At 59.7% G+C, this 115,343-nt stretch carries 90 protein-coding genes and 14 pseudogenes (2 of these 104 cut by a window edge); 47 read left to right on the plus strand and 57 right to left on the minus strand.

Annotated elements, in window-relative coordinates; all coding sequences use genetic code 11:
• Positions 1–896 (plus strand): IS3 family transposase gene (locus ACH79_RS37815; protein ID WP_246738128.1). Its coding sequence is split into 2 segments (ribosomal slippage): positions 1–16 and positions 16–896, totalling 1,179 coding nucleotides; it begins 282 nt to the left of the window's first position; the frame shifts between segments, so codons are not numbered across the junction.
• 574 nt (positions 897–1,470) lie between these two features.
• On the opposite strand, the gene ACH79_RS44875 is transcribed toward ACH79_RS37815, so the two are convergent.
• Positions 1,471–1,602 carry a hypothetical protein gene (locus ACH79_RS44875; RefSeq protein WP_256380286.1) on the minus strand — a complete coding sequence of 44 codons (132 nt, stop codon included), beginning with the start codon at positions 1,600–1,602 and terminating at the stop codon, positions 1,471–1,473.
• A gap of 1 nt (position 1,603) precedes the next feature.
• On the minus strand, positions 1,604–2,260 hold the full coding sequence (locus ACH79_RS37820; RefSeq protein ID WP_057859050.1) for an FkbM family methyltransferase: 657 nt from the start codon (positions 2,258–2,260) through the stop codon (positions 1,604–1,606).
• 470 nt (positions 2,261–2,730) lie between these two features.
• On the opposite strand from ACH79_RS37820, the gene gmd reads away from it, so the two are divergent.
• Together gmd and ACH79_RS37830 are read left to right on the plus strand one after the other, a co-directional pair.
• On the plus strand, positions 2,731–3,816 hold the full coding sequence (gmd, locus tag ACH79_RS37825; RefSeq protein ID WP_161855424.1) for a GDP-mannose 4,6-dehydratase: 1,086 nt from the start codon (positions 2,731–2,733) through the stop codon (positions 3,814–3,816).
• Positions 3,797–4,750, plus strand: a complete 954-nt coding sequence (locus ACH79_RS37830) for a GDP-L-fucose synthase (protein WP_161855425.1) — start codon at positions 3,797–3,799, stop codon at positions 4,748–4,750. The genes gmd and ACH79_RS37830 overlap by 20 nt, the downstream gene beginning before the upstream one ends.
• On the opposite strand, the gene ACH79_RS37835 is transcribed toward ACH79_RS37830, so the two are convergent.
• From ACH79_RS37835 to ACH79_RS37850, 4 genes are all read right to left on the minus strand, one after another.
• Positions 4,725–5,477: a HipA domain-containing protein gene (locus tag ACH79_RS37835; RefSeq protein ID WP_161855426.1), complete on the minus strand. Its 753-nt coding sequence runs from the start codon at positions 5,475–5,477 to the stop codon at positions 4,725–4,727. The genes ACH79_RS37830 and ACH79_RS37835 overlap by 26 nt on opposite strands.
• A complete protein-coding gene (locus ACH79_RS37840) occupies positions 5,474–5,752 on the minus strand; it encodes a helix-turn-helix transcriptional regulator (RefSeq protein WP_084031034.1) in 279 nt (92 codons plus the stop codon). Before ACH79_RS37840 ends, ACH79_RS37835 begins: the two co-directional genes overlap by 4 nt.
• Before the next feature lie 669 nt (positions 5,753–6,421).
• Positions 6,422–6,781: a hypothetical protein gene (locus tag ACH79_RS37845; RefSeq protein WP_161855427.1), complete on the minus strand. Its 360-nt coding sequence runs from the start codon at positions 6,779–6,781 to the stop codon at positions 6,422–6,424.
• 317 nt (positions 6,782–7,098) lie between these two features.
• On the minus strand, positions 7,099–8,976 hold the full coding sequence (locus ACH79_RS37850) for a hypothetical protein (protein ID WP_161855428.1): 1,878 nt from the start codon (positions 8,974–8,976) through the stop codon (positions 7,099–7,101).
• A gap of 758 nt (positions 8,977–9,734) precedes the next feature.
• On the opposite strand from ACH79_RS37850, the gene ACH79_RS37855 reads away from it, so the two are divergent.
• The 5 genes from ACH79_RS37855 to ACH79_RS37870 all read left to right on the plus strand — a co-directional run bounded on the left by ACH79_RS37855 (position 9,735) and on the right by ACH79_RS37870 (position 14,484).
• The gene (locus ACH79_RS37855; protein WP_057859058.1) at positions 9,735–10,484 is read left to right on the plus strand and encodes a hypothetical protein; all 750 of its coding nucleotides are present in this window, start codon (positions 9,735–9,737) and stop codon (positions 10,482–10,484) included.
• Positions 10,485–10,545: 61 nt separating this feature from the next.
• Complete coding sequence (locus ACH79_RS37860; protein ID WP_057859056.1) at positions 10,546–11,217, plus strand: hypothetical protein; 672 nt, start codon at positions 10,546–10,548, stop codon at positions 11,215–11,217.
• Positions 11,218–11,698: 481 nt separating this feature from the next.
• Positions 11,699–13,933: a hypothetical protein gene (locus ACH79_RS43405; RefSeq protein ID WP_246738298.1), complete on the plus strand. Its 2,235-nt coding sequence runs from the start codon at positions 11,699–11,701 to the stop codon at positions 13,931–13,933.
• A 148-nt stretch (positions 13,934–14,081) separates the two neighbouring features.
• A complete protein-coding gene (locus ACH79_RS44500) occupies positions 14,082–14,231 on the plus strand; it encodes a hypothetical protein (protein ID WP_245320388.1) in 150 nt (49 codons plus the stop codon).
• Positions 14,182–14,484 (plus strand): DUF3363 domain-containing protein, encoded by a 303-nt coding sequence (locus tag ACH79_RS37870; protein WP_245320387.1) that lies wholly within the window; start codon positions 14,182–14,184, stop codon positions 14,482–14,484. Before ACH79_RS44500 ends, ACH79_RS37870 begins: the two co-directional genes overlap by 50 nt.
• On the opposite strand, the pseudogene ACH79_RS37875 reads toward ACH79_RS37870, so the two are convergent.
• A pseudogene (locus tag ACH79_RS37875) lies at positions 14,476–15,240 on the minus strand (IS5 family transposase). The gene ACH79_RS37870 and the pseudogene ACH79_RS37875 sit on opposite strands and share 9 nt — an antisense overlap.
• Before the next feature lie 158 nt (positions 15,241–15,398).
• Between ACH79_RS37875 and ACH79_RS37880 the strand changes: the two are divergent.
• Complete coding sequence (locus tag ACH79_RS37880; protein ID WP_161855422.1) at positions 15,399–16,367, plus strand: IS481 family transposase; 969 nt, start codon at positions 15,399–15,401, stop codon at positions 16,365–16,367.
• Positions 16,368–17,729: 1,362 nt separating this feature from the next.
• Here the strand turns inward: ACH79_RS37880 and ACH79_RS37885 are convergent.
• Positions 17,730–18,177, minus strand: a pseudogene (locus ACH79_RS37885) (transposase); the annotation flags it as partial.
• 1,921 nt (positions 18,178–20,098) lie between these two features.
• On the opposite strand from ACH79_RS37885, the gene ACH79_RS37890 reads away from it, so the two are divergent.
• The 4 genes from ACH79_RS37890 to ACH79_RS37905 all read left to right on the plus strand — a co-directional run bounded on the left by ACH79_RS37890 (position 20,099) and on the right by ACH79_RS37905 (position 23,356).
• Positions 20,099–20,500, plus strand: coding sequence for a hypothetical protein (locus ACH79_RS37890; protein ID WP_161855429.1), 402 nt, complete (start codon positions 20,099–20,101; stop codon positions 20,498–20,500).
• 1 nt (position 20,501) lies between these two features.
• Positions 20,502–21,191, plus strand: a complete 690-nt coding sequence (locus ACH79_RS37895) for a response regulator transcription factor (RefSeq protein WP_057861906.1) — start codon at positions 20,502–20,504, stop codon at positions 21,189–21,191.
• A 73-nt stretch (positions 21,192–21,264) separates the two neighbouring features.
• A complete protein-coding gene (locus ACH79_RS37900) occupies positions 21,265–22,680 on the plus strand; it encodes a type II and III secretion system protein family protein (protein WP_245320710.1) in 1,416 nt (471 codons plus the stop codon).
• 10 nt (positions 22,681–22,690) lie between these two features.
• Entirely contained in the window at positions 22,691–23,356 is a 666-nt protein-coding gene (locus ACH79_RS37905; RefSeq protein WP_161855430.1) for a CpaD family pilus assembly lipoprotein, read from the plus strand.
• Between the two features lie 44 nt (positions 23,357–23,400).
• Here ACH79_RS37905 and ACH79_RS37910 read toward each other — a convergent pair whose 3' ends face one another.
• From ACH79_RS37910 to ACH79_RS37960, 11 genes are all read right to left on the minus strand, one after another.
• Positions 23,401–24,438 (minus strand): EscU/YscU/HrcU family type III secretion system export apparatus switch protein, encoded by a 1,038-nt coding sequence (locus ACH79_RS37910; protein WP_161855431.1) that lies wholly within the window; start codon positions 24,436–24,438, stop codon positions 23,401–23,403.
• Complete coding sequence (sctT, locus tag ACH79_RS37915; RefSeq protein WP_161855432.1) at positions 24,435–25,256, minus strand: type III secretion system export apparatus subunit SctT; 822 nt, start codon at positions 25,254–25,256, stop codon at positions 24,435–24,437. The genes ACH79_RS37910 and sctT overlap by 4 nt, the downstream gene beginning before the upstream one ends.
• The gene (locus tag ACH79_RS37920; protein ID WP_028350693.1) at positions 25,257–25,541 is read right to left on the minus strand and encodes an EscS/YscS/HrcS family type III secretion system export apparatus protein; all 285 of its coding nucleotides are present in this window, start codon (positions 25,539–25,541) and stop codon (positions 25,257–25,259) included. It lies immediately after the preceding gene.
• Positions 25,542–25,543: 2 nt separating this feature from the next.
• On the minus strand, positions 25,544–26,209 hold the full coding sequence (gene sctR, locus ACH79_RS37925; protein ID WP_161855433.1) for a type III secretion system export apparatus subunit SctR: 666 nt from the start codon (positions 26,207–26,209) through the stop codon (positions 25,544–25,546).
• Positions 26,202–27,257 carry a type III secretion system cytoplasmic ring protein SctQ gene (sctQ, locus tag ACH79_RS37930; protein WP_161855434.1) on the minus strand — a complete coding sequence of 352 codons (1,056 nt, stop codon included), beginning with the start codon at positions 27,255–27,257 and terminating at the stop codon, positions 26,202–26,204. The genes sctR and sctQ overlap by 8 nt, the downstream gene beginning before the upstream one ends.
• Positions 27,258–27,320: 63 nt before the next feature.
• Positions 27,321–27,851, minus strand: coding sequence for a YscO family type III secretion system apparatus protein (locus tag ACH79_RS37935; RefSeq protein ID WP_161855435.1), 531 nt, complete (start codon positions 27,849–27,851; stop codon positions 27,321–27,323).
• Positions 27,827–29,176, minus strand: coding sequence for a type III secretion system ATPase SctN (gene sctN / locus ACH79_RS37940; protein ID WP_305764713.1), 1,350 nt, complete (start codon positions 29,174–29,176; stop codon positions 27,827–27,829). The genes ACH79_RS37935 and sctN overlap by 25 nt, the downstream gene beginning before the upstream one ends.
• Positions 29,173–29,796: a type III secretion system stator protein SctL gene (gene sctL, locus ACH79_RS37945; RefSeq protein ID WP_161855436.1), complete on the minus strand. Its 624-nt coding sequence runs from the start codon at positions 29,794–29,796 to the stop codon at positions 29,173–29,175. The genes sctN and sctL overlap by 4 nt, the downstream gene beginning before the upstream one ends.
• Positions 29,786–30,424 (minus strand): nodulation protein NolU, encoded by a 639-nt coding sequence (locus ACH79_RS37950; protein ID WP_161855437.1) that lies wholly within the window; start codon positions 30,422–30,424, stop codon positions 29,786–29,788. Before ACH79_RS37950 ends, sctL begins: the two co-directional genes overlap by 11 nt.
• Positions 30,425–30,435: 11 nt before the next feature.
• On the minus strand, positions 30,436–31,302 hold the full coding sequence (gene sctJ / locus ACH79_RS37955) for a type III secretion system inner membrane ring lipoprotein SctJ (protein ID WP_371419323.1): 867 nt from the start codon (positions 31,300–31,302) through the stop codon (positions 30,436–30,438).
• A 5-nt stretch (positions 31,303–31,307) separates the two neighbouring features.
• Positions 31,308–31,832 (minus strand): nodulation protein NolB, encoded by a 525-nt coding sequence (locus ACH79_RS37960; RefSeq protein WP_371419324.1) that lies wholly within the window; start codon positions 31,830–31,832, stop codon positions 31,308–31,310.
• A gap of 272 nt (positions 31,833–32,104) precedes the next feature.
• On the opposite strand from ACH79_RS37960, the gene ACH79_RS45305 reads away from it, so the two are divergent.
• The 6 genes and pseudogenes from ACH79_RS45305 to ACH79_RS37985 form a co-directional block, all read left to right on the plus strand.
• Positions 32,105–32,407 carry a transposase gene (locus ACH79_RS45305; RefSeq protein ID WP_246738790.1) on the plus strand — a complete coding sequence of 101 codons (303 nt, stop codon included), beginning with the start codon at positions 32,105–32,107 and terminating at the stop codon, positions 32,405–32,407.
• Entirely contained in the window at positions 32,401–33,330 is a 930-nt protein-coding gene (locus ACH79_RS37965) for an IS3 family transposase (RefSeq protein WP_246738791.1), read from the plus strand. Before ACH79_RS45305 ends, ACH79_RS37965 begins: the two co-directional genes overlap by 7 nt.
• Positions 33,323–33,805: pseudogene (locus ACH79_RS37970) on the plus strand (nodulation protein NolW); the annotation flags it as partial. The gene ACH79_RS37965 and the pseudogene ACH79_RS37970, both read left to right, overlap by 8 nt.
• A gap of 299 nt (positions 33,806–34,104) precedes the next feature.
• On the plus strand, positions 34,105–34,452 hold the full coding sequence (locus ACH79_RS37975) for a transposase (RefSeq protein WP_246738295.1): 348 nt from the start codon (positions 34,105–34,107) through the stop codon (positions 34,450–34,452).
• Positions 34,449–34,793, plus strand: coding sequence for an IS66 family insertion sequence element accessory protein TnpB (tnpB, locus tag ACH79_RS37980; RefSeq protein ID WP_071916490.1), 345 nt, complete (start codon positions 34,449–34,451; stop codon positions 34,791–34,793). Before ACH79_RS37975 ends, tnpB (ACH79_RS37980) begins: the two co-directional genes overlap by 4 nt.
• Before the next feature lie 74 nt (positions 34,794–34,867).
• A pseudogene (locus tag ACH79_RS37985) lies at positions 34,868–35,917 on the plus strand (IS66 family transposase); the annotation flags it as partial.
• Between the two features lie 88 nt (positions 35,918–36,005).
• Here ACH79_RS37985 and ltrA (ACH79_RS37990) read toward each other — a convergent pair.
• Positions 36,006–37,247 (minus strand): group II intron reverse transcriptase/maturase, encoded by a 1,242-nt coding sequence (gene ltrA / locus ACH79_RS37990; RefSeq protein WP_161855438.1) that lies wholly within the window; start codon positions 37,245–37,247, stop codon positions 36,006–36,008.
• Between the two features lie 682 nt (positions 37,248–37,929).
• Here ltrA (ACH79_RS37990) and ACH79_RS37995 point away from each other — a divergent pair.
• Positions 37,930–38,472: pseudogene (locus ACH79_RS37995) on the plus strand (transposase); the annotation flags it as partial.
• 361 nt (positions 38,473–38,833) lie between these two features.
• On the opposite strand, the gene ACH79_RS38000 reads toward ACH79_RS37995, so the two are convergent.
• A complete protein-coding gene (locus ACH79_RS38000; protein ID WP_161855439.1) occupies positions 38,834–41,455 on the minus strand; it encodes a hypothetical protein in 2,622 nt (873 codons plus the stop codon).
• Position 41,456: 1 nt separating this feature from the next.
• Positions 41,457–41,600, minus strand: coding sequence for a hypothetical protein (locus ACH79_RS38005; protein ID WP_161855440.1), 144 nt, complete (start codon positions 41,598–41,600; stop codon positions 41,457–41,459).
• A 933-nt stretch (positions 41,601–42,533) separates the two neighbouring features.
• Between ACH79_RS38005 and ACH79_RS38010 the strand changes: the two genes are divergently transcribed.
• Together ACH79_RS38010 and ACH79_RS43410 are read left to right on the plus strand one after the other, a co-directional pair.
• Positions 42,534–43,232, plus strand: a complete 699-nt coding sequence (locus ACH79_RS38010; protein WP_161855441.1) for a nodulation protein NolW — start codon at positions 42,534–42,536, stop codon at positions 43,230–43,232.
• Between the two features lie 329 nt (positions 43,233–43,561).
• Positions 43,562–44,311 (plus strand): hypothetical protein, encoded by a 750-nt coding sequence (locus ACH79_RS43410; RefSeq protein ID WP_202639117.1) that lies wholly within the window; start codon positions 43,562–43,564, stop codon positions 44,309–44,311.
• A 977-nt stretch (positions 44,312–45,288) separates the two neighbouring features.
• Here the strand turns inward: ACH79_RS43410 and ACH79_RS38020 are convergent.
• The 3 genes from ACH79_RS38020 to ACH79_RS44880 all read right to left on the minus strand — a co-directional run bounded on the left by ACH79_RS38020 (position 45,289) and on the right by ACH79_RS44880 (position 48,876).
• Positions 45,289–46,713: a pitrilysin family protein gene (locus ACH79_RS38020; protein ID WP_161855442.1), complete on the minus strand. Its 1,425-nt coding sequence runs from the start codon at positions 46,711–46,713 to the stop codon at positions 45,289–45,291.
• Positions 46,710–48,044 (minus strand): pitrilysin family protein, encoded by a 1,335-nt coding sequence (locus tag ACH79_RS38025; protein WP_246738770.1) that lies wholly within the window; start codon positions 48,042–48,044, stop codon positions 46,710–46,712. Before ACH79_RS38025 ends, ACH79_RS38020 begins: the two co-directional genes overlap by 4 nt.
• Positions 48,045–48,741: 697 nt before the next feature.
• Positions 48,742–48,876: a hypothetical protein gene (locus ACH79_RS44880; RefSeq protein WP_256380287.1), complete on the minus strand. Its 135-nt coding sequence runs from the start codon at positions 48,874–48,876 to the stop codon at positions 48,742–48,744.
• Between the two features lie 356 nt (positions 48,877–49,232).
• Here ACH79_RS44880 and ACH79_RS38030 point away from each other — a divergent pair, with 356 nt between their 5' ends.
• Positions 49,233–49,442, plus strand: coding sequence for a hypothetical protein (locus ACH79_RS38030; protein ID WP_161855443.1), 210 nt, complete (start codon positions 49,233–49,235; stop codon positions 49,440–49,442).
• A 644-nt stretch (positions 49,443–50,086) separates the two neighbouring features.
• Here ACH79_RS38030 and ACH79_RS38035 read toward each other — a convergent pair.
• Positions 50,087–51,517 carry a DUF1521 domain-containing protein gene (locus ACH79_RS38035; protein ID WP_161855444.1) on the minus strand — a complete coding sequence of 477 codons (1,431 nt, stop codon included), beginning with the start codon at positions 51,515–51,517 and terminating at the stop codon, positions 50,087–50,089.
• A 653-nt stretch (positions 51,518–52,170) separates the two neighbouring features.
• Here ACH79_RS38035 and ACH79_RS43415 point away from each other — a divergent pair.
• From ACH79_RS43415 to ACH79_RS38065, 7 genes are all read left to right on the plus strand, one after another.
• The gene (locus tag ACH79_RS43415; protein ID WP_202639381.1) at positions 52,171–52,458 is read left to right on the plus strand and encodes a hypothetical protein; all 288 of its coding nucleotides are present in this window, start codon (positions 52,171–52,173) and stop codon (positions 52,456–52,458) included.
• Between the two features lie 46 nt (positions 52,459–52,504).
• On the plus strand, positions 52,505–52,711 hold the full coding sequence (locus ACH79_RS38040; protein ID WP_028350678.1) for a hypothetical protein: 207 nt from the start codon (positions 52,505–52,507) through the stop codon (positions 52,709–52,711).
• Positions 52,712–52,831: 120 nt separating this feature from the next.
• Positions 52,832–53,719 (plus strand): hypothetical protein, encoded by an 888-nt coding sequence (locus tag ACH79_RS38045; RefSeq protein WP_161855445.1) that lies wholly within the window; start codon positions 52,832–52,834, stop codon positions 53,717–53,719.
• 30 nt (positions 53,720–53,749) lie between these two features.
• Positions 53,750–54,274: a hypothetical protein gene (locus tag ACH79_RS38050; RefSeq protein WP_161855446.1), complete on the plus strand. Its 525-nt coding sequence runs from the start codon at positions 53,750–53,752 to the stop codon at positions 54,272–54,274.
• A 441-nt stretch (positions 54,275–54,715) separates the two neighbouring features.
• Positions 54,716–56,833 carry a type III secretion system export apparatus subunit SctV gene (gene sctV, locus ACH79_RS38055; RefSeq protein ID WP_161855447.1) on the plus strand — a complete coding sequence of 706 codons (2,118 nt, stop codon included), beginning with the start codon at positions 54,716–54,718 and terminating at the stop codon, positions 56,831–56,833.
• A gap of 33 nt (positions 56,834–56,866) precedes the next feature.
• Complete coding sequence (locus tag ACH79_RS38060) at positions 56,867–57,445, plus strand: tetratricopeptide repeat protein (RefSeq protein ID WP_161855448.1); 579 nt, start codon at positions 56,867–56,869, stop codon at positions 57,443–57,445.
• Between the two features lie 146 nt (positions 57,446–57,591).
• On the plus strand, positions 57,592–58,452 hold the full coding sequence (locus ACH79_RS38065; protein WP_246738299.1) for an Effector protein NopP: 861 nt from the start codon (positions 57,592–57,594) through the stop codon (positions 58,450–58,452).
• A gap of 323 nt (positions 58,453–58,775) precedes the next feature.
• Here ACH79_RS38065 and ACH79_RS38070 read toward each other — a convergent pair.
• The 4 genes and pseudogenes from ACH79_RS38070 to ACH79_RS45310 form a co-directional block, all read right to left on the minus strand.
• A protein-coding gene (locus ACH79_RS38070; protein WP_246738128.1) for an IS3 family transposase occupies positions 58,776–59,953 on the minus strand; the annotation gives its coding sequence in 2 pieces (ribosomal slippage) (positions 58,776–59,656 and positions 59,656–59,953; 1,179 coding nt in all).
• Between the two features lie 244 nt (positions 59,954–60,197).
• Positions 60,198–61,387 (minus strand): IS3 family transposase gene (locus tag ACH79_RS38075; RefSeq protein WP_161856782.1). Its coding sequence is split into 2 segments (ribosomal slippage): positions 60,198–61,138 and positions 61,138–61,387, totalling 1,191 coding nucleotides; the frame shifts between segments, so codons are not numbered across the junction.
• A gap of 319 nt (positions 61,388–61,706) precedes the next feature.
• Positions 61,707–61,892, minus strand: coding sequence for a hypothetical protein (locus ACH79_RS44510; protein ID WP_246738300.1), 186 nt, complete (start codon positions 61,890–61,892; stop codon positions 61,707–61,709).
• Between the two features lie 136 nt (positions 61,893–62,028).
• Positions 62,029–62,187: pseudogene (locus tag ACH79_RS45310) on the minus strand (helix-turn-helix domain-containing protein); the annotation flags it as partial.
• 272 nt (positions 62,188–62,459) lie between these two features.
• Between ACH79_RS45310 and ACH79_RS38085 the strand changes: the two are divergent.
• Together ACH79_RS38085 and ACH79_RS38090 are read left to right on the plus strand one after the other, a co-directional pair.
• Positions 62,460–64,724 (plus strand): hypothetical protein, encoded by a 2,265-nt coding sequence (locus tag ACH79_RS38085; protein WP_161855450.1) that lies wholly within the window; start codon positions 62,460–62,462, stop codon positions 64,722–64,724.
• 316 nt (positions 64,725–65,040) lie between these two features.
• Complete coding sequence (locus ACH79_RS38090; RefSeq protein WP_161853446.1) at positions 65,041–66,390, plus strand: IS5 family transposase; 1,350 nt, start codon at positions 65,041–65,043, stop codon at positions 66,388–66,390.
• Positions 66,391–66,598: 208 nt separating this feature from the next.
• On the opposite strand, the gene ACH79_RS38095 is transcribed toward ACH79_RS38090, so the two are convergent.
• The 3 genes from ACH79_RS38095 to ACH79_RS38105 form a co-directional block, all read right to left on the minus strand.
• Entirely contained in the window at positions 66,599–66,742 is a 144-nt protein-coding gene (locus tag ACH79_RS38095) for a hypothetical protein (RefSeq protein WP_161855451.1), read from the minus strand.
• Positions 66,743–66,784: 42 nt separating this feature from the next.
• Positions 66,785–67,237, minus strand: coding sequence for an N-acetyltransferase (locus tag ACH79_RS38100; protein ID WP_161856783.1), 453 nt, complete (start codon positions 67,235–67,237; stop codon positions 66,785–66,787).
• Between the two features lie 1,288 nt (positions 67,238–68,525).
• Positions 68,526–69,710 (minus strand): PLP-dependent cysteine synthase family protein, encoded by a 1,185-nt coding sequence (locus ACH79_RS38105; protein WP_371419325.1) that lies wholly within the window; start codon positions 69,708–69,710, stop codon positions 68,526–68,528.
• Positions 69,711–70,748: 1,038 nt separating this feature from the next.
• On the opposite strand from ACH79_RS38105, the gene nodS reads away from it, so the two are divergent.
• Positions 70,749–71,345, plus strand: a complete 597-nt coding sequence (nodS, locus tag ACH79_RS38110) for a nodulation methyltransferase NodS (protein ID WP_161855452.1) — start codon at positions 70,749–70,751, stop codon at positions 71,343–71,345.
• Positions 71,346–71,943: 598 nt separating this feature from the next.
• Here the strand turns inward: nodS and ACH79_RS38115 are convergent.
• Complete coding sequence (locus ACH79_RS38115; RefSeq protein ID WP_161855453.1) at positions 71,944–72,189, minus strand: hypothetical protein; 246 nt, start codon at positions 72,187–72,189, stop codon at positions 71,944–71,946.
• A 41-nt stretch (positions 72,190–72,230) separates the two neighbouring features.
• Here ACH79_RS38115 and ACH79_RS38120 point away from each other — a divergent pair, with 41 nt between their 5' ends.
• Complete coding sequence (locus tag ACH79_RS38120; protein WP_161855454.1) at positions 72,231–72,434, plus strand: hypothetical protein; 204 nt, start codon at positions 72,231–72,233, stop codon at positions 72,432–72,434.
• A 263-nt stretch (positions 72,435–72,697) separates the two neighbouring features.
• On the opposite strand, the pseudogene ACH79_RS38125 reads toward ACH79_RS38120, so the two are convergent.
• A pseudogene (locus ACH79_RS38125) lies at positions 72,698–73,255 on the minus strand (IS66 family transposase); the annotation flags it as partial.
• A 685-nt stretch (positions 73,256–73,940) separates the two neighbouring features.
• Between ACH79_RS38125 and ltrA (ACH79_RS38130) the strand changes: the two are divergent.
• Positions 73,941–75,017, plus strand: a complete 1,077-nt coding sequence (ltrA, locus tag ACH79_RS38130) for a group II intron reverse transcriptase/maturase (RefSeq protein ID WP_246738301.1) — start codon at positions 73,941–73,943, stop codon at positions 75,015–75,017.
• Positions 75,018–75,256: 239 nt separating this feature from the next.
• On the opposite strand, the pseudogene ACH79_RS38135 reads toward ltrA (ACH79_RS38130), so the two are convergent.
• Positions 75,257–75,454, minus strand: a pseudogene (locus tag ACH79_RS38135) (transposase); the annotation flags it as partial.
• Between the two features lie 61 nt (positions 75,455–75,515).
• Here ACH79_RS38135 and ACH79_RS38140 point away from each other — a divergent pair.
• A pseudogene (locus ACH79_RS38140) lies at positions 75,516–76,519 on the plus strand (IS110 family transposase).
• Between the two features lie 228 nt (positions 76,520–76,747).
• On the opposite strand, the pseudogene ACH79_RS38145 reads toward ACH79_RS38140, so the two are convergent.
• The 5 genes and pseudogenes from ACH79_RS38145 to ACH79_RS44515 form a co-directional block, all read right to left on the minus strand.
• A pseudogene (locus ACH79_RS38145) lies at positions 76,748–77,518 on the minus strand (IS66 family transposase); the annotation flags it as partial.
• A 120-nt stretch (positions 77,519–77,638) separates the two neighbouring features.
• On the minus strand, positions 77,639–77,986 hold the full coding sequence (tnpB, locus tag ACH79_RS38150; protein WP_161855455.1) for an IS66 family insertion sequence element accessory protein TnpB: 348 nt from the start codon (positions 77,984–77,986) through the stop codon (positions 77,639–77,641).
• On the minus strand, positions 77,986–78,393 hold the full coding sequence (locus ACH79_RS38155; RefSeq protein WP_161855456.1) for a transposase: 408 nt from the start codon (positions 78,391–78,393) through the stop codon (positions 77,986–77,988). Before ACH79_RS38155 ends, tnpB (ACH79_RS38150) begins: the two co-directional genes overlap by 1 nt.
• 74 nt (positions 78,394–78,467) lie before the next feature.
• Positions 78,468–79,772: an IS4 family transposase gene (locus ACH79_RS38160; RefSeq protein ID WP_246738302.1), complete on the minus strand. Its 1,305-nt coding sequence runs from the start codon at positions 79,770–79,772 to the stop codon at positions 78,468–78,470.
• On the minus strand, positions 79,690–79,917 hold the full coding sequence (locus ACH79_RS44515; RefSeq protein WP_246738303.1) for a transposase: 228 nt from the start codon (positions 79,915–79,917) through the stop codon (positions 79,690–79,692). Before ACH79_RS44515 ends, ACH79_RS38160 begins: the two co-directional genes overlap by 83 nt.
• 452 nt (positions 79,918–80,369) lie before the next feature.
• Here ACH79_RS44515 and ACH79_RS38165 point away from each other — a divergent pair, with 452 nt between their 5' ends.
• Entirely contained in the window at positions 80,370–81,107 is a 738-nt protein-coding gene (locus ACH79_RS38165; RefSeq protein WP_161856785.1) for a carbonic anhydrase, read from the plus strand.
• A gap of 153 nt (positions 81,108–81,260) precedes the next feature.
• On the opposite strand, the gene ACH79_RS38170 is transcribed toward ACH79_RS38165, so the two are convergent.
• Entirely contained in the window at positions 81,261–81,563 is a 303-nt protein-coding gene (locus ACH79_RS38170) for a hypothetical protein (RefSeq protein WP_202639119.1), read from the minus strand.
• 3,727 nt (positions 81,564–85,290) lie between these two features.
• On the minus strand, positions 85,291–86,166 hold the full coding sequence (locus ACH79_RS38175; protein WP_246738304.1) for a host specificity protein: 876 nt from the start codon (positions 86,164–86,166) through the stop codon (positions 85,291–85,293).
• Positions 86,167–86,967: 801 nt separating this feature from the next.
• Between ACH79_RS38175 and ACH79_RS38180 the strand changes: the two genes are divergently transcribed.
• The 3 genes and pseudogenes from ACH79_RS38180 (at position 86,968) to ACH79_RS38190 (ending at position 90,095) form a co-directional block, all read left to right on the plus strand.
• Positions 86,968–87,831, plus strand: coding sequence for an Effector protein NopP (locus ACH79_RS38180; protein WP_246738305.1), 864 nt, complete (start codon positions 86,968–86,970; stop codon positions 87,829–87,831).
• A gap of 305 nt (positions 87,832–88,136) precedes the next feature.
• A pseudogene (locus ACH79_RS38185) lies at positions 88,137–89,293 on the plus strand (IS3 family transposase); the annotation flags it as partial.
• A 382-nt stretch (positions 89,294–89,675) separates the two neighbouring features.
• The gene (locus ACH79_RS38190; RefSeq protein ID WP_246738306.1) at positions 89,676–90,095 is read left to right on the plus strand and encodes a hypothetical protein; all 420 of its coding nucleotides are present in this window, start codon (positions 89,676–89,678) and stop codon (positions 90,093–90,095) included.
• Between the two features lie 228 nt (positions 90,096–90,323).
• On the opposite strand, the pseudogene ACH79_RS44520 reads toward ACH79_RS38190, so the two are convergent.
• Positions 90,324–90,580: pseudogene (locus tag ACH79_RS44520) on the minus strand (IS5/IS1182 family transposase); the annotation flags it as partial.
• A 1,044-nt stretch (positions 90,581–91,624) separates the two neighbouring features.
• On the opposite strand from ACH79_RS44520, the gene ACH79_RS38195 reads away from it, so the two are divergent.
• Positions 91,625–91,960 carry a hypothetical protein gene (locus ACH79_RS38195; RefSeq protein WP_161855457.1) on the plus strand — a complete coding sequence of 112 codons (336 nt, stop codon included), beginning with the start codon at positions 91,625–91,627 and terminating at the stop codon, positions 91,958–91,960.
• Positions 91,961–92,184: 224 nt separating this feature from the next.
• Here ACH79_RS38195 and ACH79_RS38200 read toward each other — a convergent pair.
• Positions 92,185–92,382, minus strand: a pseudogene (locus ACH79_RS38200) (hypothetical protein); the annotation flags it as partial.
• A gap of 117 nt (positions 92,383–92,499) precedes the next feature.
• Between ACH79_RS38200 and ACH79_RS38205 the strand changes: the two are divergent.
• Complete coding sequence (locus tag ACH79_RS38205; RefSeq protein ID WP_161851761.1) at positions 92,500–93,843, plus strand: IS5 family transposase; 1,344 nt, start codon at positions 92,500–92,502, stop codon at positions 93,841–93,843.
• Positions 93,844–93,953: 110 nt separating this feature from the next.
• Here ACH79_RS38205 and ACH79_RS38210 read toward each other — a convergent pair whose 3' ends face one another.
• From ACH79_RS38210 to ACH79_RS38245, 8 genes and pseudogenes are all read right to left on the minus strand, one after another.
• Positions 93,954–94,856: a hypothetical protein gene (locus tag ACH79_RS38210; RefSeq protein ID WP_065754549.1), complete on the minus strand. Its 903-nt coding sequence runs from the start codon at positions 94,854–94,856 to the stop codon at positions 93,954–93,956.
• Complete coding sequence (locus tag ACH79_RS38215; RefSeq protein ID WP_161855458.1) at positions 94,853–96,403, minus strand: hypothetical protein; 1,551 nt, start codon at positions 96,401–96,403, stop codon at positions 94,853–94,855. The genes ACH79_RS38210 and ACH79_RS38215 overlap by 4 nt, the downstream gene beginning before the upstream one ends.
• Before the next feature lie 304 nt (positions 96,404–96,707).
• Positions 96,708–97,706: a polyprenyl synthetase family protein gene (locus ACH79_RS38220; protein ID WP_161856789.1), complete on the minus strand. Its 999-nt coding sequence runs from the start codon at positions 97,704–97,706 to the stop codon at positions 96,708–96,710.
• 154 nt (positions 97,707–97,860) lie between these two features.
• A complete protein-coding gene (locus tag ACH79_RS38225; RefSeq protein WP_161855459.1) occupies positions 97,861–99,204 on the minus strand; it encodes a cytochrome P450 in 1,344 nt (447 codons plus the stop codon).
• The gene (locus ACH79_RS38230) at positions 99,204–100,049 is read right to left on the minus strand and encodes an SDR family oxidoreductase (RefSeq protein WP_161855460.1); all 846 of its coding nucleotides are present in this window, start codon (positions 100,047–100,049) and stop codon (positions 99,204–99,206) included. Before ACH79_RS38230 ends, ACH79_RS38225 begins: the two co-directional genes overlap by 1 nt.
• A gap of 19 nt (positions 100,050–100,068) precedes the next feature.
• Positions 100,069–100,342 (minus strand): annotated as a pseudogene (locus ACH79_RS38235) (ferredoxin).
• 1 nt (position 100,343) lies between these two features.
• Positions 100,344–101,636: a cytochrome P450 gene (locus tag ACH79_RS38240; RefSeq protein ID WP_161855461.1), complete on the minus strand. Its 1,293-nt coding sequence runs from the start codon at positions 101,634–101,636 to the stop codon at positions 100,344–100,346.
• A 93-nt stretch (positions 101,637–101,729) separates the two neighbouring features.
• Positions 101,730–102,932, minus strand: a complete 1,203-nt coding sequence (locus ACH79_RS38245) for a cytochrome P450 (RefSeq protein WP_161855462.1) — start codon at positions 102,930–102,932, stop codon at positions 101,730–101,732.
• Between the two features lie 1,642 nt (positions 102,933–104,574).
• Here ACH79_RS38245 and ACH79_RS38250 point away from each other — a divergent pair.
• The 3 genes from ACH79_RS38250 (at position 104,575) to ACH79_RS38260 (ending at position 109,826) form a co-directional block, all read left to right on the plus strand.
• Complete coding sequence (locus ACH79_RS38250) at positions 104,575–105,024, plus strand: VirK family protein (RefSeq protein WP_161855463.1); 450 nt, start codon at positions 104,575–104,577, stop codon at positions 105,022–105,024.
• A gap of 609 nt (positions 105,025–105,633) precedes the next feature.
• Positions 105,634–106,977 carry an IS5 family transposase gene (locus tag ACH79_RS38255; protein ID WP_161855464.1) on the plus strand — a complete coding sequence of 448 codons (1,344 nt, stop codon included), beginning with the start codon at positions 105,634–105,636 and terminating at the stop codon, positions 106,975–106,977.
• 1,064 nt (positions 106,978–108,041) lie between these two features.
• The gene (locus tag ACH79_RS38260; RefSeq protein ID WP_161855465.1) at positions 108,042–109,826 is read left to right on the plus strand and encodes a DUF885 family protein; all 1,785 of its coding nucleotides are present in this window, start codon (positions 108,042–108,044) and stop codon (positions 109,824–109,826) included.
• A gap of 302 nt (positions 109,827–110,128) precedes the next feature.
• Here the strand turns inward: ACH79_RS38260 and ACH79_RS38265 are convergent, their stop codons facing one another.
• On the minus strand, positions 110,129–111,016 hold the full coding sequence (locus ACH79_RS38265; RefSeq protein ID WP_161855466.1) for a DMT family transporter: 888 nt from the start codon (positions 111,014–111,016) through the stop codon (positions 110,129–110,131).
• Between the two features lie 341 nt (positions 111,017–111,357).
• Positions 111,358–111,753: a hypothetical protein gene (locus ACH79_RS44525; protein WP_246738307.1), complete on the minus strand. Its 396-nt coding sequence runs from the start codon at positions 111,751–111,753 to the stop codon at positions 111,358–111,360.
• A 185-nt stretch (positions 111,754–111,938) separates the two neighbouring features.
• On the opposite strand from ACH79_RS44525, the gene hemN reads away from it, so the two are divergent.
• Positions 111,939–113,291: an oxygen-independent coproporphyrinogen III oxidase gene (gene hemN / locus ACH79_RS38275; protein ID WP_161855467.1), complete on the plus strand. Its 1,353-nt coding sequence runs from the start codon at positions 111,939–111,941 to the stop codon at positions 113,289–113,291.
• A 76-nt stretch (positions 113,292–113,367) separates the two neighbouring features.
• Here the strand turns inward: hemN and ACH79_RS45315 are convergent, their stop codons facing one another.
• Positions 113,368–113,829 carry an acyl-CoA dehydrogenase family protein gene (locus ACH79_RS45315; RefSeq protein ID WP_371419326.1) on the minus strand — a complete coding sequence of 154 codons (462 nt, stop codon included), beginning with the start codon at positions 113,827–113,829 and terminating at the stop codon, positions 113,368–113,370.
• Positions 113,830–114,522: 693 nt separating this feature from the next.
• Positions 114,523–114,897, minus strand: coding sequence for a hypothetical protein (locus ACH79_RS38285; protein ID WP_161855468.1), 375 nt, complete (start codon positions 114,895–114,897; stop codon positions 114,523–114,525).
• Positions 114,898–115,339: 442 nt separating this feature from the next.
• Here ACH79_RS38285 and ACH79_RS38290 point away from each other — a divergent pair, with 442 nt between their 5' ends.
• A protein-coding gene (locus tag ACH79_RS38290) for an acetyl/propionyl/methylcrotonyl-CoA carboxylase subunit alpha (protein ID WP_161855469.1) crosses the window boundary here: on the plus strand, positions 115,340–115,343 show its start. Its footprint extends 1,472 nt past the window's final position; the window shows 4 of its 1,476 coding nt (coding positions 1–4); it begins with the start codon at positions 115,340–115,342; its stop codon lies off the right edge, out of view.

Raw genomic sequence — 115,343 nt, forward strand, 5'->3', positions numbered from 1 at the left:
AAAAAGTCGATCGCGATCTTTGCTGGAACACGGACATGAGATTCCGCTTCATCGAAGATCGCCGCGCCGACTATCCGGTGACGCTCCTGTGCGACGTGCTCGGCGTCTCGCCGGCCGGCTATTATGCCTGGCGCTCGCGCCCGGAGAGCCGACGATCTGCTGCCAATCGTGACCTCGTCGACGACATCAGGCGGGTCCACCGCGACACCCGCGGGCGTTATGGCAGCCCGCGTATCCATGTCGAGTTGAAGGCTCAGGGCCGCGGGGCGAGCCGTGGTCGCATCGAGCGGTTGATGCGGCGTCACGGCATCAGGGCCATCATGGCGCGGCCACGCCGGGTGCGGACCACCGACAGCCGCCACGACCTGCCGATCGCCCCGAATCTGCTCGACCGCAACTTCATCGCCACTGCTCGGAACCAGATCTGGCTGGCCGATATCACCTACATCGAGACCGATCCGGGTTGGCTCTATCTGGCCGCCGTCATGGATCTGTACAGCCGCAGGATTGTCGGCTGGGCGATGGCGGATCATTTGCGCGCCGACCTGCCCTTGGCGGCTTTGCGGATGGCGATCTCGGCGCAGCGGTCAAGTGCCGGCCTGATCCACCATTCCGATCGCGGCGTTCAATATGCCTCGGCGGATTACCGCAAGCTGATGCAATCCGCCGGCCTCAGGGCGTCAATGAGCCGCAAGGGCGACTGCTATGACAATGCTCCGATGGAGAGCTTCTTTCACACGCTCAAGACGGAGCTCGTCCACCACAGGCACTATGCAACACGGGCAGAAGCCACACGGGATATCTTTGCCTATATCGAGGGCTTCTACAATCGGACTCGTCGTCACTCCGCCATCGGCTTTATCAGCCCGATCGAGATGGAGCTAAAAGCAGCTTAACCCTGTCCATTTTTTCGGGGGAAGATCATTAGTGTCCATGCCTCGTGCCAGTCACCTAGTTTGCGATAGCGTTTCAACCATGGTTTTAAGAAATTATCTGCATAAAGGAGGCAAAGCGGATGGTTGTCATTGGCAGCGGCCGATTTTAGGAAAATAAGTGCGGTGAAGCGATCCACTATTCCCCCAATATATGGAGTCGCTCCGCAAGAAGACCGCCGGAAGACCGTTATCAAGGCCTACCGCAAAGCGTAGCCAAGAATGTATGCCGCTGTTGCCGGCGACTTCTGAAGCGCGATCTCCGACAAAGGAGTTCGCGGCCTCCGAGGCGAAATCCGCGACACCAGCGATGAAGAACTCCCGCCGGCGAACAGGACTTAAAGCACTTCGAAGCGGTTCACCGACACCCGACACCTATTTTCAGTTTGTCTAGAACTGGGCGGGAGAAAAATATGGCTGTCCGCATATCGAAGGACAGCATCACGTTCTGGTATCCATTCAAGGGAGCTTTCCAGTTCTTATCGAAGAGCTGATCGCAGGCAGTTGAGGAGCCGGAACCGTGGCGTCCATCTCTCGATCAGTTCTGTTCATCCTCTTCGTCGTGATCCTGCTCGCCGACCGAACTGCAAGTAAGTACGATCAGCGTTCGCCCATATTGGCCGTGGCCGACCATGTCTTCGGCGGCCTTGTACACGCGCTCAAAGCTCATTCTACAGGCTCGTGTTCCTAAGCAAGACATCACCCTCGGCTCCATGGGGATACTGCGTCACGACTTCGAACGATGGTAGCAAGTCAAGAATTGCTTGCAGGGACTTCTGCCCTTCATAGAGCTCCTGGTCGCTGTATTCAGTGTAGATGAAGCGCGTGTTGCTCAAGCTATGCCTGCCGCCAGCGATCACATCGGACTCGGCTCCCTGCACGTCCATCCAAATGAAATCGATGCGTTTTAGTTTCGCCTCACTGCACCAGTCATCCAAGCGTCGAGTTTCAACTGAGATGGGATGATCAAACCGAACCCATTCATATTCCACGAGATGATTCTTGGGCCGGCGTATCGAGCCAGAGAGATCCCAGTCCTTCGCATCTCCATTTCCATTGCTTGGATGGAAATCGATCCTGCCATTTCGGTCGGAGACCGCGATCTCAAATAGCTTCACTTTGTCGAGGTACCGATCCATGTTTTTCTTGAAGCGAGCAGCCGCTCGGGGATCTGGCTCAAAGCAGTAGAGCTGAGCCTGCGGGCAGAGCTCGAGAAACTTTCGCGTATCGGTTCCGTCGTTGCAGCCGATGTCCAAGATAACGGGATCCGGCTTTTGAAGAAGACCAACAATCTGCTGATGTACTGTTAAGGAAGATGTGGGTTCCATGGAAATATGCACTCTCTTAGAGGAGGCCCTGCCGAAGCGGCAGTCCTGTCGAGAACTTTTGGAGCGCTCGGCAGCTGCCTACTCAGGGGCTCGCTGAGGTCCGTTGAACTTTGTCTTTGAATTCTCGATTACACGCACGCCCCTCCTGCGCAATGTATATCAATGTATATATAGTGCATGTGCCGGCGTAACGATAAGCGGATGGATTATGCGCGCCACTCGATCAACTCGTGCCTTTTGAAATGCGGTCGCCGGCGCATCGCGGGCTCTTCAACAGGCGCGTCGTACCATGTCATTGCTGCCGAAATCAAAGTAGCTCGTCGCAATCGCACCACAGCATAAGGCAAAAGGTAGGCTCCAGCATTGAATGCCAGGTCGATGCTGACTCTGCGACCTACTGCCTAATTTGAATCGACTTTCAGTTAGGCTTCGCAAAAGACGGCCCTCCCTTACGCGTAACCGGAGAGAGAATGACGGCCCTGGACTCAAAGCGGCGCGTGGCGCTGATCACCGGCGTCACCGGGCAGGATGGCGCCTATCTTGCCGAATATCTGCTCGGCCTTGGCTACACCGTGCACGGCGTGAAGCGGCGCTCGTCCTCGTTCAACACCGCGCGCATCGATCACCTCTATCAGGATCCGCATTCGCGCAACGTGCCGTTCCTGCTGCATTACGGCGACATGACCGACTCGACCAACCTGATCCGGCTGATGCAGCAGATCAGGCCGACCGAGATCTACAACCTCGCCGCCCAGAGCCATGTCGGCGTCAGCTTCGAAAGCCCGGAATACACCGCCAACGCCGACGCCATCGGCGTGCTGCGGCTCCTGGAAGCAATCCGCATTCTCGGTATGGAGAAGGAGACGCGGTTCTATCAGGCCTCGACTTCGGAGCTCTACGGCCTGGTCCAGGAAGTGCCGCAGAAGGAGACCACGCCGTTCTACCCGCGCTCGCCTTACGGCGTCGCCAAACTTTACGGCTACTGGATCACGGTGAATTACCGCGAGGCCTACGGCATGTTTGCCTCGAACGGCATCCTGTTCAACCATGAGAGCCCGATCCGCGGCGAGACCTTTGTCACCCGCAAGATCACCCGTAGCGTCGCCCGCATTGAGGTCGGCCTGGAAGACACGCTCTATCTCGGCAACCTCGACGCCAAGCGCGACTGGGGCCATGCGCGCGACTATGTCGAGGGCATGCACCGGATATTGCAGGCCGATGCCCCCGACGATTTCGTGCTGGCGACCGGCGAGACCCGTTCGGTGCGCGAATTCGTCGAACTGGCGTTCGCCGAGGTCGGCCGCCGTATCGAATGGCGCGGCAAAGGCGTCGAGGAGGCCGGCGTCGATGTGAAGTCCGGCAAGACCTTGGTCCGCATCGATCCGACCTATTTCCGGCCCACTGAAGTCGACCTTCTGATCGGAGATCCCAGCAAGGCGCGGGAGAACCTGGGCTGGAAGCCCAAGATATCCTTTGCCCAGATGGTCAAGGAAATGGTCGCAGGCGACCTAAAGGATGCGCGGCGGGAGGTAGCCAATGGCAAGCATTCCGTTTGAGCTGAAGGGCAAGACGATCTACGTCGCCGGCCATCGCGGCATGGTCGGTTCCGCATTGGTGCGCCGGCTGGCGCATGAAGACGTCGAACTGCTGACAATGAGCCGCAATGAGCTCGACCTGCGCGACCAGGCGGCGGTCAACCAATGGTTCGCCGACAACCGTCCGCAGGTGGTGTTTCTCGCTGCCGCCAAGGTCGGCGGCATCGTTGCCAACAACACGCTGCGCGCCGAATTCCTCTACGACAACCTGGCGATCGCTGCGAACGTGATCCACGCCGCGCACGTCCATGGCGCCGAGAAGCTGATGTTCCTGGGCTCGTCCTGCATATACCCCAAGCTCGCGCCGCAGCCCCTACGCGAAGATTTTATGCTGATCGGCCCGCTGGAGCCGACTAACGAGCCTTATGCAATTGCGAAGATCGCCGGCATCAAGATGGTGGAGGCCTATCGCAGCCAGTATGGCGCCGATTTTATCAATGTCATGCCGGCCAATCTCTACGGCTGTGGCGACAATTATCATCCCGAATACAGCCATGTCGCCGCCGCGCTGATCCGCCGCTTCCACGAAGCGAAGCAGTCCGGCGCCAAGGAGGTCGTGGTGTGGGGGACCGGCACGCCGCGGCGCGAATTCCTCTATGTCGACGACCTCGCGGATGCCTGCATTCATCTGATGAAGACCTATTCGGATCACGAACTGGTCAATATTGGCACCGGCGAGGACATCATGATCGCCGAATTCGCACGCGTGGTCGCGGCAACCGTCGGCTACGCCGGCGAGATCAGTTTTGACACCCCGCGCCCCGACGGCACCCCGCGCAAGCTGCTCGACGTCAGCCGGTTGGTCAAGCTCGGTTGGCGTGCCACGACGCGGCTCGAAGACGGCATCCGGCTTGCCTATCAGGCGTTCCTCAGCGAGCACGCCCTAAACGCTTGAGCCCGCCCCGCGCGAGGCGCGCGTTCAACTCTTCGACGACGGACGGCAGCGCATCGAGGACAGCCTGAGACAATTCGCCGACGCGCCACCTCACCTGCGCGCCGGAAAGGTGGTTTTCCTCCGCCATCCGATGCCAATGTCGGGCGTAGATGTCGTGACCGCGGTTCTTGCCGGCGATCTTCATCGCCAGGTTTCGCGTGACGTCCGGATAAATGTCGCCGTTCATGACGTCGTAGAGCGGCGCCATGGAGGCGGCGCCGCTCGGCTGCAGCAGCAGCGAATAGTTCTTCGAATGCGCATCGACGTTTCCGCAGAGAACGTTGAAGACTAAGAAATCGACGAAGCGGGCGGCGTTGAAGGCGCCTGCCTGCGTGTTCCGCAGGACGTCAAAGCAGTCTTTCAGGGGAGGCCCACGCAGCTTGGTCGCCAGATTGGATTCGTATTTGGTCGATGGGATGTGCCCCGTGGCCTGACAGAAATCCTCCTGATGGATTCTGCGGAGGCTGCGCCCGTGAGGCTCGCGGTCGTAGCGCTTCACCAGCGCTGAGTGAGCGGCATGCGGGTCGAGACGGCGAACGCCCGAGGATCCTTTCACCCACGCTTCATCGTAGACGAACTCGATGTCCTGGATTTGGTCCGAGCGCCGGCGCAGCAGCCCGACGAGCTTGTCGCCGCACCGGACTTCCAGGGTCTCGCCGGCGCCGCCCGCTTTCGGCTTGGTCGTCATGAAGGCGTGAAGTTATCAGGGTCGAAGGTTTCGGATTCCTCGCTGGCCGAGCGAGCCGCCGGCACAGGGCTCATTTCCGCCGTCAGCCGGATGCCGAGCGCCTGCAGCAGGCGGAGGACCAGACCGACCTGGCTTGTCTCCTTGCCATTCTCGATGTCGACGATAAACCGGACGCCGACGTTCGCTGCCAAGGCGAGGTCCTGCTGCCGGAGACCTAAGGAGGTCCGCCGGTTCCGGATCGTCTGGCCGAGTTCTGAGGTGGTCGTGATGGTCATGATCATCTTTCCCGAGCGGGAATATTAGCCCCGGCAGGGCGTGCAGGAAGCCTGAATTTACCGACCGGGAAAACCCCGGTAAGGATTGGGTTCCGGCGGACAAAATTTCCCGACCGGGAAAAGATCTACTCAGAACTGGCTGCGGGACAGTCAAATTTACCGGTCGGGAAATCTTATCAAGTCTGTTCGGCGCTAACTTGAGACGGCCGCCACGATCATGGGAGTGATCGCGCTTCGCGCGCGCTGATCCTGATCGCAGTTCCGCGGCAATCAGCCCACCACAGCGGCGCGGTGCGGCCAGCACACAAGCTTTTTCGGACTGTGAGCGAGGGCCGATTTCCTCGATGGCTGCCGGCCACTAACCTACCCGCCCATTCGGGCAGATCCCATCGTGGTGGTATCCGTCGACATTGGTCGACTTGGCGAAGGACTCGCGTGAAGCCATCGGAATGGCGCCTCCGCGGGTCGGGTCCGCGAAGGTGCCTCCCGCCGCGGCGTAGTCCTTTAAAACGCTCGAGCACGATTATCGCCTCGACATTCGGGATGTCCGCCTCGCTCGGCTCAGGCATCGATAGCCTGCGGGCAAGTGCCGCCTCTACGTAGGGAGCCAGCTCCTCTTCTTTACGTCGGGCGCGCTCGTTTTCCCGTTCTTTCAGAGCAGGCATGACCTCATTTGGCGAAAAGCTCGAGTGCCTCACAGATATGCTCGTGCTTATTCATTCCGCACTGCGGGATAAAGATCATCTGGTCGATACCGACATCAGCATACCTCATAAGATGCTCGCGAAGGCTCCTAGGTTGCCCGATGCTGCCTGAGCCTGGCGTCTGCTTCATCTCGTCTTTGATCATTTGGAAGTGCCGCCACAAATTCGTGCGCCCCGGACGGTGTTCGCCGTACACCGCATAATGCGCGATCGAATAGCCGAAGAACTTGAAACCATCGAGTACTCGACGCATAGCTTCTTCGGCGTTCTCATTAACCATCATACCGTTGAGAACGGCGATATTGGCGTTTACCGAATGCCCCAATGGGCACGCACTCATCGGACTTGATTATCTGATAGTAGTCGTCGCGCCAAACTTTCGCTTGCGACGCCTCCACAAATCCAAAAGCCAGCGCCCCTACCCCTTGACGCGCGGCACGCAAAATACTTTCGCGCAAACCGGGCGCTTGTTACGCAGCATGCAGTAGGCGACGTGGTGATCTCGGGCATCCTGGGCTCGGCAGCTCGCGCCGAAAGGGTGTGCTTGCGCTACGTGCAATACCCTTTCGGCTCCCCAGTGGGCGGATGTCCTTGGCAGTGTGCAACCTCGTTGCTGATCTTTCGCAGGCGCTGCTGGAGTTCCTAGGCACTCGCTTGATCCAGCGTATCTCTGCTTCCTTGCTGCGATTCTTTGTAGGAATCGTGATTGAAATATTGGCCTTCTAGCTCTCTAGCGATGTCCAATATCGCACGGTGGCACACCGCCTCTTCAGGCCATGTACTGAAACCGTTCACCAGGTTGGCCAGTCCCTGCTGGGTAAACTCAGAGAGCCGGACGGCGCGAAGGACCTCACCCGCGATTGCGACTGTGGCTTGGCGACAGGGCGCCTCTTTCGGCCACTTGCTGAAACTGTTCACCAAATTCGCCAGGTCCTGCTGGGTATAATCAGAGAGCTGGGCGGCACGGCGAAGGACCTCGCTCGCGATAGCGACTGTGGCTCGGCAACAGGTCGCCTGTTCCGGCCACTTGCTGAAACCGTTCGCCAGGTTCGCCAGGTCCTGCTGGGTAAGCCCAGAGAGCCGGGCCGCGCGGCGAAGGACCTCACCCGCTATCGCGACTGCGGCTTGGCGACAGGGCGTCTGTTTCGGCCACTTGCTGAAACTGTTCACCAAATTCGCCAGATCCTGCTGGGTATAGTCAGAGAGCTGGGTGACACGGCGAAGGACCTCGCTCGCGATAGCGACTGTGGCTTGGCGAGAGTCCACCTCCTCCGGCCATTTGCTGAAACCGTTTACCAGGTTCGCCAAGTGAGGGTGAGTAAAGTGAGAGAGCTGGGGTGCACGGTGAAGGACCTCCCCCGCGATCGCGACTGTGGCTTGGCGACAGGCCGCCTCATCGCGCCACTTGCTGAAGCCGTTCACCAAATTCGCCAGTCCCTGCTGAGTTAAGTCAGAGAGCCGGGCGGCTCGGCGAAGGACCTCGCCCGCGATCGCAACTGTGCCCTGGCGAGAGGCCGCCTCACCTGGCCACTTGCTGAAACCGTTCACCAGGTTCGCCAGTCCCTGATGAGTATAATCAGAGAACCGGCCGGGACGGCGAAGGACCTCACCCGCGATGGCGACTGTGGCTTGCCGAGAGGCCTCCTCCGGCCATTTACTGAAGCCGTTCACCAGGTTTGCCAGGTCCTGCTGATTAAAATGAGAGAGCTGGTCGCCTCGGCGAAGGACCTCACCCGCAATTGCCACTGTGGCTTGGCGACAGACAGCCGCTTCGCGCCACTTGCTGAAACCGTTCACCAGTTTCGCCAAGTCCTGCTGATTGAAATGAGACAGCCGGTCACCGCGGCGAATGACCTCACCCGCAATCGCGAATATGGCTTTGCGAGAGGCAGCTTCTTTTGGCCACTTGCTGAAACCGTTGACCAGGTTCGCCAGTCCCAGCGAGGTAAACTCAGAGAGCCGGGCATGGCGATTTGCACGGCGAAACACCTCGCCCGCGATCGCGCTCGCGGCTTGGCGAGAGGCCGCCTCTTCCGGCCACTTGCTGAAACCGTTCACCAGCAATCCTAGACTTTGGCTGTTCAACTCCTGAAGCGCTCGGCTTTCATCGTGACAACATTCGGCGATTCTGATCGTTGCACTACGGCATTCCGCCACCCTTGAGTGTCGACCGAATGATGATGCGAACAACGAAAGGGCTCTGAGCCCGACTTCCTTAATCAGAGCGTAATCAAGCCGAGACATACATGCAGCTATGCGCTCGCAAGCTTGGATACCTGCCTGACCTCCGGCCTGCCGGCTCACCGCGTTGCATGTCGTAGCGTACCCCATCGATTTCCCGGCGCGGATGTCTTCTTCGAAGCATGCCACAAATCGAAATTTGAAATCCGCGGCGGCCTTTTGCAGAAAGGTTGCGTGGTCCACCATCCGCAGCTGCTTGTCGTGCTTCAGCACTACAGCTGAGAATTCACCGATGTGGCGAGTTCGACCAATCTCGCTTAGCGCTTCACTAAGTTTCATCAGACCGTACACAACGTCATTACGAGATCACACCAGGGGTGCTCTGCGCTGCTACACCGTCGCAGCGGCGCTTTCTCCGGGCCGGAACACCGGCCGGACAAAGATTGTCCTTTGCAGTGGAAGCGTCTGTTCCCGAGCTTCTGATAAGTTGATCGCTGCGCTGGCGGTGTGCGACCTGCGCAATTGCAACTTACATTAGGAAGCATTCAGCATCGTAACTATCCGACGCTCCCAAGCCACATTGCGACTTTGCTCTCTTTCAGTGTCATTCCAATAACCGGCGAAAGCGCTTCCCATCCTGGCACAAGCTGAATCGGTCATCATCCGCAAGCGAGAAGGTCGACTTCGCAAGCCATGCCGCTCGAATTGATTTCTCAAATGAGCATAGTCGCCTGCGCGGTGAGCCTTGGTCATCTCCAAGACTACAACCTGACGCTACGTGAGTTTCAAGCTATTTGATGCTTATCTATACAGTGGGGACGTACTGCTGGATGGTGGTCGCGGTGATCTCATTGTCCCAGTCGGGCTTTTCCGCGGACGACCTGTTCACAAACCTGACGTGGAACACCGCTCACAGCAACTTGTCGTCCGTACTCCAGCGTCACTGATTGCCTGGCGTTAACAAATCCCCACCGATCACGTTGGTGACTCGTCAAAGATTCCAGTATCCCTTGTTTCTGCCATGTTCGCATCCAAAGCAGACATTTGCCGATCGCACACGTCGCGGTCGGACGTAGCAAGTGCTTGAGGAGAATTACGTGACAAAGCCAGTCGTGATTGTGGTGGGTGCGGACAAGGGTGGGGTTGGCAAGACGACCGTATCCCGAACGCTTCTGGACTATTTCAATACCAATAACGTGCAGACACGCGCATTCGATACCGAGTCCCCGCGAGGAACGTTGAAGCGCTTCCACCCCGAGATCACCGAGATCGTCGACATGACCACGACTGCGGATCAGATGAAGATCTTCGACACACTGAACTCAGGGCTATCTGTCACCGTGATCGACGCCCGCGCAGGCTTGCTGTCCCCGGCACTGGCATCCTTGCGCGACATCGGTTTTTTGGATGCCGCTCGGTCCGGCCAGATCACCTTTGCCGTATTCCATATCTTGGGATCCTCCATCGCTTCTCTGGACGAGATCGCCGAGACTGCTGGTTTCATGAGTGGTGCAAAGTACTTTCTGGTCAAGAACTTCATCAACGACACTCAATTCTTCCAGTGGGACCAGTCGACCTACAACTCCTATTTCCAGCAAATCAAGAACGCGACCGAGCTGACGATCCCTAAGCTCAACGAGATGGCCTATGAGCAGGTCGAAGTTGCTTCCGTCCCGTTCGTCAACTTTGTAGCCAACAAGAATCGGAACGACGAGGCCGCGAACCACTCCTTCGTTCTGCGCGGCTATGTTCGGCACTGGCTCGCGAATGTCTGGCGCGAATATGATCGCATTAACTTGACCGACTTGGCCGGCGCCAAGTCAGTAACACGCGGCGGTGAAAAATAGTCGATCGTTCGTCGATTGAACGGGCTAAGCCGCGTATGAAGTTCGCTTAATAGTAATGCCAATGTTAGCTACGCCCGTTTACATCATCTGCTCGCCTAGCCCGCAGGTCGGTAAGACCCTCGTCTCTCGCCTCATGAGCGAGTTCTTACTGCTGAAGAACGGCACTGCGCTCTCGTTCGACATCAACCTGAAGGAGCCGTCACTGGTCGATTACCTGCCTAACATCACTGAGACGGCGGATGTGATCGACACATACGGCAAGATGCAGCTGATGGACCGGCTTATCCTGCACGACCGGGTGGCCAAGGTAATCGATCTCGGCTTCCATGCCTTTGATGAATTCTTCAAGATGTGCGAGGAGATCGGATTCATCAGGGAGGCGCTCCGCTGCCATGTTGCCCCCGTCGTCCTATTCGTGGCCGGTACCGACCGCATCTCCTTGCGCAGCTATGAGATGCTGAGGCGGCGGATTCCGTCCGGAGCGCTGATCACCATCCACAATGAATTCATGCTGCGCGGCGAGTTACCTGAAGTCATGGATGGCGCGCGTGTACTCCGCTTTTCGGCGCTGCCAGTATTTCTAAAGACCTACGTCGACCGACTGAGCTTTTCATTCACAGGATATCTGCGCAACGAGAAGGATTCCTCCAGCGAGTTGCATCAGTGGATCTGGCGCAACTACGTCATGTTCCGCGATCTCGAATCAATGGCGATGCTACAGCCGTCGTCTTGAGTCGGATTCCGCATGTGAAGAATTCGCGCGATATAAGTGTTCTTCAAGTTTGGTCGTATCGCTCGCAGACATAATGTCCGAGCAGTCGGCAAGGCCGTTTGCCCGCTTCGTATCGAAAAGGCCTCGTGCGTGGCTTGGGCCAAAAATAGCTAGCGAGTACACGGCAGCTTTCTGAGAATCAACGCAGTCGCCATTGGCTCATTGTGATCTTCTGAGATTCGTCAGCTTCTCAACAGGTAACTCTCCTAGCATGAGAACGTCGATATCTAGACGGCGGTGTCATCCGTCATAAGGGAAATGAACACCCGATTGCTTAATCTCGGAAATCGGAGGAGCGTGGCGACGGTCTCGGTCCGCGGCAAATGATTGTCGATCTGTCAGTTGCTTCAGCTTCGACAGTTGAAATCCGAAGGCTCCACCGCTTCCACTCAATCAGCCTGCCGTGCGCCAGATGCGAGCTTTTGTATGAGAGTGAGGTGCCATGGAGCGGACTAACAACAATTTTGACCTGTTTGATTTTGATGTGGAAGGCTTCGCGCAAGCGTACTATCAGCAGTCGCGCGCGGGGCAGCAATCGGGCGATACGAGCGAGCAAGCTAGCTTTGAGCAGCAGATGGGCGAGTTGCAACTCAGTTCGCCTGGCGAGAGCTCCGCTACGTCAAGTTCTCCTGATGAAAGTCCCAAAAAGGGCGGTGGAGGAATCCGGCGCACTGACCTCGGCGGTTCGATGAGGATGCCGCCACACTCCCCGCTGATGGACAACTCGTTCAGCAGCACGCGCCACAGCGTAGAAATCCCCCGAACTCACTTTCGAGATTCGGCTCAATTACCGTCGCAGTCCAATTTTCGGGATGAGCTGTTCAGCAGTGCGCATTACACTTTGCGATCTGAGGAGCAGCCTGCAATTCAGACGAAGAACAGTAAGAGTCGCGGACTGTGGTCGCGTATCAAGTCAGGTGTCGGAAAGGCGCTTGGGGCGAGTCGCAGCGAACAGCCGTCCGGTTCCACGGCCCAGGAGGAGGTCCTTTCAACGAAGTTTCGCGTAGATTACGCCAAGCAGCCCGGCCGAACACGCGGGGTCCCTAAGGAGGACGAGGAGCTGTTTGAGGACTTCAAAAGCAGAGCCAAGCTCACGCGGGACATCGGCACCGGCAAAGCAGTGGGCGACGGCACTATCAGAAATGCGATAGCCGATCTGCGAAATTTCAGCGCCTGGCTTAGCGAGAACGGGAGGCCATCAATCGCAGACCGTATTGGCAACCCGGAGTTAGAAGCTGGGTTGGATGCCGATGTGGAGGCCTACGCGAGGGATTCCAAGAAGGATTCTACGCTTACGAGGAGGCGCACCAACGCAGCCTTGAAAAAACTCCGCCACGTCGGCGCCGGAAGCGCCTTGTCCGCCGATATCCGCCGCCTGGCTCCTTATGCCACAGACGCGACCCTCATCGACATGCTGGCCGAGGCAGAAAAGGTGACAGCCAGGGTTGAGCCGGAGACGGTTGATAGACGGGCGCGCCGTCTTTACAGGCTGAGTGATTGGCTGAAAACGCGGGAAAAAGGCGCCATGGCTGGCCGACTGAACGACGATGGGCTGGCCCAAGATGTTAAGGAGTATAGGAATCAAACCGGGGACTCCAAAATTGACGCCGATTTGCTCAGGCTTCGGCGTTACCAGCAAGTCCTCGAGGCGAACAGAGCGCTGGGGCTGGCTCCTCCTGAGAGCGCGCCTCCGCTCGCCGGGGAAGGCGCTCGGCAGCCCGGATCACCGCAGGAGCTTCCCGCAACGCCAGCTACGCCGAGCGAGGGAGCTTGGGATTGGTTTAGGCATCAGATGCAAGACCCCGCGTCGTCCTCATTCACGCCGCACCATGATCCGCAGCCGAGCTCGCTTCAGGAGCTTCCGGCAACGCCAACCACTCCGAGCGCGGGAGCTTGGGACTGGTTTAGGGAGCAAATGCAAGAGCCCGCGTCATCCTCGTTCACACCGCACCGCGGCCCGCAGCTGCACTCGCTTCAGGAGCTTCCGGCAACGCCAGCCACCCCGAGCGCGGGCGCTTGGAATTGGTTTAGAGAGCAGATGCAAGAACCCGCTTCACCGTCATCTGCGAGGCGTCCGTCGGCAGACGTCTACGGCGATCTTGGGCCGCTGCTTAATTTGAATCCGCCCACACCGTATGAATTGCGCGACGACGCTCACTCTGTGCCGGCGCCTGACCTCGCCAGACAGCCGTCGTTCGTTGGACCATCAGGGGCCCCTCAGGAGCTACTGGATATCGGCTCTATCGTCGGCGAAGGCTGGCACCACGGCTCTCAATCGGCCTCGGACGTCCTGATCGATGTACTGAGTAACATCAATCTCATGCCGAACCATTTCGGCCCAAGCCAGTTCGCGATAAACGGTGAGCATTATTCGGCCACTCTTGGGCCGGGAGGGCGCACGGACGTTCGTCTCATCCATCATCCTCGCGCCAGGCCGATGCATGAAGCTGGGCCATCGCGTCAGCCCATAGCGGATCTTGGGTTTCTTATCCGCGGGGGATGGCAGCACAGGGAACGTTGGCTTCCGCCTTACCTTGTCCGTGCACTAGAGGGGGAGCACCTCATGCCGCAAGCCGGGCGTCCGACGTATATCAACATTCGCGGCGTGCCTTACAGGGCCGAGTTGCTGGAAACGGACGGCAGCTCACGCGTTCGTATTTATCCTGAAGCTGGTTGAAGACGCGATTAGGCTTCACCCTCGGGGGGCAGCGGGGCGGCGCACCGGGAGAAGTCTTACCGGCGAGCAAGTGGCATAGGCTTGCTCGGACCAGGGCACCGACGGGAAACGCCCTGCGCAATGATGCATGAGCGTTTGGATAATGGAAATGGCAAACGCGAAATTCAACTTGCTTGGTGCCGAGGTCCGCGCGGCACTGGAGCGGTTGATCGATGTGCTGGCAGACCTGGGGCTTGCCTACCGTCAAGGTGACAAGGTCAAGCTTTGGCCGCAACCTGATCGAGAGCCTGCACCGTGAGCTCGACACCATCGGAAGAGGCCTCGCAGAGGAAATGGGGCTTGAGCATTACCCGCTGATGCAGGTGAGTAGACTGCGGGGATCTATCGCCGATAGGCTGTCGCTCGCCTCGCTGCGCTTTGGCATGATCGACCATTGGTCTCGGTTTCAGATCGTGCCCTGGTCCTCATCGCTCCAGCGCGAATTGAGCAACCAGGTGAGCGGCATCGCCGGCCAGTCAGCGTCGACTAGGCCGTGTGGACAATTACCTTAACCAGAGCAGAGCTGCAGCGATAGTGACGACGGCGAAGTAGTTTCGGGCTGTCTTTTCGTAGCGCGTTGCGACGCGCCTGAACCGCTTCAGTTTTGAGAAGCAGCATTCGATCAGGTGGCGCTCGGCGTAGAGTGGTTTGTTGAGCGGATATTTGATTGCCCGCGAGGGGTTGTTCGGAATGACGGCTTGAGCGCCTTTTGCAGCGATGGCGGATCGCAACGCATCGGAATCGTAGGCCGCTTCGCTCATGACGACGTCGGCTGGGAGCCCCCTCGATGAGCGGCTGGGCCTGAGGCGCATCGCCGGCCTGGCCTGCCGTTAGGAAGAAACGGACCGGGCAGCCCAAGCCGCGGACGGCCATATGGATTTTTGTCGTCAGGCCGCCGCGCGAACGCCCGATGGCCTGATTTTGAGCCCCCCCCTTTTGCGCCGCTGGCGTGCTGGTGTGCGCGAACGATGGTGGAGTCAACGATCAGGTATTCAAAGTCCGCATCATCTGCCAACACTTCAAACATGCGCAGCCAGACCCCTTTGGCGCTCCACCGGCTGAAGCGCCGGAATACGCTGTTCCATTCGCCGAATGCTTCAGGCAGATCACGCCACGGCGAACCGGTCCGCACGATCCATAGAGCGCCTTCGACAAAACATGCGGTTGTCGCGGCCCGTCGAACCGCGCTGGTCCGGCCGACCGATGATCAAGCCGGAGATACGACGCCGTTGCGCATCGCTCAGAACGAGTCGGTCCATGGCACCCAAGGTTTCCTCCTAAAGGAAAGCCTTGAATCACGTTCCCGCCGATTTGAGAATCCCAAGAGTCCACACGACCTAGATGTGAGCTCTCAGGAGGTTGTCCATCCGGTCCTGAACGAGGAAGCTGAAGTTGTCGAAGCTTTAGCCAATCCCCGGAGAACCGAATGGACACCCATAAGAATGCGCCTCTGACGCCGAAAGGTCGAGAGGCGATGGTACGGAGCGTGATCGAGGGCGGGCTGACGAAGGCCGCAGCCGCGCTCCAGTTCAACGTCACAGCGAAGACGGTCGCCAAATGGGTCAAGCGCTTCCGCGCGGGAGGTGTTGATGGGTTGCGTGATCGCTCCTCACGCCCCCATTCATTGCCAAGCCAGACCCTGCCTGCCACATGCGCTTTAGTCGAGGCGCTGCGCCGTCAACGTTACGTCGGCAAGCAGATCGCGGCCGAGGTCGGCATCTCTCCGGCGACGGTCAGTCGCATCCTGCGACGATTGGGGTTGAACCGATTGCGCAACTTGGAACCGGCCGAACCGGTGCGGCGCTATGAACGTGAACATCCCGGTGAGCTGATCCACCTCGACATCAAAAAGCTCGGCAAGTTCAACCGGGTAGGCCATCGCATTACCGGCGATCGCACCGGTCAGAGCAGCCAGCGTGCCCGCGGCGAAGGGCCGGGCTGGGAATATGTCCACGTCTGTATCGATGATGCTTCCCGGATCGCCTTTAGCAAGGTCATGAAGAGCGAGCGACAGGGCTGCGCCGTCGCCTTCCTCAGGGCCGCAATCGCCTACTACGCAAGCCTGGGCGTCAAGGTCGAGCGGGTGATGACCGACAACGGATCTTGCTACAAATCCGTTGCCTTCCGCAAAGTCTGCAAGCGGCTCGGCCTCAAGCACATCCGCACCAAGCCATATACGCCGAAGACCAACGGCAAGGCCGAGCGCTTCATTCAGACCAGCCTGCGCGAGTGGGCCTATGCCCGCGCGTACAACACCTCAAAAGAACGAGCCGCCGAGCTGCCCAAATGGCTTCACCGCTACAATTGGCACCGGCCGCATGGCAGTATCGGTTCGATGCCGCCGATCAGCAGACTCGCTCTGACCAGGAACAACCTGTTGAGGCTCCACAGCTAGAGCCTTAGCGACAAACGCGGCCTTTCGCTCTGACCCGCAGACCTCTGCGGTGGGACCCGCGCGACTTGCGATGCGCGAGCGGATCGTGATTGTGCTCGCAGGTCAGAACATGTCCAGATCTCCAACCCATGTCCCGGCAAAATCACCCAGCATCAGGTGATCCGTAAACGTCGTTTTGCTCCTACCCTCTCGTGGCGCATGCGATAGGCGAGGTTCGCGATTTCCTTTGAAGGGACCGCCTTGCATTTATTCTTGACTATTATGCTTAAGTCGGACGCGACGGCACCGACTGGAAGTGGTCACGGAAACAGGACACCGTCGTTGGATCTCTAAGGACGAAAAGGCTCGGATATTGGAGGAGACTATGGTTCCGGCCGCCTTTTCCGAGATTGGCCGGCGCGAATGCCCTCCCGGCCACGGGACCGTGGCCACGTCACGTTCTCGAAAGCTTGCCCGATTAGAAGACCTGCTCAGGTGTTTTTGGACGTGAGGCTAGCGTGGACCCGCAAAATTTTGACCCATCGAATTTAACAGCGCGGCCCCAGGTGCAACACGCTGTGCCGCAAGAACATCAAGGAGACCGACCCGGGCAAGAGGCCTTTGAGCAGCAATTGCACGAGGCGCGTCAGGCCGATAATGCGCTGCCCGACGGATGGCCACGCCGTAGTCCCCCTCCCAATGTGTCTAGCGAAGGCCAGCAGTCCCCGGACGAGCTGATGGGTACGCTTGCCAGGAGCAACCTCCTGCCAAGCAAGGAGGTCCTTAAGGCCTATGACGTCACGCAGTTTTGTGCTCGATCTGAGAGATAGATTGGTAACCCCGCATATTGCGATCGACGGACATCTGAGTAAGACCGGCAACCCGAGCCTCCAGGTCCACATAACTGAAAAGCGAGCCTAACCGTTCGTCACTTCCCCGCATCGCATCCCCTAGATCAATCCTGATCCTAGAGAATCACGATCCAAAGTGCTTCGCCACCGACTTCTTCAACAGCCTGCTAGAGCAGTTCTCTCCAGGGGAGCTTCGACGAGATGATGGACCCCCACAGTTGGAAGTGGATCGTCTAGCCCGCCAGTCGCCAATCGACGAATGAGTAAAACGAGCCGTTCGCCGAGCCCGCCACCGTGTGATCACAGTTTTGGCATATCCAGCTCGGCTCGGCGCATCAGGTTCGAGAGTCATTCAAGCATCGGTCTGATCGGCGCCGTCGAGGAACACGCAGCAGTTAGTCGAGAACTATCCTGTGGAGCTCTGATACGGTCCTCGCCGAATAGCTCGCCTCGAGACAGCATTGGACCAATTAGGAGAGGCCCAAAACTAAACGCTGAGCTCGGCGAGAGCCTGGTAAGCGTCGTTCTCAGGCTACGGCTTTGGGGGCTTGAGCGAGGTAGGCCCAGGTAGCTGCTCGATGCCGCGGTTTGGATACCCGTTGACGAGCCTTGTCAGGACGTCGGTCAGATAGGCGAGCGGAGCCGTTGAGCTTGCAAGTCTTGACCAGGGACACGACGACAGCCAGTGTTCGGCTCCGCCGTTGTGTCCGGCAAAGATCGCGTCTTGCGATTGGGTTTGATGCCACGGATTGATCGTTCGACGGTATTGTTGTCGTCGATCCGGCCGTCATCGATGAAGAGCGTTAAGCTTTGCCAGCGCTAGAGGGCCTAGCGGATGGCTTCGGCGAGGTTGATCTTCTGGGTGATGAGAGCCAGCTTGGCCCGCAGCCAGGCCTCGAAGGCAGTGGTCGGCTCTTCTGCTGCCGCACGAGGCGACGCTGCTCCGCGCTGCGGCCGCAGATCTCCTTCTCAGTCGCATAGCGCGATCGTCTAGTCTAAGAGCATCGGGTCTTGAATCTCGCCCGGTGCTCGGGCGCGGCAGCGGCTCGTTCCATCCGGCTTCTACGAGATCGCACAGATCCCCCGCGCGCGGCTGCTGCCTGCCACGCGACCTCACCGGATCCTCTGATCTGGTGGGTAAATTGCGGGGGATCTATCACCGAAACATTGTCGATCGTCTCGGATCGCTTTGCCGTGATGGCATCAGTCTCGGTTTCAGCTCGTGCCCTGCCCCCTCGCTCGAGCGCGAATTGAGCAACTAGGTGGGCTGCATCTCCGGGTCCCGGCAAGCGCCAACTGGAGGCTTAGGCGCAAACGCGGCCTTTTTCGCTCTGACCCCGCCGATCTCTGTCCGGGACGCGCGCGACTATGATGCGCGGGCTGGCCGTGGTTGTACCAGTGTCGATGGACCTCTCCGTATCACTCTAGCTCGTTGTGGCGCCCATCGTTCGTAACGGCCCTCGCCAGAAGCTCCTTGTGATGACTTGATGACCGCTGCACCTTGGCCGCTCGTCTTGGGAAGCGGCCTCGCCTTCATGGCAGGCTCTGGCATGCAACTCCCTAATCAGCCCGGATCCTTAAATCACCCGAACGGGCGTAGAGGCCACACCACGAAGCTCGACAATTGCCACCGATGACGAGCGCACCGTCAAGCGTGTAACCGACGCGCTTTGAAAATGCACCAAGTTGCGAGCCATGAAGAACTATGCCGGGCACCGATTGAGCCCGTAGCTCGGACACAATGATGGTGATCTGTCAGGAAACGTCGCGCCGCTTGTTTATCTCGGGTGAAGTGATGACTTTCATCCGCGCGATGGCTTATCAATTTGCGTCGGTGCACGGACGACGTCATCGGATATAAGACGGCAACACGTCGGACGAGAGTATGAACCGCGCTCAGGGGATTTGCAGCTCATCTTCATGCAACGAGATTTCGGAAGACCCAATCGTACGCAGCGTCAGATTGTGGTGTTTCCGACACTGGCGACAATACTTGCTGACAGATTAGCAAGAAGCGAAATGTCTCAACCGCCATGACAGGCATCGGCTTTCCGTCCAGATGACCACGAATGGAGAGTCTCGGCGCCAGCGAAGGCCCTCTGGTTCCTTCAAAGGTGCTTTGCTGCTTGATGCGCGGTGCTTTTTATTCAATTCCCCGTGGCTGCGTCAGCAAGCCTGAGATTTATAAAATATTCCATGCAACGAGCTCTCGAAGGGACTTGAATCGCACGTAGCGTCAGATTGTAGGGTTTCGTACATCAGTCGCGACAATGCGTCGCGCAACAACTCCTGACAGGTAGCAAGAATTGCGAATGTCCCCAACCCATAGGGCCACGCCCAACCCCATCACGCTCCTCGATCAGTCCACCCGAAGGCCTGTTGGCAACGTCGCCTACGCGCCGGACGGGGTACCCGCGCCAGCCAGGTTGAGGCTGCAACAGCACGAGGAGCTCAAGAGCAGCCCTCGCTGCCTTGTTCTCGTTGTCGCGCGGGAAACAAAGTTGAGTCCAAGCTCGGCATGTGTCGCCGCTCGTCGCGAGAGGTGGAATGCAGACGGCGGAACCACCCGAACCACATGCCCGATAACGCCACTGCGAGGACGGACCCGTCATTCGTCGGTGTGCCAGATGGGCCGGAGCCTAGCGGGCGTGTTAGATCTGTCTGAATGCCGGGTCTCTTCCGCTCCTGATGCACGTCACCGACCAACAAGACAATCTTTTCATAGTCCGCGGTGCATTGGCTGTTTCGTCCACGCTAGCGGCATCTAGAACATCGGCCCGCTGCGGGGGGACGATACGTCTTTACGCGTTCAAGGTTGCATTTGCCGTGGCCAAACGGCCTCACAGGTCGATGGCATAGCAAGGCTCACCGCAGAGTCAGGACAACATGGGAAGCTTCCAAATGTCTCCTATCAGCTCGGATGCCAATCCAGCCATTCTCTCTTTTGCTTTGGTTTCGATTGCGCGTGCTGGCGATGCATTCGCCGAGCCAATGACCAGAAGCACTGCCGAGATTGGCGCAAAGATGCACGAGGGTCCTGCCACAGCGCTTGATGCTTTGACTGATTCTGGGCTGGTTCCCGACATCAAGACCACGTCGAGTGTCAAGGACGCATGCGATCCACAGCAGACGGCCGAAATTAATCGGCAGGCAATGAGCAGAGCGAGATTGGCCGTCAGCAACATTGCTCTTCTTGGTAGGTACCGTGTCCCGACGTTTACGTTGAAGCTGGAGAACTCAATTTCGCCCGACTTCATGGTCGACGGTGATCTGCGTGGTAGTTTTGGCATGAAGAGGCAATGAAATGCGAACGCTGCTGGTTGATCATGATGAGCACCTTGCGCGCGCTGTGCAAGGTGCGCTTTCGGATTGCGGTTTTGCGGTTGATGTGGCGGGCACTCTGGATGAGGCGGCGACCGCTCTGGATTACGCCAAGTACGACATTCTCCTGCTCGAGTTGGCTCTACCGGATGGAAGCGGCCTGGACTGGCTGAAGCGGTTGAGACGCGACGGACATTTTATGCCTGCCATGGTGATGAGCAGCCGCAATGATCTCGGTAGGCGGATCGCCATTTTCAATGGTGGTGCAGACGATTTTCTGCCCAAGCCCGTGTCTACTGATGAACTCATCGCTCGGATGCGAGCCATTCTGAGGCGATCAACGCAAATGACAGCCCCCGTCGTTGTGTTTGGTAATCTAAAATTCGATCCGATCGCCCGGCAAGTTTCAGTTGGTGGTCGGCCGCTCAAGATTGCACGCCGCGAGGTGTGCATTCTTGAGCATCTGCTTAGCCGCGCAGGCCGCGCCGTGTCACGCGCGTCGCTGGAGGATAGCCTCTATGCGTTTGACAACGAGGTCTCTACCAATGCGCTTGAAGTCGCAATCTATCGCTTGCGCGGTCATTTGAATCAGTCTGGTGCAACGCTACGGATCACGACCGCACGCGGCGTCGGCTATATCCTTGAATTGAATAGCGCGGCATCGGCCGCCTAGTCGATCGAACTTGAAAGCAAAGACTACCTTGAAGATCGCTCTTGATAATGAGGGTGGCAGCGATCGACGCTCGATCGTCGCTAGCGCTATCTGGTCTGTCGTTTGTCCTTCTCTTTCCCACCTCCTGTGCGCGGTCGCTTTGCTATCACCACCAACTGCCGCAGCTCAGACAACGCGAGACGCTGGAGGGAGGCCGCCGCGCGCGCCCTCTAGCAGTATCAATGGGACGGTGGACCTTTCCTCCTCGCTCGGCAAGACAATTCATCTGCCCGGGCCGGCGGCGAGCATCTTTGTTGCCGACCCGACGATCGCGGATTATCAGGCCCCATCGAACACGACCATCTTCGTCTTTGGCAAGAAGTCCGGACGGACCAGCCTGTTCGCTTTGAACGACAATGGGGAAGCTCTCGCCGAGTTGCGTGTTGTCGTGACGCAACCGATCGAGGATCTGCGTGCCATGCTGAAGGCCCAGGTCGGCGACTATCCGATCCAAGTCAGCTATACCCCCCGCGGCGCGATCCTTAACGGCACGGCTCCCAATGCCGATGTCGTTGCCACTGCCGTGAAGGTCACAGAGCAGTTTCTCGGTCCGGGTGCGCTTGTCGTCAATAAAATTCAGGTCGCGGGGTCATTACAGGTCAATCTGAGCGTTCGCGTAGCGGAGGTCTCACGCAGCGCCATCAAGGAGCTCGGCATCAACCTCTCCGCTTTGGGGCAGAATGGCACTTTTTTCTTTAGCAGCGGCAAAGGTGCTGGTTCCGGCACGGCTAGCGGAGGCGGCAAGGCAGGTATCGGCTTCAGCGCCGGTAGTATCAACGTCGGCGCTGTTCTCGACGCGCTCGCCAGCGAGCACCTCGCTTCAGTGCTGGCTGAGCCGAACCTCACCGCAATGTCCGGTGAGTCCGCGAGCTTCCTGGCGGGCGGCGAATTTCCAATTCCCGTCATGCAGGACAACCGACAGGTTTCGATCCAATTTCGTCACTTCGGAGTGAGCCTCGATTTCGTCCCGACCGTTCTTAACAACAATCAAATCAATGTCCGCGTCAAACCTGAGGTCAGCGAGATTTCAAAAGAAGGCGAGGTCAAGGTGAACGGTATGGCCGTGCCTGCCCTCTCTACAAGGCGTGCGGAGACCGTTATCGAGCTTGGGAGCGGACAAAGCTTTGCAATAGGCGGGCTAATCAGGCGTAACTTCAGCACGGATATCAGTACTTTTCCTTGGTTAGGCGACGTTCCCATTCTCGGTGCACTGTTTCGCTCTTCGTCCTTTCAAAAGCAGGAGACGGAGCTTGTTATTATTGTCACGCCTTACATTGTCCGGCCAGCGTCGAATCCGAACCGGATGAGCGCGCCCGCCGACCGCATCGGACCGCCCTCAGATCTGGGGCGCACATTGACGAACACGTTGGCGAGCCCGCCGCGAGGCCGCGACGCTCCGCGCACCAGTGTACCAGGCGCGACAGGCGGTGCCGGCTTTATTATCGAATAAGGATCGCCGAATGACTTTACGAGCCCTGCCCCATCTGTTCGTTCTGATGGCGAGCCTAGGCGGCTGCACAAGCACTGCTCTGGTCAATACCGGGGCGGCTGAACAAGCAACCGTGGTGCAGCAGCAGAACAGTGTCTTGGTGCTGCAGAGCCTTCGTGGCCTCGAGCGGTATCGGCTGAGGGATTTCATTGCCGGCGCCAGCCGCGGTCGGTTTGATGCGCTCCATCTCGATATCACCGGCTCGCCCCGGCTCGCCGCGCAGGTAGCCAGCGAGGCCCGCGCAATGGGCGTCGCGCCTTACAACGTCCGCCTGTTCGGCCCTCGCATCGACCGGCCTGTCGGCTTCGCGGTGCAAATCGAGGCCATTGTCTATGAAGCACGTCCTCCCGTCTGTCCGTCTCTTTCGATCATTGGTCCCTCGGTTAACGATAATTCGTTCGACCAGACGCTAGGCTGCTCAATCCGCAACAATCTGGGAATCATGGTCAACGATCCGGGCGACCTGCTGGACAATAGAGCTGTCATGGCAACAAAAGGCGATCGTGCCGCCATTCCTGTTGCCACATATGGGTCCATGGGACGGCGCAACAAGAGCGACTTGGAAGATGGAATTGCCAACAGGTCCCCGCCAGAAACCGGGTCAACGGCAACGAGGGATATACAGTCGCCACGATAGTGCGCGCCGGATCGCGTCGCAATCATTGCTGCCAAACGCAATGTCTAGACCAGCCCGGCGGAATAGAGTGCTCGCGCAACCCCTTCAAAGCACTTCCCAGGAACGGCGTTGCCCAGCATGGCATTCCGCATGAGCTGACGCGCCAGGGCCGGGTCCTGAACAATGCTGAGGCGCAGCGACTGCGCCTCAGCAAGCAGTCGTGAGGCAAGTTCGCCCTCACCACGGCAAACCACGATCGGTACGCCGGTCTCGCCACGAATGTAGCGAAGCCCAATCAAGATCGCTTGTCCTGTCACTATCAGTGTCGCGCGATGCACGCCAAGCGGAGGCTCGTTCGCCGTCTCCTGACGAAGGCGACGGTGTTCTCGTTTGACCTGCGGATTGCCCTGCTGTTCCTTGGACTCGCGCTTGGCCTCTGTCTCCGTCATGCGCATGTCCTGTAAAAACAACCAGCGCTGGATAAGAAGATCGGCCAATCCGGCGATCAAAAAAGCACCGGCAGCAATTTCGGTCAGCAATTTGATCTCAGTGAAGACGAAGCTGAGACACCCCATACCGCAGGTTGGCAAGTATACCAGCGCCTTCCAACTTGCGATAACCGGGAGCAGCAAGCTTGCGCCGAGAACGCACACTTTAAGAAGCGACTTCGAGAGTTCAATGAGCGACCGCTTAGACGCAATCCGCTTGAGCCCCTTCATGGGGTCCAATTTCTCGAATTTCGGCTTTAAGGACTCGAAAGAGACGTTTAATCCACCATTGGCCAGGACCCCCGCTAGAACACCAGCGGCAACACCGGCCCCGAGAAATGGACCAACGGCCGCAAGAAACAGTTCGATCAGGCCGCCCAGCGCCTGCTGGACCGCGCTTGTGAACGGCTGCTCCTGCAGTTTGTCGACTAGCCGTACTGTTTCATACCAGTTGGTCTCAATGAGGCCCGCTCTTAACCAGAGGCAGCCGAAACCGGCGCAAACACTGACTGCGCTGACCAAATCGGTGCTGCGCGGAGTCTGCCCTTTCTTGCGCGCATCTTTTAGCTTCTTGGGAGTGGGAGGGAGCTTCTTCTCTTCGCTCGAGCCACTCATTTAAGGAGGTTCTTGAACAACTCGAGCACGGTGTTGGACTGACTGATTTCCGATCCCATATATTCGACGAGGAAGGTGGCGTAACTTACCATGATTGTCGCATACGCCAGATTCTTCATGGTGGGAGAGACATCGTTCAGTTTGAGTTGCGGCGCAAACCGCCCGAGTATCATGACCGACACATCGAGTAGCAGCAGGAATGCCAACACCGGGCCAGAGACCAGTAGCGCCGTATACATGATGTGCCCGAGAAGCCCCAGAAATGCCATCGCGCCTTGCACGGTCAAGCTAGGCATCAGTCGATACACGGGCCAGATCAAATAGCTGCCATAAAGGCCCCTAATCATATTCTCCAATCCCCCGGCTAGAACGAAAATTGCAATCGCAGTGGTACCGAGTAAAACCGCCGTCGCCGAAGCCTGGCCACGCGTGGCTGGATCATCGGAAGCAACAGGGTTCGTAATCCCCCGTTGGGTATCGATGATCTCACCCACTGCCTGGATGCTCCATAACGGAATACTGAGCAAAAAGCCGATGAGCAGGCCGACGAACATCTCCTTCAAACCGAGCAGCGTGACACTGATCAGTCGTGAGCCCTGATCCAACGACTGCAAGCCGTGCCTGATCTGCAACAGGCATGGCAGTCCCATCGCAAAGGTCACGCAGCCGCGGATCAGCCCGCTAATGCGCGGCAGCGTAAATACGGGAAGGACCAACATAATGCCAAGGGCGCGGGCTGCCGCGAGCCCGGCTGCAAGCGCGAGTTCGATCGCCTCCTGGATCAGAGTTTGCGTTTCGGTGAGTGAGGGGACGTTCATCTAACGTCGACTAATACTTGCTGTGAGTGCGGGAAAGTCGGTAAATACCTGCTCGGCTTCCTTGATAAGCGCGGCACTGAGCACTGGAGAGAACAAAGCGATCACCGCGACAACGACCAGAAGCTTCACAGTCAGTGGCAACGTTTGATCCTGAAGCTGCGTTGCCGCTTGGATGATGCCGACGACCAATCCGACAACGACCGCCGCGATAAGCGTAGGCAGAACCCAGATCATGAAGAGCACAAGTGACCGGCTCATATGAGTGAGAATGCTCGCCTCATCCATGCTCAGCCTCCCGGCGTTGTGTAGCTGAGCACCAGCCCATGCATAAGCCGCGACCAGCCGTCGATTGAGACGAATAGGAACAGCTTAAAAGGCACGGATATCACCGTTGGCGAAACCATCGACATACCCATGGCCATCAAGATGGTCGTTACAATCAGATCGATGGTGATAAAGGGCAGATAGAGAAGAAAACCAATTTCGAATCCACGCTTGAGTTCCGAAATTAGGAAAGATGGCACCAGAATGACCAGGTCATCGGCGCTCACGTTGCCGCGCATTTCCTCGGGCCAGACCTGTTCGGTTGAAGCCAAGAAGAAACGGCGCTGCTCGTCAGCGGTGAACTTCTTCAGATGCCCGCGCAGCGGCTCCTGCGCGTCCTTTGCGGCGCTCAGCCAATCGTCGACCGTTTGGTAGCGGAGTTGTGGCGCAGAAAGGCGATTATAGGTCTGTTCAATCACTGGCGCGCTAATGAAAACTGTCAGGATCAGCGCCGCCCCGTATAGGACGAGGTTCGGTGGGATAGATTGAGTCCCGAGCGCGTTGCGAACGAGGAAGAGCACGACGGATACTTTTATGAACGCTGTGCTTGTTACGACTAGAAACGCCAGCAGGCCAAGGCCGGCTGTGAGCGCAAGAAGACCAAGAATTCCCGGTTGAATGTCAGTCATTGACGGCCAACCTGCCCCGCAACCTGACGCCGAGCTCCCCGCCGATGCTTACGATGTCCCCGCGGCCTATGCGGCGGCCGTTAGCAAGGATATCAACCGGTCCGTCGAGCGGCCGACCAAGTTCGAACACATGTCCCTCGCTGATATCCCTCAAGGCTCCGATTGCGACAGTCCAGCGGCCGCATTCGAAAACAAGAGTAATCTCGATGTTGTCGAGATCACCTTCAGAGGGCGGCCGGGGTTTTTCGGATTGGGTCATCATATGTGCACACTCCAGGGGATGTGGTTGGAGGCGGAATGCCCCCCGTACGATCAAGCGATCCTCTGCAACCTGGGCCGGAGCCCATAAGGTTCCCGTGTTGAGGATGGCTTGGCCACGGGCGATCGGTATTACGTCCGGCAATAGAGCGTCTCCTGCATTTACTTTCCGTAGCAACGCGACTGTCGCACGGAGCGAGCCGATCTCTCCCTTAACGATGACAGGCAATTCTGAGGGAAGCTGGCGATCCTCTCGCGGCAGCTGCCTGAGCAGTCCGCCTAACGCCCGAAACGCAGGTGGAACTGAATCATCGAGAGAAGAGAACAGAAACAGGCGCGCTTTGCCCTTGAATGGGCCGAAGGTGATTTCGAGCTCCAGATAAGGACCTCGAGCCGTCGCTTCGCTCAAACAGATCAGCTGCAACTTCTGTTGCGTCAGACCCTCTAGTTGATTGAGCAACGGATCGAGTGCAAATTCGACGAGGAGCGAACGAGTGGGCTCGGCAGGTAGGCCAAGCCCGCTTTGCACCGTCGCGATCAGCCCTTCTACAACCGGACGGGCCAATGATAAGACGATTGTTTCATGTCCAATGGCCCAAACGCAGTCGAGCATCGATACCGCACACGGCTCCGGCCCCCAGACAAGCCGTTCCATCCGCACGGATAGCGGCTTATCACTTAGACGGCTTTGCAGAGGCTTGCGGGCAGCAGCGATCTCGTTGAGCCAGGAGACGACCGAAGGGGACAGGATTAGCGCCGGTTTAAATCCCGATTGTTCACCCGTAGCCATGGTCACAGGCGCGTCTACAAGACAAGGCGCTTTCCCTAGCATAAGAGAAGAAGCCATCAGAATTCAGTCGCTAGCCGTGTGAGTACGCGAACCACTGCCATACCGAAGCAAAACCTCATCATCGGCCTCTATCTCGGCTTTCACCTCTGAATGGGCATCACTCGCGCGCTGAACGTCGCCTTCAATTTGCTGCCATTTGTGACTCGCAGCTGAGCACTTAGTCAAAGTAGTCCTCGCCTCGAAGACCGCCGTCTCGGCCCGCTCTTGAGCGGCGCGCGCTTCCTCAAGCGTTCGGCGTGCTCCTGCGATCTCAGCTTTGAGCCGTCCAATGACGATGTGACAGCGACGATCGAGCTCTTCGACAGATAGCGAATCAGATGATGCCAGTTCTCGGTAAAGCTGCGCTTCGAGCGCCGCTTGGCTTTTTTCGGCCGTTGCAAGATCCCGGACAGCTTGTTCCACCGCTTGAAGCGCGGTGCGGCGCTGGGCCTCCATGTTGGACACCTCACGAAGGGCGCTCCGCTGTCTCATATCCTTCACTAGCCGCAATTTCGAGGCATGGGCACGATTCACGCGGTCAGACGTGACATCCATTTGATCGTCTCCTCAAAGCTTGACGCCTCGTCTCCGCCCTGACGCAGGAATTTCCGCAACTCCTCGATTGAATTGATTGCCCGGTCTGTCAGAGGATCACTGCCTTGCTTATATTCGCCAACCTTCACCAAGAACTCGGCCTCGGCGTAGCGGGAGAGCAGATCACGGAAGAAGGAAGCCGCCTTTCGATGCGATACAGAGACGACCGCATTCATCACACGGCTGCGGCTTGACAATACGTCAATAGCTGGAAAATGCTCGCGTGCAGCCAAAAGGCGTGAGAGAACAACGTGGCCATCAAGAATGCCTCGTGATTCTTCGGCGATTGGATCACCCGAGCCGTCGCCTTCGACAAGCACAGTATAGAAGGCCGTGATTGAGCCGCGCTCGCCCATGCCGGCACGCTCCAACAGGCCAGGAAGCATCGCAAAAACCGATGGCGGAAAGCCGCGCCGCGTCGGCGGCTCTCCTGCGGCAAGGCCAATTTCGCGCATGGCGCGGCTGAAGCGCGTCAATGAGTCCATCATCAGGACGACGCGAAGTCCTTCATCACGAAAATATTCAGCGAGTGCCGTCGCCATGTGAGCGCATTGCGCTCGTTCCATTGCCGAGCGGTCGGAGGTCTCAACGACCACGACGGTGCGGCGAAGCGCTGCCTCACCAAGGTGCTGCTCGATGAATTCCCGCACTTCACGACCGCGTTCACCGATCAACGCGACTATGGTGGCGTCGGCAGCCGCGCCTTTTACAATCTGCGACAGGAGCGTCGACTTACCGCACCCTGGGTCTCCGTAGATGCCGATCCGCTGACCCTCGCCACATGTCAGAAGCCCATCCAAGACACGGACACCGAGTGGGAATGTTCGCTCGATACCGCGCCTTGTCATTGGGTTGGGAGCCTTACCGCGCAGCGGACGAGTTTGAGCGGCGTTGATTGGACCCTTTCCGTCGATTGGCCGGCCGAAGCTGTCGATCACCCGGCCAAGCAAATCGGGGCCGACCGGTACTTCATGCATTCGTCCGGTCGCGACCACTTCTGCTCGGCTGGATAAGCCCGCCATATCACCAATAGGAGTGAGCAATACCCCATCTTGCGATAGGCCGATGACCTCGGCCTCGAGAGACCATCCGGTGCGGGGATCCTGCAACAGGCAAAGCTCCCCTATACGCGCCTCTGGCAAGACGGCGTGGAGCAAGGTGCCGACCGCCCGTGTGATCCGCCCTCGTACAGCACGCGTGTCGATATGCTTTGCTGTAGATTTCAGAGACGATAGCGCGGCGTGCAGATTCCTCTCTCCCTCCGCACGGGTTGCTGATGTGGTCACGGTCCGTCTTCCTTTGAAGGCAAACCCAGGCCAAGGCGTAGAGCTCGGAGCTGCGCGGCAACTCCAATATCTACATTGCCAAATTCGCTCCACAACACGCACTGCTCTGTCGTTAGAGCCGGATCCGGATCAACCCGCACTTTCGGCCGGCCCTCCTGTCCATCGCACGTAGCGAACTCGCGCGCCAGCGCATCGGCTTTCAGAGGAGAGACATGAAGGCAAATTTCCGCGCTACCATATTTTTGCTCGATCGTGTGACGAACGGTCCTCACCAACATCTCGCCTGGATCAAACGCGCCCAGCAGATCGCTCACGATCTCCATGACGAGCTGCGGCAACTCCTGCTCCAGAATGGCTTTTCGCTGCGCAAGTGCGGAAGTCGCCTGCGCGATCAGCCGAGACATTTCCTCGGCGCCACTCTTGAAGCCATCCGCACGGCCGCGCTCCCGCTCCCGCTTATAAGCTGTCCGTCCCCAGCCGCGAACGCGTTGCAGATGCCGCTCGGCAGCCGCTCGCGCTTCTACGGCATCGCACCAGATTCCGATCTCGGCAGCCGGTATGACAGGCCCGAGCGGCCGTATCTGGGGGGCCACCGGCAGCGCTGGGTCATCAGCTGTCATGCCGTGGCGCCTCCCTCAACAAATGGGCTATCACCAAGGAAAGCACTGGGCCCGCGGCATTGCGGTGTTCGGCCGCTGGATTCTCCGCAGCAGTGCCCGTGGGCAAGCGTAACAGCACGCGCGTGCGATCAAGTGCCGAGGCTTCGTTGATCCAAGCACCTAGGCAGGCATGGCCATCGTGTTCAATCTGTTGCGAAAGTAGCTCCGGATCAGCGACAGTGGTGATTGCGACCGCGCTCGCCAAGTTCCGGATACCGAAAGCGTGCGCTTCTGCCCCGATACGGTCGCGCAGAATCGCAAGATGCTGCTTTGAGACGAGCTTTAGGAGCGAGCGAGCATGCCAGATACTGCCGGCAAGCAAAGCAGCCCTATTCGGATCATGGCCGAGCAGAAGATCGTCTCTCCAGTTACGGCCGCTGGAGTCCATTTCATTACCAAGCAGCATTCCAGCAAGTCTTACCTGCAGCCTCGAGCTCTTCTGTAGCCGCACCAAAGTCGAAGCCGACAACCGGCCGTCAAGGCGTGCAGCTAATCGGGTCAGATGGGTAGAAGCAGCAAGCTCGCGCAGGCCCTCAGATAGCGATTCCGACCACGTGTTAGAACCGGTAGATGGCAGCGGTATGGGCATCTGCTCACTCCCTATGCCTTGTCGGAAGCGATCTTCTTACTGGGAGGCAGGATAGCCGGCGTGTTCGAACGGATGCCAAATCTGGATCGCGCGCGCGACGGCTGGGCGCGCTGACGCATAAGAGAGCCTAGGAATATGTAGCACAGAACGCCAACGGCAGCGCCACCTCCCCCGATAGCGGCCGCAAGCAGCGGGTCTGAAGTATATTTGGTCGACTGAGCGGACGCAGCTGGCCGGGCCGGCAGTTCAAGCGGAGCCCGCTCAACTGGCACAAAGACCACCGCCACCTTGTCATAGGAAAGGCCCTCGATGCTGTTGGCGACCAGCATCTTGATCTGCGGTAGCAGAACCGAGAGCTTTGCATTGGAGTTATGTCGAATGAACACCGACGCTGAGGACGGCATCGCGTCCTGGCGCAAGAGATCATTTTTCGGCAAGACAACGTGGACGCGCGCGGATATGACGCCTTCGATATCGCTAATCGTGCGCGACAATTCTTCGCTCAGGGCATAAACGTAGCGGGCGCGCTCCTCGATCGGCGAGGCAACCAGGCCCGATCCTTTGAACACCTCGCCGAGGTTCTTGAAAGGCTGGCGTGGCAAACCTTCTAGATTTAGCAGCTCAATCGAAAAGGCCAACTGCTTCTGCTCGACCTGGATCGTGCTGGTCCCGTCCTTGGCAGTAACACGGACCGCATCGACGCCCTTACTAAGCAGGAGCGCAAGCATCTCATTGGCCTCACGCTCCTGCACTTTGGTGTAGAGATCGGCCTTACAGCCAATCAAGGGGAGGAGAAGCGATAGCACGGCAAAAACACGCAACCGCCGACCGGATAGGCGGGCATGGCCGTTTTGTCCATAGATGAAACCAGACGTCAACGAACTCAACCCGCCGATAGCAATTTGTTCAAAGATGAGCTGACCGCGCTGGTGCTCTTGGACACGAGCGAAACCTCGACGACACCCTTGTAAACGTCTCGCAGACCCGCAACCATCGCGTCGAAGTCGAGCACCCCTTCCGGCTTGCCCGCGGGATTCGTCCCGACTAGCTGCGACCGAGAAAGCGGCTGAGCGGCCGGCCCAGGTTGAACGGCCTTCGAAATGGCCGCCACACCGCCGCTCGTTACAGAAGGAACGGGGTTGCCCCGATACATCGAAGAGAGAGCCTGGAGTACGCGCTCGCCAGGCGGGCTAGCCTGCACTGTTGCACGCTGAACCTCTGACACAGCAGGAATGGACGCCGCCCCATCTGTAACTGAGGAGGCCGCGTCTGATGTCGAAGCGACATGCAAAAGAGTCTGCTGAAACTGGCTCTGCTGGCCGATGGCTGCCGGCTGGCAGAGCCTGGATAGACCGTCTGCAGGGTTCGGAGAGATCGGCGTAGCGCCTAGCATGATCGAAGGTGTCATTGGTTTGGCGTCGATGAGAGTCGACGTTGTTAAGAATTGATGGTCAATACCGTAAAGAGGCGAGCTGACCACAAGCTGACGAATGCGCGAGCCATAAGGCCATTTTAAAGATCACGTTGGGCTTCCAATTTAGGTGAAGCCTTAATACCTGTTCTCAGGCCGAAGGGACTTTGAATTGCTAAGCCGACGCACGATCCTGAACTGAACCGAGTTTGCGGACGCAGGAGTTTTCCTTTGCACCGGGTGACCTTGCCCCACGGGCTTAATCCAGCTTGAAGTTCGTTCTGGCCCACAACAAGGACCAGAGCATGAAGCGCAGCCGCTTTTCGGAAGAGCAGATCATCGGGATTTTGAAGGAGCATGAGGCCGGGGTTTCGGTTGCCGATCTGTGCCGCAAGCATGGCGTCAGCGACGCCAGCATCTACAAATGGAAGGCCAAGTTCGGTGGGATGGAGGTGTCGGAGGCCAAACGGCTGAAGACGCTGGAAGACGAGAACACACGGCTGAAGCGGCTCTTGGCCGACGCCATGCTGGACAATGCGGCCTTGAAGGACCTCGTGGGAAAGAAATGGTGACGCCCGCGGCCAAGCGGAAAGCTGTCGCCCATCTCCAAGGCGCCTTCGGGATGAGCGAACGGCGGGCGTGTAAAGCCATCGGCTGCTGCCGCATGACCATGAGATACCAAACGACCCGGGCGGACGAAGCCGGCCTTCGCCAGCGCATGCGGGCAATCGCCCAGGAACGTCGTCGTTTCGGCTATCGACGCCTGCATGTGCTGCTCAAGCGGGAGGGCTATCTGGTCAACCACAAGAAGCTCTTCCGTCTGTACCGGGAAGAGAGGCTCGCGGTGCGCCGCCGTGGCGGCCGCAAGCGGGCGATCGGGACCCGGGCGCCGATGACGGTGGCGATGGCGCCGAACGACCGCTGGTCGCTCGACTTCGTGTCGGATCAGCTCACCGATGGCCGCCGCTTCCGTATCCTTACCGTCGTCGATGACTGCACCCGCGAGTGTCTGGCGCTGGTAGCCGACACCTCGCTCTCCGGCGCCCGGGTGGCGCGGGAACTGGACCGGCTGGTGATCGAGCGCGGCAAGCCGAAGATGGTGGTCAGCGACAACGGCAGCGAGCTGACCAGCAACGCCATCCTGACATGGGCTGATCAGAGCCGGGTCGCATGGCACTACATTGCGCCGGGCAAGCCCATGCAGAATGCCTTCATCGAGAGCTTCAACGGTCGGCTGCGGGACGAATTGCTGAACGAGACGCTGTTCACGTCGCTGGCCCAGGCTCGCGTCGCGCTCGGATGCTGGCGGGCCGATTACAACGATGCACGCCCACACTCGCGGCTCGGATGGAAGACGCCATCCGAGTTCGCCTTCACTTGCCATCCGCGCCGGGATCTGGCGCTGCGCTATGCCGAAGGCTCCGCGCCAGCTCCCGTCGCTACCACTGCCCAACCGGGCAAATCCAACAGCCGGGGCGAACTCAGGTCTGGATAAAACTTGGGGGCAAGGTCACGGGATACTCACGGCATTTGGGGCTCCGCTCTCGCGGCCTTCGGCAGCTATTAGCTACACGGTTCTGGATCAGGACCTGTCTGCCCCACTGCTGGAATTCGGTAACAATCTCAATATCAGAGTAAACGTCAGCACCGAGGTGAATGGTCGGATTCGCGGCCGCATGCCAGATCTGCCACCGCGCGAGTTCCTCGATCGGTTGACCAATCTCTACAATCTTCAATGGTACTACGATGGGCTCGTGCTGTATGCATCTGCTGCAAATGAGGCGCGAGGTCGTCTGCTTGTGTTGAAGCCGATCAGCTTCGATGCGTTCAAAGCGGCGCTCGATGCACTCGACATTTCCAACGAGCGCTATGTTGAGAGACCGCCACGGTGAAATAGGGGTCCGCCACTCTTCGTGGCGCTAGTGGACCAGACGCTCAACGGCCTCGTGGCCGAACGACAGGCGCGGCCATGCTCTCTCACCGCCGAGAAGCCGCTTGGGCACCAGCGTCTGCGGAGAAAAATGCTACGGATTTCCAGCTTGTAGGCTCCGTATTGGTATCTGAGAGCGAATCAACGGCTTTGCCACCTCTGCGGCCTAATTCCTGAATAAAGATCCGGTCGTCGCAGCATTTCGAGGCAATATCGATCGTAAGCGGCAAGGAAACCCCGTCTGGCGGAGTGGATAAGCGATCGGCTATCGGCTGCTGAGTTTGTGAGCCGATGTGAGCTTCTATGTCTGCGCCTAGTTCTGGAACTAGAACCTTCCATATGATCGAAGCGGTCGCCGACCGTCTTGAGGGAGCGCCGCGGCAGCTTCGCCGACGCTGGTCGGACGAGTTCAAAGCGCAAGTTGTGACAGAGGCGCTGGAGCCTGGCGCGAGCGTCTCGGCGATCGCCCGCCGGATCGGCATTCACCCGTCGCAGCTGTTCGCCTGGCGCCGTGATGCTCGGGCCGAGCGGCATTATCGCTCGCGGCACTCGAGTTGCGAGGGTGTGGTGGCGTCTGTGGCAGGCACAGTGATTGAGATTGCCATTGGCGAGGTGGTCGTGCGTGCCGGCGTGGACGTCGACGAGGCGCACTTGCAGCGGGTGATCCGGGCGGTGCGTTCGGCATGATTCCCTCGGGTGTGAAGGTGTTCCTCGCCAGCCATCCAGTCGACTTCCGCAAGGGTATCGATGGCCTTGTTGCGCTTGTGCGCGATGCGGGCTCAGATCCGTTCGACGGTGCGCTTTATGTCTTCCGGGCCAAAAGAGCCGACAGAATAAAGATCGTATGGTGGGATGGGTCCGGCGTGTGCCTCTATTTAAAGCGTCTTGAAAAGGCGAAGTTCTGCTGGCCGCGGATCGGGCATCATCGGGTGCAGCTCAACCCGGCGCAGTTGATGGCACTGGTGGATGGGATGGACTGGAAGCGGGTCCGGACCGTGGCGGTCAAGCCGCCGGAGATTGTTGGGTAAAAGCGCTGCGGCGAAGTGAATCAGTGAGCTGAAAGGGCAAGAGAAACGGGGCAAAATGTGCTCTGGTCGGGCCAATGACGCCGCCCGATCTCAACCTCCCGAATGACGTAGAGATGTTGAAAGCCATGGTGCTTGCCATGGCCGAGAAGGCGGCCCGCGCCGATGCTCTGGAGAGCGAAGTCGCCGATCTCAGGGCGCGCAACGCCGATGCCGATGCGCGCATCGAGCGGCTGACGCAGATCCTGAAGGCCTTCGACCGCGCCCGGTTCGGCCGACGATCGGAAAAGCTCGGCTCTGTGAACGGCGACGATGAACAGCGGGCCTTTGTCTTCGAGGAGATCGAGACCGGCATCGCCGCGATCAAGGCCCAGGTCAGCAAGGGCCGTGAGCAAGCGGAAGGCAAGCGTGCACCGCGCCGGCGCAAGGGCTTTGCACCCCATCTGGAACGGATCGAAACCGTCATTGAGCCGGAAGAGCTGGCTAAGCATGCCGGCAAGCAGAAGGTGCTGATCGGCGAGGACGTGTCGGAGCGCCTGGATGTGGTGCCAGCGAAGTTCCGTGTGATCGTCACGCGCCGTCCCAAGTATGCCTTCAAGAACGCGGACGGCGTAATCCAGGCGCCGGCCCCGGCCCATATCATTGAAGGAGGCATTCCGACGGAAGCGCTTCTGGCCCAGATCGCCGTCTCCAAATATGCCGATGGCCAGCCGCTCTACCGGCAGGAGGCCATCTACGCCCGCGACAAGGTCGGGCTCGACCGCCAGCTGATGGCGCAATGGATGGGCAAGCTCGGCTTCGAGCTGGAGATCGTAGCCGACTACATCTTCAGCGAGGTCAAGAAGGCCGAACGGGTCTTTGCCGACGAAACCACCTTGCCGACACTCGCTCCGGGCTCCGGATCGGCGAAGACGGCCTACTTATGGGCCTATGCCAGAGATGACCGAACCTTTGGCCGCAGCGGTCCCCCGATGGTGGCTTATCGCTTCGAAGACAGCCGCTCCGGCGAATGCGCGGTCCGGCATCTCAATGGTTATCGCGGCATCCTGCAGGTGGATGGCTATGCCGCCTATAACAAGTTGGCGCGACCCGATCGCGGCAATGATGGCATCACCTTGGCTGGCTGCCGAGTAGGCGGGGATGTTGCCATCCCCGCCCCTCACAGACCCGGACGAGCGGATTACCCGCATCCGGTTCTTCACGCGTAAGCTTCGCTCACGGAGCGGCATATTGGTGGACGATCTTGGCTGGCGGCAGCGGATGTCGCGCGAGCATGGCCCGGAAGCGTGACCACGGCAGATTGCTGTGGCGGCCACGCCGTGCGAGCCATTTCTTCCATATCCGCGTGAGCTGGTGGTGATACCATCTAATCCGTCGGCCGTTTCCGGAGATGCCGTAGTAGGCGCAGTGCCCCCGGATCACCCGTGACAGATGGGCGTGCTGTTCCCGGAACGGACGATGCAGGTTGAGCCGACACCATTCCGTCACGGAAGCCAGCGCGCGAGCATAACGGTCTTTTGCCGTTATCTGCCGGACCACATTCTTACCCTTCCGCGATTGACCCCACACATGGGTGAAGCCAAGGAAGTTAAATGTGGTCCCCGCCGTCGCAGGATGACGCCCATCAGGGCGTTTGAACCGGAAGTCTACGAAGCGGGTCTTGGTCGGATGGAGTTGAAGTCCGTACCGACTGAGCCGCTTACCCATCACATTCAGCAATCGCTTGCCGGACAGATGGTCCTCGAAGGCGATCACCGCGTCATCAGCGTATCGAACCAGAAGGCACCGCCCCTTGAGCCGCGGTCGTGCCACCTGCTCGAACCATTCATCCAGCACGTAGTGCAGGTAGATGTTTGCAAGCAGTGGCGAGATCACGCCGCCTTGGGGCGTTCCACCAGTCGTGCGGCGCAGGACGCCCTTTTCGAGCACCCCCGCCTTCAGCCATTTGTCGATCATCCTCCGGACGACGCCGTCCGTGACTCGCTGATCGAGGAATCGGCGCAGGTGCGCGTGGTCGATGGTGTCGAAGTATTTCGAGATATCGACGTCCACCACCCAGCGCAGCCCTTGCTCCATGAACCCATTACGTAGCGCGTGCAGGGCCTCATGGGCCGACCGTCCCGGTCGGAAGCCGTACGAGCACGGCAAGAAGTCCGTCTCGTAGATCGGCTCCAGCAGCAGGAGAATCGCCCGCTGCGCCACCTTGTCTTCCAATGTCGGGATACCCAGTGGCCGTTCGGTGCCATCTGCTTTCGGGATATAGTGCCGTCGCACCGGCGGCGCGACGTATCGGCCGGATTTGATGCGCGCCAGGAGATCATCAAGATTGACCTCCAGGTTCGCCTCATAATCGGTCGCCGTCATGCCGTCGATGCCGGGCGCGCCATCCTTGCGCGTCAGGCGATAGGCTTCGAGCATCCATTCACGGTCGATCAGGTGATGCAGCGAGGTCAGCACCCGCTCGGGATGTTTCCTCGCCAGATCGGCTATCCATTGTCGTTTCGTGGACAGGTTTGCAGGACTCAGCGTTCCCTCCCGTGTTTCTCGTCAATGGTCTTAACGCGTGGCGACTCCCTTCCCTCCAGTGGGTCCCGGTAAGCCCAGTTCCCCGCCTTCCTCAGTACTACGAAGCCGCTACGACTTCCCGCTGCGCATGTCCGTCAGCTTATGTCTTCGCCTCCGGATTCCACATGCCTTGGTGTTTCGTGTTCGCATGCGCGCTCCCGATGCCCGCCAAGTCGGGACACCAGGCCTGGAGCGTTGTTGAGGCCGGTGCTCCGCGCCAGCTTTCCATGTGGACACCAACGGGATCTCTCAGGTTTCCTGGTGACCCATCCCGCACCTTTGCCCTGCTCGGAGACCCCGGCCGAACCGATGAGCCTGGCCATAGCGGCTTTCCCGGTGCTGCCCCCGGACCCAACACGGCGAAGGCTTCAGCACGACCATGATTTCGAGGCTTGCCACAGGGCTTTGGTACCCGCTGTCTACGCTTCACGAGCGACGTTGCCGTCACCCATGCAAGACTCGCTTCCGGCTGGCGGGCTCCGCCTTTGCCGGGAGGGCGTCGAACCCTCTGGGTCACGATGAAAGGTTTCAGATCACATTCTTCCTCCTTTCCAGGACTTATCCTGACGCAAGCTGGTCACACAGCAGACGCAAGTTCTACGAGCTGCATGTTGCAGGAAGCTCGAGAGTGGCAACGACGACGGTCGAGCGGATGGCAAAGCTCTGGCAGGTCGAGAAGACCGTGCGCGGTCAAAGCCCCGACGCACGCGTTGCCGCGCGCCAGCAAGCCTCCGCAGCGGTCGTCGCAGATCTCTTCGACCTCTGGCAGCAGAGCTTGCGGCGGATCTCCGGCAAATCAAAACTGGCCGAGGCGATCCGCTATGCCGTCTCGCGCCGTGCCATCTTCGAGCGCTTCCTGACCGATGGTCGCATCGAGCTCGACTCCAACATCGTCGAACGCGCCATCAGGCCACAAACAATTACGAGAAAGAATAGCCTCTTCGCTGGCAGCGACGGCGGCGGGCGAACCTGGGCGACCATCGCAACGCTGCTGCAGACAGCGAAGATGAACAACGTCGATCCGTTCGCCTGGCTCACCCTCACGCTTCAGCGTATCGCCAACGGCTGGCCGAGCAGCGAAATCGACGCGCTTATGCCATGGAACCACGCCGCCTGACGGCCTCAGCTTGCCGCTTACTATCGATCAGCTCCTCGATGCCGTGAAACTGCCGAGAGTACCTCCTTCGAGAGCTAGGGCGCTGGCGGAGTTCATGTCTAGGACCGTCCGGGCGCTCCCTATTCGCTGGCACGTCAGGTCCCACTCCCGTGCGACTTGCTCGGAGCCAGAAGCATTCGCAGAAGACGCCTCCACGCCCGGCAAGATCATCCCGGAATGTTGGCGAAATCATCTCGGACGGCGCAGGCCGCAGCGCGTCGGTACACGCGCGCGAGATCGTCGGAATTCGCAGTTTCGCTGCCATGGGATGTTGGGCGCTTCGAAACGAAGAACTCGGGGACTCCCAGCCCAAGCGCGTACTTCAGTCGCTTTGAGGGTGATAGATGAGATAAACGACGTGGCCGGATCCCAAGATCGCGTTACTTTGCCTGCTCCTCAACTCGGCCGTGTAGAGCTCACCGTTTATGGTGAACTGTATGCGCCGGTTCTGCGGGGTCGGAAGCAGGTTCCACGTGTTCAGTATGTACATCATGCCGCTGTGCGAGACCTCTCGGCCCTGGCCTTGATTGTCCCAGCGGCTGTGGTTCCAATCGTCGCCGAGAAACGGTCCGATATCCGGTAACTCCGCTCGGCGGCGATAGGCCCCTGATGATCCAGGAGACGACGAGCCGGCGCCCCGCACCGGCTGAGCATGGTCACGCAACTCGGACCGTGTGATTGGATTGAGCTCAACCAGTGATTCAACACTGCCATAAACGTCTGAGGGAGCGCTGGCTGACGCCGGCTCGCGGAGCGGCTGACGCGATCTCCGGACTTCACTCATCTGGCTAGCGCGCGGATGATGGATGAGTTGAACGTCCCTGCGTCCTCCCGGTCCCAACGTGGCCGAGTAAAGCTGACTCTCGATGGTGAACTGTGTTGGGCCGAACTGATTCGGCAAGAGGCCGGCGTTACCGAGTATGTCGATCAGGGTGTCCGAGGCAGGTTGGGAACGGTGGCGCCAGTTGTCGACCATATGTCCGATTTCCGGTAGCTCTTGAGGGGGCAATGATGGCCCGATGAACGACGGGGGTCTGGCGATACCACGCGCCGGCGCAGAGTGCGCATAGTCAAACTCAGACGCTGTGGGCGCATTCGGATCAGGCACTGGCTCAAGGCCGCCGTAGATATTTGACGCCGCAGCCCTGGCAGACGACCATGGCTCGCGTTGTTGCACCTGTTCACTAAGCCAGTCCCAATAGCTGGGCTGCGAGCCACGATACGGCGTGGACGACGTCGGAGTGGGTTCTTGCATCTGCTCTCTAAACCAATCCCAAGCTCCCGTGCTCGGGGTAGCCGGGGTTGCCGGAAGCTCCTGATACGAGCTGGGCTGCAGTCCACAATGTGGTGTGGACGATGGAGTGGGTTCTTGCATCGCTTCCCTAAACCAATCCCACGCTCCCGCGCTCGGGGTAGCCGGGGTTGCCGGAAGCTCCTGATACGAGCTGGGCTGCAGTCCACGATGTGGTGTGGACGATGGAGTGGGTTCTTGCATCGCTTCCCTAAACCAATCCCACGCTCCCTCGCTCGGAGTAGCGGGCGTTGCCGGAAGCTCCTGAAGCGAGCTCGGCTGCGGAGCGCCTTGCCCGGCGAGCGAGCCCGCTTGTCCTGGTGGACCCAACCCCAGCGCTCGGTTCGCCTCGACAGCTTGTTGATATTGCCAGAGCCTTGGCAACGCCGTCCTGAGAAGATTCCGCAAGCGAACGTCATCGCCCGCAAACTCGTCGGCCTCGGCACGTAAAGCCTCTAGATTCTCAACCCGACCCGTGATTGAGGGCTTCTGTGCTGTCTGAAGCCAGGCGCTGAACTGGCGAAGTGCCCAAAGGTTCACGCCGATTTTCGGGGCCACCTCGTTGAATCTGAGAAAAAGCGCCTCGTCATCCGCGCTGGCGGAAACTTCCTGTGGCGGGAACGGCTGCGGCGCGTTGGCGCGTTGTCGGTAGTCCTGAAGAAGATTCCACGCGCGTGGAAACTCTCTAAGATACGAGCCCTTCCCAGAGTTAATATAGCGGTCTCGCTCCTCGGAGCCAGCCTGAGTAATACTCACCCCGCGCTTGTTGAGCCACCTACCGAAGCTGTTAAGAGCCCTACGGTACTCCTGCATGGTCACCTCCGCAAAGCCGCGCTTACCGCCTTCGTCACACGCAGCGTTGATGAGCGCCTCGTCCTCGGGGACGAGAGCCTCGACCCGCCGGCCGCCCCGCGGCAATGTCATCACCGACGCTCCAACTGCGGTGACGGGAGCCTCAACCGGCCGGCCCCCTCGCGTCAATGTTGTCACCGGCGCCCCGACTGCGAATTGCTCGAGCCTTGTCAACGCTGCCTCGATACGAGCGCCCAAGCCAACATCATTGGCCGCAAACTCGCTCCCCTCGGCACGCAATGCCTGAAGATTCTCTAGTCGGCTGCTGATTGGTGGCTTCTGCTTCGCCTGACTCCAGGCGCTGAAGTTGCGCAGCACCTCTAGATCCCTTCGGATGGTGCGATCGCTTGGTCCGCTTTTCTTGGCTTCCTCGCGGATCGTGCCATCCCTGGCTCGGCTTTTCTTTGATGCCTCGCGGAATCTAGAAAAAAGCTCCTCGTCCGGGCCAGCGTTCTCGCGGCTTCGCTTGGACGGCACTTCAGTCGAATGGCCGAAGGGAGTATGGGCTATGTCTAGGCTTTGGCGCGTTCTGCTGAATGCGTGGTCCTGAATGGGCGGCACCTGCATCAAATCGCCGACATCAGTGCGCCGAATCGCTTCACCTCGGTCTGCGGTTTGCCCATCAGGCGAACCCGCTTCTGCGGAGTTCTCATAAAACGCACTGTGTTGCAGCTCGCTCAGCTGCTGCTCAAACATCGCTTGCTGGCTCGTATTGCCCGGTTCTTGCTCCTGCTGCTGCAGCGGGGCGTTGTACGCCTGAAACTCACCAGGGCTGAATGGGTTGATGTTGTTGCGGTCCACTCTAATCGTCCTTGAGAATGTCGATTGTGCGCAAATCCGCCAGCTCAGCTCGGACGTGTGCCCGGCTCAAGGCGAGGGAGGCTTCAACAGCAAATCTCGTTGTCCAATCGAAAACAGCAACAACAAGAAACTGGCGCAGCTCCAAGCCGCGATCCTCCGATTACATCGAGCCCATCCCGACTACCGCGCTGCCGCGCTGCCGCGTTCATTCCATTTGCGCTCGCTAGGCGGCCTCGCCCTTGAGAATCCAGTTCTCATTTTAGGATGCTTAGCTTTCTAAAAGCTGACGAGTTCTCAGGATGATTCAATTGTGTGGTTCTGCTTCGTCTCTACTGAAGAGCCGTGACACGTAAGGCATAACGGTTTACCCGCGACGAGCCAATCCTACGCGCCGATGGGCCAATGCGCGATTATCTCGCCTGGCGACATATCTATGACGGGAGCTCGCTTCATCGATCAAGCTCCGTCACCAATGGGCGCACCAAGTCAGTGTTACGTCCTTGGACGCAGCATCGGCGCATCTTTAGCGCGCCGATGCTGATGACGGCTTTGGGCAAAACTGGCTGGTATCACTCGGTCCGAACCATCCAGGCGAGCACACTGCCAACAGATGGACCTGTATTGCTCCGATATATTGCAGAGAGAGAGAGTGGGTGCCTGGAGGACGCGCTCGCCCACCGGACTCGCCTGTGTTATTGCACGGTGACCTTCCGATATCGGAATCAATACCGATCTATCTACGACTGAGGAGGCAGCGTCTTGAATCGAAGGCACCCCACCTGAACAAAAGTCTACTGAAACTGGCTCTGCTCACCGATAGTTGCCGGCTGACAGAGCCCGGACAGACCTTCGGCAGGGTTCAGAGAGATCGGCATAGCGCCTAGAATGATCGAAGGTGTCATTGGTTTGGCGCCGATGAAACATCGGCCGTTGTTAAGATTGATGGTCAATACCGTAAAGAGGCCAGCTGACCGCAAGCTGACGACCACGCGAGCTATAAGGCCATTTTAGAGATCACGCTCGGCTTCCAATTTGGGCGAAGTCTTAATACTTGTTCTCAGGACTAAAGGACTTGGGAATGCTAAGCCGACGCACCATCCTGAACATTTTGAACCGATTTGCGTGCGCAGGAGTTTTCCTTTGCACCGGCGCACTCACGGCTTTTGGGGCTCAGCTCTCGCTGCCTTCGGCACCTTATAGCTACACTGTTCTGGATCAGGACCTGTCTGCCGCACTGCTGGAATTCGGTAACAACCTCAATATCAGAGTAAACGTAAGCGGCGAAGTGAAGGGTCGGATTCGCGGACGCATGCCAGATCTGCCACCGCGCGAGTTCCTCGATCGGTTGACCAATCTCTACAATCTTCAATGGTACTACGATGGGCTCGTGCTGTATGTATCTGCTGCAAGCGAGGCGCAAAGTCGTCTGCTTGTATTGAAGCCGATCAGCTTCGATGCATTCAAAGCGGCCCTCGATGCACTCGACATCTCCGACGAGCGCTATCTTGTGAGACCGGCACCAGGAGATGGCCTCGTCCTGGTTTCTGGTCCACCACGTTTCATCGCGCTCTTGGATCAGACGCTTAACGGCCTTGTGGCGGAGGCGCAGGCGCGGCCGCACGCTGCTATCGAAAAGCAGCCGCGGGAATCGGTGCTGAAGTTATTTCGTGGCTCCTCAACCACGGTCGTTCGCGATGGACGACCGGAAGCCCCCTATTCTTCCGACGCGCCGCGTCAGGACAGCGTCGTGCGCGAGCCTGCGCCAGGCCAGAGATGAAATTGAAAATGCGCGGCAGCTTTCGGCGGAAGTCAGTGCCGTCACCATTGGCTCATTGCGAATCCTTTTGACGCTCGTCAGCTTCTCGAAAGCTCACTCTCTTAGCATGAGAGAGCGGATGTCTAGACGGCGATGCCGCCTATCCATCTTAATAGAGATGCACGTCGGGCACCCGATGCTCGGAATAACGGCAAGCGTGGCTGGCGCCATTTTTGCCGGCAGCTCGGAGGCTGCACTCCACGAGCCTTCGAAACGGTCCTCTGGAGGTCGCAATGCAAATGGTCTTCGTCGAACTAGGGCCCGAGCCGAACTTTCAAAGGAGGAACAGGATGGATTTCAACTCAATCAGCCCAACGAACACGAGCCCGCAGCCCGATTCACCATCACCGCCCGCGGACCCAGCGGGCTTTGAGCACCAGCTGAGCGAGTTCGAAGGTAGTGCTCCGCCACCTGCTGCGGTGTCTCCCGTGCAGCAGGGCGAAGCCTACTCGCCATATCTGGACGCCGGCCATCCCTATTCGCAATACTTGGAGTCGGGGCATCCCGATCCATCACTGTTGGATTGGGACGATGATCTATATGCGCCGGCTGCGCCCTCCCCCGGGCCATTGGTGGCCGACAGGGAAAGCTCTCCGCAGCCAGGCTCGCAGCAGCCGATTGCTCAAGCCATCGCGGAACTCCCCGAGTTCGATCCTGAGCTGATTTGGCAGCATGTGGAAGCTGGCCCATCGCAAGCTGGACCATCGCAAGCCGGGCCGTCGAAGGCCGGGCCGTCGCGAGCCGGGCCGTCCTCGTCCGCCGGGGCTGCGCTGTTGGAACTCACGAATTTCATTCCAGAAAACGAACGTCTCATAGCCGACCACTGGGTCTTCTTTCCCCATACGGCCTCGGATGCGGAGATCAACATATTAAGGAGGGCCGGACTCTTGCCCACCAATACCTCCCCGACCACAACTTTCACCATGCTGGGTGTGCCCCACACAGCCGAATTGCGACAAGACGGGTTTGTTAGTGTCAAACCGTCGCTGAACGCAGGCCTTTGGCCTGGACAGCCGCACGGCGACGCGCCCGCCGAATAGGCATTTCATAGCCCAGCCCGCGGCACGGGCATAGCCGTGCTGCCAGCAGACCTTCGGGACGTCGCCGACGGCAGGAGCATTTGGCGACGTCCTTTCGGACGGCGTCGACTAACTTGGCTATCTTGGCCTCCTAAGATGAGTGTACCCAACGCGTCCTTTCAGAGAATTGGTCAGGCATTGGCGGTTCAAGGGAATACCAAGAGTTTACACGACCTAGCTGCAGCATCCGTGCCCCCGTCACTGTATTGTCTCGGCCGTGCGAAGCTTAGAGCGACGAGCGAGCATCTTCAGTCTAACTTGTATGGAGCCTGCAGGAACGTGCCCCATCGTTCCACGCTGTGCTTTTTCCCTCGAATCTTAGATGCCGGCTCGAATTTAACCGACCATGCCGGCGTGAGCACTTGCTCGACGCCCGCGCCGAGGGTGGCACTGAGACGACCATAGTCGAGATGAGTGACCCCGTGTGGCGCACGACAAAATTCGTTGCTATTGACGACATCGCCGCGACCCAACCCAACCCTGCCTTGAAAGAGGCCAGCGTGTGGCCGTGCGGGCCAACGCAGGGCCCGATGACGAAGACGTCGGGACATGCTTTGAGTTTTGCGCTCACGACAATGCCGAAGACGGCAAGACAGGTGTTTGTACCGTCCGAGGCAGCGCCCACGGTGTCCAATTCGAGCCAAAAGACGCAGTGCTCTCTCGCCAGTTTTGGCCGATCTGACCTCGAGCCAGGAACACAGGGGTATCGACGACTCACTGTAAATCGACCGACATAAGGATCACTAAACGATCGCCGGCCGTCGCCGGCTCCGACGTGCCCGCCGATATATCTCTCGTCCGGCTCCGACAGTGCCGGTGGGACCTATACTGCCGGGGCCGAGATCCGCCGCATTGACGGCACCGCTTGCCACGACCGCACCTGTCGCGGCCCCCAAAAAAGAGGCTCAAATCGCATGTCACCTCACGAATATACCAAGTTAATTGGGTGTTACCGGCGTTGCGGCTGATGGCGCGGTGCCTGGCTGTACTGCAGCGGGCCGCGGCGTCGTGGCCGATGGCGCGGTGGTCGACTGGGCTGCAGCCAGTGGGGAGCGGCCGACGATGACGGTGAGCAGACCTTGGCCCCACAGCCGCTGCGCCGCCTTCCCGGCATCCTGCAGCGTCACCGCATCGACGAGCGCGCTGTGCTTCTCGATATAGTCGATCGGCAGCTTGTCGAGCTGATGCTGCAGCAGCGCCCGCGCAAGGTTTGATGAGGTATCGAGCGCCAGCATCTGCGAGCCCTTCAGGTACGACTTGGCGTCATCGAGTTCCTGCTGGGTCGGGCCTTCCTCGGCCATGCGGCGGACCTGCTTCTCGATCTCCTCGACCGTCGCGCTGGCGCGATCGGCCCGGGTACCGGTAGTGCCGACAAACACGGCGGAATGATCCATCCACAAGAGCGCCTCATGGACGGAATAGGCTAGCCCGCGCTTCTCGCGGACTTCTCGGAACAGCCGCGACGACAGCCCGCCACCACCGAGGATATGGTTGACGACATAGGCGGCCATGAAATCCGGCTCGCTGCGGCGGACGCCAGCACCGCCGAAGGTCACGACCGTTTGCGGCACGTCGAGCGGAATGAAGACGCACTGCAGCGCTTTGGCCGCGATCACATCGGCTACCTCTGTCAACTCCGCCTTGGCCGGCAGGCTACCAAACGTCTTATCGAGCAGTCTGCCAAGCGTCTCTGGATCGACGTCACCCACCACCGCAATCTTGAGCGTGTCCTTGGCGATCACGCGCCGGGCATAGTGTTTCAAATCGGCGACGTCGATTTTTGGCACGCTCTCGACGGTGCCTCCGGCCTGGCGGGCATATGGATGATCGTCGAAAGCGACTTCGAGGAACTTGCGATTGGCGAGCGTTGAAGGATCGGTGGAGCCGCGCCGAAGGTTCGCGAGCACCGCAGCACGGATCCGTTCAACATCGAGCGCATCGAAATGCGGCGAGGTCAGCGCCATCCGCAGCAAATCGAAAGCCTCGTCCTTGTTGTGCTTAAGCGTTCGCAAAGAGCCGCGGAACTGGTCGCGCCTCGAGGTAAAGCTCAGCTCAATGGCGCGGCGGTCGAGCCGCTCGTGAAAGGTCTCGAAGTCGAGATCGCCGGCCCCTTCATCGAGCAGGCTGGCAACCATGTGGCCGACGCCGGGCTTGTCTGTGGGGTCCTGGGTCGCTCCGCCGGCGAAGGCATATTCCATCGCGATCAGCGGGACGGTGGCGTCCTGCACGAACCAAGCTTCGATACCGCCGGGCGAGACCAGGCGCTGAATCCTGGTCGCGGCAAGCGATGGTGCAGAGCGGAGCGTGGCTATCGCGAGCGAAGCCCCACCGAGGACGGCACGGCGTGTGAAGGAATAGGTCACGAGCGCTTCTCCTCGCGTTTGGGCGCAGAATCCTTAATCAGATAGCCCGTTACCGAACGCTTTTTTTCGAGCCATTGCTGCGCGGCCTTGCGCACCTGCTCGGGGGTGACGGCGCTAATGCGGTCAGGCCAACTTTGTATATCCTTAACGCTGAGCCCCGTCGTGAGCCCGCGGCCGTACAGGAGCGCAAGCATTACCTGATCGTCCTGAGCGTAGATCGCTTGCGCAATCAGCTTGGTCTTGACGCGCTCGAGATCCTCGGCGCGTGCGGGATTTTGCGCGAGGTCGGCAATCACTTTGTCGATCGCGTCCTCGATCTCGGCGAAGTGGACGCCGGGTTTCGGCGTGGCTGAAATCATGAATTGCGAGGGATCAAGCGAGGTGCCCTGGTAGCTCGCGCCAGTGCTGATGGCGAGCTGCTTGTCGATGACCAGCACACGGTGGAGATAGGAGTTGGTGCCACCGCCCATAACTTTGGCGAGCACGTCGAGGGCAGTGCTCTCGCCTGCGGCCGCGGTCGAAGCCGATGGCACGAGATAATAGCGGCGCCAGGTGGGCTGCTCGACGCGGGGATCGGAGAGTGTCACGGTGCGGGGTGCCGTGGGCGTCGGCTCCTGTGGCCGCATGCGCTTCGCGGGGATTGCAGGCTGCGCAGGAATGTCGCCAAAATTCTTTTCCACCATCGGGCGGATTTCCTTTGGATCGACGTCGCCCGCGATGATCAGAATCGCGTTGTTCGGCGCGTAGAAGCGCTTGTAAAACGCGAGCGCGTCCTCGCGGTCGAGTCTTTCGATCTCCTGCCGCCAGCCGAGGTTGGGGCGGCCGTAGGGGTGGTTGAGGTAAAGCGCCGCTCTGATCTGCTCGGTGAACCGCCTATCGGGATTGTTGGCGACGCTCCTATTGAATTCCTCCAGCACGACGTCGCGCTCGGAAATCACGTTCTCGTCTTTGAGAATGAGACCGGTCATCCGGTCGGCCTCGAGTTCCATCATTTTAGCCAGCTGCTCGCGCGGCACGCGCTGGAAATAGCTGGTGTAGTCCATCGAGGTGATGGCGTTCTCGTCGCCTCCGACTCGCAGCACGGTCCGGGAGAATTCGCCGGGCGGATGCTTGGCTGTGCCCTTGAACATCAGGTGTTCGAAGAAATGTGCAAGCCCCGATTTGCCCGGCGTATCGTCGGCGGATCCGACCTTATACCACATCATCTGCGTCACGATCGGCGTGCGATGATCGGGGATCACTACCACCTGCAGGCCGTTCGCAAGTGTAAAGCTTGCTGGTCGTTCCGAGGTCTCGGTGATCTGTGCAAGCACGCTCCTGTTTTCAGGAATGTGGCTAAAATTGCTGCTATTATCCTTTTTGTATTCAACGTTGTGTTCGACCGCCAGCGCGGTGCGCGTCATTAAGGCCATTGCAACAGTGGCCGTGCCTAGCACCTTGGTTGTCACGGAACTCCAATTCTTCATGGCATCGCCTTTGGTCGATCGAGATCCACATTCTGGAGCGGACGATCCCGACAAAGCAGGGGAGCCGCACGCCGTAGGCAAGCAGCGGAGCAAAAGCCGGGCCAATCGCCGGGTGCTTGTGCGCACAGGCCGCCGCGCGGGCAGCTGGTAGGCAAAACGAAGCGCGCTGCCTGTTTTCTATTCGAAAGCTAAGGCCGGATTTGTTTGGTATCTGCCAACATGTTACGGACGCGACGTTACACACGAAAACTCACGACAACTCGCCGCCTCGCGTTCGTCTAAATCCTGCGACGCCACATGCCGCAGGCTTGATCTCGCTTCGCAGGCACCGCTGCACCATTTCGCGGCCGCAGCTGGCGCCTGCCAAGAAATATCCAAAGCCTGTCGCGGCGCTCCGCGCTTCGACGCTACGCGCTTTGGTCCTAGCGGATTCGCGAAGAAGATCATTTGGAAGGTTTCAGGCCCGGCGAATTCCACCGCTTGTCCTGTTCCTCACAGCGCGCCTTGAGCTCAAGGCAGCTCACCCTCCAGCACGGGCCAACTCGCTATTTCAAGCGCTACTTCAGCGACACGCGAGATCAGGTGCTCGCATGTCGACGATTTCACGTTCGGCCTGTTTCATTGGCTGGTCCCGGCAATGATGACGAACGCGCAATTCGTTTTTTGCTCGACCGCGCTCCACGGGTTCACGCAGCATGTCGACCTCCATCGTCTCCTTGCCCTACAACTTCGTAGGTGCTTGAACGCCTCAGTCAAGTCGGACGCCCCTCCTGGCGGCCCCTGCCGAGAGCTGCTGCCCTGCAGGAATTTTTTTAATGAACAGGCCTTTCGGATAGCCGGCGTGCTAGCGTCCACCGAGACCATCTTGTCCGCCGCAACACTCTTCCTCGACCAGCGCTCGCTTTTCTTCGGCAGACCACCAACGCCGCACCTGACGGAAACATCGATGCGGTCTCCAATGGCTTATCATGAACGTCCTGAGCGTCGTCAGCTTCTCGAAAGCTAACCTCGCTAGCATGCGAGTGTGGGTTATCTATAGGCGGTGTTACGAACATGAACGCAGGTGCACCCAATATCGGAGCAGCGGGCGGCAATAACGGCGCGGATTTTGACGGAACCGAGGCGGCCGATGAGGCCAACTCGCAGGCCATGCAACAACGCAAAGCTTTCGAAATGGCTCTTGGCATGCTCGCAATGCGAATTGTAAGCGATGCGCAAGCCGATTTAGACTCTGCCATGGACGATACAGAAGAGGATGTTTGATTCGGTCCTGTAAGCCACGAGCGCAAATGTCCATCCATGCAACGATGAGAAGAGGGGACGGAGAGGAGCTTCTCAGCAGCCGGAGGATTCGCACCTCAATGGTGCCTGGTCGTTCAGACAACTTGCCGTAAGCTTGGTGTGACAGTTCTTAGGCTCTTTTCGCTTCGGGCCACTCCGGTCATCCGTATCTTGGTAGCCCAAGACGTCCGGCTCACATGTCGAACGGACTCGCCTTGCTTCAGGCAATCGCCGTCACAAGGCGTCTTATAGGAGTGAGAGACCAAACAGGGTCTTCCTGTCCTCGCGCGCTGTTAGCGACTGTTGACGCGCCTAACGAGTTGGCGCGTCGCTCTTGGCCGCAAATGCGATAGATCGCGCATTGCTGCCGCTTGGTATTCGCCGCGCACCGGGCGCCGAGGCGCGTCCCCTCTTGTGGGTCAGCTCTCACTCCTCGAGACGCCCCCACTCATCCAGTTGTGCCTTCGTTGCAGACTGTTACCGGCACAGAAATGCCAATCAAATCATCGAAAGCGCGGATAATGCTTGGGCACCCCAAGCGACGTGCTTCCCTACGCGCGCTAAGGAGCATGGGAAAGCGGGCGGCAACGCCCGCTCCCATTCTTGGAATGGCGCCCAGATCGGCCTCACCCGGCGGCCTGCTCATTGGCGTCAATGCTCGCCTGGTTGACCTGCCATCCGGATCTATCGACCCATCCTTTACCTTGCTCATATATCGTCTGTGCACCATCCGACGTCAGCTGATCGAGGGTTTGGCCAGCATTGGACTGCGTCACCTTCAGGTTGTTGGCACCATCTTTGTCGTCCCCGAGCCCCTCGACAACCATGGCGTTGTCGCCATTCGTGATGGTGAGCTTGGACGAAATGGTCTTGCCCTTGCCGTAGTCGACCGTATCCACGGTGATCTTCGTGCCATCATCGAGTTGCAGAGTCATGCCTTTCTTAAAATCGAAGTCGTCCTTCCCGTCGCCATTGGCATCGAAATGAGGATCGCCGTGGATCTTCGTCAAATGGCCGGTCTCGTTGTTGCGGACAGTCCAGGTGCCGTCCTTCTCGTCCGCCGTAATTGTATACTTATCGCCAAGGTGGATCGTTACCTTGCCGTCATGAACCTCATGCGACCACACCGGATTAGTTTTCGATGGCGGGCTCTGGTTAACCGCAACTGGGGTCATCGACACAGGCGGTGGAGGAGGAACGAAAACTGGAGTATAGTAGTAGTACGATGGAGTAGCGAGCGGCTGAGGAGTGTACTGGGACTGAGAGCCGGCGCCCGGGGCGCGCCCTTCTTCACCAGCATCGATACTCGCCTGGTCCACCTCGCGCCCGGCGCCGTCAACCCAACCCTGACCTTGCTCATGGATCGTTTGTGAACCATCTGATGTCAGCGCATCGAGCGTGAGGCCAGCGTTTAACTGCGTGACCTTAAGATTGTCGGCACCATCCTTATCGTCACCGAGTCCTTCGACAACCATGGCGTTGCTGCCATTCGTAATGGTGAGCTTCGACGAAATGCTCTTGCCATTGCCGTAGTCGGCCGTATCCACGGTGATCTTCGTGCCATCATCGAGTTGCAGGGTCATGCCTTTCTTAAAATCAAAGTCGTCCTTGCCGTCTCCGTTAGCATCGAAGTGAGGATCGCCGTGGATCTTCGTCAAATGGCCGGTCTCGTTGTTGCGGACAGTCCAGGTGCCGTCCTTCTCGTCCGCCGTAATTGTATACTTATCGCCAAGGTGGATCGTGGCTTTGCCATCATGGACCTCATTCGTCCACACCGGATCAATTGCGGACGACGGGCTTTGATTCTGGGCGACCGACGCGAACTGGGGAGGCGGCGGCGGGGCGAGAAGGGTTGGAGCAACGTAGGCTGGACTGAGGACGGCGGGGGCGACAACGACCGGACTATTTACCGGCAGGTACTGGTAGGCCCCCGCCGGGGCGCCGGCAGCGCCGGCGTACTGCCCCAATGCGACGTTGAACATTGGAACGGTGGGCACGCCTTCAGGCACGAGCCCTACCGCCGGATTGAAACCGCCCACCACGGGAAGATACGGCATTTTCATTCACTCCTATTGCATTGAAGGAAGCGACAGACTGCGAGGACCACCCGCACAATCAACTTGGCACGTTGCGCCGAGGCCCTTCAAAACCAATCCAAGGTCACGGCCAGCAGCAGGCGCTCTCGCGTTTCTTTTTGCAGGTGACAACAGCCTTGATCGGCGGACCACTTCTCCCCCTTGCCCGTCGGCAATCGGGACTCTCACGTCGAGCGTATCCAAGTCGCCGGAAGCTTATCCGGAATACCTGTCGAAAAGCTGACGATAGAATACCTACCAGCACATCAGCTTCCGGATCACCTGAATGTTGAGAGCATGTGATCGCGAACCGCTCCTCATAACGGGCGTCGTAACAACGACATCTTTGGACGCGCGGCCGGCTATCGACCACGCTCTTCTGAAGGATGCCGGTCGAGCCTCTCGCGTGAATGCTCGAGAGGTCTTTAGGAGCACCTGTTCGAAATTGGTTTCGCTCATTATTGCGAGGCCGGGCACTTGCACACGAACAGCACGGTCGTCTTGTTTATCCGCCTGCCCGCGGCCTTTGTGAGACTCGTCAGCTTCTCGAAAGGTAATCCTCCTAGGATGAGAGTGCTGACCTGTAGGCGATGAGTCGTCTATTGAGCGTAGTGGAGTGAACACAGGAGAATGCGATGATTGGAGAAATGATCGGAAGCGCCGCTGGTGGATGGCTCGGTGGACCGTCGGGAGCGGCTATTGGTTCCGCTGTCGGTGGGGCACTCGACCACGCGTTCGAGAAAGTTATTCACACATTGGAGCCTGAGAAGGCTGATGCTGAGAAGGTTGCCAAGGATAATGGCCCTGCCGCAGGAGGCACCCCCCAGTGTAACCATGGCAACGGCGAATTGACGCTCTTGAATGGCGCGCCGGGCGCGCATGTAATGATCTCATTTCCTGCCGTCGTCACGCCAGCTGGTTAGGCTGGTTAGCAGTAGCAACAACTTCCGAACAGAAAGGTGAGTCGATATGGTTTCTCCAGTTGGCGGTTCCCCCGCGGCATCTGAAGTCGCAACGAATCAGCAAACCGGTGCTACGGGGGCTGGCGATTTCGCCGCGCAGCTCGCCGAGCTCGAGCGTGTCAGCAAACAAGCTCAGGCCAACAGCATCGTGATGCGCAGAATTACGACCGAGCTCTCGTCCGAAAAGAAGGTTGCCGACGAGCGCGTGAGTTAGCGCTGAAAGCGGGAGCTGGCGGCCGTCTTTTCGCGTGTTGACTGCTCTTTACAGCCTGACGAATTCGGAACCAGCCGTACGGCAACGCCGTACGGCTTCTCGTTGCTCAGGAGACTCTCCGTGAATGAACCCGCCTCCGTTCATTTCGAAGTGCTATCAGGGCTCTATTCCGGGGTGACCGGTGAAGCGCCCGTCGGAACGAGCCTTATCGGAAGTAGCCTCGATGCCGATATCGTCTTCGTCGAACAGGGGCTCGAGCCCAATCACTTCCGTCTCACGCCGCTGCACGATTCGATGGAGATCGAGGCCCTAGCAGCCGGAGTCAGCATAGAAGGAAGCGGAGATATTGCCGCAGGCAAGCGGCTTGTTATTTCTCTTCCTGCAGTCGTTCATGCGGGCGCGATGTCCATTCGCTGCACACAGGATTCGGGACAAGCATCAATCGGCCTGTCGCGTGTCTCGATAATAGCAGTCGCCTTGGTCTTGCTGAGCTCTGTCGGGATCGCCACTCTTGCGATCAGCTTTCTCTTTGACGGCAGTGCCGGTGCACTGAGCCCCGGTGCGCCCCCTGTCGCAGCACTTCCACCCAAGCTGACGCTCACCGGTCCTGATGATCGCCCCCTCAATGCGGCCGCCGCACAGCTGCAAGCTGAGATTAACAAGGCGGGACTTCTCAATATTAAAATCGGTTCTGGGCTAGGTGTGGTCAGCGCCGAGGGCACCGTGACACCTGCGACAGTCAGTAAATGGCAGGAGGTTCAGCAATGGTTCGATCAGCGTACAAACGGGTCGCTGACACTCGTAAATGGAGTGACCGTGAAGGAGGATAAGCCGCCCTCCTCAATCGCTGTCCAGGCGGTGTGGCGCGGAGCCCACCCCTATCTTCTTATTGGTGGCCAAAAGTACTTCGTGGGCGCGCTGTTGAACGATGGATGGACGGTCGATCGAATCGAGGCGGGACGTGTACTGCTCAGCCGGAATGGACGGCTTGCTGCTCTCCCCTATTAGAGCTCCACCGCCGCAGGAAAGGAGAACGTCATGACCAAGCTGCCCCAGCATCCTGTCGGACTTGGCACCTCTTCGCAAAGGCTCAACACCCACGACCATGCGCCAGCGAACAAGCCGGCCCTGCCTCAAGTCCATAATTTAGAGATCCATGGCACCGATGGCGGTGGCGAGAAGAGGCACGGGTCGGTTTGGCCGGATACCGAGGCGCCGGATCTGCAAATCGAGGCCGCGCTTGATGTAAACGATATTGATGCCGTCTCGCGTGTCAGTCTCAACGAGAGGCGCGTACGGATAGCTGAGATCGATCCCCGTGCGGCACTCGCTTCACTTTATGGCCGCAACCTCGCAACTGGCCTGCTCTCCTTCGTGACACCACGCCTGCGTGATCCGGACGTGCTGCGAGCAGAGAATCATAGTGTTCTTCTGGAGCGCTTGGCCGATAGGCTACGGGCCGGACCGGAGGATTCGGCGCGTGAAGGGACCGACGCCCTGCAGCAGGAGCTCCGGCGGCTCATCCTGCTCCGGCAGAACCAAAACAGCTTAATTGGGAGCTAGCATGATGGACTCGGGCGGAGCGCAGTTCGCCAGTCCACCGCCGCCGGCCGATGCTTCCAAGACCGGCGATGTCCTGCCAATCTCCGGGCAGGAGCGCGATTTGGTCTGCGCAATATCCTTCGTCCACCTTGCGTGTGGACAGAGCGCACGAGCTCTCGCTCTGTTGCGACTCATTGCCCATGACTACTCGCAAGACGTCGACCTGCTTCGCATTCTTACCTATGCTCTCATCTCGGAGGGCTTTGGCGATGAAGCACTTGCGGCGCTTGATAGACTAGACACGCTTGACGACGAGCCCTCCTCGCGTCTGCCTTTGATGCTTCTCCGCAGTCACGCGCTACGACGGGCCGGCCGTATGGACGAGGCGCGGGCAGTCTTTCAAGACTACGTGTCCATGCGTGGCAGGACAGCCCCAACGCAACAACAATAAGAAGGCTCTCCATGGCACACCTTCTTCGTAAGCTTATCGTGCGCGCGCCATTCCACCCGGATTTCATGGTCGCGTTCATGCTGCTTCTGGCAATCGGAATGATGATCATGCCGATGCCGATCGTCGTGGTCGACATGCTGATCGGCTTCAATTTGGGCTTTGCCGTATTGCTGCTGATGGTTGCTTTGTATCTCAGTACGCCACTGGATTTCTCGTCCCTGCCCGGCGTTATCCTGATCTCTACCGTCTTTCGGCTGGCGCTGACCATCGCGACAACGCGGCTGATTCTCGCTGAAGGAGACGCCGGCAGCATCATTCATACTTTCGGTGAGTTCGTGATATCAGGGAACATCGCGGTCGGAATTGTTATATTTTTGATCGTGACCATGGTGCAGTTCATGGTTCTCGCGAAGGGAGCCGAGCGCGTTGCTGAAGTCTCAGCACGATTCACGCTCGACGCTCTGCCAGGCAAGCAGATGGCTATCGACGCGGAGCTACGCAACGGTCATATCGATCAGCACGAGGCACGCAGCCGGCGAGCTTCACTGGAGCGAGAAAGCCAACTTCACGGTGCAATGGATGGCGCCATGAAGTTCGTGAAAGGGGATGCCATTGCCGGCCTCATAGTCATCTGCATCAACATGCTGGGAGGAATCAGCATCGGACTGCTCTCCAAGGGCATGTCGGTCGATGAGGCGTTGCATCAATATACGCTGCTCACCATCGGCGATGCGCTGATTTCTCAGATTCCGGCGCTCCTCCTATCGGTTACGGCCGCAACCATCGTCACACGTGTAAATGGTCCTTCCAAGCTCAAGCTTGGTGCCGATATCATCAACCAACTCACGGCCAGTACCCAGGCATTGCGGCTAGCGGCCGGCGTCTTACTTCTCATGGGGCTGATACCTGGTTTCCCCTTGCCCCCGTTTCTCCTGCTGGCCGCACTTTTTGCCGGGGCAAGCTATGTCAAAGGCGGTGTGCAAGGCGCGAACACGGACTCCAAGACGGGAGCCATCGTTAGTGCTCCGACCTCAACACCAGCGCAGGCTCAAAGGCAAACCATACCTGCGGAAGCGCTTCCGGTCGCGGTTTTCTTTGCACCTAACCTGGTAAACGCGATTGATAGAGAGGAAGTTGAGCAGCACATCGCTCGCATTTCGGCACTGGTTTCAGCCGATCTTGGCATCACGATCCCCCGCATTCCAGTCCAGGTTGATCAACGTTTGGCCCAATCCGAGTTCAGGCTAGATGTGGAAGGGGTGCCGGTTGAACGGGATCGAGTCGATCCGACGCAGCTCGCGCTCATCGACGACCGAGCGAACATTGAATTGAGTGGCATCCCGTATCGGCAAGATCCAGACACCGACCGGATCTGGATCGAACAGAGCCATGCACCAGCTCTCAAAGCGGCCGGGATCGGGCATCACCGTCCGAGCGAAATCATCGCCCTGCGCGTCAGTTCCGTACTGACGCGATATGCGCAGCGCTTGGTAGGCATTCAAGAGACGCGACAATTGCTTGCCCGGATGGAGCAGGAATATGCCGACCTGGTGAAGGAAGTGCTACGCACGACTCCAGTTCCCCGGATCGCCGATGTCTTGCGGCGCCTGCTCGACGAGGGCATCCCGATCCGTAACACGCGGCTGGTCTTGGAGGCGTTCGCCGAATGGAGCGAACGCGAGCAAAACGCCGTCCTGCTCACCGAATATGTCCGCTCCGGCCTAAGACGGCAAATCTGCTTTCGCCATGCCAACGCTCACCGTGTTCTGCCCGCCTTTATCGTCGAACGTGAAACTGAGGATGTAATTCGCAGTGCGGTTCGAGAGACTACCGTCGGGCCGTACCTCGCGCTGGAGGACCGGCATAGCGAGATGTTGCTGTCGCAACTGCGCCAAATTCATTCGGGCGTGCCAGCAGGTCAGAGCCAGCCCGTCATCCTGAGTTCGCTGGATATCCGACGCTTCGTCCGCGGCTTCCTCACCCGCAACGGGATCGATCTTCCTGTTCTGTCTTATCAGGATCTCGCCTCCGATTTTACGGTACAGCCGGTCGGGTCGCTCAAGCTTACAGGTGCCAAGGAAAAAGCTCCGACAGCAGAACAACGCACCCTGCTTGCCGCAAACGGTTAACAGAGCACAGCAGTCGCTTGTGAGATGGACGGCATGAGTTCACCAACAACAACGTTCGCTGCTCGATTGTATGCGTTTCATCCGCCCTCGGGCTTAACTCTCCTCGCGTTATTCGCCACTCTTGTGCTTGGTGGTTGTGCCAGTTTGGATCAAGTTAGAGAGACGCCGCGGCCAGAGTTGCTGGGCGCCAAGGACATCGATCCTGCTATGCGCGAGCGCATTGCACACGCCCTCCTCCGAGTTTCGGACGAGGAGAGTTTGCGTGAGGCTCTGAAGCGAAAGCCAGACAACGTCGATGCGGCAATCTCGCTGACCCAGGCCCTTATGGCACAGAACCGCGCGGGTGAAGCACTTGAGGTAACTGACAAGATCTTGCTTGCAGTTCCTGGTGATTTGCGTGCCCTGAACGCAAAAGGGGTGGCCCTCGACTCCCAGGGGCGTCATGATGAGGCACAAGCGCTATATCGCGAGGCTCTCGCAGCCGCCCCAGGCAATCAGATGTTACGCAACAATCTTGGCCTATCGCTCGCACTTGCTGGGAATGCCGATACCGGATCTGACAGCCTACAACAGCTTTCGCACGAGCCGCGTGCGCTGCCGCGTTCGCCATAGCGTGGCCTTGGCGTAGAACGCCGGATCGTACACGCTTAACGCCTGCGCGTCAGCTCGTCGTCAGCTAGGCTGACTATCAACTTCGCGGTGCCCGACGAGCCTGAACTCCGTGCGAGAGCACTTCACCGATAGGAAACCCAATCACCATGCATGGCCGAATCAATAGCTCCCCTGGCGCTTCCGACGCTGATGAAATCAGACAATCCACCCCCAGCCACGCGGAATCTGATGCAGACAGCCAACGCTTTGCGGACATGTTTGCTGGGATGCACATAGCGGCGCCGAGGGCTAGCTCGTCGGGAGCAAACCCCTCGTACTCCCTCGTTCGCCGACCTCCTGTGGTGGAGATCAAAAGGTCTGAATTCGAAGAAAAGGTGAAGGACTTTTATGGCGATGAAATCGGGGATATCGCCGCCAAATCACAGCAATACTCGCTTCCCGTATCCTCGAAAGCCGCACGCACAGCACAAGTTGCCTATGACCACGGTAAGAAACCTGATTCGGAAAGCGCACGCTATTTCAGCTATCAGTTAGGCAACAAGAGTGTTGGACTTCTGCGAACGGAAGGCGGAGCTAGCATGAGTAATGTGTTCAAAGATGAAGAGGCACGCGCGCGCTGGCGGGAACAGTTTCCCGAACGGACCGAACTCACATCCACTGTAGATTTTCGGGTTACTCATCCTCTCGTGGAGAACGCAGGTGATATTCTTTTGGAACATCAGCTTCGGCTCGACGGCGAACGGCCTTTGCTCCTCTCTCATGCTGTCAACGACGACGCGAAAGCCCGCGCAGCGGCGTTGGGTTTTGTTGAGGTGAGTGACTCGATGATGGTGCTTGACCCTACCAAGCATCCTAACAAGTGGACGAAGAATGATGATGGTGAATGGCAGCGGAAAAACAAGCCTCCATTGTATCTTAAAGCTACTGACACTAGCGGCAGTGGTACCAGAGGGGCCCAGCTTGCTCGAAATACCACGCCGGATTGGGACGACGGTGACTTCATGTAGACTGGTCCGAAGAAGATAGATGACGCGAAGCGACCGGATTGCCAGTGGGTCACAATACCCGTTTTATGTCTCGCCATGCAGCACTTCAGGTTGCTCAAGAAGGCTCATCGCCTCCACGGCCCTCACCCGCGCTAAGCGTTGGTTTTGCTGGTTGGACAAAAGAGCGAGCCGGCTATTCTCATCGAGAGCCGGCAAATCGAGCGGCTATGGTCCGGCTGGCGAAATCCTCTCGGGGCAGCTCACCAAAGTTCCGTGAGTGCCCGCTCGCCGATGCGTCCCGAGGGTGTCAGAAAGGTGATCTTCCCCCGAAAAAATGGACAGGGTTAAGCTGCTTTTAGCTCCATCTCGATCGGGCTGATAAAGCCGATGGCGGAGTGACGACGAGTCCGATTGTAGAAGCCCTCGATATAGGCAAAGATATCCCGTGTGGCTTCTGCCCGTGTTGCATAGTGCCTGTGGTGGACGAGCTCCGTCTTGAGCGTGTGAAAGAAGCTCTCCATCGGAGCATTGTCATAGCAGTCGCCCTTGCGGCTCATTGACGCCCTGAGGCCGGCGGATTGCATCAGCTTGCGGTAATCCGCCGAGGCATATTGAACGCCGCGATCGGAATGGTGGATCAGGCCGGCACTTGACCGCTGCGCCGAGATCGCCATCCGCAAAGCCGCCAAGGGCAGGTCGGCGCGCAAATGATCCGCCATCGCCCAGCCGACAATCCTGCGGCTGTACAGATCCATGACGGCGGCCAGATAGAGCCAACCCGGATCGGTCTCGATGTAGGTGATATCGGCCAGCCAGATCTGGTTCCGAGCAGTGGCGATGAAGTTGCGGTCGAGCAGATTCGGGGCGATCGGCAGGTCGTGGCGGCTGTCGGTGGTCCGCACCCGGCGTGGCCGCGCCATGATGGCCCTGATGCCGTGACGCCGCATCAACCGCTCGATGCGACCACGGCTCGCCCCGCGGCCCTGAGCCTTCAACTCGACATGGATACGCGGGCTGCCATAACGCCCGCGGGTGTCGCGGTGGACCCGCCTGATGTCGTCGACGAGGTCACGATTGGCAGCAGATCGTCGGCTCTCCGGGCGCGAGCGCCAGGCATAATAGCCGGCCGGCGAGACGCCGAGCACGTCGCACAGGAGCGTCACCGGATAGTCGGCGCGGCGATCTTCGATGAAGCGGAATCTCATGTCCGTGTTCCAGCAAAGATCGCGATCGACTTTTTTAAAATGTCGCGCTCCATGCGCAGCCGCTCGTTCTCTCGCTGCAAACGCGCGATCTCTGCCGCGTGGTCCGCCGACGGCAGCGTCGCCTGCGTTGTGGGGCGCCGCGTCGCCGCCGTCGGCTCCAGCCGAGCCCCTCGCTGCTCCATCCACCGCCGCAGCACGGAATCGCGCAGCCCAAGCTCCTTGGCAACAGATCCGATCGAGCGCCCGCTCGACGCTACGAGATCAACCGCTTGCCGCTTGTAGTCGTCCGTAAACGACCGACGTTGACGTCCTTCCATCCGACACCTCCTGGCTCTTCGAGCCTACTACAGGTGTCCATCAATTCGGAGGAGGTTCAAGGATCTCCGAGCAGGTTCTGTGAGTTACCTTACCGAGGAGACTCACATGACGAGCGAGACGACGATTACCCCGTGAACCATTGGACAACTGCTTGCTAGGTGGCAGTGGACCTTGACGACCATGGCGTATTCCACGTCCGGCTCGTGCGAGCCGAGTCGAACAGGCTGACCTTGCCCCCAAGTTTTATCCAATCCTGAGTTCGCTCCGGCTATTGGATTTGCCCGGTTGGGCGGTGGTAGCGACGGGAGCTGGCGCGGAGCCCTCGGCATAGCGCAGCGCCAGATCCCGGCGCGGATGGCAGGTGAAGGCGAACTCGGACGGCGTCTTCCATCCGAGCCGCGAGTGTGGGCGTGCATCGTTGTAATCGGCGCGCCAGCATCCGAGCGCGACGCGGGCCTGGGCCAGCGAGGTAAACAGCGTCTCGTTCAACAATTCATCCCGCAGCCGGCCGTTGAAGCTCTCGATGAAGGCATTCTGCATGGGCTTGCCCGGCGCAATGTAGTGCCAGGCGACCCGGCTCTGATCAGTCCATGTCAGGATGGCGTTGCTGGTGAGTTCGGTGCCGTTGTCGCTGACCACCGTCTTGGGCTTGCCGCGCTCGATCACCAGCCGGTCCAGCTCCCGCGCCACACGGGTGCCGGAGAGCGAGGTATCGGCCACCAGTGCCAGGCACTCGCGGGTGCAGTCATCGACGACGGTAAGGATACGGAAGCGGCGGCCATCGGTGAGCTGATCCGACACGAAGTCGAGCGACCAGCGGTCGTTCGGCGCCATCGCCACCGTCATCGGCGCCCGGGTCCCGATCGCCCGCTTGCGGCCGCCACGGCGGCGCACCGCGAGCCTCTCTTCCCGGTACAGACGGAAGAGCTTCTTGTGGTTGACCAGATAGCCCTCCCGCTTGAGCAGCACATGCAGGCGTCGATAGCCGAAACGACGACGTTCCTGGGCGATTGCCCGCATGCGCTGGCGAAGGCCGGCTTCGTCCGCCCGGGTCGTCTGGTATCTCATGGTCATGCGGCAGCAGCCGATGGTTTTACACGCCCGCCGTTCGCTCATCCCGAAGGCGCCTCTGAGATGGGCGACAGCTTTCCGCTTGGCCGCGGGCGTCACCATTTCTTTCCCACGAGGTCCTTCAAGGCAGCATTGTCCAGCATGGCGTCGGCCAAGAGCCGCTTCAGCCGTGTGTTCTCGTCCTCCAGCGTCTTCAGCCGCTTGGCCTCCGACACCTCCATCCCACCGAACTTGGCCTTCCATTTGTAGATGCTGGCGTCGCTGACGCCATGCTTGCGGCACAGATCGGCAACCGAAACGCCGGCCTCATGCTCCTTCAAAATCCCGATGATCTGCTCTTCCGAAAAGCGGCTGCGCTTCATGCTCTGGTCCTTGTTGTGGGCCAGAACGAACTTCAAGCTGGATTAAGCCCGTGGGGCAAGGTCAAGGCGTTTCCACACGTCTTCACCCAATCGCGGAAACGTGTACACGCCACTCCAGTGGCCGAAAGCGCGCGGCACGCCCGGGCGCGCGATCCATGACACCGCCTCGACAAACATCCGTTGTCCTTGCCGTTGCGTCCGGGGCTCGGTTTGCAAAGACGCAGCGGTTCCATCTTCGTCCATTGGACGTCAATCTCGTTCCATCCGAAGCTTGGATCACAACCGAGCCCCGATGAGAATCCTAAAATCCCAACAGGCCCTAGCGCCTGGATTTAGGACTTTCATCCACGGCGCCGAGACGTAAAGGCCCACGATCGTCGCTCACCTTGGCCACCAAGTGCGGATCGGTCGAGAGCTTGAACGTCTCCAGCCGGTGCGGCTGGAGTCCGAAGGCTCGCCAGATGCCTTGCGCTGTCGACACCGACAACCCGGTGACGTTCGCCATGTCGCGCGAACTCCAATGGGTAGCGTTCTCGGGGGCATTTCTCCAGCGTCCGCACGACCACCGCGTCGATGCGAGAATCGTCAATCGTGCGCGGCGCCACGGAACGTGGCTCGTCGTGCAGCCCGGCCACGCGCCGCTTCACGAAACGATGCTGCCATTTGCCTACTGTCTGCGTGTCCAGGTCCAACTTGGCCGCCACTTCCTCGTTCTGACCGCCCTCCGCGCAGGTCAGCACGATCCGGGCTCTCAGAGCCAGCGCTAGCGCGTTCTTTCGCCGCATTGTCAGCGATTTCATTTCGGCACGCTCGTCATCGCTTTGTATCAAGGGCGCAAGTGGCTGGACCGCGATCAGACCTCCGCCGCTGTTGCCAGCGCTCTTTCGGACAGCGACACGAAGCTACGATTGCGAACTTATATTCGCGAGACTAGCAACCCGGCATCTTCCATGGACTTGGAGGTGATTCGGACTTTTTGTGCATCCGGGAGAATGCACTCCGTCAGCTAATTGTCAGCCAGGCCGTCTACCTAGATAGCCTGCGCATTCTCGCCTGTATCGGAGGTTGGAATATGACGGGGATTGGCCCATCTGGCAAATCGCACGTTGGAGCTGATGGCGCCGACAGCACGTTGAGCAGTTTGCGCTCGGACTCAAGTCTTGCCGCTGGGGAAGGCAGCCACCGGTTCACTTCCGTCGTGAAGCGGATGCGCTCTGGGCCGCAAGATAGAAGCGCGCCCGTTGCCAGCCAGCCGCGCACTTCGGGTATGGCAGTCCCCATTTCCTCGACAGGCGACGAGATCAAGGCAACAAAGCGACAAATGGGTCGCCTGCTTGAGGAACTTGACGCTTGCCGTAAGGCGGCCAAGCAAGCGCAGAACTCGTCGACGGAGCAAGAGCTGCTCGATCAACTCGTCGAGGCAAGCTCAAAACTTCTGGAGTACCGCGCGAGCCTGCCCCCGCATGTAGCGCGTAGCATTCTGTCCGACGATCAGGCTCGCCGACTCCGGGACGAGGCGCTCGATGCGGCGAACAAATGCAACACGCTGGCCACCCCGACTATCTACGCCTTGGAGGAGAGCAGGAAGAGTGCGGCCACCGTGCTCGACCGGATAGTCCAATCCAACCCTCCCTCCGACCAGCTGCGCCGAGCGGTTTCCAGTGTGGCGAACCGCTATTGGGCCTGCATGGAGTGGTGGGGAAAGAAGGCATTGCGCTCGGAACGGATGCAGTCGGTTTGCGAAGCCGCTGCCGCTTTACCAACTACAACGGACGATATGCGGCAGGCCGACGAGGCCGCACTGCGGCTGCACACCGGCTGGGCACTGTATACGAAGTGCATGCATCTGCAATCGCGGGTCGCTCTCGCGCAGGTCATGATTGAGCCGCAGGCGAGCGCGCTCGAACCAGCCGTGAGGAAAATCCTCATGGATGAGAACGGGCAGGTGCGTCTGCTGGGAACCTTCGTCGATGATGTTTTCCCGGCATTCGTCTCGACGCGCGGCGCTGTTCTAAACAAAGGACGCGCGCTGGACGCAGAGCACTGCGCCGTTCTGGAAGGCGTCATGGAGCGCCTTTCGGAATTTGCGTTGGCGTTGCACGACGTCGTCGGAAATCTAAGCGCTCTCGGAACAGGTGCCGACCTCCCATTGGAACTGTTGGGCGAGATTGTGGAAGGTGCGTGGGTCACCGCGGATGAGGCCAAGCGCCTCTTGTCACTGCAGCCGAGGACCCCAGCCATTATTACACCGCCGGCCGACGCTGGGGCTGCGATACCGGCCAACACTACCGGCAGGGCTGTAGTGGCCGAAGGCTCAACAACGCGCAGGAAGGGCAGAGGCAAGCGCACGCCGGCCGAGGGCGCCGGGAGTTCAGCGGCCGGGAGGATGCAGCCACAGCTCGCTACGGCCGACAAGGCCACAGCGCCAGCAGCCAAAGTTCTCGTGCTCTCGGATTTAGGTACGAAGAAGCTGGTGAGCGCGGAGGAGGCGCAAAGGGCGTCATCGTCGGCGGCGGCACACTTAGCTATCTGGCAGGCCCCGCCGTCGATTGAGGCGCTGACGCCATTACTCAAGCGCTTGGACGAACTTTTGCAATTCGATCTGGCTGGACAGCAAAGGGCCGTCTCGCAAGCGCGCCAGATGAAACCCGAAGACGCCGACCACGTCGTAGACACCGTGGTTGAGCGCCTGCAGATGCAGGCGGCCGAGATGCAGGCCTGCGTGGCCGCGTTGGAGGAGCCTCGTCGAAGCGGCCTACTCACGCCTGCGCAAGTGCCCGAGATACACGACAAAATAGTCCGGCTCAACATGATGTCGTCCCAGGCGCTGGGGCTGGCCAAGGCTGCGAAAGAGCGAAAGGCCACGACTATTATTGATTGCATGAAGACCTACGCCTTTCCGTCGCAGAAGTACCTTGAATACTTGCAGGCGGCCGGGGAGTTGGCGCCTGCGGATGTACCGCGCCCGTTAAAGGGCGAGCCAGGGACGCTATTTGAGTTCAAGCTCCAACCCAAGGCGCTGAGCAATGGTGCGACGCCGAGTCCGATGTGGGTGCACATCCACACGAACCGGCCGGTACTTGTGCGGCAATTGGCGACGCTAGATGACGCCGAGTTCGCCGCTTGCCACGTCAAGTCCAATGAACAGCGCGGCTACAATCGGCAATGGCAGAACGCCCGGGCTGCGACGGGTCACGAGAATGTCGTGGTCCACCGCGGCAAGCTTACGCCTGCGTTCTGTAAGTCCTTGTTGAGCACAGTGCTTAGCGGCCATCCACGCTATCCGCTTGCTGAGGCGGAGCACCGGTCGACGCAGGCCGCTCGACACGGGATGTAGTTAGGGGCCTCTCGCGATAGAGTGCCTATTGACGTCCGAAATCGATGCCATCGGACCGTGATCAGGTCATGGGCCTTTAGCACCCGGTAGACTGAAAGCCTCCGCTTCGGTTTATAGCGCTCGTACTATGCGGCAATCAGCGCACTCGTCGTGCGTGAAGAACTTCCAAGCCATTGAGCGGGAGTCGAATTTTCTGGCGAGAGGCGTTTTGAGATTGCAAGCTTTCGGGCTTTGGGGGCCCAAAAGCTTGCAATTTTGCTTTTGAGGATTCCGTCGAATCGCGGGTCATGATTCCTTCGGTGGACCGGAGGGAACGATGAAGCCAAAGGAACGACGCGACGGCGGCCAAGCCGATCTTCTGCGCTCGCGGCTGGACGCGATCATCGACTTGAACCATGCCCTGGTAAAGCTGGCGCGGACGATCGACTGGTCGTTCCTCGAAGAGCGGTTCGGCGCGGTCTACGAGGACAAGCCGGGCCGGCCGCCGCTGCCGACACGGCTGATGGCGGGCCTGGCCATCCTCAAGCACACCTACGACCTCTCCGACGAGGTGCTATGCGAGCGCTGGGTGGAGAATCCCTATTACCAGTTCTTCTGCGGCGAGGAGTTCTTCCAGCACCGCCTGGTGTTCGACCGCTCCTCGTTGACGCGCTGGCGCCAGCGTATGGGCGAGGAGAAGCTGCAAGCCCTGCTGCAGGAGAGCCTTGCGGTCGCCACCAAGACCGAGGCGATCAAGCCGTCCGACCTCAATCGGGTCATCGTCGACACCACGGTGCAGCCCAAGAACGTGATGTTCCCAACCGATGCGCGGCTCTTGAACCGGGCCCGCGAGATCCTGGTTCGGCTAGCCAAGGGCGCCGGCATCAAGCTGCGTCAGTCCTATGGGCGAGTCGGCAAGTTTGCCCTGATCAAGCACCAGCGCTATGCCCATGCCAAGCAGTTCAAGCGCGCCAATCGGGCCTTGAGGACGCTGCGAACCTATCTCGGCCGCGTCATCCGCGACATCGCCCGCAAGCTCGACGGCAACGTCGGCTTGTTCGATGGGGTCGCGCTCGACCGCATGCTGGCGCTGGCGCGATGCGTGCTCGACCAGAAGCAGCGCCAGCGGGGCCCCAAGGTCTACTCGCTGCACGCGCCGGAGGTGGAGTGCATCGGCAAGGGCAAGGCTCACCGGCCTTACGAGTTCGGGGTCAAGGTCTCCGTCGCCACCACGCTATCGCACGCCAAAGGCGGCCAGTTCGTCACCCATGTGAAGGCGCTGCCCGGCAACCCCTATGATGGTCACACGCTCAAGATCGTGATCCCGGAAATGGAGGTGCTGATCGGCAACATCATCGAGCGCCTCGTTCTCGACAAAGGCTATCGCGGCCACAATGCGCCACCCGACTACAAGTTCAGGGTGTTCATCTCAGGCCAGAAGCGGCGGGTGACGCCAAAGATCAAACGCGAGCTGCGCCGGCGTTCCGCCGTCGAGCCGGTCATCGGCCATCTCAAATCCGAGCATCGCATGGGGCGTAACTACCTGTGGCACCGCCAGGGCGATGCCGCCAATGCCGTTCTCGCCGCAGCGGGCTACAACTTCCGGCGTCTCATCCGCTGGCTCGAGCTCTTGTTGCGCCAGTTCCTCGCCCAGCTCACGGTCCGACTTCAATTCGTCCCGAGTTGAAATCCGGCGTTCTTCACGGCCGACGCACTCGCATCGATGAAGTAAATCTTCTTTGGCCATCCCGGTTTATCCCGCCATGCCAAAGGCCGCCTTATCCATTACAGCAACTGTCGTAACATTCATAAACAGACCCGCGCCATCGCGCAGTGTGAAGTATCGATCGTGATGGCCCTGGAAATAAGCTGGGTAAATGTGGGACCGAGCTGGCTCAACGCGAGGTAATGATGCTTGTGGCCGCCTTTGGACGGTTCTTTCTGTGCGTAAGCTGGGCGTAGATCTTCTGGAAATCGGCGCGCTTGCTGTCATAGACGGCCTGAGTCGTGCGACCGAGCGTCAGCAGCGGCCGCAGCACGGCTAGATGGCTATCCCCAAAGCGGTGGGCCAACGCTTCGAGCTAGCTAGCCGTTCGCAACATTGGCGTGAGCGGCGGCGAAGAGCCATGTTGTATCTCACCAATGACCTTGAAGCCGTGGCGTTGATAAAAGGGAATGTGCTCGGGATTCGAACTTTCGAGATACGCGGTAACGCCCTCCTCATCACATCGTTGAAGAGCGTGTTTCATTAGCAATGTGCCAAGCCCTTGTCCGGCACAGTTGGGATCGGTGGCAATGAGAGGCAGATACCAATGTGGCTCGGGCGGATGATGTTCGGCCATTCCCCGCCGCAGGTGTGCCATATCCTCGGTAATCCCCGGGCTCAGGGATTGCGCCATGATTTCGTCCAGCGCCGCCTCATCTTGTTGTACGCCGGGAGGGAGCCACAGGGCCGCGGCGCGAACCCCTCCCGTGACGTACGCTGTGCCATGCTCGAATGCTCGTCCGCCACAGGCGTTGATGAACTGAGGCATGCTCTGAATGTATCGCCTTGCGTCAGGCCAACTCCAGCGCATCAACGGATCGGCGGCAAAGCCGAGGACAATTGTCCAGACTGTGCTTGCGCGATTGTTTGCGTTCGTACATTTGATGTCCGACTCCGCTAGCATATGAGATTTCCAGCTCTCAATCTAGACGTCAGAGTTACAAGTGTGCAGGACAAATGGCTCTGAACGAAAGAAGGATACACGACACAGGCTTTCGTCGGATGCATCGGGCGTCCAGGTTAGCAAATGTCGCACGTTGAGATCGCAGATGACCAACGATCTTTCACACGATCTTATAACCTATCATCCTCGTCTCCCATTGAGCTGTTCTGGTAGGGCCCGACATTCAAAACACGTGCCAACAACGAAAGCCGCATATCTATTGCCCTCAGTCGGATGGTGCCGTTGTTCGAAGCGGACGGCGCGCCTCGTCTTCTCGCGCCAAGCAACCTCGGCAAGCTCTCCAGGGCCGCGATGCCGACCCCATGATCTCCGTCGTAACATTCATCCAATGGATGAAGTCGACGTATTAACTTACCGGCTTTCCTCTTCGTCTCTGAACTTTCGGAGTGCGTCGAGAAGGAAATAAGAAGGAATCGATAAAGTTGTGTCATTCTAGGTGCGGGCAATGCTTGCTTGGCCCAGAATTGTCTCCGGTCGGCCGCTGGGCTGGGTGTGATAGTTCTGGGCCTGAAGTTGAGATTTGCGTCGACCGCGCCGAAAGGAAACTCGTCTCGATATTTGTCGTTAAATGGACGGGTGTCCTTGAAGCATCAACACTGATACACTTTCGTCCATCATGCTCCTGAATGGCCTTGACGCGCATTTCGTAGAGCAAGGGTATCAACGCTCGATCGCCTCCAAGTGCGGGTGAAGCGCAGCTCTCGAAGCCCGGGATGCATCGCGGGTCTTGTACGAATCCCCCTGCCCGAATTCTAACGGGGCATGGAAAGCGAGTTCCGCGACGACAGCCCAGACGCTTGCCCTGCGAATGCACGTGTCGAACCATTTGGCGCAAAGAAGAATTTTGAAAGCTCGCAATTCGAAGACTTGCGAGAGCGTTATTCGTCGCTTCATATTTGCAGCAAATGTGCAAGAAATACGAGATGCACACTTAGCTCAGCTATAGAGCGTCACTCACCAAGGTGGAGGCCACCCGTTAGAATCGCGTCGGATGTGCCACACTTTGATTGGTTCCGAACCAACGGGCACTCGCCTACCAAACCGATGCGATTTGAAAAATCTGACGCCGGTGCAGACGAGGTGTAATTTTCGATCAGCGTGGTTCCGCTGCACCTCGGGCATTCAACGGATTCGTCACGTCTGCGATCGAGAATCCGGGCAGATGTCCGGCTTCTAGGAAGAATATCAACTCGGCCTCATAGGGCGTAGGATCGATGTCCCGCGCCTTTAGCCACTCCGGTTTGTAATAGGTCTGCCGATAGCGCTCGCCCGAGTCGCAGATCAGCGTCACCAGCGATCCCGCTCGGCCGGCGCTGCACATCTCCGAAGCCAGCCGGCACAGTGCGAAGAAGTTGGTGCCGGTAGAGCCGCCGACCGGCCGGCCCAGGCGACGCGACAGCACGTTCATAGCCGCGATCGTCGCAACATCCGGGATCTTCATCATGCGGTCGACCACGGTCGGAACGAAGGATGGCTCACAGCGGGGCCGGCCGACACCTTCGATCAGCGAGGGACGCTCGCAAGTTCGCGAGCGGTCCTGATAGCGGAAGCAGTCGAAGAAGGCGGAATGCTCGACATCGGCAATGCAGAGCTGCGTTGGAAACTGACGATAGCGCAAATAACGCCCGATGGTCGCCGAGGTGCCGCCAGTGCCGGCTCCCATCACGATCCAGTCCGGCACAGGGCGCGGCTCGCCCTTCAATTGGGTGAAGATCGACTCGACGATGTTGTTGTTGCCACGCCAATCCGTCGCCCGCTCCGCGAAAGTGAACTGGTCCATGTAATGTCCGTTGAGACGGGTGGCGAGCGCCGCTGCCTCGGAATAGAGCGCGCGGCCGTCGTCGATCAGATGGCACTTGCCGCCATAATGCTCGATCGCAGCGATCTTCTCGGCCGACGTCGTCCGCGGCATAACCGCATAGAAGGGTACGCCGATCATCTGCGCGAAGTAGGCCTCTGACACCGCCGTGGACCCCGACGAGGCCTCGACGACTGGCGTGCCCTCGTGAATCTGTCCGTTGCAGAGCGCGTAGAGGAATAGCGAGCGAGCCAATCGGTGCTTCAGGCTGCCGGTCGGATGGGTCGACTCGTCCTTCAAATAGATGTCAATGCCGGCGAGAGCCGGCACGATCAGCCGAGTTAGGTGCGTATCGGCCGTGCGGCACTGCTCGGCCTCGATCGCAGCCACGGCCTCGTCCACCCAGCCACGCCGATAGCTCGGCAAGCTCGAGTCATTGCGACTGAAAGACGTGCGCCCGATCGACATAGCGTCTAGCATGAAATAATTCTCTTTGCACATCAAGTCGCATTGCCACGGTCGCTCTGATGCCCGACGCCCAACTTCCGAGCGGCATGGAGGGCTCCCAGACTGCCACGAAGCGCTGCATCGAGTGTTCGCATAGATTTCCGGGTCCATCGAGGCACGACACGTGACGACGCATCGCATTTTCGCTCGTCTTTCTGATCCCTGCAGTTCTTGTCATGGGACACCCGGCTCGTGCCGCCAGTCGAACGTCAGAATTCTGACGAATTGATTTAATCACCTCGCCTTCCTCCAATAAGTTATGCCGCACCTAATTTTGGCCGGCACCAGCCGAAACGCTGCACGACTCGGATTCCTCTCGAGCATTCTGAACCTAGCTCTAGTCATGTTTGATGGGCGCCTCCGATCCAGTCTATACAAAATCGGATCGTGTCGAGCGGTTAACTGATGCGATCATCGGCGGAGCCGCCGCTGGCCTTCATCAAGCAGCGGTATCGGCTCGATCCCGATTCGCCGCGAGCAGTGTTCGAGCGCGTCCAGCTCTGCGTCTGACGTTTCGAGGCATTCGATATCCGGCGAGGAACTTCGCAGGACCAACGTCGTGGGGGCTTTTTAGCATGTGCTGCTACGTCAAGGCGGCCGGCTCATCATGCGCTTAACGCGAACGCGTTCTTCGCGAACCATTATCGGAATGGATACCTTCCATCAAAACAATAGATTTTACTAACTTTGCCGCAATCGCCATAGTCAGACGCCAGCTAACTCAACCATCAATCAGGAAAATGCGTGTGAAACGAATTGTTCGTTTAAACACAGTTGCTCGATGATGGGCAAGCACGAACGGACGATTGCCCAGCTGCGTCCTGGTATGCGCGGTACTGGATTGGGACTGAAGAGGTGTGCTCATGAGGTCTGCGAAAAGCTGGACTGGAGGCTCTTCAATGGTCGGTAGACCCAGGGAGGCGGAGCTTTCGCGTAGTTCTTCGAGGCTGGTCTCGTTTGACAGCATACGCGCGGGCACCCGATCGTGCATTCTCAGTAGGTAGGCTAATCATGAGTTCGGACAGCAAATATCAATCGTTAGAGCAGGAACTAGCCGCCGATGATCCGTGGAGGCTCGACGGTAATCCATTCGAACGCGAGCGTCACTCGCAAATGCTCCGGCTATCGCGCTCGCAAGGAGTGATTTCCCACGCCCTCGAGGTCGGGTGCGCGGCTGGCGCATTTACGGAAATACTAGCACCTCATTGCAAACGGCTCACAGTCATCGACGTTATGCCGCAAGCGATTGCTCGAGCTCGCCTGCGGACGAAACGGTGGTCGCACATAACCTGGATAGCTTCGGACGTTCAGCAATTTTCGACCGTCGAGCGGTTTGATTTGATCGTACTGGCCGAAGTCCTCTACTACCTTGGAGGCCTGACCGACATGCGTGCGACTATCCGCAAGTTGGTGCAGATGCTGGCGCCAGATGGACAGCTGGTTTTTGGGTCAGCCCGAGATACCAACTGCAGACGTTGGGGCCATGCCGCTGGGGCTGAGACTTGCATCCTCATGTTGAAGGAATCGTTGGTCGAAGTCGAGCGAGTGAGTTGCCAAGGTCAGTCGGCTAACGAAGACTGCTTGATCTCCTGCTTTCGGCCGAATTGATACCGGCTCAGGAGGGTGTCAGAACGAGTGTGTAAGCAGGTTTCTGTGAGTCACGACGTTTACACCTGAACTACTGGATCACTGCTTGCTAACTAAGCCTAAAGACCTCACAGGTGCGGACGGGCTTTTCAAATAGCTGAGGAAGACGCTGATTGAGGGACCTGGTGCGGAGCTGACTGATCACCTTGGCTATGAAAAGGGGGACCCGGACCGGCAACGGCAACGGGAAATCGGCCAAGAGCAAGAAGAAGATCGTCATGTTCAGCGCTCCACGTTCAAACCTTATTCCGGCTGATAAGTTGCCCGGGCGTCAGTCATGCAGGTCCTTCCGGACCAAGTGAGGTGCCGTGCAAGCAGCAGTACTTCAACTACCTTTTCTTATAGGCTTACTCCGGTTGGTCCTAATGCCTTGAGCCGATTCATTCGCGAGAAACAGTTTTCTAGCCGATGGGGCGGCGACGTCCAGGTTGAAGGTGTCTTGTCATATTCACCGCCAAGAACTTCAGCGCGCGGGCATTGCCCAGATCAACTCACTGAGGCGTGGCGGTCGCCGCTGCCGCGCAGCTGTGCCGAGGGGACCTCGGCCATCGCCTGCTTGCTACCCGCAATGCCGCGAAACATGCCCCTGCCACGCCGCTCGATCTCCGCATACTTGCTCCGCACGCGCCTCGGGAATGGGAAAGTCGATATATCGCAGCTGTTGGCCATCGAGCGGCACGCCCTGCCCTGAGCATGAGCCGCCAGTCTTGGCGAAATGAACCGCGCCCTTCTTGCCTTTCACCTGCGTGATCGAGCCGTTGGGCAATCGCAGCAAGCTCTTGTTCAACTTGATCCCGGTCAGCACGAAGGCAGCCGCGCGACAGATCGCCCGGTTGGGTGCCGTTAATGCTGTTTTATCATCCGCAGTGCGTCGAGAGCGCGCGGGTTCCTGCTACTGCGCGGCTACGTTTCCAAGAATACCAGCCGGTTCAACTCGGCAAATACATTCCATGGCATATCGCGTACCAGCCCTCGAATGTGGCTTTTATTCAAAACGTCATCGCGCCTTCGAGCCAGCTCGCGGATCAAGAGGCCGAGCGCAAGGAATGAATCGTTGAGCGTCTTGCAGTAATGCAGCGCGTGATCAGCGCGTCCGCATCCATCTTCGCGATCGGCGCGACGCGGATTTCTTTATCGTGTCCTATGGTCAGTCACTGAGTTCGTCGCGCACGGTTCTAGACTCTGGCTCGGGAGTCACGGCAGTGCCATCAACCCACAATGCCCCGTCGCGCTGGCGCCAACGCTCCGATTTCACTGTACGCATCCGGCGACGGCCCCTGGTCAGGTCGCTTTGGGCGGATAGCCGATTGCGCTCAGGCGGCGTGAGCGACGCTCTGCGGGCGCCAGTTCCAAGGCAGGAGTTCGTGGATGCGCCTGGCGGGATGATCCGGCAGGCGCGCCAGCACGTCGGCGAGCCAAGCCTGCGGATCGATGTCGTTGAGCTTGGCGGTGGCGATGAGGGTGTAGATCGCCGCCGCACGGCGTCCGCCCTCATCGGAGCCGGCGAAGGTCCAATTTCTTCTGCCGACGGCGACAGCCCGTAGCTCGCGCTCGGCGGCATTGTTGGACATGCACAGGCGACCGTCATCGAGGAAGCGGGTGAAGGCATCCCAGCGGCTGAGGCAGTAATTGATCGCCTTGGTCGTGTCGCTGTTCCTGGAGAGACTGGCGCGCTGCTCGTGTAACCACGCCTGAAGCTCGACGATCAGGGGACGGCTGCGCTCCTGGCGCACGCACAGGCGCTCTTGCGGCGCGAGACCGTTGATCTCGCGCTCGATGGCGAACAGTACGTCGATGCGCTTGATCGCCTCGGCCGCGATCGGTGCCTTGCTGAGCCGCGCGAGATCGAAGAACTTGCGCCGGCCGTGCGCCCAGCTTGCGTCAGGATAAGTCCTGGAAAGGAGGAAGAATGTGATCTGAAACCTTTCATCGTGACCCAGAGGGTTCGACGCCCTCCCGGCAAAGGCGGAGCCCGCCAGCCGGAAGCGAGTCTTGCATGGGTGACGGCAACGTCGCTCGTGAAGCGTAGACAGCGGGTACCAAAGCCCTGTGGCAAGCCTCGAAATCATGGTCGTGCTGAAGCCTTCGCCGTGTTGGGTCCGGGGGCAGCACCGGGAAAGCCGCTATGGCCAGGCTCATCGGTTCGGCCGGGGTCTCCGAGCAGGGCAAAGGTGCGGGATGGGTCACCAGGAAACCTGAGAGATCCCGTTGGTGTCCACATGGAAAGCTGGCGCGGAGCACCGGCCTCAACAACGCTCCAGGCCTGGTGTCCCGACTTGGCGGGCATCGGGAGCGCGCATGCGAACACGAAACACCAAGGCATGTGGAATCCGGAGGCGAAGACATAAGCTGACGGACATGCGCAGCGGGAAGTCGTAGCGGCTTCGTAGTACTGAGGAAGGCGGGGAACTGGGCTTACCGGGACCCACTGGAGGGAAGGGAGTCGCCACGCGTTAAGACCATTGACGAGAAACACGGGAGGGAACGCTGAGTCCTGCAAACCTGTCCACGAAACGACAATGGATAGCCGATCTGGCGAGGAAACATCCCGAGCGGGTGCTGACCTCGCTGCATCACCTGATCGACCGTGAATGGATGCTCGAAGCCTATCGCCTGACGCGCAAGGATGGCGCGCCCGGCATCGACGGCATGACGGCGACCGATTATGAGGCGAACCTGGAGGTCAATCTTGATGATCTCCTGGCGCGCATCAAATCCGGCCGATACGTCGCGCCGCCGGTGCGACGGCACTATATCCCGAAAGCAGATGGCACCGAACGGCCACTGGGTATCCCGACATTGGAAGACAAGGTGGCGCAGCGGGCGATTCTCCTGCTGCTGGAGCCGATCTACGAGACGGACTTCTTGCCGTGCTCGTACGGCTTCCGACCGGGACGGTCGGCCCATGAGGCCCTGCACGCGCTACGTAATGGGTTCATGGAGCAAGGGCTGCGCTGGGTGGTGGACGTCGATATCTCGAAATACTTCGACACCATCGACCACGCGCACCTGCGCCGATTCCTCGATCAGCGAGTCACGGACGGCGTCGTCCGGAGGATGATCGACAAATGGCTGAAGGCGGGGGTGCTCGAAAAGGGCGTCCTGCGCCGCACGACTGGTGGAACGCCCCAAGGCGGCGTGATCTCGCCACTGCTTGCAAACATCTACCTGCACTACGTGCTGGATGAATGGTTCGAGCAGGTGGCACGACCGCGGCTCAAGGGGCGGTGCCTTCTGGTTCGATACGCTGATGACGCGGTGATCGCCTTCGAGGACCATCTGTCCGGCAAGCGATTGCTGAATGTGATGGGTAAGCGGCTCAGTCGGTACGGACTTCAACTCCATCCGACCAAGACCCGCTTCGTAGACTTCCGGTTCAAACGCCCTGATGGGCGTCATCCTGCGACGGCGGGGACCACATTTAACTTCCTTGGCTTCACCCATGTGTGGGGTCAAGAATGTGGTCCGGCAGATAACGGCAAAAGACCGTTATGCTCGCGCGCTGGCTTCCGTGACGGAATGGTGTCGGCTCAACCTGCATCGTCCGTTCCGGGAACAGCACGCCCATCTGTCACGGGTGATCCGGGGGCACTGCGCCTACTACGGCATCTCCGGAAACGGCCGACGGATTAGATGGTATCACCACCAGCTCACGCGGATATGGAAGAAATGGCTCGCACGGCGTGGCCGCCACAGCAATCTGCCGTGGTCACGCTTCCGGGCCATGCTCGCGCGACATCCGCTGCCGCCAGCCAAGATCGTCCACCAATATGCCGCTCCGTGAGCGAAGCTTACGCGTGAAGAACCGGATGCGGGTAATCCGCTCGTCCGGGTCTGTGAGGGGCGGGGATGGCAACATCCCCGCCTACTCGGCACGCGGCCTCAATGATCGGACTTGGCTTGCGATTGGCCTCGTAGAGCCTGCCGAAGCCGGCATAGGCATCCGCCTGCATCAGCCCGGCATAACCCGCCAGGTGCTGCTCCGGATGCTCCCCACCACGATCCGGCGAATAGAAGAACGCGGCCGCCGGCGGATCGGGACCGGCAAACGGGCGGTCGTCGCGCACATAATGAGATGGACGGTCCCCGCCCTGATAAGCTGCAAAAGAGCACCCAGAAGGAGAACGAGCTATGGCTATGATGACAATCGGGCTTGATATCTCGAAGAGCTGGTTTCAAATCCACTGGATTACGGCGGATGGAGAAATTATCCGCAAGAAGCTCGCCCGCGGGAAGGTTCTCGATTTCTTTTCACGGCTCCAAGTTGTCTCGTTGGTCTTGAGGCTTGCGGCAGCGCTCATCATTGGGCTCGTGAACTAATAAAGCTTGAACACAAAGCACGTCTTATGCCGGCTCGCTACGTGCGAGCCTACGTGAAGACAAACAAGCATGATGCCGCTGATGCGGAGGCGTGCTGGGAAGCCATCCAACGACCTGGCATGCGTTTCGTCCCCGTAAAGAGTGTCGAACAACAAGGAATTTTGATGCTACATCGCACGCGCGACTTGCTTATTCGACAACGCACAGGCGCGATAAATGCTCTGCGTGGTCATTTGGGCGAGTTGGGCATCGTGGCCGGAAAGGGAAAAGCGAACGCGAGAGAGCTCATGACACTCGTGGACGTTGACGAGCGCATTCCACAGAGCGCGCGCAGCGCCCTGTCAATCCTTGTCGATCAGATCGAAGACCTTGAGCTTCACATTGAAGGCTACGAGAAGATGATCCTTGCAACTGCCAAAGACAATGAAGTCTGTCGGCGTCTCATGAAGATGGCTGGCATCGGCCCATTTGCTGCCACCGCCCTGGCGGCATCTGTCGACCATCCACAACAGTTCGCTTCGGCAAGGCATTTCGCTGCCTGGCTTGGATTAGTACCAAAGCAGCATTCGACCGGGGGCAAGGAGCGGTTGGGCGGTATCAGTAAGCGCGGCGACGGATACATTCGCAAATTGTTGATACATGGCGCTAGAGCAGCCGTTCATCGCGTCCGTATCCATCGGGTGACAAATACCTGGATAACAGAGTTGCTAGGCAGGCGTCCATTCAACGTGGTGACAGTCGCGCTTGCTCACAAAACTGCCCGGATCGCTTGGGCGATCATGGCCAATGGTGAAGATTACCGCGCGCGAGCATAAGTCGAGCACGGTTCCGTTTGCGAGGGCAACAGCAGAGTGATGGCAACCGGTCGGACCGGGGTCGGCTAAGCCCGTTGGACCTATCGAGTCTCGAGCTCGCCAACATAATTGGACGCCGATCCGCGGATCTCATCAAGGCTCGTGGCAACGCCATAAAGCCGGATAGATAGCTGCAAACGATCGTTAGCCGGAACAAAGCAAATGGCCTTGCACAGCGGGGACCGTCCATAGATAGGTCCAGAGCCGGCCGGTCCGGGTCTTGCCCTTGGCCAGGACCGGTACCGTGGTGTCGTCCGCGTGGATGCGTTCGGCCGCAAAGACATGGCTCCGGATCGCGTCGACCAGTGGCATCAGGGTTGCCGCGGAGGCGCCCACCCAGTCCGCGAGCGTCGAGACGTCGAGGTCGATGCCTTCGCGATGATAGACCTCGCTCTGACGGTTGAGCGGCAGGTGCAGGCCGTACTTGGCGAACAGGACATGGGCCAGCAGCCTGGGTCCCGCACGCCCGCGTGCAATCGGATGCGACGGAGCCGGCGGCTGGCTGATCGCTTCGCAGGCCCGGCAGACGAGCTTCTCGCGCACGTGCTGGACCACCTTCCACTGGCGCGGAACGAGCTCCAGCGTCTCGGTCACATCCTCGCCGAGCTTGCGCAATCGGTTGTCGCCGCAGCATGGGCAGGTCGCAGGCATTGGATACACAAGGCGCTCCCGCGGCAGATGCTCCGGCAGCGGCCGGCGGGCTGGCTTGCGGCGCTCGAACGATGGCACCGCAATCTTCTCGGCTACCATCTGCGCCGCCGTCTCGGCTTGCGCGGCGTTCTCCTCGAGATCGGCGAGCTGCAGCTCGAGCTGGTCCAGCAATGCGCCGCGCTCGGAGGACTGTCCGAACTGCTCGTGCCGCAGCTTCTTGATCGTGAGCTTGAGCTTCTCGATCAGCAATATCCGCGCCTGCGCCTCCGCTTCCGCGGCCAACCGGGCCGCGCGCTCGGCGCGCAGCATCGCCTTCAGCGTGGTTACATCGTCGGGGAGAGAATCATCGGCGCCTATCGCCGACCAGAGAATCACAATACAGACGCCGTGTCCGAACTACCGATCGATGATCGATTCAAATCCCGGCGATCAGCCCGCCGCCTGCGGGCGCCAGGTGTGTTGCGGCATCCGCCAGTCGATGCCCTCAAGCAGGTAGCCAAGCTGGGCTGGGGTGATGGTCACCACGCCATCGGCCGACAACGGCCAGAGGAAGCGGCCGCGCTCCAGTCGCTTGGCATAAAGCGACATGCCGAGCCCATCATGCCAAAGGATCTTGATCAGCTTGCCGCTCTTGCCACGGAACACGTAGAGGTCGCCGCCGTGGGGGTCGCGCCTAAAGGCTTCCTGCACCAGCAACGCCAGCGAGTTCATGCCGCGCCGCATGTCGGTGTGGCCAGTCGCAATCCACACCCGCACGCCCGAAGCAATGGGGATCATCACCGCTGTCCATCGGCCAGTGCCGCGACCGCGGCCTTCAGCATCGCCGCGTCGACCGTGCCGGTGATCCGCATCCGAGCCCCAGCCGCAAACTCGATCTCGATCGCCCCGCTGCTGGCCGGACCGACTGGACCAGGCGTCGCCCCCAAGTCCGGGACCACCCTCGCTGGTACAAAGCCCATTTGTTGCGCGGCGGCATCCTTCGGCTCAGGGCGAAACAACCGTCGCCAACGCAGTAGCAACGAGCGCGAAACGCCGTATCGCCGCGCCGTCGCCGCAACCTGGCGCGGCGCCTGTAAGCTCTCCAGGACTATCTTGCGCTTCTCGTCCTCGGACCAGCGGCGCCGCCGGCCGGTCTCCACCACTTCAAGCCGTTCGACTTGGGCACTGCGCCTATCACTGTCCATAAGGACAGTTCTCAACACCGCGCCTCATTCGGCAAGGTGGCCGCCACCGGCTTACGATTACCCACATTTTTGAGTCAGAGTTTTGCTCCCGTTGCGATATCGATGAATCGCGATAATCCGCGCCACATGATCAGATTCCCTGGTGGCGGATCGTTGGCGCGGGCGAGATAGCCGCCGAGCCTGGCGATCTTGATGAGATAATGCGACAATGTTTTTCGTTGTGTGCTGACTGGATTCTTGTCTTTGACGAGCCGATCAAGCAATTGGATTTCAGCTTTGGTCAGCACAAATTCCGGTGAAGCATTTGGCGCTGAACGATTGAGCATCGTCATCCAAAAAATGCGCCAGCTCACAACGCAGAATACCGAGATCAGATTCGTCAATCGCTGAGCAGTCCGCAGTTGCGAGTCCTCTGCCCTACAGCCGGATTTGAGTATCTTGTGGAAGACCTCGATCTTCCATCGCAGGGAATACCATTCGAGTTTCTCGATCGCATCCCCGCGCGATTGCACCGGAAGATCGGTCAGGAGTTTCCATTCAATCTTTTTTCTGTTCTTTGGCGCTCCTCTTTCATCAGCGTGGATCACCGTCAAAGTCAAAGCTGGATACCGCGACTGCTTGCCTATCGGTGGCAGAATACGGATTTTGCGATACCGGATTTCAAGAACAGCCTGATCTGGATTGCCCTTGCTATCCTGGACTTCGATCCGGTGGAGACCTTTGACCAAGACCTCATCCATTATCGTTGCAACGGTATGATCGCCATCGCCTGCCAGGCGATTGACACAGGTTCTTACCAAGAAATGCGTTCCAACCTCTTGGGCGGCGCAAAACAATTCATAAATATCGGCCTCACGATCACCGATATGGATGCATTGCGATGGCTTCTCGAAAAGCTCCGTGGATTGCTTGAGGTTCTCCAGCCACCGAATGCTCTCCTTGGTTTCAATGGGGATCCGTGTCAGGTTGACCTCGCGCCTGAGCGCAGCGACCCCTCTGAATTTCTTTCTGGTCCAGAACTTCACAGCGCTGAGCCCCAGTGGAAGCCCATCGAGGGTCACCGCAAGGCTCGAATGCATCAATATTCCGCATGTCGTGTACGTTTGGGGTTTTCCGTCCAATCTTCGAGAGTTGCTTTTGGGGATGCGCTTAATCATCCCGATCAGATCCGGGCGCTCCCTTTGATAGGTGAATTCGGTCGTATCATGCAGAACAAGAACAGGTCCCTTCGCAGCCGCGATGCGTTCCCGCGTCGATTTAAAATGACCAGACAGGATGTCGGCCTCGCTTACTCGTTCATTTGGAGAAGAAACGATAGGCCGCCTTGGTATTCGCCCAGTCTTGGCAAACCATAGGAATGCTCTGGCCGACGTCTCCACCAATCTGCTTCAGCAGCATGCGAAATCTCTCGCCAAGCCGAGCGTCCTGGAATTCGCACAGCGCAGCTTCACGGTCAAACCAGGTCACCGCGTCAGACGCCGACCGATGCGCCTTCTCATCCCGGGCGCGTGAAGTCAGTCCCATAGAGCACCTCTTCTCGAATCAGGTGCCCATCAAAGAATCACAAGCGATTCTAGCGACTCAAGTTTTTCGGCTCAGTGCACCTCAAAAAAATGTGGGTAGTCGTAAGCGCCACCGGATGCGTACATTTCACTTCGGCTTTGTGGCATAACGGATATTGCCGCCGTTGTGCTGGCTCGACCCGATCGAGAATTACCCAAGGCGGACGCCTCAACTGCGCGATACGACTTCCATTGCGCCCTGAAGGCAACTGAATCGCGCCTCGAAGTTATCTGCTGGCGGCGCGTTTCTTGCGCAAACAGCGGCCGATGCCATTGAGCGTTCGTCTGTCCAGTGCGGGCATCAAGCCCACCAAAACGGCTCGCCACGCGCGACGTTTTCTCGTAGTCCATACACCTTACAAGCACATTCATGCGCTCTTCGCAGACGCTGTAACTGCACAGGCTAAGAAAACTATGTGTGAAAACTGCTCTTCGAATCTACCTCACCTGCTCGCGCCGTCTCGGCGTTCCCTAATGTTGTTCGCTGCTTCGGCTGTTGGCGTGCTGCTTGGCGACAGGATTGCTGACGCCAAGGAGGCGAAAGCACCACCCAAGCCCGACAACGTGCTCTCGCCGGACGCTTCACTGAAGCGACTCATGGAAGGCAATGCACGCTATGTCCAGGGCGCGTCGCGGTGCCACGGTTTTAAGCACGAACGCGAAGTCTTGATCGGTGGGCAAAATCCACATGCCGCGATCCTGAGCTGTGCCGATTCGCGTATTGCGCCCGAATTTGCATTCGACAGTGGACTTGGCGATCTGTTCGTCTGCCGCGTTGCAGGCAATTTCGCCAACGATGACACGGTCGCGAGCATGGAATATGCCGCTGCGGTACTAAATACGCCGCTGATCCTGGTGCTCGGCCACGACCGCTGCGGCGCCGTCGATGCTACGATCCAGTCGCTGAAAGACGACAAGCCGCCGCCGGGGCACATCCCGTCCCTGATCGCCGCACTTGCACCCGCGGTCAAGGCGTCATCGCAGCAAAGCGGGGATGCACTCGCCAACGCGATCCGGCAAAATGTGGTGGACAACGTCAATAAGCTGAAATCGGCAAGCCCGATTCTGAACGCGGCAGTTGAGCAGAATAAGCTGAAGGTCGTCGGCGCTCTTTATCGGCTCGACACCGGCAGCGTCGAGCTGCTGAGCTGACACTTCCAACAACGGGCCGTTTCTCGCGCGGCCGCGGGCGACCGACAACCCTGCGATTCGGCGCGCGAGATGGCCACGAGCAGAAGGTTCTTGGCTCTCCGTAGTCCTAAACACGTTTACGGGCCGCAAAGCTTCAGTTGCGGCTTTTCGTACTCAGCCAACCTGATCGCGCCATTTCGCTCCGCTGCGATCCAGGGTTTTCGGACCTTTGTACCTGATTGTCTTCGCCGCGGCTTTCATCTCCGCTCGCCGATCGACGAGTTGGCGTAACGCGCGCTCAAGATCTGTGGCAGGAAGATTGGTGTTGAGCGACGGCCGAGCGTCGAACGGATCATTGAATGTGCTCGGATCGGCATAAAACAGATTGTTCGCAATGATCGTATCGAGTGTGAGATTATTGAACGCGCGGTGTTTGAACAGCCGCCTCGGAATGCTTTGCTTTTTGGCCATCCCCATTGAGCGGCTATTTGGGTCGAGAGTTCTGAACCACTGGAAATAGTGTTTCCGCGTTGTCGCCGGTCAGCATCACCTTCTCGGCCCAATCGGATATTCACGAATTGCTTAGCGATTGCTGGATGAATGGAGTCGGGGTCGAAATCACCCTCGAACAGATCTCGGCGAAGCACGTAAAGCTTTCGCGCATCTTCGTGCCCGCATCGACCCTTCGCTGAAGTCGTCCGCCTCCTGTTTGATCTCCTCCAGCTCCTGGAAAAAGGGGGACGCATGCGGTGAAAGGCCGCGCGCATCTGGCAGATACGATGATCAAACAGGGCACCGCACATTGTTTCATTTCGAACGGGGGAACGGGGCGTCCCCCTTTCAAACCGCGTCGGTGACGTCTTCGGGCAACGGCCAGGTCAGCCCCGCCGCCTCCGAACCGGTTGATCGTCAACCGCACCGTCGAAGGCGCCGTCCCCACCCGCCGCGCAATCCCACGGGTCGTCATCCCGACCAACTTCAGTCTGATCACATCGCGCGTGGCGGATCGCAAACCTCTCCGTCGGCATCCAGGCCCCCCCCCCCCGCAAAGCTGAAAGGTGGGACCGTATCGAGTCACAAGAGGCCTCGTCACCCCGGGCGACATCATCCCCGAATGGCGGGCGGGATCATCTCGGAATGGTGGGCGACATCAAATCGGGACGGTGGGCCAGATCATTCCGGAATGGTGGGCGACATCGAGCGGAACCAGCAGTAGATTCCTGCCACGCTTCTTAGCGATACTGGCGTGGAGAACATGAGTATCCTTAATCGTGTAGTCTGCGCCCACGATGCAGCCACGCCCTAGCTCATTGACCGTATGCCGGATGGATCTCGACTGTACTCAGTGTTGAGGCACACTGCGATGAGTATACTCTCTCTTTGACAGCTACCCTCCTCCGGCGCGCCTTATTGATGCAGTGCAACGGCGTCGGCTGACCTGCTCGCCGGTCCAGAGGCTCGAACCCGTTTCCCCGTTCTTGCAAGCAGGAGCGCATCGCATGTGGCGCAATCTGCTGCTTTCAGGCAGTCGACTACTTCGGGTCCTACTCGACCTATTCTCCTGAGGCTACGGGTCGACTTTGTGGGCGTCACCCATTTCTTGGTTCGGTGCGACATGCTTCTCATTTTTCGCTCGAAAGCGATCTGGTCCACCTTCCACAAGAGACGTTGCGATTTGCACCGACCGAGCCCGCCGCATCAGATGAAGCAAAAGCAGTACGCCACCAAAAAGGCTCGTCATTATAACGGTCGTCATCAAAAGGCACGCCACACAGCACAATGCGGCTACATCCAAGACCAATCGCAACCAGGACGGCACCCAATCCACACGTGCCGTGTACTCCGTAGAGCCAGACATGCTCGCTATAACCCGCTGCTCTTCTCGATGCGTGATACGGCTATCATTCAGCGCCGATTGACGGATCGGCACCCTAAGGACGCGAGCTGACTTCAAGCTGACGAGTTTCCCGACGGCAACGATATCGTTTCGCGTGAGTTCCGGGCATTGTTGATCAGCCGAAGAGATCTGGAAAACTCCCCGAACACACTCCAACAAACCTCTTAGATGTCTCGAAGAGAGTTTTCCCTGCATTGCAGTCGTCGTTCGTACCGGATACGTGCGGCGGCGCCCCATGTTGGAGGAGCCGATTCGTTGTAGTAACACGGCTCTCACGATAGCCCCCCAATCTGTGCAAGCAATATCGCCGTTTCAGATGGTCCAAGCCCGACGACGCCTACGAAGCTAGCCGGTGGCACTGGAATGTCCTGACGAGTCGGCTTCCAGAGATGCAGGCAGTACCGGCTGTTATTCACGTATTGCGAATGAGGCGGATGCAGTTGCATCACGCACTCCTCTTCATCCCAAAACAGGTCTTTGACGAAGCACATCTCCTCCCAGTTCGGACAACGTCGCGGCGTGGAGACGGAGACATGCTCCCACCCTGGGCGAACAAGTCCGACTATCCTGAGTCTGCACCCACAAGGGCCCTGAACAAAGAAAAGGCCGCAAGGACCTGATCCCGGCGCGCTGGCGAATTGGCCATGTCGTACGCGGCCGGCTTCGAGTTTTTCTAGAACTTGTGCTCTCACGTCCCCTGCTTTGCCTCGCTGATGAATTTGGTTTCGAACAAACTGCTGAGCAAACCGCAGATGCAGATCATCTCTCTTCTTCCAGTTCCAATACCGGCAAACACATGCAAGCGGACGCTCGGCATTCGTCGGGCCGGTAAAGCACCTCCCCGTGAGGCCAGGATAAACTTTCAGCCATCTCCGTCACCTTTTATTGAGAAAAACGCATACGTTTCCGTACGGATAAGGTCACAATGGTACTTTCCGCATTCGAGTTTGGTTTCAGCACCAGATCTTTCCTTTTTTAGCTCACCATATCCCCATTCCTTTTCGAAGCTTGCCGCAAACACGTGGTTGCGGCTCGCTTCGCGACGAGGCTAGAAACCCTCGACGACCGCAAACGCGCCGCCGGAACCAGTTTTATTCCAGTACAGTCAGGGCCGGCACATGGAATGAGCCCGTTGAACGCCTGATCACAAGGCGACCGTTTCGGAGCTTGATCTCGCCGTCGAATTCCGATGCTGGCCTTATCGTTTGGAATGGGCAGGCACCCCAGCAGAATGCGACCATCGGATGATCAGCAGGCCGAATTTTTCGAGACGGCCTTCTCTCTCTTTACACAGCGCAGCCCCGCAAACCGGGTGAACGGTTCGGCAAGTGGCCGGACGAGCCATAGGCTCCCCCAAGCCTCAGTCGGAAATCGCTCATCATCCAAGCGCTAAACAGCTGGTGAAGCGATTCAGCAAGCGGCGGCGCCAACACACACAGGCGGTAGGCTGTAAGATATCGGCAATTGCCCCCCTTGCGCTTGCGTCGGATGTTCGCCTGAGACGCTTTACTGATGAGCAGACCAATGTTCAAATTGCCCTTTGACACGGTTCTGCTCGCAAGTTTGGCTTCGTATTGCGAACATACTCAAGGACTGCTGCAACGATGCTTACTTGAAAGCAATCGAAGATAACCGGTCCACTGAACGAAAACGTGCAGGCGGAGCATCGCGAAATGTCGTCCTGGCGAGCACTAAGATCAGCAGCGACGGCAAGACATTTCGCTATCCGTGAAGATGACGTCCGGATGAGGCGCAGCAAGCGGAGCTCCGAGCAGCGCCCCCTCTTCGGCTCGATGCCGAAAGTCTCCAGACAATTGGGCGGTATCGATCGACGAACAGCGCGTCTGGTGCATCACGCGTGGGTGTTTTTCATCGATATAGACCAGTCTGATTCATTCCTTGCTCCTTCCGTAGCGCGCCTGCTTAATGTCCTTCAGACCGCAGATCGTATAGGCGGCAGCGACATTCGGCTTGGCCCGTTGCTCGGTCATGAGGAGGCACACCTCAATTGATCGCCCAGCGAAGCGCCCTTCCAGAATCGCGCAACACGTCCATGCTTGCGGAGCGTTCGAATCCCAGAGCGTTGCCAGATAACGCAAGAAGCCGCTGAGAGCAGCTGACTAGGATTCCAAAGGGCTGCTCTGCCGGAAAGCCTGAACCGCTGCCGGTTCAGCCTATTCCGCTCGCGCCCCGCATGGGGAGCACACCCGCGCGTGGCGGGCGCTCCCGTTGGAGCGCCCCTTCCGGGTGCATGCCGCTCCGAGAGTCGGCCACTTTCAGGCCAAGCCGCACCCGTCCGGACGTCTGCTAGCCAGTCCCCGGGCCTAAATTGAGCTGCTCGAAGTACCAAGAAGGATCGTCCCCCGACGAATCCGTTTCGATGTATTCTTCACCCGAATATTCCTCGACACTTCCTTCGTTTTCGTCATCACTACTCTCAGCTTTGGAGAGATATAGCTGAGGTTTGTCCACCCGCTGCCATTTTCCCTGCTCGTTCAGCGTCCACTTGTCGGGATGCTGCCTAGGGTCAAGCACATATTCATTGTCATCTTCATCGTTACCCACGTAAACAAAACCCATCTGCTCTAGACGGGGCTTCACCTCATCAGTGGCAGGACGCGACATGACCAACGCCCGCTTGCCGTCGAGCCGAAGTTGATGTTCCAGCAGAACATCGCCTGCGTTCTCAACGAGCGGATGAGTAACCCGGAGATCGACAACGGACGAGACGTGTTTTCGTCCCGGAAAGTTCCGCTCCCACGCCTCCCCTGCCATGCGACGTCGACCTTCGGTTTTTAGAAGCCCGACACTCTTGTCACCCAATTGGTAGCTGAAATATTGCGCCTGGTCCGAATCCTCTACGGTAGATGCGGCTCTGGCGACCATCGCTGTTTGCCTAGCCTTGTTGGAAACGAAATCCGAGTATTCTAGCGGATTATCGGCTATGTGCTTGATGTCGTCACCGTAAAACTTTCTCAGTTCTTCCTTGAATGACTTCCTGTCAATCTCATCGATGGGAGGTTCGGAAACGAGTGAGTACGACCGTGTCGTCCCCGAGGACGAACCAGGCGCCGCGTCAGCAAGCGTTTCCGTAAACCTTCGGCCATCTGCTGATGGCTCCGATTCATCGGCCTGGCTCGCGCTTGGAAATTGACTGGAAGAACCGGTGATTCTGCTATCCATGCGGTTCGCTCTCCCTATCCCAAAAGTTACACCGTACTGGCCCATCCGAAGGCCTGTAGACATGATAGGCGCGCGAGCTGACAATAAGCTGACGCACAGACGGGGTGCATCATCCTAGCCCGGTCCACGTTTTGCACGGCGAGGGGCGGCTGGCATTCCAGCAACGCTATTGCGATTCGCCGGAGATTCTAGCCGCCTACGTGACGATTTCTGCATGGCTCCAGGAGCTGTAGGCGCGGCGCCCAGATGCCTTCGTGATCGGCAACTATCCGCCTGCTCTTGCGGCAAAGTTGCTGGGCGCTTGGACCAATGCGGCGCTCGGTCCTGCCGATCGCGTCGAGCTGATCCAAGCCTCGCCCGGCCGGCGCGCAATATCACCGGTAAGGATGTTGCGACAAACGCGACCAGACAGCGGAACAGTACACGGGTGCAACGAATGACAATGTCCGTTTTTGAGCTGAAAGGCAGGAGCTCTATTCGCCATCGCCGGATAATCGGCAGTATGTTGATGCAACCGACGTCTGGTCACTCGAGGGGACACGGCCGTCTCTCCTGCGAACAGAGATCAGACCGATCAACTCTTCATCGTATGCGCTGTGGCAATAATTGGCTTTCTCTTGTACGCCATCATGCGCGCGAGCGCTTCTTCTGCCGGGCAGATCCTCCCGTAAGAGGGCGCATAGACGAGTGACGCCTGCGTCAGCCTGTCGTCAGCTTGGCTGACTATCAAGCTCGCAGATTCTCGCCAGCCTGAACTCAGTGCGAATGCGAAACACTAATCCGATAAGAGCGCGTAACGCCATGTATAGCCGAATCAGCGGCTCGTCCAATATTCAATACGCCCCCCTTGGCGAGGGTGACGAAACGAGACCGTCAGCAAGTAGCGCCGAGAAAACTGATGCGGACAGCCAAAGGCTCGCGGACATGTTCGCAGAGATGCACTCTGCCGCACCGGATTCTAACGATGGCTCATCTTCGGCACAAACGCCGTTATATTCCCTCGTTCCCAGACCTCCAATTGTGAAGATCGACAAGCCTCTATTTAGGAGAGAAGCGAAGCGCTTTTATGACGATGAAATCAAGCACATAGCCGCTAATCCACGAGAGTACTCGGATTTCATATCCGAAAAAGCCAAGCGCATCGCTCAGGTCGCCGAGAAATATGGCACAACTGACGATAGCGATCGCGCGCGATATTTCAGCTATCAATTAGGAAAGCAGAGTGTCGGACTTCTAAGAACGGAAGGCGGATTCAGCATGATTGACTTCGAAGGCGACAAGTGGCGCGAACAGTTTCCCGGGCGAACTGAGATCACATCCGTTGTAGACCTTCAGGTTACTCACCCGCTTGTCGAGAACGCAGGTGATATTCTGTTGGAGTATCAACTTCGGCTCGACGGCGAACGACCGCTACTCAATTGGCGTTCTGCCAATCAAGGGTCTAAAGCCCGTGCAGCGAAGATGGGATTCGTTGCGGTTGACGAGAACAATATGGTACTTGATCCTACCCAGTATCCCGACATTTGGATAAAGAACACTGCCGGTGAATGGCAGCGTAAAAACAAACCTCCACTATATCTCTCCAAAACTGCGGGAGGTGAGAGCAGTAATATCGGGAGTGCACCAAGTCCCGCCACGTACTCGTACGAGGATGACTTTATGTAGATCGAATGGGATCTTGTAGAGTCGCGACGGAGACGACCGGATCTGACCGTGTCTTGTTTCCTATGCAGCGATCCTCTTCAGGCTGGATCATGTATGTGGCGCTCCGTGGCACAAGAGCCTTCATTGGGGACTATCAACCGTCTCGGCTGGTTCTTGGACGCTTAGTGCAGTTCGGCGCTCCTCAGCTCGTCCGAACGCCTTAAGCTTGGCGTGATGCCCAGGCCGCCCAACCAATGCGGTGACAATTGAACCTCCTCCGAATTGATGGACACCTGTAGTAGGCTCGAAGAGCCAGGAGGTGTCGGATGGAAGGACGTCAACGTCGGTCGTTTACGGACGACTACAAGCGGCAAGCGGTTGATCTCGTAGCGTCGAGCGGGCGCTCGATCGGATCTGTTGCCAAGGAGCTTGGGCTGCGCGATTCCGTGCTGCGGCGGTGGATGGAGCAGCGAGGGGCTCGGCTGGAGCCGACGGCGGCGACGCGGCGCCCCACAACGCAGGCGACGCTGCCGTCGGCGGACCACGCGGCAGAGATCGCGCGTTTGCAGCGAGAGAACGAGCGGCTGCGCATGGAGCGCGACATTTTAAAAAAGTCGATCGCGATCTTTGCTGGAACACGGACATGAGATTCCGCTTCATCGAAGATCGCCGCGCCGACTATCCGGTGACGCTCCTGTGCGACGTGCTCGGCGTCTCGCCGGCCGGCTATTATGCCTGGCGCTCGCGCCCGGAGAGCCGACGATCTGCTGCCAATCGTGACCTCGTCGACGACATCAGGCGGGTCCACCGCGACACCCGCGGGCGTTATGGCAGCCCGCGTATCCATGTCGAGTTGAAGGCTCAGGGCCGCGGGGCGAGCCGTGGTCGCATCGAGCGGTTGATGCGGCGTCACGGCATCAGGGCCATCATGGCGCGGCCACGCCGGGTGCGGACCACCGACAGCCGCCACGACCTGCCGATCGCCCCGAATCTGCTCGACCGCAACTTCATCGCCACTGCTCGGAACCAGATCTGGCTGGCCGATATCACCTACATCGAGACCGATCCGGGTTGGCTCTATCTGGCCGCCGTCATGGATCTGTACAGCCGCAGGATTGTCGGCTGGGCGATGGCGGATCATTTGCGCGCCGACCTGCCCTTGGCGGCTTTGCGGATGGCGATCTCGGCGCAGCGGTCAAGTGCCGGCCTGATCCACCATTCCGATCGCGGCGTTCAATATGCCTCGGCGGATTACCGCAAGCTGATGCAATCCGCCGGCCTCAGGGCGTCAATGAGCCGCAAGGGCGACTGCTATGACAATGCTCCGATGGAGAGCTTCTTTCACACGCTCAAGACGGAGCTCGTCCACCACAGGCACTATGCAACACGGGCAGAAGCCACACGGGATATCTTTGCCTATATCGAGGGCTTCTACAATCGGACTCGTCGTCACTCCGCCATCGGCTTTATCAGCCCGATCGAGATTGGAGCTAAAAGCAGCTTAACCCTGTCCATTTTTTCGGGGGAAGATCAAATCGCGGTTACGGCATCAAATCGATTTTCGGCGGATTGCTTGGTAGGCCGACTTACGCCCAAAGCCTTGCTAGCGCAGAAAGTTGTTAAGCTTTCGGTCTGCTTCTGGCGAGCACATCCTAGTCACGCCCATGTCGCTAATCCCGCACTTCGCTGACCAGGCGGAACCGGTTTTGTTACGGCACCGACTTTGCGGATGTAACACAGTGATCATCGGTGAGACGCGGTGAAATATTCTGTGAGCGTTGGGCTATTGCGCGGGGCGGTTGGGCCTCACTTTTCGCATTCATGCTGATTTGGGTGTGAAGACTCAGCGGCCACTTCGACTAAGCATGGAGAAGAAGATGTTTCAACGATTGCTAAAGGCGCGCAGCGTTGTCTATTTCAAGGCCCGATCGACTAGTCGTGATGCCGAAACTGATCGTGCCCGTGCTACGTCCATTTTGCGTTCGATAGAGAACGCGCTGCAAGATGCGATGGCAGAGCAAGCTGACCTAAAATCGAGTGTCGATGAAGCGTTAGCGCGGTCGGCAGTAACGTTGGGCAATGATTCCGATGAATATCTTACGCGCGATCCGGAAGACAACCATTATCAGAATTTGCTTGGCAGTGAAATAGCGGAAGGGGAACGGCGGTTGAACGAGCTAGAAGTCACTATCAGGCATATCCTGTTTTTGAAAACCGCGCTCGTCACGCGATTTCCGGACCTCGGCTTCGGAGACAACACTCCTCATGCGAAAGATATCGGATGAGAGTGGCTCAACAGGAACGTGGCCAATCCCTAGATTGGCGCGTTCCCCCTGATCGCTTGAGGTTTCGTTGGGACCGGCGGAGGCTCGCTGATAAAGGGTGAGCCCACCGCAGGCGAACCGAGGCTAGTTGGCACCGCAGTGCGCAGGAGAGCTAACCACATAGGCGCGCTCGACTGTGCCGCCGGTGAGTTTCTCGGTACCTCAGGCATTCGGGGCGCCTGTGGAACAGGGGTCGCAGGCCCAGCGATCGCACAACCCGTTGGTCAGACAGGCCGTAGATGGTTGAGCAGCAGCAGTCCGATTAGGGAGCGGCTTGCGATGTCCGCCCGGCCTCGTTAAGTAGAGCGGCGCGACCTCGCCATCAATCCAGTCCCAGTCGATCTTGCCTCGAGCTGCACCAACTCGCGCTTCAGGTTGATGATCTGATCCAGCCCGGCTCGAACCAGATCGCCCTCCCCAGTCGTCTTTGGCTTATTCGGTTGCATCGCCCTTCCCCTGCATCACGGAATCACGCGTCGATTCGAGAATCTGCTCAATAAAATTAGGAGCTCCCGAGGCTGCGAGTTGCAAAAGTTTGCAATTCCGCCTTCGCCAGAAAATGGAATCTCCGATCACGTCTTTAGGGATTCTTCACGAGCGACTAAGAAGTTTGCGCGGATAGCTTCACGTGCACGTTTCCGCTCTCTTGGTGAGCTGTTTTGGGCCATAGGCCAAGATAGTTTCGGCGACCCACCGGATTTAGTTTGGGGGCGCGCTCTTCGTGAATTGAATTAGCGGCACGTAATTAACCACTATCGAGAGCATGCTCTACCCGGTGGACTGGTTGCGATACCAACGAGTCCCATATCTCGAGTTCGCACTTGCCCCTTGAGCGATCAGCCGTGCTGCAGATGCGTCCCAACTGCTCACCTTGGTGAGGGAAATACTTTCAGCGCCCCCCAATGCGAAGCATTGTTGCTGCCTTGGCCGGCGTCATTTGCCCTCCATCTTGTCGTCCCGATCGTGTTCGGTTACGGACGTTGATGTGGAGAATCCGACTACTACCGCTAAATCATTCCACAGATTCTGCTTCGCACGCGCGTTTTCCTTCTTCAAGCGACGCGCAGAGAGTACTTCGGCGTGTGGCACGCCGATTGCTGAGATGAGGATTGCCGCAATTAAAGAGCGGCGCGCTGGTCGCCGACCTAGGAATTCACAATGAGACTCGTTCGATTGATCTTGATCAATGTGGCGTTGACGCTAGTCGTAACTGTACGACCGGCAGACATTGATGTGGCCGTAGCCCGCTAACTTAACCCCACCGACCAAGGAAATAGTCTTGAGCATCAAGCGGACGGCTCCTCACGAAGCAGCTGTGAGCTTGGGGCGCGAATGGACAATGCTAGAACCAGATCACGCAACGTGCGCAGCCGTTGAGGAGCAGCGCCGACCGCGAAGCAACGCTGGGTTCATCGATCTCCAAAAGGCCTGAGGCTCACGTGATCATTGAACACTATGATTAGGTGCTCGAAGGGCCAGACCTAGACCGCATGTTGGCTGGCATCTGGCAGTCGAGGAGGCTGACGATCAGCCTCACCAGCTCACGACCGGTGATGCTGTCTGCATCGGGATCGCGACGTTTGCTTGACTTGGTGATCTTCGATTTGCCGGTGCCTAGTCGACTAACGCAGCGCAAGCATGGGATACGAATGACGCACTGGAGCAAACCAAAACCGTGCGTGATTGAAGGCGGCAAGGCCGATCGCGCATTACACGCTGATACTTCGCAGCCGCGGATGGTGTGGAACCCCTGGCCGCTTGCGGCGCTCCTCCTCAACGCGCTCCTGTGGGCCGGTATCTGCTGGCTCATCTACGCGTTCTTATGAGCGAGACGGTGTGCCAACGCAGCCGAATGCGGCGCCACAAGGATGGACACCTTGGCAAGCGCAAACTTGCATCCACACCTGTGGTCATCGACTGACCTTTCTCAGCGGCTCGCGGTCTCCAGAATATTGGAGGCACGTACGTACGCACGCCGGGTGGATTAGCCAACTTATCGGTCACCAACGCAAGACGCCGCAATACGCTTCGCCATTGCGCCCCACGGACCCGAGGCGCGCAAGTCGATCTGCGTCAGGTCCAACTTGGGCAATGCGCAGTGTTCGAACCGCATGTACTCCCAGCCGGCGGCGACCGTGGCCGGCGCCGTTCGCCGATCCAGCACGAGATCCAGATGGTCGTCCTTGCGCCGGCTCAGGGCGGTGTCGTTCGTCGTCCGTGAAGAATTCCCAAGCCGTTGATTTGGAATCCGGAAACGGCATTTTGCAGTAATTGAATTTGCCGGAAAGCGGGCCTTTGGAGCGGGATTCCTTGCAAACTTGATTTGTGATTCACTCGCGCAGAACCGGCTTTGGCGAGAGATTCGATGCGGCCACGAGAGCGGAGCGAGACGGGGGAACAGGATCTTTTCCGCTCCCGGCTCGATCAGATCATCGACATGAAGCATCCGCTGGTGAGGCTGGGCCGCACGGTGGATTGGGGCTTTCTGGAAGGGCGGTTCGGCGAGGTTTACGATGATGATCCCGGCCGGCCGCCGCTGCCGACGCGCTTGATGGCGGGGCTTTCGATCCTCAAGCACACCTACGACCTGTCCGACGAGGTGCTGTGCGAGCGGTGGGTCGAGAACCCCTATTACCAATACTTCTGCGGCGAAGAATTCTTCCAGCACCGGTTGGTGTTCGATCGCTCGTCGCTGACGCGCTGGCGCAATCGCATGGGCGAGGAACGGCTGGCGGCGCTGATCCAGGAAAGCCTGTCGGTTGCCGTCAAGACCGAGGCAGTCAAGCCGTCCGAACTGTCGCGGGTGATCGTCGACACCACGGTTCAGCCCAAGAACGTGACGTTCCCCACCGACGCGAAGCTTCTAAACCGGGCGCGCGAGAAGCTGGTGCGGCTGGCGCAGCGCCATGGGGTGATTTTGCGTCAGTCCTATGCGCGGGTGGGCAAGTTCGCCCTGATCGAGCACCAGCGCTATGCCCACGCCAAGCAGTTCAAGCGCGCCAACCGGAAGCTCAAGACGCTGCGGACCTATCTGGGCCGCGTGATCCGCGACATCGGCCGCAAGATCGAGGGTAACAGCGGGCTCGAGGCGGCGTTCGCAAAGCTGCTGGCGCTGGCGCGGCGCGTGCGCGAGCAGCAGCAGCGTCAACGTGGGCCGAAGGTTTATTCCCTGCACGCGCCGGAGGTCGAGTGCATCGGCAAGGGCAAGGCCCACCGGCCTTACGAGTTCGGCGTCAAAGTCTCCGTCGCCACCACGATCGGCCACGCCAGGGGCGGCCAACTCGTCACCCATGTGAAGGCACTGCCCGGCAATCCCTATGACGGTCACACGCTGGCCACCGTGATCCCGGACATGGAGGCGCTCATCGGCAACATCATCGCGCGCCTCCTCGCCGACAAGGGATATCGCGGCCACAACGCCCCACCCGATTACAAGTTCAGGGTCTTCATCTCCGGCCAGAAGCGAGGAGTGACACCAAGGATCAAACGCCAATTGCGCCGCAGGGCCGCTGTCGAGCCCGTCATCGGCCATCTCAAAGCCGAGCACCGCATGGGCCGCAATTATCTCTGGTTCCGTCGCGGCGATGCAGCCAACGCCGTCCTCGCCGCCGCCGGCTACAACTTCCGCCGCCTCATCCGCTGGCTCAGGCTTTTGCTGCACCTCTTCCTGACCGCACTCTTCTCCGGCGGTCGGCTTAATCCAGCGTGAAATCAATCTTCTTCACGGACGACGCGTTCCCGCTCGCTCCATCCGTCGCATCGGGCGACGGCGTTGCGTCGGATCAGACCGACGGCAGCGCGCGCACGCCTCCCGCGCGTTCAGGCCGGCGTACGCTGCCCTCCCCCCGCAGCGTCGCTGCGGTAGCGGCCGGTCGAGGTCTGGTAGTACTGCGTGCGGAGGGCCGCCATGGCCTCGATCAACGGTCCCCACGGCGCGGGAAAGCGTTCTTCCGCCATCACCCGGTGCAGCATGCGCGTATGGCCGGCCAGCTCGTCGTTGAGGAACTCCACCGCAGGCATAGCCGGATAGCGCTGCAGCAGCAGGATCGCCGCGTTGTCGGCCTCGCCGGCCGACCTGTCCTTGTCGCGTCCATGCAGATCGTTCTGCAGGCGCCCTATCGCGGAGATGAGCCGCAGGACTTGGCGAAACGTCGGACGCGCGCGCAACGTCGCCATGTCCAGCCCCCACAGCAACGACAGGCAACAAAACACGTTGGCGTAGGCGATCGAATCGATGCCGTTGTACAGGTACTCGGCGTAGGACCAGCGTTCCGCCCCTGCCGCCTGCGCGTGGCCGGCGCGCAGCGCCGCGCAGTAGCACCGGGTATCGTCGAGAAGCTGAGCATAGTCGCGCCGATCGTAGGCGAGCGCGGCCAGCGAAGCGCGCAGCACAGCGCAGCCCTCGAATCCCGGGAGCGCGCACGGCACGCCCTGCCCCAGCGCCTGCTCCACCGCGGCGAGCTGCTCCGGCGCGATCAGGCCAAGGTCGTTGCAATCGTCGAGCCAGAACAGCAGCGCCAGTTCGCGATAGAACGTCACGATCAGCGTTTCGTCCTGCGGATCGCGGCCGGTGCGGGCGCTGGTGTCGCGCAGGCTCGGGTGGATGCGCTGCAGGATGTACTGGCCGCCCCTGACCGCTTCCACGGCATGCTCGTCGGCGAACCCGGTCAGGGAACGCCCCCACTCCAGCACCTGCTGCAGCGCGCGTCCGGTCTGGATCATGGCGCCGCTCCTGCTCCTTCGGCCGGGACGCGCCGCCCCCAACGAAGCGCCAGCCACAACCCGGCGAGTTCGGCCACGCGCACGACCCGGGTGGGGCAATACAGTTCCTTGCCGATCCACAGCGGCATCTGCGGCAATCGATGCGCCACATGGCGGGCGAGCATCCACTCCAGCGCACGCGCCACCGCCTGCGCGATGCGCCGGCGCCCAGTCGGCTCTTCCCTCCCGTCCATCACGTGCAACGCGAACAGCGCATAGGCGGTTTCCTCGAATGTGGACGCGCGACCGGCGCCCCAGCCTCCGTCCTCGCGCTGCGCCTGCAGCAGCGCCGCCAGCGCGCGCTCGGCGCGCCACTGGGGCTTGCCTTGCGCCAGCGCAACGACGGCGTGCGCGGTGGGATACAGCCACGAAACGTGCCATTTCTCGTTGTCCCATAGACCGTTCGGGTTGCGATTGGCCTCGACGTAGGCGCTGGTGCCGGCGGAGGGCTTTCCCAACAGTCGCAACGCATGCAGGGCATGAATGTTGGTCGACACCGAGCCATTGCGCTCGCCGGGGAAGGTGACGAACTTCTCGCCGACTTCGAAATGGCGCAACGTATCGACGGCCGGGTCGCGGCCTGCAAGGCGCAGGACGCACAACGCAACGGCGGTGTCGTCCGCATCGGCTGCGAAGTGCAAGGCCGGGCCCAGACCGCGCACGCCCAGGCGGGCGTCGAGCTGCGCGACGATCACGCGCACCGCCTCGGCGAGCGCGGGATGCGCGAACAGCCCGGCCAGATGCAGGGTGTACAGCGACCAGCATGGCTCGAACACATTGATCGGCCAGACGTTGGGAACGACACCTTCGATGCCGCTGCGCGTCGCTCGCGATGCCGCCTGCAGATACGCGTCAGCGCGCCCGACCTGCGGCGTGCTCCCCTGTGTCACGGCGTGCGCACGCCACGCGGCGGTGGCCGCCGGACTGATGCCGATACTGCCGTCATCATCCGGACATGCGGTGGTCGGCGACGTCCCCCAGGCTTCCCAGGAGTGCAGCAACGGATGGCCGCTCGGCAAGGTCGCCACCGCCGACAGCTTGCCCAGGCACGCTTGCCGCAACGGCAACAGCGCCGGGTGGCGCGGAAACGCCACGCCGCCCAGCAAGGATGCGGCCTCGCCGCAAAACTGCGGCAGGATCAGCTCCGCGCCGATAGGCGCGTCTTCCGGCACCGCATGCGCGTAGGGATCGGGCTGGCGCTGGAGGAATCGGGTTGCAGCCTGGACTGCGTCGGCAGCGCCGGGAAGAGGATCGGCACGCTGCAATGCCAGCAACGCCGCCCACGTGGGCGCATGGCGAAACAGCGGGAAGTCCGCGCTTCCCCATCCGCCATCGGCCTGCTGCTGCGCGATGAGCCACGCGTATGCGTCCTGCCGACCGGTGACGTTGCCGTGGAACTGCAGAGCTCGCGCCGTGTCGTAGACGGACGGACCGACGCTGCCGCCATCGCTCATCTCGCTCAGCAGGTGGCGCAATTCGGAAAGGATCTGTTCGGACAGCGCGTTCACGTCGGATGTTCCTTCTGCAGACGCTTGACGAGAGCCAGGATCGGGCAGACCCCGCGCACGTCGCCGCAGGCAGTTGCGGCCCGGCGCATGGGCAGCGCCGGATGGCCGCTTGCTCCGGCGCGGCGACGCGCCCCGATGCTGCGCCGGTTCGCTGCATGGGTCTCCGCGCAGCGCGCCGCGTGCGCCGCGGCCGTGCTGGGCAACCGCTGCGATCGGCGCAGCGGACTCGGACAGAGTGCAGCATGCACCGCTGCCGCCTGCTGATCGCAGCGGCACAGGGGCGATTCCATGCGGACGGGCGCGCTCACGCGCATGGCACGTGCTTGAACAGATAGGCGTTGGCCCGCTGCAGCATCTGCGCCAACCTTTCCGCACGCGGCCCCAGCGGGGCGATGGCCTCCCCGGCGTCGCGCAACAGATCCGGCGCGAACTGGCGCGCTGCCTGCAGCCCCATGATCGACACACAGGTCGGCTTCTGCGCCGCCGCGTCCTTGCCGGGGGTCTTGCCCAGCGTCGCGATATCCGCTGTCGCGTCGAGAATGTCGTCGACCACCTGTAACGCTAGGCCGAAACAGGCGCTGTAGCGATCGAGCGCACAGTATAGCGCAGCGTGCGCGGCATCCTCCGCGATGGCGCATAGCGCGCCCATGCGAACGGACGCGCGCACTAGCGCTCCGGTCTTCATCCGGTGCATCGCCAGGATCCTGTCCAGCTCGACGTGCTTTCCAACCAGCGACAGATCCATGGCCTGCCCGCCTGCGGCACCCTCGGCGGATACCGCCTGCGCCAGTTCGCGCACGAGCGCGATACGGTTGTCGCCCGGCGCATCCAGGCTCGCCAGGGTCAGGAAGGCGTGCGCCTGCAGCGCATCGCCGACCAGGATCGCAGTGGCTTCGCCGAACTTGACGTGCACGGTCGGAAGCCCGCGGCGAAGCACGTCGTCGTCCATCGCGGGCAGGTCATCGTGGACCAGGGTACAGGCGTGCATCATCTCGATGGCGGCGCTGACGTTGTCGAGCATGTGCGCCGGCGTGTCGGCCAGCGCCCCGGCAGCCAGACAGAGCAAGGTACGGGTGCGCTTCCCGCCATGCAAGGTGGCGTAGCGCATCGCCGCCATCAGCTCGGTCTCACCGTCGTCTTCACCGCAGAGAAGACGCGTCAGCGCCTGTTCGACCCGCTTTGCGCCGTCCTGCATCCAGATCTCCGGCAGCAGCCAGCCGGATGCGCCGCGCGCCTGCGCGCCCAATCCACCGAGCGCGGAAACGCCAGTTCGCTCGCCGTGTGGTGTGCAACCGGTCTGCATGTTGTTCATGTCATTGTACCTGCCAGGAGGCGGCCACGGCGAGCGGCGAGCCGCCGCGGTGTTGCCGGCCTCGCACCGAGCGCGCGCGCCAAGTGCAGCAATGCCGCGCGTCGCCGGCGCCGCTGCCTCACCACACGGGGCATGCGATGCCAGCTCATGAGAATCCGATGCGGATAGTCATGGACGGATGTGCGGTCGGGTAATAGCGCCGGCCTTTTTCGACGCCGCTCAGCAACCGCGGCCGCACCCCGGCCTCGTGCATGGTCAGCGCCAAGGCGATACAGAACTGCACCAGTTCCAGCCATGCCAGGTGGTAGCCCATGCAGACGTGTGGGCCGGTACCGAACTGCAGCATGTCCACCGGCCGGATCGGCTCGGTGCGTTGCAGCCACCGCGCCAGCCGAAACTGATCAGGCGCCTCGTGCAGCAGCGCCGAGGTCGAGAAATGCAGCAGCGGGATGCACAGATCGGTGCCCGTAGGAATGCGCCGTTGGCCGAGTCGCAATTCACGCAGTGCGCGACGCACTAGGAGCGGCGTCGCCGGATGCACGCGCAGCGTCTCGCGGAACAGCGCCTCGGCGACCGGACACTGCGCCAGGTCCGCGTGCCGGGTCGGCACCGCGCCTACGCGTTGCGCCTCCTCGACCAGGGCGTCCCACAGCCCAGGCCGCCGCGCTAGCTCGATCACCATCCAGGCCATCGTCGAGGCGGTGGTGTCGTGACCACCAAGCAGCAGCAAGCGGATATTGGCGACCAGGACGTCATCGGAAAGCGCATCGTCGCTGCGATCGAAGGCGCTCACCATGTCGTTGATCAACCCGGTGCGCGAGGCATGTTCGCGCGCGGCGCGGACGAACTCGCGCAACCGCGCATCGATCCAGTCGCGGGCGGCGCGGCCGCGCCGCAAGGGCAGTCCGGGCAGGTCGACCGGGGGCGCGACGATCAACTGCAGCAGTTGCCGGTACTTGCGATGCCATCCCGGCAGGTCCTGCGCGGGGATTCCCATGAGGCTGAAGATGAGCTTGAGCATTAGATCGCCGGTTTCGCGCAGGATGGTGACGTCGCCCCGGTCGCGCCACCTCTGCACGCGCGCCCGGATGACGGGCGCGAACAGCTCGCCGATGCCGGCCTGAGTCATACCCTTGGGCAGAAGCGCCGCCTGGATCGCATCGCGCGCCTGCCGGTGCGCGATGCCGTCCTGGGCGACCAACGTTCCGCCAAACAATTCGGGCGCGATGTCTTCGATCAACGCCGAGGACACGTCCTTGTGCCGGAGCAGTGCGAGAGCATCCGGATCCAGACTGGTCATCAGGTGTCCGGCAGGGCCGAAATCCAGCCAGAAGTGGCTGCCCAGCGTCCGTTCCGCGCGCCGCAGCAGGCGCGGCAGGTCGCAGATGACGGCGGGAAGATGCCCGACCAAGGGAAAAGCGCCCGGCACGACCGGGATGTCGTGCCGCAGCCGATGCCGACGGTTCAGCGGGTTGAGCAGCATGTCCATCAGCAGCGCGGCGCCGCGTCCCCTTCGGCGGTCGCGCCGGCAGGCCGCGCGGCGCGGCTGTTGCCACCGTCGGCGTATGTCGGCACATGCGCCAGCATGCCGCCGTCGATGCACACGACCTGGCCGGTGATGAACGCAGCATCGTCGGAGAGCAGGAACGCCACCAGCGCGGCCACATCGTCGGGGCGGCCGACGCGCGGCAGGAGCTGGTGTCGGCGCAGATGCCGTTGCACGCACGCGTCCAGCTTGGCGAGGAGACGCTCGGTCATGATGAGACCGGGCGCAACCGCATTGCAGCGGATCTGCGCATGACCGTACTGGGTGGCGAGCGAGGCCGACAGCATGTTCATCGCCGCCTTCGACGCGGCGTAGGATGTCAGCGCGGTGTCACCGCTGAGCCCCTGGCACGACGACATGTTGACGATCGCGCCACCGCCGCGGGCGATCATCCGTGGGATGGCCTGCCGGCAGCAGAGCAGCGTGCCGCGCAGATTGGTCGCCATGGTCTGATCCCAGACCGCAAGGTCCAGGTCGAGGATCGCGCGGTCGCGCGGGGTCAGATGCATGGCGCTCGCGTTGTTCACCAGCAGGTCGACCCCACAGAAGTGCCGCTCCGCCGTCTCGAACAGCGCTGCCACCGCCTGCGCATCGGCGATGTCCATGGCCAGGGCCAGCGCGTGGCCCGCTTCGGCCGCGATCTGCGCGGTGCAGGCGATAGCCGCCGAGCCATCAATGTCGGCCACCACCACTCTGCCGCCCTCCCGCGCGATGGCGAGGGCGCATGCCTTGCCGATGCCGGCGCCGGCGCCGGTCACCACAGCCACTTTGCCTTCAAACCGTCCCATCGCGTCCTCCTGGATTGCGTTAGTCTTTCGCAGCATGCCGCTCGGCCTCCGGCGGAGAACGCAAGGTTGGCGCTGGCGTGCTCGTCATCCCCAGTGTCGCTTTCGATGACCCGAATGGCGGCGACCGGGCACTGGCTGGCCGCGAGCCGCACGGCGGCGTGCAGCGCCTGCGGGACCGTCGCCACACACACTTCGGCCACGCCGTCCGGTTCGCGCTGGCGAAAGGTGCCCGGCAGCGTCAGCACGCACTGCCCCGTGGTGCTGCACAGATCCTGGTCGACCACGACGCGCATCTCAGCCTCCCCCTCGCGCATGCAGCCGCACCGGCAGCGCGCGGAACGTCCTAAGGAACGCGGAGGGCTCCCGGGTCGGCTGCTCGGCCAACGCTAGCGCGGGGAAGCGCGCCTGGATCCGCGGCAGGCTCTCGGCCAACTGCACCCGGGCCAGTTGCGCACCGAGGCAGAAGTGGATGCCGTGGCCGAAGCTCAGCATGATCTTCCCACCGGTCGACATGCCAGGACTGGTGCCGTAGAACCGCGCGGGATCGAAGCGGTCGGGATCAGCGAAGGCGTCTGGGTCGCGATTGCCGGCCGCGATCAGCACGCGCACGTCCGCGTTCTTCGGAATCACCACGCCGCCCAGTTCGATGTCGCGCTGGGCGATACGCGGAATGGAGCTGAACATGGCGGGCGCGTCGCAGCGCAGGACTTCTTCGACGAATGCCTTTACCCCCACGGCGTCTGCCTGCAGCCAATGCCGCTGTTCGGGATACGCCAGCATGGCCAGGACCGCATGGTCGATGGTCGCAGCAGTTGTGGCGAAGCCGCCCAGCAGCATGCCCCACAGCATGCTGATCAACTCCACATCCGACAGCGTGTCGGCATCGTCGTCGTGTGCGCCGACCAGCATCGACACGATACCGTGGCGGGGATCGGTGCGCTTGCGCTGTATGAGGTCGCCGAAGTAGGCCTGCACCCTGGCGCTGGCCACGTCCGCCGCGGCGAGCTGGCAATCGCTGGCGTGCGGGCTCAGGCCTTCCGCAATGGCGCCGATGCCGGCGGCGAGCCCGAACATGTCGTCCTGGGGCAGGCCGAACAGTTCGGCAAAGACCAGCATGGGCAGGGCCAGCGCGAATTCCCGATGCAGGTCGACCGCCTCCCCACGCTCTAGCGCCGGCGCCATGCCGTCCAGGCGCGCTGCGACGATGTGCGCGATGCTCGGCCGCAGATTGTCGATCTGGAGCAAGGTGAAATCGCGCGAGATCAGCCGGCGCAGACGCGTATGCGTCGGTGGGTCCTTCATCGCTAGCGTGGACGCCAGCAGCTTGAGCGACAGGCTGGTTGCCGCACGCGGGAAATAGCGCGCCAGTTCGCCCGGCGCCGGTCCCCGAAACGCATCGCCCGTGGCCGTGAGCGCCCAGTAGATGTCGGCGTGGCGGCTCAACAGAAAGAGGCCCGACGCCGCGCGATGCACCGGATCGTGCTCGCGCAACCACCGCATGAACGGATACGGGTCGTGGATGCACGCTGGCGACGCCAGTTCCGCGAAGGCGTCGCGGCATGCTGCAGTGGTTTCTCGCACGTCCATCTTGGTTACCTGTTGGCTGGCTGATCTGACCGGCGCGCGCCAGGCGCCGGCAAATTGCGGAGAATAATCGCGATCCCCGGCGCCGTCCGCGCATCACCAGAGCACCGGGACCTCCTCGAACCCGCCGGTAATGATCGCCTTGCGCAACTTCAGTTCTTCGGGCGCCACGGCCAGGCGCAGCGCGGGAAAGCGCTGGAAGATCGAACCGAACACCACCTTGAGTTCCAGCCTGGCCAGCGCCGAGCCGATGCAGTGATGCGGCCCGTAGGAGAACGCCAGGTGCTCCTTTTCTTCGCGTCCGATGTCGAAGATTTCCGGGTCGTCGAAATGGCGCGGATCGAACGATGTCGCCGGCAGGCCGACCAGCACCTTACTCTCCGCGGGAACATGCACGCCCGCGATCGTCACGTCGGTTCTCGGATAGCGCATGATGCCGTCCCAGCCCGCGCCAGGCGGGTACATGCGCAGGATTTCCTCCACCGCCTTGTCCACCAGGGAAGGATCGCCGACCAAGCGTTCGCGCTGTTGCGGATGGCGGAACATAGCCAGCAGGCCGAATTCAATCTGCGCGACGGTGCTCTCGTGCCCCGCCACCAGCATGCCCGCCGCCAGGCCGATCGCCTCTTCCTCGGTCGCCTTGCCCTGGTCGACCGCCGCGAGCAGATCCGTCAGCAGGTTGTCGCCCGGATCCTGGCGCTTGTCCCGCATCTTGCCGCGAATGTAGGCGCGCAGTTCTTTCCAGGCCAGGCGCGACGCGCTGCGCGGGCCGCTTTCATGCTGATGCGTCATCACCTCGTCGGACAGCCCGGCGAAAAAGGCGTGATCCTCGTAGAGCACCCCCATCAGCGCGCTGATGACCATGGCCGGAAGCGGAAAGGAGAGGTGGCGCCGCAGGTCGGCGGGCTGGGGCTGGGCCGCCAGTGTCTCGAATAACTGCGCGGCGATCGCCTCGACGTGCTGCACGAGCAGCTTCACCCTGCGGTTGCTTAAGGCCGGCGCCACTATGGTGCGTAACCGGGCATGCTGGCCCCCCTCGTGCGAGACCAGCCACCCCGGCGAACCAAGAATCACCGAATCCGGGGTGAATGCGGCCGGCGGCATTCCCGCGGGCCGGAACGCCGCGTCGGACAGCACCGCCTTGGCCTCATCGTAGCCTGTCACCCACCAGCCTTCGTGCCCGGATGGGAAGCGCACGCGGTGGATCGGACCGTCGGCGCGTAGCGCCAACATATCGGGCGAGGGCTCGATGTGATCGACGCGCCACATCGGCAGCGTCGGCAAAGGTTGTTCGGACATGGTGGCACTTCACTCTCTAAGCGACGCAAGGGCGGTAGGTGACCGGCAGGTGCTGCGGGCAGCGGCCTCACTTGCGCTTGCGTTCACTTCTGTTCGTCGACGATGATCGGCGGGGAAGGCGGCCAGACCCTAGGGCCTCAATTTGGCTTTTGCCATCTACCGAATCTTGTAGTAGCCCCCTAAGCTCAAGGTGAAAAAATGCATGCTTGGCCTTGAAATAGCATCGCGATGACGACCAAGAGCGAACGCAAAGCTCACGCGCCTGTACGTTGGAGGCGCCAGCTCCGGCATTTCTCTATCGCCGTACACTGGGCGCGTTAATCGCCCCTTCTTCACACAGTCGAAATCCTCCCTCGAACGCGTTGGTGTTGGCGCCGAGGCGCACGTTGCGCGGCAGTCAGCGAGCAGCGCTAGATCATGTCATGACCACGCGTTGCCATTCCTTCCTGCCGGCACGCTTGAGCGCAGCGTTCTCGGCCGTTGTATCGGTCATCGCACAAGCGGCTGCATCCGACTTAACACCGGTGAATGCGGTCGAGCGTCGATCTCCTATGCTGCAACAGCACCGGCCCAACGCACACTGCCGGGTATAAGGTGCGTGGGGCCGGTTGGGGATGGCGCGGCACTTGGTCGTCCAACCCAGACAAACCCGTGCAAATGATATGCCACACGAAATAGTGCCGATGATCGGCGTCGATTCGCCGGCGTCGGGCGCACGGATTTTCAATTGCGGCAGGACGCGCCTACCTATGGGCCATTTCCTCCTTAGACTAGTGGCTGGACGATCGCCGGATTTCGAAGTAGGCGAGACTTCGTTGCGCAGTGTGGCCAGAGGGGCGTGGGCATCCGAACGGATTAGATATACTGCGTCACAAATCATGACGACGCATGACCTTCCATTTCGATTGCGCAGCAGGAACATCTACGTAACCTCTAAGCAAATGAGCTCGCGACGCACCGCCGCATGCTAGCGAGCGAGTGCGTATGTCACGCACCGTTTTCGGCGGGAGCGCCGCGGGTCAGCTAGTCATTCATTGCATGAGCGGGGTGGCCCCGGAGTCGCGCCAAGCGCGGGGGCAAGCAATCAACGCTGCCGTTGCGCCATTGACATTCCGCCAACCTTGTTTCGATAGACCGAGGTCAACTTCCTTGAACTATCAAGTATTTTGCTCGTTCTCCCACTGGATCAGTTTCGCCTCCCGTCCATTCCGGACCATTTCTTCGGGCGGCAGCGGCCCCCTGACGGGCGACCACACAAAATGCGCAGCAAGAACGCCCGTCGTTTGAAGGCTCGTTCGAAGCTGTTCCGCTCACGTGTATATGAGAGTCCTAACCTGCACGCTTTCGCTCATATCGGCCTCCTTTGCATTTACGCACTATTGCGATTCCTCGTTTCGACGCTGCCACCCCTGGACAAAACAGTGCACAGGATGTCGCAAACGGTGACGCCACTTCGAAAAACCTTACGTACGAGCTTGTGAGGTTGGATTAGCCTTCGCAACAACTTGCAAGCGGTTGCGACACGTGTAGTTGTTGCGAAGCGCACATGCTCGATGTCGGGAATCTACCAAGCTGTTTGCGGACGCGACATCGGAGTTGCCGCATGCGTGGCGTGCGGTGTTGTTGTGAAGGAGAAGAGAGTATGAAGTTCAATCGCAGATGCCTGTCGATCCTGTTTTCGTTGCTTTCGGCTGTGAGCGTGAGCACGATGGCCAAGGCCGATGAGCCCTCGCCGAAATACGTTGAGGTGCTCAGTGCCCTGCAGGCCGGCAAGAATGTGAAGCTCATATTGGACCTAAGCCGCTGTACCACGCTCGATGGCGGCAAGCCCGGACCAGCGACGCAGGCCGGGCTGCTTATTAGTGCGTTCAGGGTGACCGCCCAGAACGGCATCAGCTTTGCTAATGCGCATCAAACCGTGGATAGCTCGGGACAGCCAGTGACGGAATACATTCGCCACAGCCTCAGCCGCGAAGGCAAGCTTACGGTGCGGGCATCCAAGCTGATCGTCGGGGCGACCGAAGTAGTACATCAGGGCGAATTCGTGTGCGAACTGCCGGACGGCGCAAAGTTCGTTTCTTCTCTCCAGTGATCTTTCGGGTGCAGTTTTATCGAGCCATAATATCGTAACCAAAATCGTGACGACGGCCATGTCATTTCTGGCCGTCTTTTCGTAGCCGGTGGCCGCGCGGCGAAGTTACTTACCGTTTACTGAAGCAGCATTTGAATGAGGTGGTGCTGACCTACCAGACCGTTGAAGAACTCGGCCGCGTTCGCAAGGGACGCCTGAATGGTCGCTTTTGTGTATGAAGAACTGGCCGACCGCCTGCCCGTATTGCCGATCATAACCGATCCGCGACCGCGAGCGGAATCATTCTCGTCGTCTCCTTACCATGAGAATTCCGAGCAGGCCGAACCCCCTCGCGAGCCGTAGCGGAACTCGAGAAGGCGCTCCAGCGCACCGAAGGCTAAGGCAATTTCAGCATCGGACTTACCCTTGAAGGTGAGATGCGCCTCTTAGAACAAGATGGAGGAAGCGCTACCCAGTCGTCCGTGAAGAATTCCCAAGCCGTTGATTTGGAATCCGGAAACGGCATTTTGCAGTAATTGAATTTGCCGGAAAGCGGGCCTTTGGAGCGGGATTCCTTGCAAACTTGATTTGTGATTCACTCGCGCAGAACCGGCTTTGGCGAGAGATTCGATGCGGCCACGAGAGCGGAGCGAGACGGGGGAACAGGATCTTTTCCGCTCCCGGCTCGATCAGATCATCGACATGAAGCATCCGCTGGTGAGGCTGGGCCGCACGGTGGATTGGGGCTTTCTGGAAGGGCGGTTCGGCGAGGTTTACGATGATGATCCCGGCCGGCCGCCGCTGCCGACGCGCTTGATGGCGGGGCTTTCGATCCTCAAGCACACCTACGACCTGTCCGACGAGGTGCTGTGCGAGCGGTGGGTCGAGAACCCCTATTACCAATACTTCTGCGGCGAAGAATTCTTCCAGCACCGGTTGGTGTTCGATCGCTCGTCGCTGACGCGCTGGCGCAATCGCATGGGCGAGGAACGGCTGGCGGCGCTGATCCAGGAAAGCCTGTCGGTTGCCGTCAAGACCGAGGCAGTCAAGCCGTCCGAACTGTCGCGGGTGATCGTCGACACCACGGTTCAGCCCAAGAACGTGACGTTCCCCACCGACGCGAAGCTTCTAAACCGGGCGCGCGAGAAGCTGGTGCGGCTGGCGCAGCGCCATGGGGTGATTTTGCGTCAGTCCTATGCGCGGGTGGGCAAGTTCGCCCTGATCGAGCACCAGCACTATGCCCACGCCAAGCAGTTCAAGCGCGCCAACCGGAAGCTCAAGACGCTGCGGACCTATCTGGGCCGCGTGATCCGCGACATCGGCCGCAAGATCGAGGGTAACAGCGGGCTCGAGGCGGCGTTCGCAAAGCTGCTGGCGCTGGCGCGGCGCGTGCGCGAGCAGCAGCAGCGTCAACGTGGGCCGAAGGTTTATTCCCTGCACGCGCCGGAGATCGAGTGCATCGGCAAGGGCAAGGCCCACCGGCCTTACGAGTTCGGCGTCAAAGTCTCCGTCGCCACCACGATCGGCCACGCCAGGGGCGGCCAACTCGTCACCCATGTGAAGGCACTGCCCGGCAATCCCTATGACGGTCACACGCTGGCCACCGTGATCCCGGACATGGAGGCGCTCATCGGCAACATCATCGCGCGCCTCCTCGCCGACAAGGGATATCGCGGCCACAACGCCCCACCCGATTACAAGTTCAGGGTCTTCATCTCCGGCCAGAAGCGAGGAGTGACACCAAGGATCAAACGCCAATTGCGCCGCAGGGCCGCTGTCGAGCCCGTCATCGGCCATCTCAAAGCCGAGCACCGCATGGGCCGCAATTATCTCTGGTTCCGTCGCGGCGATGCAGCCAACGCCGTCCTCGCCGCCGCCGGCTACAACTTCCGCCGCCTCATCCGCTGGCTCAGGCTTTTGCTGCACCTCTTCCTGACCGCACTCTTCTCCGGCGGTCGGCTTAATCCAGCGTGAAATCAATCTTCTTCACGGACGACTACCCAGCTGTCCGTTTCGATGATGCGCCAACGTTCAGGGTCTGGGCCAAGCCGGGTCTTGGACATCGCCGTCCCCGCGGTCGCGCCAGATTGTAGACGGTGGTAGCGAAGGTAAAAGCGCTTGTGATGCGATTACGGAGAAAACTGAGCGTTTCTTGCCCTGCGACCGTATTGACTTGGCCGAATGCGTCCTCGCCGCCGTTGCAGATGCGCTGCTGACGGCATATCCGCCGTGCCGGCTCGTTCGCCATCCATTGCGAAACTGCGGCCGCTAGTGTTCTCTCCAATACGCGGCGACATTTCATCGACCGCAGGTCGCTAGTGAAATCTTCTGCATCTTGGCTTTGACCGCGCCGAGCGTAATCGCTCGGCGGCTAGGATCGGCATCGTCCCGCCCATTGCCGGATAGATGCGGCGATCTGGGCGATTTGCTCGGCCGGATGCCGGCGCGAATTCCGTTTCGTGCGGCCGTAATCCCTAAAAGGGCCATGTTTCCACAGCCGGCTTGCTCGCCGGTGCGTCCATGTAGCCCCTGTAAGTTCGTTTATGAGTGGGGAAAGCCCTATTTTCTAGGAGCAAAGCGCAACCCGCCTCAAATCTGGGCGAATTTGGGGGTTCCCGCGTACTTCCCGGGCTCCTCCCCGGCGCTAGGCGCCAACGGCCACAGCGCGAATCAGCGTCGGCGTGATTTCAAGACCACCCTTCTGCGGCGTCCTCAAGAGTGATGCACGGAATTCATGCCTTGCGTCGGTGCTCGTCGCCGGACCCCTGCAAAGGCGCACATTGAGTGCGCCATGGGAAAGCTCTTCAAAAAAGCAGCTTCCCGCTGCGCAACGTTCTGTCGGGACACCGCAGCGGCGATTGTCAGCCATAGAACCAATGTCGGCAACTTGACGCTACACACACTTACGAAGTGCCGTCAAAAATCTGCAGTTCAATTCGGCACGCCGCTTGCTTCGTTCGCGGCATCTCACAACCGCAGTGCGGTGATCTTCAGGGGCGGACTCGGCGCGCAGTTTTCAATCGAGGACCTTGAACAGAATGAACAAGCCTACCATGCCTCAGTCGGTTACGGCCGCACCGCAAACCGAGGCGCTCGGTGTTTTCTTCGAACAGGCCTTCGAACGGCAAATCCGACTGAGCCCGATGAGAGAGGCCGCACTGCTGGGGCGCAAAGATCGCCAGCATCTATGGGACGAGATCGACGAACCAGCACGGGACCAAGCGGTTCGCGAGATTCGGCAGGACCTTGATCGACTGCGCGCGGACTTCGATCCTCAGACGTTGCCGGACGCGGCCAAGCTCAGCTATCGGCTGTTCGAGAGTAATTGCGTAACAGCGCTAGAAGCGGACAAGTTCCGGCATTACAACTACCCTCTAAACCAAATGGGTGGCTGGCAATCGTCCATTCCAGCCTTCCTGCTCAACCATCATCCCATCGATGCTGTCGAGGATGCGGAGGCCTACATCTCTCGCCTCGAGGGCGTCCGCAGGTTTGTCGCACAACTCATCGACGGTGTCGAGCTGCGTTCTCGTAAGGGGATTTTCGCTCCCAGATTTGTTTATGACAAGGTCATCCAGGATTGTCGCAATCTTCTGAGTGGGGTGCCCTTTCATGCTTCAGGAAAGGACTCGACGTGGCTTGCGGACTTCCGCATCAAGCTCGAGGCGCTGCCAATATCTTACGCGAAGAAGCCCAAGCTTATTGAAGCAGCCATCCAAGCGATGATCAGGTTCGTCCAGCCGGCTTACGTCGATTTGATTACGGCGGCGGGCCGACTCGAGGCCTCGTCCAGCACCGACGATGGCGCTTGGAAGCACCCCAACGGACTTGAGTTCTACGCGCAGGCGCTCAGGCACATAACCACGACGGAGCTGTCGGCCGCCCAAATCCACGAGTGCGGACGAGAGGAGGTCGGCCGGATCCACGGAGAGATGGAAAAGATAAAGAACTCGCTTGGCTTTGGCGGCGACCTCGCCGCCTTTTTTAAGCACATCAAGACAAACCCCAAGTTTGTCTATCCCGATACCGAGGAGGGACGGAGCACCTACCTCAGCGAAACGTCCCGCATTTTGGATGCGATGTACCGCAAGCTCGGCGATTATTTTGGCAGGCTTCCCAAGGCTCCTTTGGTTGTCAGGCGCGTCGAGCCCTTCCGTGAGAACTCTGGGGCCCTCGCCTTCTATCAGCGAACGACGGCTGACGGCAGCCAGCCCGGCGTCTACTATGTTAACCTGTCCAGAATGGAGATTCTGAAGACGTTCCAGCTCGAAGCTCTCGCCTACCACGAGGGCGTGCCGGGTCATCACATGCAGATTGCGATTGCGAGAGAACTGACCGGAGTTCCCGCCTTCCAGAAGTTCGGCTCGTACACCGCCTATGCGGAAGGGTGGGCATTATATGCTGAGTCGCTCGCCAAGGACATGGGTGCGTATCGCGATCCGATGTCCGATTTCGGACGGCTTGCGGCGGAGCTATGGCGCGCAACGCGGCTTGTGGTGGATACCGGCATCCACGCTAGTCGCTGGACGCGCGAACAAGCGATCGACTACCTAAGCAAGGTAACGCCGAACCCCTTGTCCGAAATCATAAGTGAGGTGGAACGCTATGTCGTCTTACCGGGCCAGGCTACTGCGTACAAGGTGGGCATGCAGCAACTGCTCGCGTTGAGGAGCAAGGCAAGCTCTCAGCTGGGCCGGGCATTCGACGCGCGCGAGTTCCACGACATCGTCCTCGGCAGCGGTGCACTTCCCTTCGGACTCCTCAGCGAGCTCGTCGATCGCTGGATCGCAAGCAAAGGCCCCGGCGCAACTCCTCGCGGCTAACGTGCGATGCGCAGATCGAAGGCGAGACGATCTGATCCTGCTTCTGTCGCGTCATTTGGGCCGGACGCGAAACGAGGAGCCATGTTCCGGGTGCGATTATGTGCCGACGGCCCGAATGATTTTGGTCGCCGACGATCGAGCGAGCCGCCCGAGGGTGAAATGGTTGGAAGGTTCGATCTCCTGCCCCAGACATCTGAAAGAGGAACTGTCCACCTGTAACTGGCCGCGGCCGAGGAAGCCGCGCATTTTTGCTTGGTTGGGCCGCTAGCGAGACGACGTGGCCTGCGCCAAATTGATCCAGGTCAATCGTGCGGTTTGCAACGCAGGGCCAAGGGCATTCCAAGCGCCGACACGAGAACAGTGGCAGCACCTAGCCACTGTTTTGCAGTCAGGGTTTCCTGAAGAAAAACAGATGCAAAGATAGACGTAAACATCGGAACTAGCGGCAGCAACAGTGCGGCCGCGGTCGCGCTCATGCGTTCCAGCGCAATGCCGTAGAGAAGAAACGGAATTGACATGAGCAGCAATCCGGATGCGACCACCAAAATAACATCAGTGATAGTTGGCGTGAGCATCGGCAATGGACGAACACCAATCCATACACATGCCACTGCTGCGAACGCGACGATTTGGCTTACTGTCGTAAGCCGCAGCGCATCTATCCGATCCGACATCAACCGGACTGTGATGCTGTAGAGCGAGGCAAATAGAACACCGCCGAGGACGAGGCCGACTCCCAGTCCGCGCGTTGCGTAGGGATCGGGTTCAGAGGTCCAGCTCAGCAAACTAACTCCGGCAAGGGCCAACAAGCAGAGCAAGCCGACGCCCCGGTTGGGGATCTCGCCAAGAATCAACCACGCGAGGAGTATGATCATGGGCGTTTCAACTGCGAACAGGATCGCTTCCACAGACGCCGGCAGCATCGTCAGGCCGAAGGTCGACAAACCAGACGCAAGCGCCGGCTGCAGGAGGCCCGGAAGGCCAGCACGCCAATCGCTCAAGCGAGGCGGCGCGCCTGACCAGATGGATAGTACGGTCAGGCTTGCGGCGCTCACAGCCAACTGCCCTGTTAATAGCGAGAGCGGCTCGATACAGCAGAGGGCGGCCTTGGACAGGACGTTTCCGATACTCCAGCTGACCATCGCAAGGGTTCCGCAAAGAAGCGGTACGAAAAGGCTAGGCTGCTTCATCGGATGGCTTTTCGCTTGCATCAGACCGTATGACACCCAGGTTCGTGGAATAGGTCAGCAGCCGTGGATGCCTCCATGGTTAGAGGAAACGTCGCACTCAGCCTCCTCCAGAGATAGCGATCAAGGTTCGGGACGGTACCGGATCTGCGAGATAAAGAACCAGGGTGCAAACTTTAGGCATCGCTTGTTCAATCGTGAGGTTGATCACGCGCCCGATGAGTGAATGCTAACGGCCGAGTAATCCAAATCGGCCCGCATGCGTGTGACGCATCGAGCAAAAGGAACCACCCTAACCGCTCCTAGAGAGCTACTCAGGATTTTATCGAAAATCCGGCCAAGCATCAGGAACTGCGATCGGGTGCTGCGTCGCCATCCTTTTTGAGCGTCGGCCACTCCTCTGCGCGTCGGGCTAGCTTCTCATATTCCTCGGCGATCTTAAGGAGCCTATCTCTGGACTTGCCTTCAGCGAACGACACCGCTTTGGTCCGCGTCGCTTCCGCACGGCTTCGCCAGAATTTTGGATCGTAGAACGGATCTTTGGGTTTCATGTACATGAGATGCACTTCGTGCATGAAGAGAATGCGACACCAGCCCTCCGTATCATTACGTAGTTGCCCTCCCCGCAAAATTCGCAAATTCGAATCCAATCCGTATTTCGGAGGGAGTGAAGCCGGGGACGCGATTGGCTTGCGCAAATTGCGGAAGTCACCCGGCCCAGCCGTCAACTCAATTTGCATCGATGACGGCTGTCCTGATGACCGGTGCGCCTCCGGCCTCTGCTGAGCGCAGGTCGAGCCAAGCTCAATGAGGATTTCTGAGTGCGCGCGCTAACCGTCGGCGACAGACCGGCGGGTTGAGCTAGAACAAAGTTCTTCCGCCCCGGGTCCGCTACATGATCCGGCGGGGTGAAGGAGAAATGCAGATGCGATCGGATCTGGCGCAACCCTATGGGCAGGACAGGCTGCCGCGCTACACCAGTTACCCCACGGCTCCGCACTTCTCGCCGGCCATCGGCGAGGAGGACTACCGCCGCTGGCTGAAGTCGATATCGCTCCAGCAGCCGGCGTCGATGTACCTGCACGTGCCCTTCTGCCGGTCGATGTGCTGGTACTGCGGCTGTCACTCCTCGGTCACCAAGCGCGAGGACCCGATCGCAAACTATGCAGCGGGCCTGCGCACCGAAGCGGGGCTCGTAGCCGAAACGATCGGCCAGCGACTGCCGATCTCCCATATTCACTTCGGCGGCGGGACGCCGACAATCATGTCGCCCGAGATGTTCGCGGACCTCGTCGGCGCGCTGCGGTATGCATATTTCGTTCTGCCCGATGCGGAGATCGCGGTCGAAATCGATCCGCGCACGCTGACTGAACAGATGACGAAGGCGCTCGGCTATTGCGGCGTCAACCGCGCGAGCCTGGGAGTCCAGAGCTTCGATCCCGCCGTGCAGCGCGCCATCAATCGCATGCAGAGCTTCGAGCAAACCGCAGCGTCGGTCGCGCGCCTGCGCCATCTTGGTATCAAGCGAATCAATTTCGACCTACTCTATGGCCTACCTCTTCAGACAGTGGATTCATGTCTCGATACCGTCGCCAAATGCATCGAACTCCGCCCGGATCGCTTTTCGGTGTTCGGCTACGCGCATGTCCCCTCGTTCAAGAGGCATCAACGCAAGATCGCTGATGATGCCCTTCCCGGCAGCATCAAGCGCCACCTGCAGTCCGAAACAATAGCGGAGGCTCTGCTGGACGCCGGCTACGTCCGCATCGGCCTCGACCATTTCGCTCTTCCCGACGACAATCTGGCCATCGCGCGGCAGGACGGCCGGCTAAAGCGCAATTTCCAGGGCTACACCGACGATTCCGCCGACACGCTGATTGGCCTCGGTGCCAGTGCGATCGGCCGCATGCCGCAAGGCTTCATTCAGAACATCGTCCCGACGCGCGACTATCTCGCGCGCATCGCCGAAGGACGGCCTGCGATCGCCAAGGGCTATCGCTTCACCGCGGAAGATCGTTTCCGTGCCGACATCATCGAGCGGATCATGTGCGATCTTGCCGTCGATCTGTCCCGGATATCCAAGGTACACGGCCGTGACCTCAAGTCCGCCATCGTCGATCGATCACGAATCGAACGCCTCATCGTCGACGGGGCAGTGACCATGATCGACGATCGGCTTTCAATCAGCGAGGGCGCGGAATTCCTGGTTCGCAGCGTCGCATCAGCATTCGATGCGCATCTTGCCAGCTCCGCTGCGACGCACAGCCGGGCGGTCTGATCAAGCTCACTTTGCCGCCAGCGAGGGCGTTTGAACAGCCTCCAGGTCTCCGTCGCGGGTCTGGGGGGTCTTTGTGTCAAGAATCCTCAAGGCGACCAGCGTCCTCATCATCCTGCGCCGTGCCGGCCGCGATGGTGAACATGCGAGCGTCGAGCACCATGCGTTCGAGCGGATAGTCGCGCGAATAGCCCCTGGCGCCGAACAGTTGCAGCGCCTGGTTGGTCACATTGTTGGCCGCCTCGGAAGCGATGATCTTCGCCTGCGTGGCGAGAAGCGGATCGGGAAAGGGATCGGCGCTGAGCGCAGCCTGATGCAGCGACAACCTTGCCGCATTGAGCGCGTTCGCCATGTCTGCCAGCCTCCACTGCAATCGGCGATCGGGCGCCCGAATTGCCGCTCCTTCACGAATGTCGGCGCCTTCTCGAACGCGCCCTGCGCGAGGCCGAGCCCGACCAAGCGGGTGCGCACGTATTGAGCTGTTTATAAACTTGGCTTTGCTTATGCCTCGCAGACACTCGGTGGCAGCCGGACCCAGCAAGATACACCCGTAGGCGCGACGATTTCCTTCGAAGGCGCGCTAGGTCAAGTTTCTTCCAGGACGAACGTGTAAAGGCGGCACATCTAAAGCGCCTGCATCTCGGGAATAAAAGCTCTTCGCTTTCGAACTGCTACCGCTACGCGCAGTTTACGCTGACAAGGATCGAAAACCTGTTCAATTTTCGATCGCTCCACTTGCCGGCTTAAGGGATCAGCCGTGCTGGACCTAGCGCTTACGTGCACGGCCCCGCTCGGGCTAGATGGGAATGGAACTGAGATTTGCCAGTGCAAGGCCTCTCACCCTATTCGCGCCAGATGGCACTTGGGCCTGCGAGTTTTAGATATATCCACACGAGTAGTCCTGGCGAGGGCTTGAATCGCACGTAGCGTTAGATTGTACGGTCTTAAAAAGCAGGTGGCGCCCCTCTGGCCATTTCAACGCTTCCAACCAAGTGATGAGAATTGCTAATGTCCCACACTCGTGAGCTCACGTCGCAAAATCACGATGCTCGAGCACTCACCCGAAAGCAAAGTGGTCCATCAGCCGCATCGCAAACCTACCACGTTGCGCCCGGAATAGGATGAGAGTCTGGCGCGATCTGCGCAGCATGTGGGTGATAGCCACGGCTGTTACAGACCGCTCCTGGTTCTCTCTCCCCGACCAGATGCAGCTTCGGCGGCATTTGGAGGTAGCTCAATCCACAATGCTTGCGAGGTATATCTTACCGGTATCGAAACTTCTTTCGTCTACCCGGGTCGCAATCGTTGTTTCGCCCGGCGTTGGCGGCTCTGGCTCATCGGCGACCGGCGGCTTGTTAGCCGCCTCCATGCGCTCGGAAGCTACGGCATCTACGAATAGGACGACCGAAGCACCGCTGCGATAGGTGTGCAGATACGCGAGTGCGCTTCCGCGGCCGTCAATGCTTTGAATGGTCCCGCCCTGTTTCGCGGTAGACAGGTCACGCTGCGCTTCGCGCAGAAAGGACAATACCGCAGGTTGTCTCAACATGAAGAGGATATCGTGAATCAAAAGCTGCGAACGTATCGGTCTTGGTTTTTCAAAGTACACCGCTGTGCAGCATCACTTGCCGTTGCTGCTGTGACTACCACGGTTCTATGCGCCGAACAGGCGGGTGCGCGAGATCGGCTGGCGACACCGGAGGAACGAGAAGCTTGCACACCGGACGTGCTTCGCCTTTGTAGCAGCCACATACCTGATGCAGGAGCCATCACTTCCTGTCTCAGAGCCAAGTTCGGAAACCTGAGTGACCAATGTCGCTACGTGATATCGTTTCGAGACTCTGCCAAGCGAAAGGAAAGCTCGAAGTGAGCCGGCGCCGATAGCCCGCCGGCTTCGATTGCCTACGTTCGAGACCAGCCCCTGGGGCTGAATTGCAGGATGGCAACGCCGAATGGGGACAGATGAAAGGGCGCGGGTAATTGAGGCTGCACCAACCGCTTGCGAATGACGGAATTCTTGGCGCTGGACACTTACTTGGACGAACAGGCGAATGC

Source organism: Bradyrhizobium sp. CCBAU 051011 (assembly GCF_009930815.1).
Lineage (GTDB): Bacteria > Pseudomonadota > Alphaproteobacteria > Rhizobiales > Xanthobacteraceae > Bradyrhizobium.

Excerpts from the sequence above, each read along its gene's own strand:
- ACH79_RS44875 (WP_256380286.1), bottom strand. The coding sequence starts at position 1,602 with ATGAGCTTTGAGCGCGTGTACAAGGCCGCCGAAGACATGGTCGGCCAC.
- ACH79_RS37820 (WP_057859050.1), bottom strand. The coding sequence starts at position 2,260 with ATGGAACCCACATCTTCCTTAACAGTACATCAGCAGATTGTTGGTCTT.
- gmd (WP_161855424.1), top strand. The coding sequence starts at position 2,731 with ATGACGGCCCTGGACTCAAAGCGGCGCGTGGCGCTGATCACCGGCGTC.
- ACH79_RS37830 (WP_161855425.1), top strand. The coding sequence starts at position 3,797 with ATGGCAAGCATTCCGTTTGAGCTGAAGGGCAAGACGATCTACGTCGCC.
- ACH79_RS37835 (WP_161855426.1), bottom strand. The coding sequence starts at position 5,477 with ATGACGACCAAGCCGAAAGCGGGCGGCGCCGGCGAGACCCTGGAAGTC.
- ACH79_RS37840 (WP_084031034.1), bottom strand. The coding sequence starts at position 5,752 with ATGACCATCACGACCACCTCAGAACTCGGCCAGACGATCCGGAACCGG.
- ACH79_RS37850 (WP_161855428.1), bottom strand. The coding sequence starts at position 8,976 with ATGAAACTTAGTGAAGCGCTAAGCGAGATTGGTCGAACTCGCCACATC.
- ACH79_RS37860 (WP_057859056.1), top strand. The coding sequence starts at position 10,546 with ATGTTAGCTACGCCCGTTTACATCATCTGCTCGCCTAGCCCGCAGGTC.
- ACH79_RS43405 (WP_246738298.1), top strand. The coding sequence starts at position 11,699 with ATGGAGCGGACTAACAACAATTTTGACCTGTTTGATTTTGATGTGGAA.
- ACH79_RS44500 (WP_245320388.1), top strand. The coding sequence starts at position 14,082 with ATGGCAAACGCGAAATTCAACTTGCTTGGTGCCGAGGTCCGCGCGGCA.
- ACH79_RS37880 (WP_161855422.1), top strand. The coding sequence starts at position 15,399 with ATGGACACCCATAAGAATGCGCCTCTGACGCCGAAAGGTCGAGAGGCG.
- ACH79_RS37890 (WP_161855429.1), top strand. The coding sequence starts at position 20,099 with ATGTCTCCTATCAGCTCGGATGCCAATCCAGCCATTCTCTCTTTTGCT.
- ACH79_RS37895 (WP_057861906.1), top strand. The coding sequence starts at position 20,502 with ATGCGAACGCTGCTGGTTGATCATGATGAGCACCTTGCGCGCGCTGTG.
- ACH79_RS37905 (WP_161855430.1), top strand. The coding sequence starts at position 22,691 with ATGACTTTACGAGCCCTGCCCCATCTGTTCGTTCTGATGGCGAGCCTA.
- ACH79_RS37910 (WP_161855431.1), bottom strand. The coding sequence starts at position 24,438 with ATGAGTGGCTCGAGCGAAGAGAAGAAGCTCCCTCCCACTCCCAAGAAG.
- sctT (WP_161855432.1), bottom strand. The coding sequence starts at position 25,256 with ATGAACGTCCCCTCACTCACCGAAACGCAAACTCTGATCCAGGAGGCG.
- ACH79_RS37920 (WP_028350693.1), bottom strand. The coding sequence starts at position 25,541 with ATGGATGAGGCGAGCATTCTCACTCATATGAGCCGGTCACTTGTGCTC.
- sctR (WP_161855433.1), bottom strand. The coding sequence starts at position 26,209 with ATGACTGACATTCAACCGGGAATTCTTGGTCTTCTTGCGCTCACAGCC.
- sctQ (WP_161855434.1), bottom strand. The coding sequence starts at position 27,257 with ATGGCTACGGGTGAACAATCGGGATTTAAACCGGCGCTAATCCTGTCC.
- ACH79_RS37935 (WP_161855435.1), bottom strand. The coding sequence starts at position 27,851 with ATGGATGTCACGTCTGACCGCGTGAATCGTGCCCATGCCTCGAAATTG.
- sctL (WP_161855436.1), bottom strand. The coding sequence starts at position 29,796 with ATGACAGCTGATGACCCAGCGCTGCCGGTGGCCCCCCAGATACGGCCG.
- ACH79_RS37950 (WP_161855437.1), bottom strand. The coding sequence starts at position 30,424 with ATGCCCATACCGCTGCCATCTACCGGTTCTAACACGTGGTCGGAATCG.
- ACH79_RS37960 (WP_371419324.1), bottom strand. The coding sequence starts at position 31,832 with ATGACACCTTCGATCATGCTAGGCGCTACGCCGATCTCTCCGAACCCT.
- ACH79_RS37965 (WP_246738791.1), top strand. The coding sequence starts at position 32,401 with ATGGTGACGCCCGCGGCCAAGCGGAAAGCTGTCGCCCATCTCCAAGGC.
- ACH79_RS37975 (WP_246738295.1), top strand. The coding sequence starts at position 34,105 with ATGATCGAAGCGGTCGCCGACCGTCTTGAGGGAGCGCCGCGGCAGCTT.
- tnpB (WP_071916490.1), top strand. The coding sequence starts at position 34,449 with ATGATTCCCTCGGGTGTGAAGGTGTTCCTCGCCAGCCATCCAGTCGAC.
- ACH79_RS38010 (WP_161855441.1), top strand. The coding sequence starts at position 42,534 with ATGCTAAGCCGACGCACCATCCTGAACATTTTGAACCGATTTGCGTGC.
- ACH79_RS43410 (WP_202639117.1), top strand. The coding sequence starts at position 43,562 with ATGGATTTCAACTCAATCAGCCCAACGAACACGAGCCCGCAGCCCGAT.
- ACH79_RS44880 (WP_256380287.1), bottom strand. The coding sequence starts at position 48,876 with ATGCTGCGTGAACCCGTGGAGCGCGGTCGAGCAAAAAACGAATTGCGC.
- ACH79_RS38030 (WP_161855443.1), top strand. The coding sequence starts at position 49,233 with ATGAACGCAGGTGCACCCAATATCGGAGCAGCGGGCGGCAATAACGGC.
- ACH79_RS38035 (WP_161855444.1), bottom strand. The coding sequence starts at position 51,517 with ATGCCGTATCTTCCCGTGGTGGGCGGTTTCAATCCGGCGGTAGGGCTC.
- ACH79_RS43415 (WP_202639381.1), top strand. The coding sequence starts at position 52,171 with ATGATTGGAGAAATGATCGGAAGCGCCGCTGGTGGATGGCTCGGTGGA.
- ACH79_RS38040 (WP_028350678.1), top strand. The coding sequence starts at position 52,505 with ATGGTTTCTCCAGTTGGCGGTTCCCCCGCGGCATCTGAAGTCGCAACG.
- ACH79_RS38050 (WP_161855446.1), top strand. The coding sequence starts at position 53,750 with ATGACCAAGCTGCCCCAGCATCCTGTCGGACTTGGCACCTCTTCGCAA.
- sctV (WP_161855447.1), top strand. The coding sequence starts at position 54,716 with ATGGCACACCTTCTTCGTAAGCTTATCGTGCGCGCGCCATTCCACCCG.
- ACH79_RS38060 (WP_161855448.1), top strand. The coding sequence starts at position 56,867 with ATGAGTTCACCAACAACAACGTTCGCTGCTCGATTGTATGCGTTTCAT.
- ACH79_RS38065 (WP_246738299.1), top strand. The coding sequence starts at position 57,592 with ATGCATGGCCGAATCAATAGCTCCCCTGGCGCTTCCGACGCTGATGAA.
- ACH79_RS44510 (WP_246738300.1), bottom strand. The coding sequence starts at position 61,892 with ATGGCGAACGTCACCGGGTTGTCGGTGTCGACAGCGCAAGGCATCTGG.
- ACH79_RS38085 (WP_161855450.1), top strand. The coding sequence starts at position 62,460 with ATGACGGGGATTGGCCCATCTGGCAAATCGCACGTTGGAGCTGATGGC.
- ACH79_RS38090 (WP_161853446.1), top strand. The coding sequence starts at position 65,041 with ATGAAGCCAAAGGAACGACGCGACGGCGGCCAAGCCGATCTTCTGCGC.
- ACH79_RS38100 (WP_161856783.1), bottom strand. The coding sequence starts at position 67,237 with ATGCCTCAGTTCATCAACGCCTGTGGCGGACGAGCATTCGAGCATGGC.
- ACH79_RS38105 (WP_371419325.1), bottom strand. The coding sequence starts at position 69,710 with ATGCTAGACGCTATGTCGATCGGGCGCACGTCTTTCAGTCGCAATGAC.
- nodS (WP_161855452.1), top strand. The coding sequence starts at position 70,749 with ATGAGTTCGGACAGCAAATATCAATCGTTAGAGCAGGAACTAGCCGCC.
- ACH79_RS38120 (WP_161855454.1), top strand. The coding sequence starts at position 72,231 with ATGCTGTTTTATCATCCGCAGTGCGTCGAGAGCGCGCGGGTTCCTGCT.
- tnpB (WP_161855455.1), bottom strand. The coding sequence starts at position 77,986 with ATGATCCCCATTGCTTCGGGCGTGCGGGTGTGGATTGCGACTGGCCAC.
- ACH79_RS38155 (WP_161855456.1), bottom strand. The coding sequence starts at position 78,393 with ATGGACAGTGATAGGCGCAGTGCCCAAGTCGAACGGCTTGAAGTGGTG.
- ACH79_RS44515 (WP_246738303.1), bottom strand. The coding sequence starts at position 79,917 with ATGGGACTGACTTCACGCGCCCGGGATGAGAAGGCGCATCGGTCGGCG.
- ACH79_RS38165 (WP_161856785.1), top strand. The coding sequence starts at position 80,370 with ATGTGTGAAAACTGCTCTTCGAATCTACCTCACCTGCTCGCGCCGTCT.
- ACH79_RS38170 (WP_202639119.1), bottom strand. The coding sequence starts at position 81,563 with ATGGGGATGGCCAAAAAGCAAAGCATTCCGAGGCGGCTGTTCAAACAC.
- ACH79_RS38175 (WP_246738304.1), bottom strand. The coding sequence starts at position 86,166 with ATGGATAGCAGAATCACCGGTTCTTCCAGTCAATTTCCAAGCGCGAGC.
- ACH79_RS38180 (WP_246738305.1), top strand. The coding sequence starts at position 86,968 with ATGTATAGCCGAATCAGCGGCTCGTCCAATATTCAATACGCCCCCCTT.
- ACH79_RS38190 (WP_246738306.1), top strand. The coding sequence starts at position 89,676 with ATGGAGAAGAAGATGTTTCAACGATTGCTAAAGGCGCGCAGCGTTGTC.
- ACH79_RS38195 (WP_161855457.1), top strand. The coding sequence starts at position 91,625 with ATGTTGGCTGGCATCTGGCAGTCGAGGAGGCTGACGATCAGCCTCACC.
- ACH79_RS38205 (WP_161851761.1), top strand. The coding sequence starts at position 92,500 with ATGCGGCCACGAGAGCGGAGCGAGACGGGGGAACAGGATCTTTTCCGC.
- ACH79_RS38210 (WP_065754549.1), bottom strand. The coding sequence starts at position 94,856 with ATGATCCAGACCGGACGCGCGCTGCAGCAGGTGCTGGAGTGGGGGCGT.
- ACH79_RS38220 (WP_161856789.1), bottom strand. The coding sequence starts at position 97,706 with ATGCAGACCGGTTGCACACCACACGGCGAGCGAACTGGCGTTTCCGCG.
- ACH79_RS38225 (WP_161855459.1), bottom strand. The coding sequence starts at position 99,204 with ATGGACATGCTGCTCAACCCGCTGAACCGTCGGCATCGGCTGCGGCAC.
- ACH79_RS38230 (WP_161855460.1), bottom strand. The coding sequence starts at position 100,049 with ATGGGACGGTTTGAAGGCAAAGTGGCTGTGGTGACCGGCGCCGGCGCC.
- ACH79_RS38240 (WP_161855461.1), bottom strand. The coding sequence starts at position 101,636 with ATGGACGTGCGAGAAACCACTGCAGCATGCCGCGACGCCTTCGCGGAA.
- ACH79_RS38245 (WP_161855462.1), bottom strand. The coding sequence starts at position 102,932 with ATGTCCGAACAACCTTTGCCGACGCTGCCGATGTGGCGCGTCGATCAC.
- ACH79_RS38250 (WP_161855463.1), top strand. The coding sequence starts at position 104,575 with ATGAAGTTCAATCGCAGATGCCTGTCGATCCTGTTTTCGTTGCTTTCG.
- ACH79_RS38255 (WP_161855464.1), top strand. The coding sequence starts at position 105,634 with ATGCGGCCACGAGAGCGGAGCGAGACGGGGGAACAGGATCTTTTCCGC.
- ACH79_RS38260 (WP_161855465.1), top strand. The coding sequence starts at position 108,042 with ATGAACAAGCCTACCATGCCTCAGTCGGTTACGGCCGCACCGCAAACC.
- ACH79_RS38265 (WP_161855466.1), bottom strand. The coding sequence starts at position 111,016 with ATGAAGCAGCCTAGCCTTTTCGTACCGCTTCTTTGCGGAACCCTTGCG.
- ACH79_RS44525 (WP_246738307.1), bottom strand. The coding sequence starts at position 111,753 with ATGCAAATTGAGTTGACGGCTGGGCCGGGTGACTTCCGCAATTTGCGC.
- hemN (WP_161855467.1), top strand. The coding sequence starts at position 111,939 with ATGCGATCGGATCTGGCGCAACCCTATGGGCAGGACAGGCTGCCGCGC.